The 88,555-nt window shown below is 73.7% G+C and carries 85 protein-coding genes and 1 riboswitch (1 of these 86 cut by a window edge); of the genes, 49 read left to right on the top strand and 36 right to left on the bottom strand.

What is annotated here, in order from left to right; all coding sequences use genetic code 11:
• Positions 1–275: 275 nt before the first annotated feature.
• Positions 276–1,670 (top strand): hypothetical protein, encoded by a 1,395-nt coding sequence (locus ABZT87_RS18715; RefSeq protein ID WP_355136925.1) that lies wholly within the window; start codon positions 276–278, stop codon positions 1,668–1,670.
• A 70-nt stretch (positions 1,671–1,740) separates the two neighbouring features.
• Here ABZT87_RS18715 and ABZT87_RS18710 read toward each other — a convergent pair whose 3' ends face one another.
• The 3 genes from ABZT87_RS18710 to ABZT87_RS18700 form a co-directional block, all read right to left on the bottom strand.
• A complete protein-coding gene (locus ABZT87_RS18710; RefSeq protein ID WP_355136923.1) occupies positions 1,741–2,454 on the bottom strand; it encodes a hypothetical protein in 714 nt (237 codons plus the stop codon).
• A gap of 230 nt (positions 2,455–2,684) precedes the next feature.
• A complete protein-coding gene (locus ABZT87_RS18705) occupies positions 2,685–3,794 on the bottom strand; it encodes a DUF3626 domain-containing protein (protein WP_355136921.1) in 1,110 nt (369 codons plus the stop codon).
• Positions 3,778–4,239: a VOC family protein gene (locus ABZT87_RS18700; RefSeq protein WP_355136919.1), complete on the bottom strand. Its 462-nt coding sequence runs from the start codon at positions 4,237–4,239 to the stop codon at positions 3,778–3,780. Before ABZT87_RS18700 ends, ABZT87_RS18705 begins: the two co-directional genes overlap by 17 nt.
• A 52-nt stretch (positions 4,240–4,291) precedes the next feature.
• Between ABZT87_RS18700 and tsaA the strand changes: the two genes are divergently transcribed.
• Entirely contained in the window at positions 4,292–4,720 is a 429-nt protein-coding gene (gene tsaA, locus ABZT87_RS18695; RefSeq protein WP_355136917.1) for a tRNA (N6-threonylcarbamoyladenosine(37)-N6)-methyltransferase TrmO, read from the top strand.
• A gap of 7 nt (positions 4,721–4,727) precedes the next feature.
• Here tsaA and ABZT87_RS18690 read toward each other — a convergent pair whose 3' ends face one another.
• Together ABZT87_RS18690 and ABZT87_RS18685 are read right to left on the bottom strand one after the other, a co-directional pair.
• The gene (locus ABZT87_RS18690) at positions 4,728–5,357 is read right to left on the bottom strand and encodes an MBL fold metallo-hydrolase (protein ID WP_355068319.1); all 630 of its coding nucleotides are present in this window, start codon (positions 5,355–5,357) and stop codon (positions 4,728–4,730) included.
• Positions 5,357–6,442, bottom strand: a complete 1,086-nt coding sequence (locus ABZT87_RS18685; RefSeq protein WP_355136915.1) for an S-(hydroxymethyl)mycothiol dehydrogenase — start codon at positions 6,440–6,442, stop codon at positions 5,357–5,359. The genes ABZT87_RS18690 and ABZT87_RS18685 overlap by 1 nt, the downstream gene beginning before the upstream one ends.
• 188 nt (positions 6,443–6,630) lie before the next feature.
• On the opposite strand from ABZT87_RS18685, the gene ABZT87_RS18680 reads away from it, so the two are divergent.
• The 3 genes from ABZT87_RS18680 to ABZT87_RS18670 all read left to right on the top strand — a co-directional run bounded on the left by ABZT87_RS18680 (position 6,631) and on the right by ABZT87_RS18670 (position 9,848).
• Complete coding sequence (locus ABZT87_RS18680) at positions 6,631–7,050, top strand: hypothetical protein (protein WP_355136913.1); 420 nt, start codon at positions 6,631–6,633, stop codon at positions 7,048–7,050.
• A 68-nt stretch (positions 7,051–7,118) separates the two neighbouring features.
• Positions 7,119–8,294 (top strand): low temperature requirement protein A, encoded by a 1,176-nt coding sequence (locus tag ABZT87_RS18675; RefSeq protein ID WP_355136911.1) that lies wholly within the window; start codon positions 7,119–7,121, stop codon positions 8,292–8,294.
• A gap of 75 nt (positions 8,295–8,369) precedes the next feature.
• Positions 8,370–9,848: a cryptochrome/photolyase family protein gene (locus ABZT87_RS18670; RefSeq protein ID WP_355136909.1), complete on the top strand. Its 1,479-nt coding sequence runs from the start codon at positions 8,370–8,372 to the stop codon at positions 9,846–9,848.
• On the opposite strand, the gene ABZT87_RS18665 is transcribed toward ABZT87_RS18670, so the two are convergent.
• From ABZT87_RS18665 to ABZT87_RS18645, 5 genes are read right to left on the bottom strand one after another with little or no spacing between them, the layout of a single operon-like run.
• Positions 9,849–10,721: an SDR family oxidoreductase gene (locus ABZT87_RS18665; RefSeq protein ID WP_355136907.1), complete on the bottom strand. Its 873-nt coding sequence runs from the start codon at positions 10,719–10,721 to the stop codon at positions 9,849–9,851.
• On the bottom strand, positions 10,708–12,198 hold the full coding sequence (locus ABZT87_RS18660) for an NAD(P)/FAD-dependent oxidoreductase (RefSeq protein WP_355136905.1): 1,491 nt from the start codon (positions 12,196–12,198) through the stop codon (positions 10,708–10,710). The genes ABZT87_RS18665 and ABZT87_RS18660 overlap by 14 nt, the downstream gene beginning before the upstream one ends.
• Before the next feature lie 59 nt (positions 12,199–12,257).
• Positions 12,258–12,797: a PH domain-containing protein gene (locus ABZT87_RS18655; RefSeq protein WP_355136903.1), complete on the bottom strand. Its 540-nt coding sequence runs from the start codon at positions 12,795–12,797 to the stop codon at positions 12,258–12,260.
• Between the two features lie 10 nt (positions 12,798–12,807).
• Complete coding sequence (locus tag ABZT87_RS18650; protein WP_354861309.1) at positions 12,808–13,269, bottom strand: hypothetical protein; 462 nt, start codon at positions 13,267–13,269, stop codon at positions 12,808–12,810.
• Positions 13,269–13,748, bottom strand: a complete 480-nt coding sequence (locus ABZT87_RS18645; RefSeq protein WP_355136901.1) for a hypothetical protein — start codon at positions 13,746–13,748, stop codon at positions 13,269–13,271. The genes ABZT87_RS18650 and ABZT87_RS18645 overlap by 1 nt, the downstream gene beginning before the upstream one ends.
• Before the next feature lie 44 nt (positions 13,749–13,792).
• Here ABZT87_RS18645 and ABZT87_RS18640 point away from each other — a divergent pair, with 44 nt between their 5' ends.
• The 7 genes from ABZT87_RS18640 (at position 13,793) to ABZT87_RS18610 (ending at position 23,041) form a co-directional block, all read left to right on the top strand.
• Positions 13,793–14,785 carry a WYL domain-containing protein gene (locus tag ABZT87_RS18640; protein WP_355136899.1) on the top strand — a complete coding sequence of 331 codons (993 nt, stop codon included), beginning with the start codon at positions 13,793–13,795 and terminating at the stop codon, positions 14,783–14,785.
• Positions 14,786–14,874: 89 nt separating this feature from the next.
• Entirely contained in the window at positions 14,875–15,507 is a 633-nt protein-coding gene (locus ABZT87_RS18635) for an ATP-binding cassette domain-containing protein (RefSeq protein WP_355136897.1), read from the top strand.
• A 94-nt stretch (positions 15,508–15,601) separates the two neighbouring features.
• Positions 15,602–16,777, top strand: coding sequence for an extracellular solute-binding protein (locus ABZT87_RS18630; RefSeq protein WP_355136895.1), 1,176 nt, complete (start codon positions 15,602–15,604; stop codon positions 16,775–16,777).
• Complete coding sequence (locus ABZT87_RS18625; protein ID WP_355136893.1) at positions 16,774–18,543, top strand: hypothetical protein; 1,770 nt, start codon at positions 16,774–16,776, stop codon at positions 18,541–18,543. The genes ABZT87_RS18630 and ABZT87_RS18625 overlap by 4 nt, the downstream gene beginning before the upstream one ends.
• Complete coding sequence (locus ABZT87_RS18620; RefSeq protein WP_355136891.1) at positions 18,540–20,918, top strand: tetratricopeptide repeat protein; 2,379 nt, start codon at positions 18,540–18,542, stop codon at positions 20,916–20,918. The genes ABZT87_RS18625 and ABZT87_RS18620 overlap by 4 nt, the downstream gene beginning before the upstream one ends.
• 72 nt (positions 20,919–20,990) lie before the next feature.
• A complete protein-coding gene (locus ABZT87_RS18615; RefSeq protein WP_355068297.1) occupies positions 20,991–21,614 on the top strand; it encodes an ABC transporter ATP-binding protein in 624 nt (207 codons plus the stop codon).
• A complete protein-coding gene (locus ABZT87_RS18610) occupies positions 21,611–23,041 on the top strand; it encodes a DUF6297 family protein (protein WP_355136889.1) in 1,431 nt (476 codons plus the stop codon). The genes ABZT87_RS18615 and ABZT87_RS18610 overlap by 4 nt, the downstream gene beginning before the upstream one ends.
• Here ABZT87_RS18610 and ABZT87_RS18605 read toward each other — a convergent pair.
• Positions 22,985–24,538 carry a PLP-dependent aminotransferase family protein gene (locus ABZT87_RS18605; protein ID WP_355136887.1) on the bottom strand — a complete coding sequence of 518 codons (1,554 nt, stop codon included), beginning with the start codon at positions 24,536–24,538 and terminating at the stop codon, positions 22,985–22,987. The two genes, ABZT87_RS18610 and ABZT87_RS18605, sit on opposite strands and share 57 nt — an antisense overlap.
• A gap of 62 nt (positions 24,539–24,600) precedes the next feature.
• Here ABZT87_RS18605 and ABZT87_RS18600 point away from each other — a divergent pair, with 62 nt between their 5' ends.
• The 6 genes from ABZT87_RS18600 to ABZT87_RS18575 all read left to right on the top strand — a co-directional run bounded on the left by ABZT87_RS18600 (position 24,601) and on the right by ABZT87_RS18575 (position 29,618).
• Complete coding sequence (locus ABZT87_RS18600) at positions 24,601–25,212, top strand: LysE family translocator (protein ID WP_355136885.1); 612 nt, start codon at positions 24,601–24,603, stop codon at positions 25,210–25,212.
• A gap of 8 nt (positions 25,213–25,220) precedes the next feature.
• Positions 25,221–25,967, top strand: a complete 747-nt coding sequence (locus ABZT87_RS18595) for a phenylalanine--tRNA ligase beta subunit-related protein (protein ID WP_355136883.1) — start codon at positions 25,221–25,223, stop codon at positions 25,965–25,967.
• A 93-nt stretch (positions 25,968–26,060) separates the two neighbouring features.
• The gene (locus tag ABZT87_RS18590) at positions 26,061–26,867 is read left to right on the top strand and encodes an SDR family oxidoreductase (RefSeq protein ID WP_355136881.1); all 807 of its coding nucleotides are present in this window, start codon (positions 26,061–26,063) and stop codon (positions 26,865–26,867) included.
• Positions 26,868–27,092: 225 nt separating this feature from the next.
• Positions 27,093–28,196 carry a DUF5919 domain-containing protein gene (locus ABZT87_RS18585; protein ID WP_355136879.1) on the top strand — a complete coding sequence of 368 codons (1,104 nt, stop codon included), beginning with the start codon at positions 27,093–27,095 and terminating at the stop codon, positions 28,194–28,196.
• 77 nt (positions 28,197–28,273) lie between these two features.
• On the top strand, positions 28,274–29,161 hold the full coding sequence (locus ABZT87_RS18580) for a pentapeptide repeat-containing protein (RefSeq protein WP_355136877.1): 888 nt from the start codon (positions 28,274–28,276) through the stop codon (positions 29,159–29,161).
• 202 nt (positions 29,162–29,363) lie between these two features.
• The gene (locus ABZT87_RS18575; protein WP_355068283.1) at positions 29,364–29,618 is read left to right on the top strand and encodes a preprotein translocase YidC; all 255 of its coding nucleotides are present in this window, start codon (positions 29,364–29,366) and stop codon (positions 29,616–29,618) included.
• Here the strand turns inward: ABZT87_RS18575 and rnhA are convergent.
• Positions 29,615–30,088 (bottom strand): ribonuclease HI, encoded by a 474-nt coding sequence (gene rnhA / locus ABZT87_RS18570; protein ID WP_007459445.1) that lies wholly within the window; start codon positions 30,086–30,088, stop codon positions 29,615–29,617. The two genes, ABZT87_RS18575 and rnhA, sit on opposite strands and share 4 nt — an antisense overlap.
• 83 nt (positions 30,089–30,171) lie before the next feature.
• Between rnhA and ABZT87_RS18565 the strand changes: the two genes are divergently transcribed.
• Both ABZT87_RS18565 and ABZT87_RS18560 read left to right on the top strand, forming a co-directional pair.
• Positions 30,172–30,900 carry a tyrosine-protein phosphatase gene (locus tag ABZT87_RS18565; protein ID WP_355136875.1) on the top strand — a complete coding sequence of 243 codons (729 nt, stop codon included), beginning with the start codon at positions 30,172–30,174 and terminating at the stop codon, positions 30,898–30,900.
• 75 nt (positions 30,901–30,975) lie between these two features.
• The gene (locus tag ABZT87_RS18560; RefSeq protein WP_354861282.1) at positions 30,976–32,085 is read left to right on the top strand and encodes a serine hydrolase domain-containing protein; all 1,110 of its coding nucleotides are present in this window, start codon (positions 30,976–30,978) and stop codon (positions 32,083–32,085) included.
• A gap of 10 nt (positions 32,086–32,095) precedes the next feature.
• Here ABZT87_RS18560 and ABZT87_RS18555 read toward each other — a convergent pair whose 3' ends face one another.
• Entirely contained in the window at positions 32,096–33,349 is a 1,254-nt protein-coding gene (locus ABZT87_RS18555) for a lycopene cyclase family protein (RefSeq protein WP_354861280.1), read from the bottom strand.
• A gap of 135 nt (positions 33,350–33,484) precedes the next feature.
• On the opposite strand from ABZT87_RS18555, the gene ABZT87_RS18550 reads away from it, so the two are divergent.
• The 4 genes from ABZT87_RS18550 (at position 33,485) to ABZT87_RS18535 (ending at position 37,021) form a co-directional block, all read left to right on the top strand.
• On the top strand, positions 33,485–34,321 hold the full coding sequence (locus tag ABZT87_RS18550) for a metalloregulator ArsR/SmtB family transcription factor (RefSeq protein WP_355068280.1): 837 nt from the start codon (positions 33,485–33,487) through the stop codon (positions 34,319–34,321).
• A 294-nt stretch (positions 34,322–34,615) separates the two neighbouring features.
• Positions 34,616–35,110, top strand: a complete 495-nt coding sequence (locus ABZT87_RS18545; protein WP_355136873.1) for a hypothetical protein — start codon at positions 34,616–34,618, stop codon at positions 35,108–35,110.
• 87 nt (positions 35,111–35,197) lie between these two features.
• Positions 35,198–35,809 carry a class F sortase gene (locus tag ABZT87_RS18540; RefSeq protein WP_355136871.1) on the top strand — a complete coding sequence of 204 codons (612 nt, stop codon included), beginning with the start codon at positions 35,198–35,200 and terminating at the stop codon, positions 35,807–35,809.
• 105 nt (positions 35,810–35,914) lie between these two features.
• The gene (locus ABZT87_RS18535; protein WP_355068274.1) at positions 35,915–37,021 is read left to right on the top strand and encodes a magnesium and cobalt transport protein CorA; all 1,107 of its coding nucleotides are present in this window, start codon (positions 35,915–35,917) and stop codon (positions 37,019–37,021) included.
• A gap of 51 nt (positions 37,022–37,072) precedes the next feature.
• Here the strand turns inward: ABZT87_RS18535 and ABZT87_RS18530 are convergent, their stop codons facing one another.
• The gene (locus ABZT87_RS18530; RefSeq protein WP_355136869.1) at positions 37,073–37,783 is read right to left on the bottom strand and encodes an MBL fold metallo-hydrolase; all 711 of its coding nucleotides are present in this window, start codon (positions 37,781–37,783) and stop codon (positions 37,073–37,075) included.
• Positions 37,784–37,872: 89 nt separating this feature from the next.
• On the opposite strand from ABZT87_RS18530, the gene ABZT87_RS18525 reads away from it, so the two are divergent.
• Both ABZT87_RS18525 and ABZT87_RS18520 read left to right on the top strand, forming a co-directional pair.
• On the top strand, positions 37,873–38,643 hold the full coding sequence (locus tag ABZT87_RS18525; RefSeq protein ID WP_355137123.1) for an SGNH/GDSL hydrolase family protein: 771 nt from the start codon (positions 37,873–37,875) through the stop codon (positions 38,641–38,643).
• 44 nt (positions 38,644–38,687) lie between these two features.
• Positions 38,688–39,107 (top strand): YchJ family protein, encoded by a 420-nt coding sequence (locus tag ABZT87_RS18520; protein ID WP_355136867.1) that lies wholly within the window; start codon positions 38,688–38,690, stop codon positions 39,105–39,107.
• Positions 39,108–39,143: 36 nt separating this feature from the next.
• Here ABZT87_RS18520 and ABZT87_RS18515 read toward each other — a convergent pair whose 3' ends face one another.
• Together ABZT87_RS18515 and ABZT87_RS18510 are read right to left on the bottom strand one after the other, a co-directional pair.
• Positions 39,144–40,463, bottom strand: a complete 1,320-nt coding sequence (locus tag ABZT87_RS18515) for an MFS transporter (RefSeq protein ID WP_355136866.1) — start codon at positions 40,461–40,463, stop codon at positions 39,144–39,146.
• Positions 40,464–40,672: 209 nt separating this feature from the next.
• Entirely contained in the window at positions 40,673–41,749 is a 1,077-nt protein-coding gene (locus ABZT87_RS18510; RefSeq protein ID WP_355136864.1) for a hypothetical protein, read from the bottom strand.
• Positions 41,750–41,938: 189 nt separating this feature from the next.
• On the opposite strand from ABZT87_RS18510, the gene ABZT87_RS18505 reads away from it, so the two are divergent.
• The 4 genes from ABZT87_RS18505 to ABZT87_RS18490 all read left to right on the top strand — a co-directional run bounded on the left by ABZT87_RS18505 (position 41,939) and on the right by ABZT87_RS18490 (position 46,425).
• Positions 41,939–43,069, top strand: a complete 1,131-nt coding sequence (locus tag ABZT87_RS18505) for an N-acetylmuramoyl-L-alanine amidase (protein WP_354861263.1) — start codon at positions 41,939–41,941, stop codon at positions 43,067–43,069.
• Between the two features lie 146 nt (positions 43,070–43,215).
• Complete coding sequence (locus ABZT87_RS18500) at positions 43,216–44,790, top strand: FMN-binding glutamate synthase family protein (protein ID WP_355136862.1); 1,575 nt, start codon at positions 43,216–43,218, stop codon at positions 44,788–44,790.
• Positions 44,791–45,235: 445 nt separating this feature from the next.
• Positions 45,236–45,847 carry an N-acetyltransferase gene (locus tag ABZT87_RS18495; protein WP_354861259.1) on the top strand — a complete coding sequence of 204 codons (612 nt, stop codon included), beginning with the start codon at positions 45,236–45,238 and terminating at the stop codon, positions 45,845–45,847.
• The gene (locus ABZT87_RS18490; protein WP_355136860.1) at positions 45,844–46,425 is read left to right on the top strand and encodes a GNAT family N-acetyltransferase; all 582 of its coding nucleotides are present in this window, start codon (positions 45,844–45,846) and stop codon (positions 46,423–46,425) included. Before ABZT87_RS18495 ends, ABZT87_RS18490 begins: the two co-directional genes overlap by 4 nt.
• On the opposite strand, the gene ABZT87_RS18485 is transcribed toward ABZT87_RS18490, so the two are convergent.
• Positions 46,320–47,294 carry a YafY family protein gene (locus tag ABZT87_RS18485; RefSeq protein WP_355136858.1) on the bottom strand — a complete coding sequence of 325 codons (975 nt, stop codon included), beginning with the start codon at positions 47,292–47,294 and terminating at the stop codon, positions 46,320–46,322. The two genes, ABZT87_RS18490 and ABZT87_RS18485, sit on opposite strands and share 106 nt — an antisense overlap.
• A 94-nt stretch (positions 47,295–47,388) precedes the next feature.
• Between ABZT87_RS18485 and ABZT87_RS18480 the strand changes: the two genes are divergently transcribed.
• The 3 genes from ABZT87_RS18480 to ABZT87_RS18470 all read left to right on the top strand — a co-directional run bounded on the left by ABZT87_RS18480 (position 47,389) and on the right by ABZT87_RS18470 (position 49,638).
• The gene (locus tag ABZT87_RS18480; RefSeq protein WP_355137121.1) at positions 47,389–47,826 is read left to right on the top strand and encodes a VOC family protein; all 438 of its coding nucleotides are present in this window, start codon (positions 47,389–47,391) and stop codon (positions 47,824–47,826) included.
• A gap of 57 nt (positions 47,827–47,883) precedes the next feature.
• Positions 47,884–49,071, top strand: a complete 1,188-nt coding sequence (gene dinB, locus ABZT87_RS18475) for a DNA polymerase IV (RefSeq protein ID WP_355136856.1) — start codon at positions 47,884–47,886, stop codon at positions 49,069–49,071.
• Between the two features lie 228 nt (positions 49,072–49,299).
• The gene (locus ABZT87_RS18470; protein WP_355136854.1) at positions 49,300–49,638 is read left to right on the top strand and encodes a hypothetical protein; all 339 of its coding nucleotides are present in this window, start codon (positions 49,300–49,302) and stop codon (positions 49,636–49,638) included.
• 72 nt (positions 49,639–49,710) lie between these two features.
• Here the strand turns inward: ABZT87_RS18470 and ABZT87_RS18465 are convergent, their stop codons facing one another.
• Together ABZT87_RS18465 and ABZT87_RS18460 are read right to left on the bottom strand one after the other, a co-directional pair.
• Positions 49,711–50,388 carry a transglycosylase family protein gene (locus ABZT87_RS18465; protein ID WP_355136852.1) on the bottom strand — a complete coding sequence of 226 codons (678 nt, stop codon included), beginning with the start codon at positions 50,386–50,388 and terminating at the stop codon, positions 49,711–49,713.
• Positions 50,388–50,532: riboswitch (cyclic di-AMP (ydaO/yuaA leader) on the bottom strand. (Overlaps the previous gene by 1 nt.)
• Before the next feature lie 181 nt (positions 50,533–50,713).
• Entirely contained in the window at positions 50,714–50,893 is a 180-nt protein-coding gene (locus ABZT87_RS18460; protein WP_355136850.1) for a hypothetical protein, read from the bottom strand.
• 104 nt (positions 50,894–50,997) lie between these two features.
• Between ABZT87_RS18460 and ABZT87_RS18455 the strand changes: the two genes are divergently transcribed.
• A complete protein-coding gene (locus tag ABZT87_RS18455) occupies positions 50,998–51,486 on the top strand; it encodes a peptidoglycan-binding domain-containing protein (RefSeq protein WP_355068690.1) in 489 nt (162 codons plus the stop codon).
• 84 nt (positions 51,487–51,570) lie between these two features.
• Here ABZT87_RS18455 and ABZT87_RS18450 read toward each other — a convergent pair whose 3' ends face one another.
• On the bottom strand, positions 51,571–51,972 hold the full coding sequence (locus tag ABZT87_RS18450) for a peptidase inhibitor family I36 protein (RefSeq protein ID WP_354863346.1): 402 nt from the start codon (positions 51,970–51,972) through the stop codon (positions 51,571–51,573).
• A 182-nt stretch (positions 51,973–52,154) separates the two neighbouring features.
• On the opposite strand from ABZT87_RS18450, the gene ABZT87_RS18445 reads away from it, so the two are divergent.
• A complete protein-coding gene (locus tag ABZT87_RS18445; RefSeq protein WP_355136848.1) occupies positions 52,155–54,992 on the top strand; it encodes a BTAD domain-containing putative transcriptional regulator in 2,838 nt (945 codons plus the stop codon).
• A 33-nt stretch (positions 54,993–55,025) separates the two neighbouring features.
• Here the strand turns inward: ABZT87_RS18445 and htpG are convergent, their stop codons facing one another.
• A complete protein-coding gene (gene htpG / locus ABZT87_RS18440; protein ID WP_355136846.1) occupies positions 55,026–56,942 on the bottom strand; it encodes a molecular chaperone HtpG in 1,917 nt (638 codons plus the stop codon).
• A gap of 210 nt (positions 56,943–57,152) precedes the next feature.
• On the opposite strand from htpG, the gene ABZT87_RS18435 reads away from it, so the two are divergent.
• Positions 57,153–57,851, top strand: a complete 699-nt coding sequence (locus ABZT87_RS18435; protein ID WP_355136844.1) for an SDR family oxidoreductase — start codon at positions 57,153–57,155, stop codon at positions 57,849–57,851.
• Positions 57,852–57,914: 63 nt separating this feature from the next.
• Here the strand turns inward: ABZT87_RS18435 and ABZT87_RS18430 are convergent, their stop codons facing one another.
• A complete protein-coding gene (locus tag ABZT87_RS18430) occupies positions 57,915–59,672 on the bottom strand; it encodes a M28 family peptidase (protein WP_355136843.1) in 1,758 nt (585 codons plus the stop codon).
• Positions 59,673–59,878: 206 nt separating this feature from the next.
• On the opposite strand from ABZT87_RS18430, the gene ABZT87_RS18425 reads away from it, so the two are divergent.
• Both ABZT87_RS18425 and ABZT87_RS18420 read left to right on the top strand, forming a co-directional pair.
• The gene (locus ABZT87_RS18425) at positions 59,879–62,551 is read left to right on the top strand and encodes an ATP-binding protein (RefSeq protein ID WP_355136841.1); all 2,673 of its coding nucleotides are present in this window, start codon (positions 59,879–59,881) and stop codon (positions 62,549–62,551) included.
• Positions 62,461–62,790, top strand: a complete 330-nt coding sequence (locus ABZT87_RS18420) for an ATP-binding protein (protein WP_355136839.1) — start codon at positions 62,461–62,463, stop codon at positions 62,788–62,790. Before ABZT87_RS18425 ends, ABZT87_RS18420 begins: the two co-directional genes overlap by 91 nt.
• 15 nt (positions 62,791–62,805) lie before the next feature.
• On the opposite strand, the gene ABZT87_RS18415 is transcribed toward ABZT87_RS18420, so the two are convergent.
• Both ABZT87_RS18415 and ABZT87_RS18410 read right to left on the bottom strand, forming a co-directional pair.
• Positions 62,806–63,570 carry a hypothetical protein gene (locus tag ABZT87_RS18415; protein ID WP_355136837.1) on the bottom strand — a complete coding sequence of 255 codons (765 nt, stop codon included), beginning with the start codon at positions 63,568–63,570 and terminating at the stop codon, positions 62,806–62,808.
• Positions 63,567–64,067: a SigE family RNA polymerase sigma factor gene (locus ABZT87_RS18410; protein WP_355136835.1), complete on the bottom strand. Its 501-nt coding sequence runs from the start codon at positions 64,065–64,067 to the stop codon at positions 63,567–63,569. The genes ABZT87_RS18415 and ABZT87_RS18410 overlap by 4 nt, the downstream gene beginning before the upstream one ends.
• A 140-nt stretch (positions 64,068–64,207) precedes the next feature.
• Here ABZT87_RS18410 and ABZT87_RS18405 point away from each other — a divergent pair, with 140 nt between their 5' ends.
• The gene (locus ABZT87_RS18405; RefSeq protein ID WP_355136833.1) at positions 64,208–65,059 is read left to right on the top strand and encodes a DUF3152 domain-containing protein; all 852 of its coding nucleotides are present in this window, start codon (positions 64,208–64,210) and stop codon (positions 65,057–65,059) included.
• Between the two features lie 24 nt (positions 65,060–65,083).
• Here the strand turns inward: ABZT87_RS18405 and ABZT87_RS18400 are convergent, their stop codons facing one another.
• Entirely contained in the window at positions 65,084–65,740 is a 657-nt protein-coding gene (locus ABZT87_RS18400; RefSeq protein ID WP_355136831.1) for a hypothetical protein, read from the bottom strand.
• A 277-nt stretch (positions 65,741–66,017) separates the two neighbouring features.
• Between ABZT87_RS18400 and ABZT87_RS18395 the strand changes: the two genes are divergently transcribed.
• The gene (locus ABZT87_RS18395) at positions 66,018–66,581 is read left to right on the top strand and encodes a hypothetical protein (protein WP_355136829.1); all 564 of its coding nucleotides are present in this window, start codon (positions 66,018–66,020) and stop codon (positions 66,579–66,581) included.
• A gap of 107 nt (positions 66,582–66,688) precedes the next feature.
• Here the strand turns inward: ABZT87_RS18395 and ABZT87_RS18390 are convergent, their stop codons facing one another.
• Positions 66,689–67,036 (bottom strand): L-rhamnose mutarotase, encoded by a 348-nt coding sequence (locus ABZT87_RS18390; protein WP_355136827.1) that lies wholly within the window; start codon positions 67,034–67,036, stop codon positions 66,689–66,691.
• Between the two features lie 241 nt (positions 67,037–67,277).
• On the opposite strand from ABZT87_RS18390, the gene ABZT87_RS18385 reads away from it, so the two are divergent.
• The 6 genes from ABZT87_RS18385 (at position 67,278) to ABZT87_RS18360 (ending at position 73,595) form a co-directional block, all read left to right on the top strand.
• Positions 67,278–67,958 (top strand): response regulator transcription factor, encoded by a 681-nt coding sequence (locus tag ABZT87_RS18385; protein WP_355136825.1) that lies wholly within the window; start codon positions 67,278–67,280, stop codon positions 67,956–67,958.
• A gap of 13 nt (positions 67,959–67,971) precedes the next feature.
• A complete protein-coding gene (locus ABZT87_RS18380) occupies positions 67,972–69,441 on the top strand; it encodes a HAMP domain-containing sensor histidine kinase (RefSeq protein WP_355136823.1) in 1,470 nt (489 codons plus the stop codon).
• Positions 69,438–70,403 (top strand): Gmad2 immunoglobulin-like domain-containing protein, encoded by a 966-nt coding sequence (locus ABZT87_RS18375; RefSeq protein WP_355136821.1) that lies wholly within the window; start codon positions 69,438–69,440, stop codon positions 70,401–70,403. Before ABZT87_RS18380 ends, ABZT87_RS18375 begins: the two co-directional genes overlap by 4 nt.
• A 157-nt stretch (positions 70,404–70,560) precedes the next feature.
• The gene (locus ABZT87_RS18370) at positions 70,561–71,172 is read left to right on the top strand and encodes a TetR/AcrR family transcriptional regulator (RefSeq protein ID WP_354863097.1); all 612 of its coding nucleotides are present in this window, start codon (positions 70,561–70,563) and stop codon (positions 71,170–71,172) included.
• Positions 71,173–71,205: 33 nt separating this feature from the next.
• Complete coding sequence (locus tag ABZT87_RS18365) at positions 71,206–72,699, top strand: MFS transporter (RefSeq protein ID WP_354863099.1); 1,494 nt, start codon at positions 71,206–71,208, stop codon at positions 72,697–72,699.
• A 104-nt stretch (positions 72,700–72,803) separates the two neighbouring features.
• Positions 72,804–73,595: a maleylpyruvate isomerase family mycothiol-dependent enzyme gene (locus ABZT87_RS18360; protein ID WP_355136819.1), complete on the top strand. Its 792-nt coding sequence runs from the start codon at positions 72,804–72,806 to the stop codon at positions 73,593–73,595.
• A 45-nt stretch (positions 73,596–73,640) separates the two neighbouring features.
• Here ABZT87_RS18360 and ABZT87_RS18355 read toward each other — a convergent pair whose 3' ends face one another.
• The 3 genes from ABZT87_RS18355 to ABZT87_RS18345 all read right to left on the bottom strand — a co-directional run bounded on the left by ABZT87_RS18355 (position 73,641) and on the right by ABZT87_RS18345 (position 77,022).
• A complete protein-coding gene (locus ABZT87_RS18355; RefSeq protein ID WP_355136817.1) occupies positions 73,641–74,840 on the bottom strand; it encodes an RtcB family protein in 1,200 nt (399 codons plus the stop codon).
• 382 nt (positions 74,841–75,222) lie between these two features.
• A complete protein-coding gene (locus ABZT87_RS18350; protein ID WP_355068662.1) occupies positions 75,223–75,684 on the bottom strand; it encodes a hypothetical protein in 462 nt (153 codons plus the stop codon).
• 21 nt (positions 75,685–75,705) lie between these two features.
• Positions 75,706–77,022: an RICIN domain-containing protein gene (locus ABZT87_RS18345; RefSeq protein WP_355136815.1), complete on the bottom strand. Its 1,317-nt coding sequence runs from the start codon at positions 77,020–77,022 to the stop codon at positions 75,706–75,708.
• 160 nt (positions 77,023–77,182) lie between these two features.
• On the opposite strand from ABZT87_RS18345, the gene ABZT87_RS18340 reads away from it, so the two are divergent.
• Entirely contained in the window at positions 77,183–78,370 is a 1,188-nt protein-coding gene (locus ABZT87_RS18340; RefSeq protein ID WP_355136813.1) for a spore photoproduct lyase family protein, read from the top strand.
• 55 nt (positions 78,371–78,425) lie between these two features.
• Here the strand turns inward: ABZT87_RS18340 and ABZT87_RS18335 are convergent, their stop codons facing one another.
• Entirely contained in the window at positions 78,426–79,295 is an 870-nt protein-coding gene (locus ABZT87_RS18335; RefSeq protein ID WP_355068659.1) for a M15 family metallopeptidase, read from the bottom strand.
• Positions 79,296–79,361: 66 nt separating this feature from the next.
• Complete coding sequence (locus ABZT87_RS18330; protein ID WP_354862664.1) at positions 79,362–80,381, bottom strand: acetylxylan esterase; 1,020 nt, start codon at positions 80,379–80,381, stop codon at positions 79,362–79,364.
• 271 nt (positions 80,382–80,652) lie between these two features.
• On the opposite strand from ABZT87_RS18330, the gene ABZT87_RS18325 reads away from it, so the two are divergent.
• Complete coding sequence (locus tag ABZT87_RS18325; RefSeq protein WP_234588215.1) at positions 80,653–81,675, top strand: LacI family DNA-binding transcriptional regulator; 1,023 nt, start codon at positions 80,653–80,655, stop codon at positions 81,673–81,675.
• Positions 81,676–81,839: 164 nt separating this feature from the next.
• Here the strand turns inward: ABZT87_RS18325 and ABZT87_RS18320 are convergent, their stop codons facing one another.
• From ABZT87_RS18320 to ABZT87_RS18310, 3 genes are read right to left on the bottom strand one after another with little or no spacing between them, the layout of a single operon-like run.
• Entirely contained in the window at positions 81,840–82,667 is an 828-nt protein-coding gene (locus ABZT87_RS18320; protein ID WP_354862663.1) for a peptidylprolyl isomerase, read from the bottom strand.
• 40 nt (positions 82,668–82,707) lie between these two features.
• Complete coding sequence (locus tag ABZT87_RS18315) at positions 82,708–84,051, bottom strand: D-alanyl-D-alanine carboxypeptidase (protein ID WP_355136811.1); 1,344 nt, start codon at positions 84,049–84,051, stop codon at positions 82,708–82,710.
• 10 nt (positions 84,052–84,061) lie between these two features.
• Positions 84,062–84,832 carry a MerR family transcriptional regulator gene (locus ABZT87_RS18310; RefSeq protein WP_355136809.1) on the bottom strand — a complete coding sequence of 257 codons (771 nt, stop codon included), beginning with the start codon at positions 84,830–84,832 and terminating at the stop codon, positions 84,062–84,064.
• A gap of 164 nt (positions 84,833–84,996) precedes the next feature.
• Between ABZT87_RS18310 and ABZT87_RS18305 the strand changes: the two genes are divergently transcribed.
• A complete protein-coding gene (locus ABZT87_RS18305) occupies positions 84,997–87,291 on the top strand; it encodes an excinuclease ABC subunit UvrA (protein ID WP_355136807.1) in 2,295 nt (764 codons plus the stop codon).
• Positions 87,292–87,458: 167 nt separating this feature from the next.
• Here ABZT87_RS18305 and ABZT87_RS18300 read toward each other — a convergent pair whose 3' ends face one another.
• Both ABZT87_RS18300 and ABZT87_RS18295 read right to left on the bottom strand, forming a co-directional pair.
• Positions 87,459–87,878: a protein-tyrosine phosphatase family protein gene (locus ABZT87_RS18300; protein ID WP_355136805.1), complete on the bottom strand. Its 420-nt coding sequence runs from the start codon at positions 87,876–87,878 to the stop codon at positions 87,459–87,461.
• A gap of 591 nt (positions 87,879–88,469) precedes the next feature.
• Positions 88,470–88,555: the final stretch of a hypothetical protein gene (locus tag ABZT87_RS18295; protein ID WP_355136803.1), read on the bottom strand. Its footprint extends 499 nt past the window's final position; only the last 86 of its 585 coding nucleotides appear in the window; its start codon lies beyond the right edge, outside the window; it ends in the stop codon at positions 88,470–88,472.

Raw genomic sequence — 88,555 nt, 5'->3', positions numbered from 1 at the left:
GCACCGCACGGCCAGAACACGCACCGCACGGCCAGAACACGCACCGCACGGCCAGAACACGCACCGCACGGCCAGAACACGCACCGCACGGCCAGAACACGCACCGCACGGCCAGGGCGCCAGTCCGGGCAGGCCGCACAGGCTGTCTGACTGGTCGGCCAGCTCGGCCATTGACTCCGGTCGACGGCAGTCCTAGGTTCAGGGCGCTACCGGCCGGTAGGCAACCGTCCCGCCTGGTCGCCCCGCAGGCGACATCCGTCCGATGGGGAGCATCGATGCTGTCCGTACCCGTACGTAGGTTGTGCCGCCTGGTCGCCGCCACCGCGACACTGACCCTGGCCGTCGGGCTGCTCGGCGCCGCACCCACCGCCGGCGCACCGAGCACCGCCGGCGCTTCCGTCGGCGGTTACGACCCCTCCGGCGACCAGCCGCTGCCCGGCTACACCTTCCAGAATCCGCCGCTGGCGCCGCTGGTGGTGGCCGGCAAGCCGACGACGGTACGCCAGGGCGTGCACCGGCACGCCGCGTACATCATCGAGGTTCCCGCCCGGTGGAACGGCGACCTGGTGGTGTGGGCGCACGGCTACCGCGGCCAGGGCACGGTGCTCTCGCCGGAGCCGCCGGCCTTCGAGTTGCGCCAGCGGCTGCTGGCCCAGGGGTACGCGTGGGCGTCGTCGTCGTACGACCGCAACGGCTTCGACATCCGCTCCGGCGTGCTGAGCACGCGGGACCTCGCCGACCACTTCGGACGGACCGTGCGCAGACCCCACCGCACCTACCTCGCGGGGGTGTCGATGGGCGGGTACGTCATCGGGCGCTCGCTGGAGCAGTACCCCGGCTACTACGACGGGGCGCTGCCCATGTGCGGTGTGCTCGGTGACCAGACGCTGCTGGACTTCTATCTCGACTACAACCTGGTCGCGCAGGCCCTCGCCGGAGTGCCGGCCTACCCGACGCCGGCCGACTACCTGAGCAACGCGGTGCCCCGCATCCAGGTGGCGCTCGGGCTGGCGGGGCTCACGCCCACCGGGCCGGACACCACCACCGACCGGGGCAAGCAGTTGCGGGCCATCACCGTGAACCGTACGGGCGGACCACGGCCCGGCGCGGAGGCGGCCTTCGCGGTCTGGAAGGACTTCCTCTTCTCCATCGCGGTGACCGACGGCGGCGACTCCCCCGCCCAGCGGCCCAGCCAGATCTCCACCAACCTGCTGACCCGCTACAGCCCGAACAGCCCCGTCGACGTCAACTCGTCGGTGCAGCGGGTGGCGCCGGAGAACATCGTGCAGCGACTCCTGCCGACGCTGACCGAGGTGCCGAAGATCGCCGGGCGGCCGAGCGCGCCCGTGGTCAGCCTGCACGACCTGGGCGACATGTTCGTGCCGTTCAGCATGGAGCAGGCGTACGCCACCGACGTGGCGCGGCACGGTCGCGGCCGGCTGGTGGTGCAGCGGGCCATCCGGGCCGCGCAGCACTGCGAGTTCAGCCCGGCCGAGGCCGGCGCCGCCTGGGACGACCTGGTGTCCTGGGTACGCACCGGCAAGCGCCCGGCCGGCGACACGGTGACCGATCCGGCGGTGGTGGCCCGACCCGACTACGGCTGCCGGTTCAGCGACCGGGCCGCGTACGCCGCCGGGGTCGGCACCCGTCGCCTGTACGCGGCCTGCTGAGGTAGCCGGAAACGACGGCGCCGGCCGGCTCCCGAGAGGGGAGCCGGCCGGCGTGTGCGTGCGTGTCGTGTCACCAGAGCTGCTGGACGACGTCCGCCGCCTGCTCCTCCCACTGCGCGTACGCGTACGGGAAGGCGGAGACCTGCACGGTCTGCGCGGCGGCGGTCAGCGGCAGGTCCTGCCAGCCGCCCACGTTCTTCAGCGCGCTGAAGAACGCCGTGGCGGCGTACTCCGGGTCGGTGATCTGCTCGGGCGTGCCCCAACCGGACGACGGGCGCTGCTGGAACAGGCCCTGCGAGTCGTGGTCGTTGTACGCGCCGAGGTGGCCGAGGTTGTAGAGCTTCGACTCCTGCAACGAGGTGGCGACGCCGATCACCGCGCCACGGTCGCCGACGCCGGTCTTCTTGGCGGCGTCCACGATCGCCCGGGCGTTGTCGAGCTGCGCGTCGTCGAGCGGGATGCGCGACTGGGCGCCCTCGATGCCGTGCGGGATCAACTCGTCGCGGCTCGGCTTGCCGGCCGGCGGCTTGCCGGTGGCGGAGCCGGTGGTCAGCCCGGACTCGACTGGCTGATCCTTCTGCTGGGCCGAGGTGGCGGCCTTGCCGGTGGCGAGGTCGATGGCGGCGACAGCGCCCTGGTGCGGCCCGGTGGTGACCGGGGCGGCGGCCGCGGTCGGCGCGAGCGCCAGACCACCGAGGGCAGCCACACCCACCACGCTCAGCGCGGTCTTGCGGTACGAGTCCTTAGCGATGGCGGGGAGCCATCGAGTGAAGTCGACCTTCACGATGGTTCCTTTCGATCGTGCGGAGCGCTCCGGGGTGAACGCTCCTCGGGAGAGATGACCGCGGAAAGGTTTGGGCTCCGGCGGTACGGGGGACACAACCGGGTTGACGTGTCGGTCATTCCGGAAATGCCCGAGCCGCGGCGGCCTGCGGGCCCGGTCACTCCGACAATCGGATGGCGGGCACACCGGGCGGCGAAACGGGACGATTGACGCGGCCCGCCCGGACCGGGTCAGCCGGGGTGGGTCGTGCCGAACCGGACGAGAACGTGCCAGAGCTGCTTGAGGTGCTGCAGGGTGTCGGCGACCGGGCCCCGGTCCGCCCACCGCTGGGGTTCGGTGACCACCGAGACGGCGCCCCGACCGATCAGCTCCGCGTCCACCGGTGCGCCCGGTCGGGCGAACTCCCGGTGCAGGCGTGCCGCCAGCACCGGGATCGCGGGGCCCCGGAACTCGGCGTCGACCTCGTCGACGGCCAGCGCGAAGCCGGGGTGCCACCGCAGCGGGAAACCGTACCGCCGGGCGATCGATTCCAGCGTCGCCCCGGTCGGGGTGCCGGCGAAGGACGGGTCCACCACCAGTTCCTCGACGTCGTGCGCGAGGTCGAGAGGGCCGTGGATCTGGGCCTCCACGTAGTCGTCGAGCGCGCGCCCGACCGTGGCCTGCGTGCTCGGCGCCTCCAGCAGCGTCCGGGCCAGGGTGGCGACGTCCATCCCGGCCCGCCCGAGGCACGCGCCCGTGCCGGCCACGCCGGCCAGCAGCCCGGCGAGCACCGCCTCGAAGGCGTCGGCCGTGCCCACCACGCCCGGACCGAGGTGGCTGTCGCCGAGGCAGAAGGTCGCCCGGCCCAGCACCGCCGGACGCAGCCGCAGGTGACAGGAGCCGAAGCGGGGACAGGCGCCGTCCGCGTGGTCGAGCAGGTTCATCCCGCCGTACGTGGGTCGGTCCGCCGGCGCCACCCCGGGCGCCTGGTACGCGCCGCCGAACATCCGGTGCTCCCACCGGTCGCGGTCGCCACCGGGGTACGCGGTGAGCCCGCCGTTGGAGATGCCGGTGACGAACTGACTGCGGTACACCCCGTCCTCGGCCAGCGCGGACGCGACGTCACGCCCGTCGGCGCACCGGCGGTCGGGGTGGAAGTTGACGGTGAGCCGGCCACGCTGGGCTGCCGCGGCGAGCAGCCGTTGCGGCCGGTGGCCGAGGTCGGCGGCGACGAGGTGCCGTTCGATCGCGGCGAGCGCCGCCGGACGATCGACCACCGCCGACGACCGCACGTACGCGAGGGCAGCCGCCTGTGCCGGGGTGAGTGCGGCGCGGAGCCGTCGCTCAGACGTCGCCGTCATGTCCGGGGTCCACGGCGCGCTCCTGCGGTGCGCCCAGCTCCTCGAAGACGGTGATCTGCAGGTCCGCCGGGGCGTCCAGGCGGGAGTTCAGCGACTGCCAGGGCGTACGCGTCGGTGGGGCGATCTCGCTCGCCCCGGCGGCGACCAGCCGAGCCGTGGTCGCCCGCGCGTCGTCCACCTCGAAGGCCACCCGGATGCGCGGCGCGACCTGCCGGCCCACCTCGACGTCGTCGATCATGCGCTTCTGCACCGGGTTGGCGATCTCCAGGGTGGCCCGACCGGCGTCCAGGATCACCACCCGGGCATCGCCGTCACCGGTGAACGCCGCCTCCTCGGGCAGGCCGAGGGCGTCCCGGTAGAACGCCACCGCGGCCTCGTGGTCGGCCGCCTCCACCACGAGGCGCAGCTGACGGACGACGGGTGCGGGGTGCTGCTCGGCGGTCATGCGGCGGATCCTAACAACGCCCTAGGCTGACACCGTCCGGAAGGGAGCGACGATGGTCGAGACGTATGGCGACGACACGTACCTGTTGCGTCCGGTCGGTCGGGTGGCCTCGCCGCTGACCGACGCGGCGAGCGCGCCCCGGCAGGGCGATGAGGGCGCGCCAACGGCGTGGCTGATCTTCGACCGGCAGGTCGAGCGGGCCCTGACCGACCTGTCGGCCGGCGCGGAGCTGCTGGTGCTGACCTGGTTGGACCGCGCCCGGCGCGACGTGCTGGCCGTGCACCCGCGCGGCGACGAGGCCCGCCCGCACACCGGCGTGTTCAGCACCCGCTCCCCGCACCGACCCAACCCGATCGGCCTGCACCGGGTGCGGGTGCTGGCGGTGGACGGGCTGCGCGTCGAGGTGGCCGACCTGGAGGCCCTCGACGGCACCCCCGTCCTGGACGTCAAGCCGGTGCTCGGCCCCGCCGACGAGCGCTGAGCCGCCGTCAGTGCCCGCGCGCCAGCCACTCGGGCAGGTGCGGGGCCTCCGCGCCGATGGTGGTGTCGTCGCCGTGCCCGGTGTGCACGACCGTCTCCGCGGGCAGGGTCAGCAGCCGGGTGCGGATCGACTCGACGATGGTGCCGAAGTCGCTGTACGAGCGCCCGGTCGCGCCCGGCCCTCCCTGGAACAGGGTGTCGCCGGTGAACACCGCCCCCAGGTCCGGGGCGTAGAAGCTGCACGCGCCGGGACTGTGCCCGGGGGTGTGCAGTACCCACAGCGCGGTGCCGGCCACCTCGATGCTCTGCCCGTCCCGCAGCTCACCGTGCGGCGGCAGGTGGGGGTGGACCAGGTCCCAGAGCACCCGGTCGGCGGCGTGCAGCAGTACCGGAGCGCCGGTTGCCTCGGCCAGTTCGGGCGCCACCCGTACGTGGTCATCGTGCCCGTGGGTGGCCAGGATCGTCCGGACCCGGCGGCCGCCCACCAGCGCGAGGATCGCGGCCACGTCGTGCGGCGCGTCGAGGATGACGCACTCGTCGTCGTCGCCGATCACCCAGACGTTGTTGTCCACCTCGAACGTCTGCCCGTCGAGCGAGAACGTGCCCGAGGTGACCGCGTGGTCGACCCGGACGGCCATCAGAAAACCACAACCGAGCGGAGCACGTCGCCGTGGTGCATCCGGTCGAACGCGTTCTCGACCTGGTCCAGAGCGATCTCCTCGGTGACGAACGCGTCCAGGTCGAGACGGCCCTGCAGGTACAGCTCGGTGAGCATCGGGAAGTCCCGGCTGGGCAGGCAGTCGCCGTACCAGCTGGACTTGAGGGCGCCGCCGCGCCCGAAGACGTCCAGCAGCGGCAGCTCGATCCGCATCTGCGGGGTCGGAACGCCGACCAGCACGACCGTGCCGGCCAGGTCCCGGGCGTAGAAGGCGTGCTTCCAGGTCTCCGGTCGCCCCACCGCGTCGATCACCACGTCGGCCCCGAAACCGCCGGTGGCGGCACGGATGGCCTCGACCGGGTCGGTCTCGGAGGCGTTGACGGTGTGCGTCGCGCCGAACTGTCGGGCCCAGTCGAGCTTGCGGCTGTCGGTGTCCACCGCGATGATCGTGGTGGCGCCGGCGAGGGCCGCGCCGGCGACGGCCGCGTCCCCGACGCCGCCGCAGCCGATCACCGCTACCGAGTCGCCGCGGGTCACGTTGCCGGTGTTCATCGCCGCGCCGAGCCCGGCCATCACGCCGCAGCCGAGCAGGCCCACCGCTGCCGGCCGCGCGGCCGGGTTCACCTTCGTGCACTGACCGGCGTGCACCAGCGTCTTCTCGGCGAACGCGCCGATGCCCAGCGCCGGGGTGAGTTCGGTGCCGTCGGTGAGCGTCATCCGCTGCGCGGCGTTGTGGGTGTTGAAGCAGTACCAGGGCCGACCCCGGCGGCAGGCCCGGCAGACGCCACAGACGGCCCGCCAGTTGAGCACCACGAAATCGCCCGGGGCGACGTCGGTGACGCCCTCCCCCACCTGCTCGACGACGCCCGCCGCCTCGTGCCCGAGCAGGAACGGGTAGTCGTCGTTGATGCCACCCTCGCGGTAGTGCAGGTCGGTGTGGCAGACCCCGCAGGACTGGATCCGGACGATCGCCTCACCGGGGCCGGGGTCGGGCACCACGATGGTGGTGACCTCGACCGGTGCGCCCTTGCTGCGGGAGATGACTCCCCGGACTTCCTGGCTCACTTCGCCTCCTGCTGGTGGTCTGCGGCGGGGCCGGACGCCGGGCAGGCGGATGAACCGGGCTCGCCGGTGGGCCCCTGCCGAACCTACCGCGATCACCACGGTCGGCCCAGTCGGACGGGCGGGCGGGTTATCAGGGGTCACGCGGGGTACGCGGGCCACAATTCGGACCACGACCACCGGGAGCGACAATGAAAATCGCGCACCTGCCGCTGCGGGCCAGCATCGGCGCGTACATTCTCAACTCGGGTCTGGGCAAGCGGAACCTGGAGGGCGAGGCCGCGCAGGCCATGCACGGGATGGCGGTGGCGGCCATGCCGCAGCTCGGTCAGATGGAGCCGCCGCGGTTCGCCAAGCTGCTGTCGTACTCCGAGATCGCCCTGGGAGCCGCGCTGCTCACGCCGTTCGTCCCGGCGCCCCTGGTGGGGCTCGGCCTGACCGCGTTCGGCGCGGGCCTCGTGCAGCTGTACCTGAAGACGCCCGGGATGCGCGAGCCGGGCAGCGTACGGCCGACACAGCAGGGCGCGGGGCTGGCCAAGGACATCTGGTTGGTCGGTGCCGGCCTGACCCTGGTGCTGGAGGGGTTGACCCACGGCCGTCGGCGGGGCTGACCTGGGCGGATCGTGTCGCCGCGACCGTTATCGTGTGGGCGACCCGGCGGTCGGTCTGAGGAGCTGCGGTGACCCACAGTCGTTCGGTGCGGCCCTTCTACCGGCCGATGAGGCCCCGCCGCCGCGACGAGCCGCACCGTGCCGCCACCCCGCTGGAGCTCTTCTTCGACCTGTGTTTCGTGGTGGCCGTGGCGCAGGCGGCGACCAGCCTGCACCACGACGTAGCCGAGGACCACCTCGCCCACGCGCTGACCAGCTACCTGATGGTGTTCTTCGCGATCTGGTGGTCGTGGATGAACTTCACCTGGTTCGCCTCGGCGTACGACACCGACGACGACGTCTACCGGATCACCACGCTGGTGCAGATCACCGGGGCGTTGATCCTGGCGGCCGGGGTGCCGCGGGCGTTCGCCGACGGCAACTTCACCGTCATCACCTACGGGTACGTGGTGATGCGGCTGGCCGCCGTCACGCAGTGGATCCGGGCGGCCGCCGGCGATCCGGCACACCGCGCGGCGGCACGCCGCTACGCGATCGGCGTGACAGTGGTGCAGCTCGGCTGGCTGCTGCGGCTGGCGCTGCCCGACGGCTGGGGCATCGCGGCGTTCGTGCTGCTGGCGCTCGCTGATCTGCTGGTGCCGGCGGTGGCCGAGCGTCCCGGGATGACGCCGTGGCACCCCGGACACATCGGCGAGCGGTACGGACTGTTCACGCTTATCGTGCTCGGCGAGGCGGTGCTGGCGATCTCGGTGGCGATCCAGACCGGGCTCGACGCGGGCGACCACGGTCTCTGGGCGCTCGCGGCGGCCGGCGCGCTCATCGTGTTCGCGCTCTGGTGGCTCTACTTCGACCGTCCGGTCGAGGCGCCGGCCCGGTTGCCGTACTCGCTCATCTGGGGTTACGGCCACTATCTGATCTTCGGGGCGATCGCCGCGGTCGGGGCCGGCCTGCCCGTGGCGGTGGACCACGAGCGGCACCTCGCGCACATCTCCGGCACGACCGCCGCGTACGCGGTGGCGGTGCCGATAGCCGTCTTCCTGCTGACCGTCTGGGTGCTGCTCGTTCGCCGCCAGCAGCACGGCGCTGTGGTCGTCGCCTATCCGGTCGTCGCCCTGTTGGCGCTGCTCGCGCCCCTGGGTCCGGCCCCGGTGCAGGTGCTGGCGGTGTTGCTGGTCGCCCTCGTGACGCTGACGGCGCTGCTGCGCGGACGCGACGCCGGGCCGGCCGCGACGCGCACGGCCTGATCCCGATCTGGATCAGGCATCGACCACCCGGCCTGCCGGCGCGCGGGACGGCCCGGAAGTGGGCAGAATTGCGGCATGCTTCGCCGCCGATGGTTGCTGGCCGACCAACTCGGGCCACATTTCCTCGACGACCCCGATCAACCGGTCCTGCTGGTGGAGGTCCGGGAGCTGTTACGTCGTCGGCCGATGCACCGGCAGAAGGCGCACCTGATCCTCTCCGCCGTGCGCCACCGGGCCGCCGAGTTGGGCGACCGGGCGCTGCTGCTGCGTACCGGCACGTTCCGCGAGGCCCTGGCCCAGGTCACCGAGCCGGTGGAGGTGTGCCATCCGCACTCGCGGGCCGCGCTGGAGTTCGCCCGCTCGGTGCCCGGGTTGACCGTGCTGCCGCCGCGCGGCTTCATCACCAGCCAGGCCGACTTCGCAGCGTGGGCGGACCGCACCCGCCGGGGCCCGCTGCGGATGGCCGACTTCTACCGGCAGGCCCGTCGCTGGCACGACGTGCTGAGCGGCCCGGCCCGGGGAACCGGCGGGTCCGGTGGCGCCCCGGCGCCGCGTCGGCCCCGGGGGGAGGCCCCGACCGTGCCGGCCACGCCGCCGCCTCCACCGCCGATCGTCGAGGACGACATCGACGCGCAGGTCCGCCACGATCTGGACCGGTGGGCGGCCGACGGGGTGCGGTTCGTCGGCCGCGACGGCCCCCGGCAGCACCCCGCCACGCATGCCGAGGCGCAGGCCCGGCTGGCGCACTTCCTGACGTACCGGCTGCCCGGGTTCGGCCGCTACGCCGACGTGATGAGCGCCGACGACCCGCTGTTCGCGCACTCGGCGCTCTCGTCGTCGTTCAACCTGGGGTTGCTGCACCCCGAGCCGGCCGTCCGGGCCGCCGAGCAGGCGTGGCGGTCCGGTGCCGCGCCGCGCACGGCTGTGGAGCCGTTCATCCGCGGGCTGCTCGGTTGGCGGGAGTTCCTCTGGCAGTTGTACTGGTACTACGAGCCACGGTTTCGGGGCGCGAACTGGCTGGCCGCGACCGAGCCGATGCCGCAGTGGTTCGCCGAGCTGGACGCCGACGCGGTGGAGGCGCGCTGTCTGGCCGACGTGCTCGCCGCCGTCCGGGACCGGGCGTGGACGCACCACAGCCCCCGGCTGCTGGTGCTCGGCAACTACGCGTTGCAGCGCGGCTGGCGTCCCACCGAGGTGGCGGACTGGTTCCGGCACTGCTTCGTCGACGGCACCGACTGGGTGATGAACGCGACGGTCATCGGCATGAGCCAGTACGCCGACCTGGCCAGGGTGGACACCCGCCCGTACGCGGTGGACGGCACCGACATCGACGAGATCAGCGACTACTGCGCCGGCTGCCGTTACACCCCGGAGCGGGCGCTCGGCGAGCTGGCCTGCCCGTACACCGGGGGTTTCGAGAGCTTCCTGCACCGCAACCGGGACCGGCTGGTGGCCGACCCGCGGCTCGCCGCGGAACTGGCCCGCCGCGACGAGCCGGAGCACCGTGACGCGGTGCTGGCGCAGGAGGAGAAGCGGGGCAGCAGCCCTCCGTGATCAGGTGAGGTCCGCGACCGGCGGCGGGGCCGGCACGGGGCGGGCGACGCCCCGGTTGAGGCCGACGACCAGCAGCCGGTTGTACGAGGCCGGCATGATCCGGGCCAGCAGGTCGGGCAGCTTCGCCGACCAGCCGATCAGCACCCGGCCCCGGCGCCGCTCGACGCCTCGCAGGATCACCTCGGCGGCCCGCTCCGGGGCGATGGTGAGCAGCTTCTCGAACTGGGCCCGGCCGGCGGTGTACTCCTCGATCGACACGCCGCTGCCGACCCGGGCGTTCTCGGTGATCCGGGTGCGGATCCCGCCGGGATGCACCGACGTCACACCGATGCCGTCGTCGACGAGTTCGTGGCGCAGCGCCTCGGTGAGGCCGCGGACGGCGAACTTGCTCGCCGCGTACGCGGTCTGCCCGGCCGGCGCGATCAACCCGAACAGGCTGGAGATGTTGACCAGGTGCGCGCCCGGCTCGGCCTTGAGGGCGGGCAACAGCGCGTGGGTCAGCTGCGCCACGGCCCGGAAGTTGACGTCGATCACCCAGCTGAACTCGTCGAACGTCACCTGGTCGAACCGGCCGCCGAGGCCGACGCCGGCGTTGTTCACCAGCAGCCGGACGCGCGGGTGCCGCTGGCCGATCTCGACCGCGACCCGGGCGGTGGCCACCGCGTCGGCGAGGTCCACCCGGAACGTGTGCACCTGCCGGTCCGGGTGCGCGGCGTGGATGGCGGCGACGACGGCGTCCAGCCGCACGGCGTCGCGGTCCAGCAGCACCAGGTCACTGCCCCGAGCGGCCAGGCCGTGCGCCAACGCGGCGCCGATGCCACTGGCCGCGCCGGTCACGACGGCCGTCGCGCCGGCGAACTCAAACCTCCGCACGATCGGTGCTCCTTCCCTGACGGGTGCCGCGGGAGAAGCGCACACCCTCGTCGCTGAGCCGGCCGTGCCGCATCAGCAGCACGTCGCGGGCGTAGTTCTGGTACAGCCGCCAGGGTGCCCGCGCGCCCTGCTTGGGCAGCGCGTCGACGCTGCGCAGCACGTAGCCCGAGCGCAGGTCGATGAGCGGCACCCGCTGCGCGTCGGGCGGTGGAAGCGGGGTGACGACCTGCTGGCCGGTGCGGTCCAGGTGGCGCAGCAGCCGGCAGACGTAGCCGGCGACCAGGTCGGCCTTGAGGGTCCACGACGCGTTGGTGTAGCCGATGGTCAGCGCGAAGTTCGGCACGCCGGAGAGCATCATGCCCTTGTAGGCGACGGTCTTCGGCAGGTCGACGTCGACGCCGTCCACGCGCAGCGTCAGGCCACCGAGGGCGAGCAGGTTGAGCCCGGTCGCGGTCACCACGATGTCGGCGGTCAGCTCATCGCCGGAGGCCAGTCGGACGCCGTGCGCGGTGAACGTGTCGATCGTGTCGGTCACCACGGACGCCCGCCCCTGCTGCACGGCGGTGAACAGGTCGCCGTCGGGCACCACGCAGAGCCGCTGGTCCCACGGGTCGTAGCGGGGCGAGAAGTGCCTGTCGACGTCGTACCCGACCGGCAGCTGCCGCTTCGCGCCGCGCCGGAGCAGCCGCTTGACCAGGCCGGGCGCGCGTCGGCTGAGCTGGAAGTTGACCGTGGACAGCAGCACGTTCTTCCACCGCACCACGGAATACGCGGCGTTCGCCGGCAGCCAGCGCCGCAACGCGCCGGCCAGCCGGTCGCGCGAGGGCAGGGCGATGACGTACGTGGGTGAGCGTTGCAGCATCGTCACGTGCGCGGCCTGCTGCGCCAGGGCCGGCACCAGGGTCACGGCGGTCGCGCCGCTGCCGATCACCACCACCCGCTGGCCGGTGTGGTCGAGGTCGTCGGGCCAGTGCTGCGGGTGCACCAGCCGCCCGGCGTACGCGTCCACGCCGGGCAGGGTGGGCGTGTAGCCCTCGTCGTAGCGGTAGTAGCCGGTGCAGGCGAACAGGAACGAGCAGGTCAGGATCACGGTCTCGGCGGTGTCGGTGCGCTGGGCGTGCACCGTCCAGCGGGCGGTGCCGCTGTCCCACTCGGCGCGCGTCACCCGGTGGGAGAAGCGGATGTGGCGCTGCACGTCGTACTCCCGGGCGGTCTCCCGCACGTACTCCCGGATGGCCGCGCCGTCGGCGATGGCCGTGGCGTCGGTCCACGGCCGGAACGAGTAGCCGAGGGTGAACATGTCCGAGTCGGACCGGATGCCGGGGTAGCGGAACAGGTCCCAGGTGCCACCGACCGCGTCGCGTGCCTCCAGCACCGCGTACGTCTTGTCGGGGCAGTCGCGGCGCAGATGGCAGGCGGCGCCGATGCCGGACAGGCCGGCGCCGATGATGAGCACGTCGACGTGGTCGGAGGGCATCGCGTTCCTCCCGTCCGGGGCGGTGGACGGACACTAACACCGCCCCGGACGCCTGGCACCTAGCGCGAGACCACCGCCCCGCCGCCGAGCTGACCGTGGCGGTGGGCGGCCCGCTCGGCGTCGAGCCGGGCGAGCATCCGCGCGAAGTCGTCGGCGGAGAGCACCGGGCCGATGTTCTTGCGCCAGCCCGCCCTACTGGAATGCCGCTGCACCGCCGACTCGAACGCCCCGCCGGTCGTGCGCACCCAGCAGGCGTCCCGCACGGTCGGCTCGCCGAGGATCAGCGCGGGACGGGCCTCGAACCCGGTCACCTCCGACCACGAAAACGTCCGCGTGCGGAAGATGTGCCGTAGACGTACGCCCCGGTCGTTGACGTAGATCCCGGCCAGGTACAGGCGGAGAGCGAAGGTCAGCCACAGTCCCATGAACGGCAGCGCGACGGCCACGCCGAGGGCAGCGTTTGCGTCGACCCTGCCCTCGGCCAACCCGCGTCCGACGGTGACCGCCACGAACACCGTCATCGTCGACCCGACCAGCACCATGAATCCGGTGACCACCTGCCGGGCGCCCCACGGATCCACCCGCCGCCATCTGCGCATGGCCCGCAGGCTAGTCGGTGGACGCTCGCGTGGATTCCATGATCCAGTTCGTCTCCCAGGTGCGTTCGCCGTCGACCGAGAACGCCTGCTCCCAGCGGGCCGTGGTCGCGGTGATCCCCGACCAGATGAACCGGCACCGGACCGGCCGACCCTCGTCCTGGTCGTCGGCGTAGAAGCGGCCCACCCCGTCGACGAAACGCCCCACCATCGGCGGCTGCTCCAGCTCCCCGCGACCGCTGTTCATCCAGTAGATCGACCACTGCTCGCTCGCCGGGTCGAAGATCCTGATCGTGGCGCCGGAGAAACCCTTGGTCGGAAAGGTGATCTCGTCGAAGTTGCCGCCGCCGCCGAAGAAGCTGTGGGCGACCGACACCCCGGGAAACTCGTCCCACTCGTCGCAGCCGGTCAGCCGCTCGCGCAGCCTTCGGTTGACCACGTTCCAGGTGCCCACGTAGAAGTCGAAGTCGCCCATCAGCGGCCCACCGGCCCTTCCGCTCGCGTGTCATCCAGATAGCCGGTCAGGTCGGGAGCCTCCGGCACCAGCATGTGCCGGACCCAGGCGGCCCGCTCGTGCTCCAGCACCGCCAGCTCCCACACGCAGCCCACCCCGGGCCGGCGCAGGTCGACGAAGTGGGTCGGGTCGTCGTCCGGGCAGTCCAGCGCGGGCTGGCCGGCCACGGCGATGCGGGCCTCCACCACGTTGTCCCACACCCAGGTGTACGCCAGCAGGTAGGTGCCGGTGTCCGCGCCCCGGTGCAGCACCACCCAGCCGGCAGCCGGTGTGCCGTCGGACGGGACGTCGGCCAGCAGCGCGGGCAGCAGGTCGTACGCCGCCTTCTGCACCTCCGGCTCGATCGGCCGCTCCGGCTGGTCGATGTGGTAGCGCTTGAGCTGCCGACCGTCCACCAGGACCGGCGCCAGCGTTCGTAGATCCTTGTCGCGAAAAGCCATGCCGGGACGGTAGGACGGCTCCCCTGACAGCTAGTGTCAGTGAAGTGCGGGCCAGTCGACTTCTCTCCGTCCTGCTGCTGCTCCAGTCGCACGGTCGGCTGACCGCCGCGCAGCTCGCCGAGCGGCTGTCGGTCTCCCCGCGCACCATCTACCGGGATGTGGAGTCGCTGCACGCCGCCGGCATCCCGCTCTACGGCGAGGCCGGGCACGCCGGCGGCTACCAGCTGGTCGACGGCTGGCGGACCCGGCTGACCGGCCTGACCGGCGAGGAGGCCGACCGGCTGTTCCTGGCCGGGCTGCCCGGCCCCGCCGACGAGCTCGGCTACGGCGACGTGGTGGCCGCCCTGCAACTCAAGCTGCACGCCGCCCTGCCGGCACCCCTGCGCGACCGGGCCACCCAGCTGCGGCAACGCTTCCACCTGGACACACCCGGTTGGTACGCCGACGGCGACGCCTCCCCCGAGCTGGCCCGCACGGCCGAGGCCGTCTGGCGGCAGCAGCGCGTCGAGGTCCGCTACCGCGGCTGGCGCGGCGAGGTCACCCGGGTGCTGGAGCCGTACGGCCTGGTGCTCAAGGGCGGCCGGTGGTACGTGGTGGCCACGCGACCGGGCCGCGCCGAGCCGGCGACCTACCGGGTCAACCAGATCCTCGCGCTGACCCCGCTGGCCGAGGAGTTCGACCGACCGGCCGACTTCGACCTGCCGGCCTGGTGGCGGGAGCACGTGGTGCGGTTCCGGGCCCGGCTGCACCGCGACGAGGCGACCGTACGGCTGTCCCCCGCCGGCCGGGAACGGCTGCGCGAGATCGGCAACGATCCGGTGGTGTCCGCCGTGGACGCCAGCGCCGGGCCACCCGACGCGCGCGGCTGGGTGACCGCCGTCCTGCCGATCGAGTCGCTCACCCACGCCCACGGTGACCTGCTGCGCCTCGGCGCCGACGTGGAGGTGCTCACCCCGCTCGCCCTCCGCGACCGCCTGGCCGACACCGCCGCCGGGCTGGCCGCCCTCTACGCCCCCTCCGGCCAGCCGACCCGGTAGCCACCGCCGCTTCCACAGTGGAAGATCGGCGGGACATCGACTGTCGGCAGGATGTGCCACCCTGGGACGGGCACCAGCGGTCACCGGAGGTGAGGGCCACGCTACGACTACGCGCACTGGTCGCCGTCCCCGGCACCGGGCCGGTGACGCTCGACGTCCCGTCCGGCGCGACGGTCGCCCTGGTCGCGCCGCCTCGCGTCGGCACTGCCGTGGCCCGGGTGCTGGCCGGGCTCGCCGCTCCGGTCACCGGGCGGATCATGGTCGGCGACCGGGACGTCACGGCCCTCGCGCCGCCGCGCCGGCAGATCGGCTACGTGCCGGCCGGCGCCGCGCTGCTGCCGCAGCTCACCGTGCGCCGCAACATCGAGTACGGCCAACGCAAACGCGAGCGGGTGCACGAGGTGGCCGACGACTGGACGGCCACCGTGGTGGACCGGCTGGAGCTGGCGCCGACGCTGGATCTGCTGCCCCACCTGCTCTCCGACGCCCAGCGGTTCCGGGTGGCGCTGGCCCGGGCGGCGGTCTGCCTGCCCGAGGTGCTCGTGGTCGACCTGCCCGTCGACCCGTCCGGCGGCAGTCGCCTCGCCGACCTGCTGCCCCGACTGGCGCCTCCGGACGCGCCGGGGGTGGCAGTGCTCGTCTGCACCGCCGACCCGGCCACGCTCGCCGAGATCCCCCGCCGCCACGAGCTGGTCACCGAGCCCGACGAGGCGCTGCGGTGACCCGGCCGGCCGGGTCACCCGGCGTACGCTGCTGCGCGCCGCCGCGGCCGGCGCGGCGGCGACCTCGACCGGGTGTGCCGGCGGCAGCCGCTCGGTGCAGGTGGCGGTGGTGTGGAGCGGCAGCGAGCTGGACCGCTTCCGGGAGGTCGTGGCCACCTATCCCCACTCGGTGCGGGTGGTCAGCGCCGGCAACGACATCGACGCGTTCCTGCGCGCCCGACACCTCGCGGGCACCTCGCCGGACGTGGCGATCCTGTCGCGCCCCGGGCTGGTGACGGAGTACGCCGCGCGGGGTTGGCTGCGCCCGGTGCGCCCCTCGACCGAGTACGCGGTGCCCATCGGGCTCAGCGACCTGCTGATGGCCGGCGGGCAGCGCTACGGCGTCTGGGTGAAGGCCGCGCACAAGTCGCTGGTCTGGCACCTGCCCTCAATGCTGCCCGAGCAGCCGACCAGCTGGGACGAGCTGGTCTCGCTGACCCGCCGTCTCGGCGCGCTCGCCCGGCGTGGCGCCGGCCCGGCGCCGCTGGCGATCGGCGCGGCGGACGGCTGGGTGCTCACCGACTGGTTCGAGAACGTGCTGGCCGACCTCGCGCCGACCGCCTACGACGCCCTCGCCGCGTCCGACGGCGACTGGCAGGGCCGGCCGGTGCGCGACACCCTGGACCGGCTCGCCGAGCTGTGGAGCATCGACGGCGCCTTCCCCGGCGGCGGCCGGCGCGCCCTGCTCACCCAGTACGAGGAGTCGGTGATCCAGGTGGTGCGCTCCCGACGGGCGGTGATGGTCTTCGAGGCCGACTTCACCGCCGAGGTGGTCGGCCGCTTCCGTGGCGCCGAGGAGCCGGTCACCTTCCGGTTCCCGAGCGCCGGTACGGGCGGCGGCGCGCTGATCGTGGGCGGGGACGTGGCGGTGGTGTTCGCCGACGCCCGGGGCGGGGTGGAGCTGGTCGAGTGGCTGACCCGGGCCGACTCGTTCCAGCCCTGGCTGCGCGCCGGCGGCTACCTGTCGCCGAACACCACAATCGCGCTCACCGACTACGCCGACCCGGTCCGTCGCCAGCTGGCCCGCGAGATGCGCGGCCCCGACACCCTGCACTTCGACCTCTCCGACCAACTGCCCGGGGCGTTCACCGGCTCCGACGGAGTGGGCATCTGGCGGATCATGCAGGACTTCTTCGCCGACGTCACCGACGGTGTCTCCGCCGGTGAGGCGGTTCGCCGGGCCACCGGGCAGCTCGCGGCGGCGGCTCGCGACGCGGGCGGTGGCCGATGAGCCAGGTCAAGGTGCTCGGCGAGCTGGCGGTGCTGGACGACGTGGGCCCGCCCCGGCGCGGCCGGGCCTACCCGGCGGCCGGGGCGACCTCCGCGCTGCTGCTGCCGGCCGCGTTGCTGCTCGGCGCGCTGGTGCTGTGGCCGGTGCTGCGCACGCTGCACGCCAGCGTCACCACCGACGGTCGCTGGGTCGGCGCGGAGCACTTCCGCGCGGCGCTCGCCGCGCCCGGCACGGGCGCGGTGGTCGGCCGGACGGTGCTGTGGGCGGTGCTGGTGCCGGCGGTGGTGACGGCGCTGGGCTACCTGTTCGCCGTGGCGTCCCGCCGTTCCCAGGAGGGCGGGCTGGTCCGCCTGATCCTGCTGGTGCCGGTGGCGTTGCCGCTGGTCGTCACCGGGGTGACCTTCCGCCTCATGTACGACCCCGACCCGACCCGGGGCCTGGCCACCCTGCTCGCGGCACGGCTGACCGGCCGGTCGGACGACAACGCGCCGCAACTGCTCGGGCCGGGCCTGGTCACGGTGGCGCTGATGTCGGCGTTCGTCTGGGCGTGGGTGGGTCTGGCCGTGCTGGTCTTCCGGGCCGCACTGGACCGGCTGCCGCCGAGCCTCGCCGACGCGGTCCGCGCCTATGGCGGCGGCCGACGACACGTCCTGTGGGACGCGCAGTGGCGACCGCTGCTGCTGCGCACCGTCGCGGTGGTCTTCGCGCTGGTGGCGCTCGGCACCAGCCGGACCTTCGACCTGATCCTCGTCATGACGCCCGGGTCGGTCCGCGACGACGCGGCGGTGCTCGCGTTGCGGGTCTGGCAGACCTCGGGCGGCACCACCACCGGGCAGGGCGCCGCGCTCGGCGTCGTCTGGCTGGCGGCGGTGGCCGCCGGGATGCTGGTGGCGGCGTTCTTCGTCCGCCAGGCGTGGCCGCCACCCCGCGTCGAGGCGACACCCGGGCCCGCCCCGACGACGACGCCGCCGCGACGACTGTTCCGGCTGCTCGCCGCGGGCGGCGCGGTGGCCTGGCTGATCCCGCTCGTGGTGCTCGTGGCGACCTCCGCGCACGGGCAGGTGAACGCCGCCGCACGGGGCTGGTGGTCGGCTCCGCCCGGGACGGGCTCCTACGCGGCGCTGCTCGGTGGCGGCGAGCTGTGGCGGGCGCTGGGCTTCACGCTGCTGTTGGCGACCGTCGTCACCGCCTCGGTGCTGGTCGTCGCGCTGCTGGCCGCGTACCCGCTGGCGTGGCTGACCGGGCCGGCCGCGCAGGCGACCGGGCTGCTGCTGATGGCCGCCACAGTCGTCCCGGTGCAGGTGATCGCCGGGCCGGTCAACGAGGTGCTCGGCGTGGTGCTCTCCTCCGGCACCGCCCGCGGGCTGGCCCTGGTGCACGTGGCGCTGGGGGTGCCGTTCGCAGTGCTGGTGCTGCGCAACGCGTTCGCCGACCTGCCGGCCGAGCAGGTGCGGGGCGCCCGGCTGGGCGGTCGGCGCTGGTGGGGCACCCTGCACCGGCTGGCCCGGCACAACCTGCCGGCCGTGATCGCCGTCTCGGTGCTGGAGTTCGTCCAGGTCTGGAACGACCTGGCCGTGGGCCTGCTGTTCAGCGGGCCGGAGGCCACGCCGCTCGGGCTGTTCCTGGCCGGGCAGAGCCGCGGTTTCGTGTCCAACAGTGGCGTCCTGGCCGCCGGGTCGGTGCTCGCCTCGGTGCTTCCGGTGGTGCTGATGGTGCTCGCCCGACGGCAGCTCGTCGCCGGGCTGGTCTCCGGGGGCGTGCGGTGACCGGCCCCACCGGTCCCGGCCGGACGCCACGCTGGCCGGTGCTCGTGACGATCGGCACGCTGCTCAGCGGCGTCTTCGGCAACTTGGCCAGCAACCTGCTGTCCGAGTTCGCGGCAAGTGTGCTCGGCCCGGCAAGCATCGTGGTGGCGGTCCTCGGCGGCGTCGGTTTCGTGGTGTTCGAGCTGCGCCGACGACGTGCCGTCCGGGAGACCGGCCCGGAGCCCACCGACGTCGTCACCACACCGCTGACCGACGTGCCCACCCTGCCGTACACGGCCGGGTTCGCCGGCCGCGAGGAGCACGTCCAGGCGGTGCTCGACCTGCTCGCTCGCGAACACGCGGTGGCGGTGCTGGGCCGGCGGGCGGTGGGCACGTCCGCCTGCGCCGTCCAGGCGGCGAACCTGTGCCGGGAGGACTTCCCGGACGGGCAGTACCATTTCGACCTGCGCCGCGGTGGTCGTCCCCGCTCCGCGCGGCAGGTGCTCACCGCGCTGGCGGGCGTCCTGGGCACCGCGCCACCGACGTCGGGCCGCCCGGACGCCCTCGCGGCCGCCGCCGCCGCGCTGCGCCGCAAGCTCGACGGTCGCAAGATCCTGCTGGTGCTGGACAACGTCGACCGTCCCGAGCAGGTCCGCGCGTTGCTGCCGCCGACCGCCCGCACCTGCCGGCTGCTGCTGGCCGGCGGCCCCGCGCTCAGCGGCCTGGGCGGCGTGGTGGAGCACTGGATCGCCGAGCCCGGTCCGGACGAGGCGGTCGAGCTGTTCGCGGCGGCCGGTGGGGCCGCGCCCGCCGCCCGGATCCGCCGCGCCGACCCGCGCACCGACCCGGCGGTACGCGAGATCGTCGACCTGTGCGGGCGGCAGCCCCGCACCGTGCGGGCGCTCGGTTACCGCACCGCCCAGCACGGCTGGCGGCACTCCGACGTGCTGGACGCGCTGCGGCGTGCGGTGCGCACCCCGCCGCACCAGCGCGTCGCCGTCTCGCCGGCGGCCCAGCTCGTCACCGAACGGGACACCGCGTACCGGGCGCTGACCCGCGAGGCGCGTCGGCTGTACCGGCTGATGTCGCTGACCCCCGCCCCGGTGGACCGGCCGACCATCGCCGCGCTGGCCCGCCGCCATCCCGAGCGGGTGAGCGCGCTTCTCGATGAGTTGGCCGCCGCCGCGTTCGTGGTCGGCGCGAGCGGCGACCGGTACGAGGTCCGCCCGCTGCTCGCCGCGAACGCCCGGCTGCACCTGCGCGACGCCGAGCCGGCCCGCTCCCGGGTCGCCGCGCAGGCCCGGCTCACCCGGCACCTGGCCCGCCGGGCCGAGAGACACGCGGCCAACCTGGCCGTGCTCGGCTCCCCGCCGGACCGGGAGTGGTCGCTGCCGCTCGACGACGACCCGTACGGCTGGTTCGACCTGCACCAGGAGCTGCTGCTGGCGGTGGTCCGGGTGCCGGCCGGAGCGGCCGAGACGCTGCCCCGTCGGGTCCGCCGGTGGTGGTTCCGGTTGGCCGTGGCGCTGTGCGGGTGGCTCGCGCACGTCGAGCGGCTCGACGAGTGGGAGCAGGTCTGCCGCACGGTCCTGGCCACCCCGACCGCCGACGACCGGCCGGAGATCGCCGGGTGGGCGCACAACGAGCTGGGTGTGCTGCGCCGACGCCGGCACGACCCGCAGGGCGCGGCGGCGGCGCTCACCCTCGCGGTGGCCGAGCGCGGCCGGCGGGGCACCGCCCAGGCACGGATGAACCTCGGCCTGGCCCTGCTCGATCTCGGGCAGCTCGACGACGCGGTGGAGCACCTGGAGCTGTCCCGCCGGCACCGCTCGTCGGCGGACCGCGCCGGGCATGCCCTCACCGACCTGGGCCTGGGCGCGGCGCAACTGGCCCGGGGTGAGCTGGACAGCGCGCACCACCACCTGGTGCGGGCGGCGAACACGTTCCGGTCGGTGGGTGACGCGCGCGGCTACGCCGCGGCGCTGACCAACCTGGTGCTGGTGCACGCGACCCTCGGCGAGCACCTGGACGCGGCGCAGGCGTGGCGGGCCGCCCTGCGCGAGTACGAGTCGGTCAACGACCCGACCAGCCGCGCCGCGGCGCTGCTCAACGCCGGCGCGACGCTGCTGACCAGCACGCCGGGGCAGGCGCGGGCGGCGTACGAGCTGCTGGCCGAGAGCCGGCGGCTGCGGGCGGAGGCCCGGCCCACGGCGGGGCTGGGCCGCACCCTGCTGTACCTGGGCGACGCCGCCGCCGCGCTGGGCGACGGGGCCGAGGCGCGGCGGCTCTGGGCGGACGCGGCGACGGTGGCCGAGGAGGTCGCCGACGACCGGGCCCTGGCCGCCGCGGACGACCGCCTGGAGCAGGACGCCGACGCGCCGCCGGCCGGCCTCTGAACCGCGTGGCCCGCCGGGCCGGCGTGATGTCCATCGCTCGCGTTGGCCGGTGGCACGGGTCTGGGAGAGTGTGTGACCGTGGACGCTCTCTCGGTGCGGGGACTCAGCCGCAACTTCGGCAACCTGGTCGTGCTCGACGACGTGAGCTTCACGCTGGCGGCGGGTCGGATCGCGGTGCTGCTGGGCCCCAACGGCAGCGGCAAGACCACCCTGCTGCGGTGCGTGGTCGGCGCCGACCGTCCGGACGCCGGTGAGGTGCTGGTGCAGGGCCGCCGGGCCGACGAGACCGATCCGCAGGTGCGGGCGCTGGTCGCGGCCGCCCTGGACGACATCGACTTCTTCCCCGACCTGTCGGTGGTCGAGCACCTGGAGCTGGTCGCGTACGCCCACGGGGGCGACGCCGAGCCGGTCGAGGAGGTGCTCGCCGAGCTGGGCCTGGAACCGGCCCGCGACCAGCTGCCGGTGACCCTGTCCAGTGGGCAGCGCCGCCGACTGGCGCTAGCGTCGTGCTTCGTACGCCCACGACGGGTGCTGATCCTGGACGAGCCGGAGCAGCGGTTGGACGTACGCGGCCGGCAGTGGCTGGCCGACCGGCTGCGCCGGGAACGGGACGCCGGCACCGCCGTGCTGCTGGCCTCGCACGACCCGGAGCTGATCGACGCGGTGGTCGACGAGCGGATCGAGATCGGTCGGTGAGCGCCCCGCCGGCCACGATCGCCGAGACACCCGCCGGACTGCCCACCGCCCGGCAGGTGCGTACGCACCTGCGCCGGGCCCGCCGCCGCCACCACGAGCATTCCCTCGGCGACGTGCTGGGCGACGCGTACGTCATCGTGCTCTTCGTGGGCATGTACGGCTGGTTCGCGGTCAGCGCCAGCCGCGACGTGCTGGTCTCCCCCACCGTCGGCCGCGCCGACGAGGGGGTGCGCTGGTGGCTGGCGGTCGCCGCGCTGCTGGCTGGCGCGGGGCTCGCCTGGCGGGGTCTGCGCGCGCTCGGCCCGCTGCTGGTGACCCCGGCCACCCAGAGCTGGGTGACCAGCGCCCCGGTCGACCGGCGGGCCTGGCTGGCGCCGCGCCTCGGCGTCCTGCTGGCGGGCGCGGCGGCCGGCACGGCGCTGCTCGCGGTCGCCGTGGCCGTGCTGGGCGGCGTCACCCAGCTGGGTGCGGTGGGCTGGGCCGCGGCGGCCGGCGCCGGGTGGGGCGCCGCCGCGCTCGCCCTGAGCGTCGTCGCCCAGAGCAGCCGGGCGGGCCGCCGCTGGCCGACGGTGGTCGGGGCGGCGCCGATGGTGACGGCCGCCGTCGTCGCGACAGTGGTGGTGATCGCCGGTCGCCTCGGCGACGAACTGCCCCGGCCGGCGGCGCTGCCGACCGGCGCGCTGGTCGCGGTCGGGGTGCCCCTCGCGGTCCTCGGCACGGTTCTCGCCGTGCGCGCGCTGCCCCGGGTGGACCGGGCCACGCTGACGACCGGCGCGCAGTTCGCCAACGCCGCCGCGACGGCCACGATCCTGCTCGACCCGAGCATGCTCACCAGCCTGGTGGAGAGCCGGCGGTGGCGGCGCATCGGCCGGGTCCGCAGCCGCCGCTTCCTGCCCGGCCCGGCGTGGTGGGCGCTGCTGCAGGCCGACGTACGCCGACTGCGCCGCCACCCCAGCGCCCTGCTGATCTGGGCCGGGCTGATCGGCGTCCAGTACGCCGCCGCGCTCGCCCTGCCGGGGCTCGCCGGGGCCACTCAGGTGGTGTTCGCCTACTTCGCCACCGACCGGCTCACCGGTGGCCTGCGCGCGGTCAGTCGGTCACCCGGGCTGCGCCGGGCGCTCGGTGGCAGCGACGCGGCGCTGCGCGGAATCCACGTGGTGGTGCCGGCGGTCGGCGCGGGCGTGTGGTGGCTGCTGACCCTGCCGAGTCTGCCGACCCTCGACGCCGGACCGACCTGGCTCGCGCCGACGCTGGCGGTCGGGGTGGTGGCCGCCGCCTGGCGGGCCGGCACCCGCCCGCCGATCAACTACGGCGGCGCGACGGTCAACACGCCGTTCGGGATGGTCCCGGTCGACCTGCTGCGCCAGGGCTCACGCGGGCCGGCGCTGCTGGCCGTGCTCGTGCTCGTCCAGCTCTTCCTGGGCTGAGCGAGCCGGCCGACCGGTCGGCCGCAGCGCGGCGGCGATGGCGGCGACGCCCTCGTCGATCTCCGTCGCCGTCCGGGCCGCGTAGCCGAGCACCAGGCCGGGCCGGTGTGGCCGCTGGCAGTGCCAGGACAGGGGCTGCACCTTCACCCCGCGCGCCAGCGTCGCCGCCGCCACCTCCGTGTCCGCCACGGCGGCGTCGTCCAGGGTGATCGTCAGGTGCAGCCCGGCCGCGGCGCCGTGCACCGTGGCAGTCGGCAGGTGCCGGGCCAGGGCGGCGATCATCGCGTCCCGGCGGCGGGTGTGCCGGCGGCGCAGCAGCCGCAGGTGCCGCTCCAGCGCGCCGGAGGTCATCAGCTCCGCCAGGACCAGCTGCGGCAGCACCGCGTTGCCCAGATCGGCGTTGCGTTTGGCGGCCACCACCGCCGCCCGCAATCGCCTCGGCACGAGCAGCCAGCCGACCCGCAGCGCCGGGGCGAGCAGTTTGGACACGCTTCCGGCGTAGCAGACCTGCTCGGGCAGCAGGCCCCGCAGCGCCGGCACCGGGGGCCGGTCGTAGCGGTGCTCGGCGTCGTAGTCGTCCTCGATGATCAGACCGCCGGCCCGCGCCCAGTCGAGGAGTTGGCGGCGCCGGTCACCGTCGAGCACCACGCCGGTCGGGAACTGGTGCGCGGGCGTGAGCAACACCGCGCGCAGGCCGCTGGCGACCAGTTCGTCGACGCGCAGCCCGGCGTCGTCCACGCTGATCGGCGGGGTGACGACCTGCCAGTTGTTCAGGTGCTGCCGTACGCCGAGCGAGCCCGGCTCCTCGACCGCGATGCGATCGATGCCGGCCGGGCGGAGCGCCTGGGCGAGGAGCCCGACCGCCTGGGACACCCCGGCCACGATGATCACGTCGACCGGGTCGACGGTGATGCCCCGGTTGCGGGCCAGCCAGGTGGCGACGGCCCCGCGCAGCGCGGGCGCGCCGCACGGGTCGCCGTAACCGAGGTCCGCCGCGGCGACACGGCGGAGCACGGCCCGTTCCGACCGCAGCCAGTCCGCGCGGGGAAAGGCGGTCAGGTCGGGTACGCCGGGAGTCAGGTCGATCGTCGCGCGGGCCGCGCGTACCGCGTCGAAGATGTCGCTGCCGGGCGTCGGTGGGAAGAGCGCGGCCGGTTCCGCCGGCGCGGCCGGGGCGGGCGGCGGCGCGGGCGGCGCCCCCGGGGCGCCGACGACCACCGTTCCGGCCCGGCCCCGGCCGGTGAGATGCCCCTCCTCGGTGAGCCGCTGGTACGCCTCGGTGACCACGCCCCGGGAGACGCCGAGGTCGGCGGCGAGCACCCGGGTGGCGGGGAGTCGAGCGCCGATCGGCACCCGCCCCTCGGCGATCGCCTGGCGTAGCCGGCCGGCGAGCCAGTCGGCACGCCCGCCGGGGGGCGCGTCGGCGACGGTGAGGTGCAGAAAATCCGACCCGGCCGTTATGGACCTCTCGGAGTCGTTCGCTTTGGCCCTGCTCACCGGACCATCTTGGCAGCAGAGTGGGCCGTAGACACCCCGCCCGACTCCGCCGGAGGACGACCGTGAGCATCCCCTTTCTGATCACCGCCCTGATCGTGGTGATCACCCCCGGCACCGGGGTGTTCTTCACCGTCTCCGCCGGACTGTCCCGGGGCGCCCGGGCCGGCGTGCTGGCCGCGTTCGCCTGCACGCTGGGCGTGGTGCCGCATCTGCTGGCGGCGTTGACCGGGCTGGCGGCGCTGTTGCAGGCGAACGCCACGGCGTTCGAGGCCGTCCGGTACCTGGGCGTCGGCTACCTGCTCTATCTGGGCTGGTCGACGATCCGCGACCGCAGCGCCTTCGCGGCGACGAGCGAACGCCCACCCCGCTCGGCGGCCCGGGTGATCGTCTCCGGTGTGCTGGTCAACCTGCTCAACCCGAAGCCGACGCTGTTCTTCGTCGCGTTCCTCCCGCAGTTCGTGGACACCACCGCCCCGGGCTCGGCCCGGGCGATGCTCGCCTGCGGCGTGGTGTTCATGCTGCTCACCTTCGTGGTGTTCAGCGGCTACGGCGTCTTCGCCGCCCGCCTGCGGGACCGGGTGCTGACCCGCCCCCGCGTCACCGACTGGCTGCGCCGGTCCGTCGCCGGCACGTTCGTCGCGCTCGGCGTGACGCTCGCCCTCACCGAACGATAGGGAGCCTGATGCAGTTCGAGCACTCGGCGCAGCTTCGCGCCGCACATCCCGACCTGGTCGCCGGCGTGGTGCACGCGACCGGGATCACCGCCACGGCCGACGTGGCGCAGCGCACGGCCGGCTACCTCGCCCTCGCCCGGAAGCGGTTGGCCGACGGCGCCGAGAGCACCTTCGGGGAGATCCAGGCGTGGCGGCGGGCGTACGCGGCCATGGGATTACGACCCACCAAGTACCGGTGCGCGGCCGAAGCCCTGCTGCGCCGGCTACGTCTGGACGGCGAACTGCCCCGCGTGCACCCGCTGGTCGATCTCTGCAACGCCGTCTCGGCGGCCTACGCCATCCCCATCGCCGTTCTCGACCTGGACCGGGTCGACGGCGACCTGGTGGTCCGGCCGGCGCACGGCGACGAGGAGTACCTCAGCTTCGCCAGCGACACCGAGCATCCCGAGCCGGGCGAGGTGACCTACGCCGACGCCTCCGGACGGGCCCACGCACGGCGCTGGGTCAACCGGCAGAGCGGCTATTCCGCCGTGCGGGCCGGCACCTCGTCCGTGCTGATCGTCGCCGAGGCGCTGCACACCGACGCCGAAGCTGACGTGACCGGCCTGGTCGCCACGCTGGTGGCCGAGTTGACCGACGGGTGGGGCGCACCGGCGACGTCCGCCGTGCTCACCGCCGCCACGCCCCGTTTCCACGTGCCGGCGGCCGTCGGCGTACCCGGTCAGGCATCGTCGCCGGGGGTGAGGTGGCGGTAGCCGGGGATGGTTTCGACGCGGACGCAGGAGTGTGAATCGGGTGATCCGCGTGCGGCGACGGTACGCCCCACCCGGTCGGGGTACTGCGCAGCCATGCCCCAGCGATACGACAACTACCCGAGGATCGCCGTGGTCACCGGCGCGGACTCCGGTATCGGCAAGGCCAGCGCGGTCGCCCTGGCCGAGGCCGGCTTCGACATCGGCATCACCTGGTACGGCGATCCCGACGGCGCCGAGCGGACCGCGACCGAGGTCCGCGCCACCGGGCGGCGGTGCGAGGTCGCCGAGGTGGACTTCACCCGCCTGCCGGACGCGGCCGCGGTGATCGACGAGCTGGCCGACCGGCTCGGCGGCATCGGGGTGCTGGTCAACAACGCCGGCACGGGCATCTCGACGCCGTTCGTCGACACCGGCTGGGACCAGTGGCGCGAGGTGCTCGCCGTGGACCTCGACGCGCCCTTCCTGTGCGCGCAGCGGGCCGCGCGACGGATGCGGGCCGCCGGCGCCGGCGGACGGATCATCAGCATCACCAGCGTGCACGAGCACGCGCCCCGGGTGGGTTCCGCCGCGTACTGCGCCGCGAAGGGTGGCCTCGGGCTGCTGACCCGGGTGATGGCCCAGGAGTTGGCCGCCGACGGGATCACCGTCAACGCCGTCGCTCCGGGCGAGATCGCCACGCCGATGACCGGTCAGGAGGACGTCGACCCGTTCACCCAGGAGCGGCCCGGCGTGCCGGTGGGACGACCCGGCGACGCCCGGGAGGTGGCGGCCGTGGTCGCGCTGCTCGCCTCCCCCGCCGCCAGCTACGTCACCGGGGCGTCCTGGCCCGTCGACGGCGGCATGCTGCTGATGGGCCCGCAGGCCGCCGCGTTGACCACCGACGACTGGCGACGGGTCTGAGGGTCGTCAGCTCAGTCAGGGCGGCGAGCAGGGCCTTCTCGCGTTCGTCGTCGTCCATCCACCCCTACCCTCCGCAGTCGCCCTGCCCCGTTACCGTCACCTGAGAAGCGGTCGAGACGGCCCGGCCGGCGAACCCGTCGGTCGCGAACGGGACAGCGAGCGGCAAAGCCGGCACGTATCCTCCGCATCTCGATGATCGGCGGGGCCAGGACGGAAGGGGACCGGATGCCCGACTGGGCTGGTCGGGGCGACCGTGGCGGCCGACAACGACGTGCCTTCGGCGTCGGTGGGGCGTTGCTCGGGATCGCCCTCGTGCTGCTGCTGGCCGCCTGGCGCAGCAGCGGTTTCCTCAGCGACCTGCTGCTCAACATCGGCTCCAGCGTGGTCCTCGCGGCCATCTCGTACGTCATCTTCGACCCGCTGTTCGAGGAGGCCCGCAGGGCGCGGGTGCAGGAGCACCTGAGCTTCGACCAGCACGCCTTCGTGACCCGGCTGCACCGCTCCGGACGCCGGGTACGGATCCTCGACACCTGGACGATCCTGCTGGAGGACACGCAACGCGAGGAGGCGCTGCGGGGGGTGCGGGCGGCGCTCGCCAACGGCGCGCAGGTGCAGTTGCTCCTGCTGGACCCGGACTGCACGGCCGCGCAGCAGCGCTCGGAGGAGTTGGAGCGGCAGCGGGTGGACGTACCGCGCCAGATCCGCACCAACCTGCGGCACCTGGCGCTGTTCCAGGACTCGCTCGACGCCCGACTGCGGCACCGGTTGCAGGTTCGGCTCTACGACGCGTCCCCGTCGATCCAGCTCTACCAGTGGGACAGCCGGGCGCTGATCTCGTTCTTCCCGATCGGGAAGCTGTCGTTCAACGTGCCCCAGCTCGAGGTCGACATGGACAGCCCCTGGGGCGGGTTCGTGCACGCCCGTTTCGAGGAGCTGTGGGAGCACGAGCAGGCGACGGTCAACCTGGAGCGGTACTGGTCGGTCGCCGTCACGCTGCGCCACGACGACTCCGACGTGGTCGAGGTGCAGGTGCCCTACGTGAGTGTGGAGGGGCAGCACTACGTCGACTGCGGTGTGTTCAAGGTGACCGGGCCGCTGACCGTGCGGGCCGTGCTGCCACCGCGCGCGCCGGGCGGCGCCCCGAAGGTGTTCGCCCTGGCCGAGCCGGTCGACGGGGACCGCACGCCGGCCGCCACCGTACGCAGGCACTTCGACCAGAAGTACGGCGGCGACGGGCAGCGGGAGATCCGCCGGCTGGTGCCGCCGCCGGACGGTTCGCGTACCCCCGCTCCTCGCTCCGCGACGGCCGGCGACGCGCACGGACGGTGACCCCCGACCCACTGGGTCGGGATGAGGCGCGGGACAATGGGGGTCGTCGCCTCGATCGCCAGGAGGACCGTTTCCCCGTGTCGACCCATCCCGCGCCGCCGTCGCAGTCGGCGCAGCTGCGCGCCGACTGCGCGCGCTGTTTCGGGTTGTGCTGCGTCGTTCCCGCCTTCGCCGCGTCGGCCGACTTCGCCATCGACAAGCCGGCCGGACGGGCCTGCCCGAACCTGCGCCCGGACCACCGCTGCGGCATCCACACGGAGCTGCGGGAGCGGGGGTTCGCCGGGTGCACGGTCTTCGACTGCTTCGGGGCCGGGCAGCAGGTCGCCCAGGTCACCTTCGGTGGCCGGGACTGGCGGGACGCCCCGGAGACACTGCCCGCGATGGCCGAGGCGTTCACGGTGCTGCGTCCGCTGCACGAACTGCTCTGGTATCTCGGCGAGGCGGTGTCGCTGCGCCCACCGGCCGCGCTGCGCGCCGAGCTGGAGCACGCCCGCGCCGAGCTGACCGCGCTCGCCGAGAGCGACCCGGCGCGGCTGGGCACCGTGGACGTCGACGCGCACCGGGCCCGCGTCAACCCGCTCCTGTCGCAGGTCAGTGACGCGGCCCGCTCCCCCGGCGGGATCGACCGGCGGGGGGCGCAGCTCCTCGGGGCGGACCTGCGCCGGGTGGACCTGCGCCGGGCCAACCTGCGCGGCGCGCTGCTGGTCGGCGCCGACCTGCGCGGCGTCGACCTGGGTCTGGCCGACGTCACGGGCGCCGACCTGCGCGGGGCCGACCTGCGCGGCGCGGACCTACGAGCCACCCTGTTCCTGCACCAGGCTCAGGTGGACGCCGCCCGGGGGGACGTCCGCACCGGGCTGCCGGCGACGCTGACCCGGCCGGCACACTGGACGGCGCTGGCGCTCACACCGGTACGCCGCCCCGCGCGGGCCGCCGCCCCGACCCGCCGGGGCCGCCGCCGCTGACGGCGGTGCGACGAGCCGCGCGGTACGCGGGCACGGCGGCTCCGGCCGGCCCCACACCCGTCGGCGGTCCCTGCGCCTGCCGAGCGCCGCGCCGGAGCCGGCCCCGCTCACCCAGACGGCTGCTGCCGCCGCGCGAGGTTTCGTGGGTGACGACGCCGGGTAGCCACGGCCGACGCGGACCGGCATCGACGGGGGGCACGGCGTGGGCTACCGAAAGCGCGACGGTGAGCTGCCGGGCGACCCGCAGCACAGCGAGGACGAGGCAGGCCAGGTGCCGTTGGTGCAGGTCGAGGCGGACACCGAGGTCCCGCCGCCGGCCGACACCGACGTGCCACCGGACATCGTCACCGAGGACAACAGCTCGGGCATGACCGGCGGCTCCTCCGGCAGCAGCGGCGGCGGGTCGAGCATGCCGGGGCACCCCGACGCGACCCGCCGAACCGAGCGGACGACCTAGCGGCTCGCCAGCGCCGCCCGCGCCTCGGTCATGCCCTTGTTGGCCAGACCGTCGGCGCGCTCGTTCTCCGGGTGACCGTTGTGCCCCTTCACCCACAGCCAGGTGACCTCGTGCCGCTCGCAGGCCGCCTCCAGCCGCTGCCACAGGTCGGCGTTCTTGACCGGCTGCTTCGCGGCCGTCCGCCAGCCGTTTCGCTTCCACGACGCCAGCCAGCTCGTGATGCCGTTACGCACATAGGTGCTGTCGGTGTGCAGCTCGACCGTGACGGGCCGGTTCAGGCTCTCCAGGGCCTGGATGGCCGCCATCAGCTCCATCCGGTTGTTGGTCGTCGGGGTCGCCTCGCCACCGCACAGCTCCCGCTCGTGGTCGCCGTAGCGCAGCAGGGCGCCCCAGCCGCCCGGTCCGGGGTTGCCGCTGCACGCCCCGTCGGTCCAGATCTGCACGCCCCTGCCGGCCGCCGCGTCCACCATGGCAGGCAACCTACCGGGCGGTGACCTCGCGCTGGCCCGTCGGGGGCCGCCACGCCGGGGCCGGAGGCACTAGGGTCTGCCGGATGGACCGGCACGTCGCGTTCGACCGTCTGCACAACTTCCGCGACCTCGGTGGTCACCGCACCGACGACGGGCGTACGGTCCGCTGGCGCCTGCTCTACCGCTCGGACTCGCTGGGCAAGCTGGCGGGCGCCGACCTGGACCGGTTCCACGCCCTCGGCGTCGGTACGGTGATCGACCTGCGGTATCCGTGGGAGATCGCCGCACGGGGTCGAGCACCACAGATCGACGGGCTGGCCTGGCACAACCTCAGCATCGAGCACCGCCCCTACGATCAGGCGACGATCGAGGAGAACGTCGACCCGTGGCGCTACCTCGCCAACCGGTACGCCGAGGTCGCCGAGGACGGGGTCGCCGAGCTGCGCCAGGCGTTGGAGGTGATCGCCGCCGCCGACGCGCCGCTGGCCTTCCACTGCGCGTCCGGCAAGGACCGCACCGGCCTGCTGGCCGCGCTGCTGCTGGCCCTGCTGGGCGTCGACGAGGAACAGATCGTCGCCGACTTCACGCGCACCGAGCTGGCCACCGAGCGCCTCATCGCCGACTGGCGGGCCCTGAACCCCGACCGCGAGCTGCGCTGGCCCGGGTACGGTCGCGCCCCCGAAGCCGTCATCCGGCACTTCCTGGCCGACCTGACCGCCGCGTACGGGTCGGTGGTCGGCTACGCCACCGACCGTCTCGGCGTGGACGAGTCGTTGACCACTCGGCTGCGGGGGCGGCTGCTCACCGACTGAGGGCACCGCGCAGGTCGCGCCGGTGGCCGATAATCATGCGCGCGATCGCTGCCTGCTCTGTCAGAGTCGACGACCGTGGACGGGAACTGGGACGGCCTGCGGGCCGACGTACGGCAGACGATCGACGAGCTGATCGCCAGCGGCCGGGAATCCGGGGTGCAGGTCGCCGCGTACCTCGACGGCGAGCCGATCCTGACGGTGCAGGCCGGGATCGCCGACCGGGCCACCGGCCGGGCACTGGGGGCGGACACCCCGGTCTGGAGCGCGTCCACCGGTAAGGCCGTCACCTCGACCGTGGTACACGTGCTGGCCGAGCGCGGCGAGCTGGACTACGACCTGCGGATCGCCGACGTGTGGCCGGAGTTCGCCCGGCACGGCAAGGAGCGGATCACCCTCCGGCACGCGCTCACCCACACCGCCGGCGTGCCCGTCCTGCCCGCCGACGTGACGCCGGAGGACTTCACCGACTGGGACCGGATGTGCGCCGTCGTGGCCGACGCGGAGCCGATCGCCCCACCCGGCGAGGTGAAGGCGTACCACGCGTGGACCTTCGGCTGGCTGGTCGGTGAGGTGGTCCGCCGGGTGACCGGCCGGCGCGTCTCGGCGGTGCTCGCTGAGGACGTGGCCGGGCCACTCGGTGTGGCCGACGAGCTGTACCTCGGTGTTCCGGCGGCCGAGCTGGGCCGGCTGGCCCGTGTCGAGGACCGCAACATGGCGGCGCTGTTCGACTACGCGAGTGCCAACCTGCCGAACTTCGACCGGGTCGCCCCGGCGGGCGTCCGACCGGGTGCGCAGGTCGGCAGCCGCGCCGACGTCCTGGCCGCCGATGTGCCGGCCACCGGCACCGTGACCGCGCGGGCGGCGGCACGGATGCTCGCGGCGCTGATCGGCGAGGTGGACGGTGTCCGGCTGATCTCGCCGGCCCGGCTGCGGGAGGCGACGACGCTGGACGGGCCGCCCGGACCGGAGTGGGTGTTCGGGCAGGAGGCGACCTGGGGCCTCGGGTACGCGGTGGACGACGACGGTTCGTTCGGCGCGGCCGGCAGCGGCGGCAGCCTCGCGTACGCGTACCCGGAGCTGGGGTTGACTATCGCGGCGACGAAGACGCTGCTCGGGGCCGGTGACGGTGACCCGATGGAGGACCTGCGCGTGCTGATCCGCGACCGGGTGACCGCCCGGCGCTGACCGGCCCGGGTCAGGTTTCCGAGTCGGCGACGGGCCGGAGCGGCCGGCCCACCACGGCCGCCGGGATGGCCGGCGCGGGCCGGGCGGGCCGCAGCCGGTCGCGCACGCGGTGCGCCGCGTCGCCGGCCGTGGCGGCGATCATCGGCAGCAGTCGAGTGGAGTTCATGATCGCGATCTCCTCGGCGGGGGTGGTGACGCCGTCGAGGAAGCGCAGGACCCGCTCGGGCGGGTTGCGGTCGAAGAGCCGATCGAAGAACTCGGGACCGCCGACGCCGCCCCGGTCCAGCGCGCGCAGCGCCACCGCGTCCATCCAGCGGTGCCGGGCCGGGTACGCGGCCTTCGGCACTGGCGGCTGGTTGGCGGCGAGCGCGCGGGCCACCTGGTCGGCCTGGCGGTACATGGCGGAGAAGGTGAAGCCGGTGGAGGGGCGGGTCGCGCCCCCGGCCGTGCCGAGGCGGACGACGCGCGGCGAGGGCCGGGCCGAGAACGGCGCGTCGGTCATCGGGATCACCCCGTTCTCCACCTCGCGGACCCGCAGCCCCGCCGGGTCGAGCCCGAGCAGGTCGCGGTAGCCGGCCAGCGCCCTGTCGTACCCGGCGTCGGTGAGCAGGCCGGGTGAGAACTCGGTGTACTCGACCAGGGCGTACCGGTCGCTGACCGGCAGCACGTAGCCGAAGGAGACGCCCCGGGCGGGCTGCGGGGTGCGGAAGTCCATGAGCACCGCCCGCCGCGGGTCGAACGCCGGGCGGTCGGACTCCAGCCACCAGCCGCGGAAGTGTTGCAACCAGGTCGTCCGCCCCGCTCGCGCGGGTGGGCGGGGGCGGGAGTCGAGCACCCAGCCGGCCCGTACGACACGCCCGTCGCCGGTGCGGACGACCACCCGGGTGCCGTCGTCGGTCACCGTCTCGGCCGGGGCGACGATCCGGACGGCGTCCAGCCGACGCTCGGCCTCGGCAGCCCGGTCGTAGACCGGGCCGGAGCGCAGCATGGCGTACCGCAGCGGGGTCAGGTCGAGGACGCGGCGCCGCGCGGGCGTCGCCACCTCGACCTGCCGCCAGCTCGCGCTCAGCAGCGGGTCGAGGTCGGCGCTCGGGTCGCCCCAGAACGCCCAGGTGCGGTCCTGGCCGCGCCGTCGCACCGGGTCGACGACGGCGATCCGCAGGTCGCGGACACCGTGCCGGTCCAGCGCGGCGAGCAGCAGCGAGGCGGCGCCCCCGCCGCCGAGCAGCGCGAGATCGACGTCGAGCGGGGCGGAATCGGTCACCGCACCACGCTGCCACACCGCCCCGGCGGCCGCACACGCCGCTCCGGCCACTCGACCCCGCGCGAGGTTGACACGCAACCATTCGGTTGCCTAAGCTATCGGCAACCGAATGGTTGCTTTTCAGGGGGGCGGCGGATGGACGAGGCGTTCCGGGCACTGGCCGATCCCAGCCGACGGCGGCTGCTCGACCGGCTCAACGCACGCAACGGCCAGACCCTGCGAGAACTCTGCGACGGGTTGCCGACGACCCGGCAGGCGGTCAGCAAGCACCTGTCGGTGCTGGAGGCAGCCGGCCTGGTGACGACCGTCCGGCGCGGCCGGGAGAAGGTGCACTTCCTCAACGCCGCCCCGATCAACGCCATCGCCGACCGGTGGCTGAGCCGCTACGACCGGCAGCGGGCGGCAGCGCTCGCCGACCTGAGCACCGCATTGGAGGAACAGCCCATGGCAAGCCCCACGTTCGTCTACACGACATACGTCACCACCACCCCGCAGCGACTGTGGGCCGCGCTGACGGAGCCCGCGTTCACCCGCCGCTACTGGGGTGGGGTCGCGCTGGTGTCCGACTGGCAGGTCGGATCACCGGTGCTGTGGCAGGACGCGCCGGAGGGCGAGCCTCGCGATCTCGGCCAGCGGGTGCTGGTCGCCGAGCCATACCGTCGCCTCTCCTACAGCTGGCACGGCTTCCAACCCGAGCACGCCGAGCACTTCGGCTGGTCCACCGAGGAGCTGGCCGCTCGGCTCGGCGAGCGCCGGTCGACGGTGACCTTCGAGATCGAGCCGCACGGGCCCTCGGCCGTCCGGTTGACCGTCATCCACCACGATTTCTCCCCGGACAGCGAGATGCACCGGGCGATCAGCGGTCAACTCGACGGCAGCGGCGGCTGGCCGGAGCTGCTGGCCAGCCTCAAGACCCTCCTGGAGACCGGCGAGCCGATGCCCGAACCGGCACCGGCCGAGCGGGCCGGCTGAGCGGGCCGGCGGGCATTCCCGCCGTGGTTGGGCCATACCTCGCCATCGGCCCAGCCGCGACAGCCCGACCCGAGCGGACATCGATCGGAGCACCGGCACCCCTCGGGCCGTCCGGGTCCAAGCGCTGCTCTCCCCCGCCTTCGGGTGGACACGTGACGGCAACGAAGGTTTCTCATTTTCACCTGATCGGGGTCCCAACCGACCTAGTGTTGGGCACACCGGTGCTAGTCACGGAGTTGGCCACCCGAACGACGTCCCACGCAGTCAGCGGACGAAAAGTGAGGGAAGACGCGTATGAAGGTCTCAACAGCACTCTGCTCTGCGGCGCTCGGCGTGGGCCTCGGCACGCTCCTGCTGCCGGGCGCCGCACTGGCCGACACCGTCGTGTCACCGGCCACCACGCCGGTCGGAGGAACCGTCGTGCTCACCGCGACGACCTGCAACCCGAAGTCGGGTGACGTCATCTTCCGGGTCACCGGACCCAACCGCGACGAGAACGTCCGATCCACCACGGCCGCCGCCGGCGGCGGCCTCAGCGCCGAACTGTTCACCGCCGGGTTCACCCTCGGCACGTACACGGTGGCCGCGACCTGCGGCGACGGCAGCTCGGCGGGCAGCGCCACGTTCACCGTCACCCCGATCGGTGGCGCCCAGGCCGGCTCGGGCGGCGACAACCGCGACGGTCGCGACGCGGGCGCCCTCGCCGCCGGAGGCACCCTGCTCGGCACCGCCGCCGCGGGCGCGGTGCTCCTGTTCCGCCGGCGTCGTCCGGTGTCCACCGTCGCCTGACCGGCGACGCGCTCCATCCCTGAGGACGGGTGCCCGTGCCGGTGACACCGGCACGGGCACCCCGACGATCCCTACGGAGGTCAGCACGTGTGGAGGCGACGGACCCTGCCGGCGGTGGTCGCCCTGCTCGGCGTGTCCGGGCTGGGGCTGATCACCGTCGGCCTCACCGCCGAGCCGGCGCGTCCCCCACGCCCGCCGGTCGACGCGCCGACACACACCCGGCCCGCGCCGGACCTGGCCCCGCTGCCCCGCGCCGCGCCCGTCCGGGTCCAGATTCCGGCCATCGGTGTACGCGCGGAGATCGTCGCCGTCGGCGTGGACGCCGCCGGGGTGCTGGAAGTCCCCCCGCTGGACAAGCCGACCCTCGCCGGCTGGTACCGATACGGGGTCAGCCCCGGAGAGACCGGCAACGCCGTCCTGGTGGGACACGTCGACTCCCCGGCCGGCCCGGCGGTCTTCTTCGACCTGGGTCGACTGCGCGCCGGCCAGGAGATCCAGGTCACCCGCGCCGACGCGCGGGTCACCACGTTCACAGTGGACGGCGTCCACGCGTACCCCAAGGACCGCTTCCCCAGCGGCCTGGTCTACGGCCCGGCGGACGCCGCCGGGCTGCGCCTGATCACCTGCGGCGGCCGGTTCGACGACGCGACCGGCAACTACGTGGACAACATCGTCGTCTTCGCCACCCGCACCGCCTGAGCCGACGGCCCCCGCTGTCGGGAGCCGGACGCCGCTGGGCAGAATCCGGTGGCACCATGCCCTGCGAGCACCGTGGCCGCGTCGGTGCGCGGGAGGGGGCGCGTCGTGGATCAGCGAGCGGTACGGGACCGGGCCGGTCGAGGCGTACGCGCCCTGGCCCGGCGACTGCTCGGCCGCCCCGACGGCGACTCTCCCACGCCCCGCCGATCCAATCCGGACGCCGTGGTCGACTGTGCCGTCTACGTCAACGGCCGACGGGAGCCGGGCCGGCCGCACTACGCCGACGCGTACGCCCGTGCCCGCCGGGGCCGCGGCGCCTTCGTCTGGCTGGGGTTGCACGAGCCGGGGCCGGCCGTGCTCGCCGCCGTGGGGCGCACCTTCGGCCTCGACGAGCTGACCGTCGAGCAGGCGCTCGCCGACGGGCACCGGCCCACCGTGCAGCGGCACGGGCCGGTCACCCTGCTGGTGCTGCGCACCGCCGGGTACGTGGAGCACGCCGAGCTGACCGACACCTCCGAGGTGATCGACACCGGCGACGTGATGGTGCTGCTCGGCGACCGGTTCGCCGTCACCGTGCGGCACGGCGCCGCCGGTGCGCTGCGCGACGTCCGCGCCGACATCGAGCGCCGCCCCGCGCTGCTGGCCGCCGGACCCTGGGCGGTGGCGTACGCGGTCTGCGCCCGGATGGTCGACACGTACCTGGAGGTGGCCGGGCACGTGGAGCGGGACCTGGAGCGGGTCGAGGAGGCGGTGTTCGCCCGCGACCGTTCGGCCGACATCCAGCACATCTACCAGCTCAAGCGGGAGGTGGTGGAGTTCAAGCGGGCGGTGCTGCCCCTGCAGACGCCCATGCGGATGCTGCTCGACCCGGGCGCCGACGGGCCGCCGCGTGCCCTGCACCGCTGGTTCGTGGACGTGGACGGCCGGTTGGCCCGGGCGGTGGACCGGGTGGCGGCGTACGACGACCTGCTCACCTCGATCGTGCAGTCCCGGTTGGCGCAGCTCGCCGTCGAGCAGAACAACGACATGCGCAAGATCGCCGCGTGGGCGGCCATCGCGGCCACCCAGACCGGCATCGCCGGCGTCTACGGCATGAACTTCGACCACATGCCCGAGCTGGCGTGGCGCTACGGCTACGCCGGGGCCCTGGCCCTGATGGCGGCGGCGGCCCTCGCCCTGTACCGCCTGTTCCGCCGCTCCGGCTGGCTCTGAGCCGCGGCGCGATGGTGGGCATCGCGGCCGCGAGCGGTCAGCGCGGGCGGGTCAGCGCGGGCGGGTCAGGAAGGCGCGGATCCGCTCCCGCGGGCGGTCGGTCAGCTCCGGGCCGTGGGTGAACGCGGCGATGTCGTACTCCAGCTCCCCGAGCACGTGGGAGGTCTGCCGGGTCATCCGGAAATCGCTGCACAGCAACTTCGGTGACCAGCGGACGCCGAGCACGTTGAACAGCGCGTCCCCGGTGATCAGCAGTCGGGTCGGTTCGTGCAGCAGCGACACGTGACCGGGCGAGTGCCCGGGGGTGTGCACCACCCGCAGGCCGCCGCCGACGTCGAGCACGTCGCCGTCGGCGAGCGGCTGCGCCACCCGCACGGCGGGAAACCGGCCGCCGGCCACCCGGGTGAAGAACCGGCCGCCGGTCACCGCCGGGTCTGCGGGCGGGTTGTGGCCGGCCTCGGCGTACGGGATGTCGTCGGCGTGCGCGGCCACCGGGGCGCCGGTGCGGCGGGCCAGTTCGGCCGCGCCACCCGCGTGGTCCGGGTGCGCGTGCGTCAGCACGATCCGGGTGACGTCGGCCGGCACCTTGCCCATCGCGGCCAACCCGCGCACGATCCGGGCCGGCGCTTTGGCCAGCCCGCAGTCGACGAGCGTGACACTGCCGTCGTCGTCGACGAAGGCGTACGAGTTGACGGCCGAACGCCCCACGGTGGGGATCCGCCAGACGTTCGGGGCGAGCGATATCGCGGGGGAACGCGTCATGGCGCGAGTCTAGGGAGAATCGTCAACCATCACTGCCCGTCGACCACCGGCCCGCCACCGTCCGGGCGGGGGCTAACCTCGCCCGGGTGATGTGGCAGCGGTACGTGGCGATCGGCGACAGCACCACCGAAGGGCTCGACGATCCGGACGACGCCGGCGGCTACCGGGGCTGGGCCGACCGGTTCGCCCTGGCGGTGGCGTGCGCCCAGGGCGGCCTGGAGTACGCGAACCTGGCCATCCGTGGCCGGACCACCGCGCGGATCCGCGCCGAGCAGCTCCAGCCGGCCCTCGATCTCGCCCCCGACCTGGCCACCGTAGTCGCCGGCATGAACGACGTGCTGCGCCCCTCCTTCGACGCGGACCAGGTCGCCGAGGACGTCGCGGCGATGCAGCGGGCGCTCGTCGGGCAGGGCGCCACCGTCCTGACCTTCACCATGCCGGACCCGGCGCCGGTGATGCCGCTGGCCCGGCCGCTGCGGGGCCGGATGCTGGCACTCAACGAGGCCCTGCGCGCGGCCACCGCGCAGACCGGGGCCACGCTGCTCGACCTGGGAGCGCATCCGGTCTCCTCCGATCCACGGCTGTGGAGCGACGACCGGCTGCACGCCAACAGCGCCGGGCACGCGCGGATCGCCGCCGCGCTGGCGTACACCGCCGGTCTGCCCGGGTTCGACGACTCCTGGACGGCGCCGCTGCCGCCGGCGCCGCTGCGACGCCGCGCCGAGGTGCTCGGCGCCGAGCTGGCCTGGGCCCGCCGGCACCTGCTGCCCTGGGTGGCCCGGCACCTGCGCGGCCGGTCGTCCGGGGACGACCGGGTCGCGAAACGGCCGGTCCCCCTGCCGGTGGCGCTGGACGGCTGACGGCCGGCCGCTCGGGGCGCCCGGCGGTGCGGCAGGATGGCGGGATGGGCAGGGGTACGGGTGGCCGGCGGGCGAACGCGACGACCGGACGGGTCTGCCCGTGCGGCTCCGGCCAGGCGTACGCCGACTGCTGCTCCCCGCTCCACGGCGGTACCGCCCAGGCGCCGACGGCCGAGGCGCTGATGCGCTCCCGGTTCAGCGCCTTCGCCCTCGGCGACGCCGACTACCTGCTGCGCAGTTGGCACTCGTCGACCCGACCCGCTCGACTGGAGCTGACCCCGGGGCAGCGGTGGACCCGGCTGGAGATCGTCGAGACCGGGCGCGGCGGTCTGCTCGACGCCACCGGCACGGTGACGTTCCACGCCCACTACCGCGAGGCGGGTCGGCCGGGCACGCTGACCGAGCACAGCCGGTTCGTCCGCGAGGCCGGCCACTGGGTCTACCTCGACGGCGACCAGCCCTGACACCTGAGCCGCGAGGTCATCGTGGGGATCCAGCCGTCACGGTGTCGGTCCGGAGTGTTGCCGGCGGGCCAGCAGCGCCAGCGCCACCACGAGGTACGCCCCGGCCGCCGCCGCGAACGCCACCGCGTTGCCGGCCGCCGTGGCGACGAGACCGTAACCGGCGTACGTCCCGATGATCAGCAGGTCGGTGGCCATCCCGGCCAGCGAGGTGACGGTGGCCCGACTGGTGCCGGTGATCCGGGCCTGCAACCGCGCGTCGGCCAGCACGGTGGCCAGTTGCGCGGCGCCGAACGCCACCGCGAGCAGCACGAAACCCGCCGGGTGCCGGACCAGAGCGCCCCCGGCCAGCGCGACGGCGACCAGGCCGAGCAGCACGGCGTAACCCCGGTGGCCCAGCCGCTCCCCCGCCGGGGCGAGCAGCCCACCGACGGTGACACCGGCCCACAGCAGCAGGAGCAGCAGCGGCACGGCCTGCGCGCCGACGCCGGTGTCCACGGCCAGCAGCGGCGTGTACTCGTCCAGCGCGCCCCAGTCGGCGGCCACCACAGCGACCAGCAGGACGGCCGCCCGCACGGGAGGCCGGGAGCGGACCTGCGTCACACCGGCCCGCAGCGTGTCCCACCAGGTCAGGTCGCCGTCGTCGTCCGGTGTCGCCGACTCGGGCGGGTGATCGCCGCGCAACGCGGCGACGGGCGGCACGGCAACCGCCGGGTCGTACGCCGGTGGCGGCGGGTCGTGCGCGGGCGGTGACGGTGACGCGCCGGGCGGCGGGCGGTGCTCGGGAAAGCGGGCCGCGACGGCGGCGGCGAGCAGGCAGGCGAGCACGCTGGCCGCGCCGACCGCCGGGTACCCGCCGATGGCGAGCACCGGGCCGGCGAGCACCCCGGTGACCACCACGCCCAGCACACCCGCCGTCCGGGCTCGACCGAGCACCCGGGCGTACCGGCCGACGGCGCCGAGCCGGTCCAGTTCGGTCCAGACCAGCGCCTCCAGGGCGCCGGACACCAGCGCCCCGCCGGCGCCCCACAACAGGAACCCGACCGCGAAGGCCGGGTACGACGGGATCAGCACCCACAGCGCGTAGCCGGCGGCGGTCACCAGCGGGGCGAGGCGCAGCAGCAGCCGGCGCGACACCGCGTCGGCCCACGCGCCGGACGGCACCTCGAACAGGATGCCGGCGGCCGACCAGATGACGAACAGCGACGAGATCTGCCCCACCGACAGGCCGGTGTCGGCGAAGAGCACCACGTACAGCGGGTAGAGCAGGACGAGGTCACTGAGGAACGCGTACCCGTAGAGGGTCACCGACAGCCGGCGGACCGCCGGGTCGGGCACGCGCGAGGCGAGGTGGGTCATGGGGCCTTCCCGTGGGAGTGGAGACGGACACCGGACGTGCGGTGCCCGTGGCGGTCCACGGGTGCGGCCTACGGCGTTGGATCAATGTCGCCAGGTCATGTCGGCGATGGTAGACCGGCGTCAGGGTGCCGGCCAGCGCTTTCGGCGTGCCGGCGCGACGGGAGCGGGGCGGGATCCGCGTGGATCCCGCCCCGCCGTCGCGCCGAGGTTCAACGCCGGTGGGGATCCACCGGCGGGATGACCGTCGTGGTCTCGCTGTCGTCGCTGCTGCTGCGCTGGCCCGGAACCCCGCCGCTGATCACCTGGGTCGTGTCGGCGTCACGGTGGGGATCCACCACCTGCGTGGTGTCCGGGTCGGTCGAACGGGCCACCACCTGCGTGGTGTCGTCGACGCTGTCGGCGGGACGGGTCACCACCTGCGTGGCCTCCGGGTCGGACGGCCGGGTCGTCACCTGCGTCGCGTCCGCCTCGGCGGGACGGGTCACCACCTGCGTGGCCTCCGGGTCGGACGGCGGGGTCGTCACCGGGGTGACGTCCGCGTCGGCGCGGGCGGCCGTCGAGCGGGCCAGTTCGGCCTCGGCGTCGCGGCGACCGGCCCGGTAGGCGCGGGCGTGCGTGGCGATCAGCTGCGACTCCTGCTCGGCGCGGGTCAGCCACGCCTCCCAGCGACTCTGCATCGGACGGATGAGGCCGCCACCGACCCCGACGACGAGGATGCCGCCCACAGTGGCCAGCACCGCGATCAGCACCGGGGTGGTGACCGCGGTGGCCACGCCGATCTGGTTCAGCGCCGCGATGACGCCCAGGCCGAGGATGAACACCGAGGCGATACCGGCCAGCACCCGACCGTACGACAGCCCGCCGAGCGCGCCGCTGATGATGTCCTTGACGGCGTTGGCGATGGCGGCGGCGACCACGACGATGACGATCGCGACGAAGGCGCGAGGCAACCACGCGACCACGGCCGTGATCAGGTCGGAGATCGGGTTGGGCCCCCAGATGCCGAAGGCGAGTTGCAGGGTGAGCAGCAGCACCGCGTAGTAGACGAGCTTCGCGACGATGTCGCTGGCGTCGTACCGGGAGCGGTTCAGGGCCCGGCGGATGCCGCCGCGCTCGACGGCGCGGTCGAAGCCCACGCGTTCGAGGACCTTCTCCACGATCTTCAGTACGGCCTTGGCGATCAGCCAACCGGCCACCAGGATCGCCAGGAAGGCGACGGCCTTGGGCAGGAAGAGCATCACCGAGCGAAGGGCGTCGCCCACCGCGTCGCTGACGTTGTCACTCATAGGGTCGTTCCTCCATGCGGAGCAGCCGGGATGGTAGGCCACCGACCTACCCCCACCAGCGGACGGGGAAACGCCGCTCCCGCTCGGAGGGTCTAGCGCGCGGACGAGTCTTGGCAATATTCTCCGGAGTACGTGCGGCCACTGGAGCTACTTTTCATCCCCCCGCCGTCGGCCGCAGGAGGAGATGTCATGCACGTCGACCATTCCGAAGTGGACCGCCGAACGCTGCTGCGGGCCGGTCTCGGCGCGGCCACGGTCGCCGTCGTCGGAAGCGAACTCGCCTTCTCGGGCGCGGCGCAGGCCGCTCCCGGCACCGACCTGGACTGGATCATCAGCTGCGACGAGTGGGCCGCCCGCCCGCCGAAGGACCCGCTGTCGGTCAGCGCCATCCCCACCAACAAGATCATCGTGCATCACATGGCGTTCCCGAACGTCACCGACTACTCCCGCGAGCAGGCGGTCAAGCTGGCCCACGACTGCCAGGACCTGCACATCGACGGCAACGGCTGGTCGGACACCGGCCAGCACTTCACGGTGAGCCGCGGCGGCTACGTGCTGGAGGGCCGCCGGGGCAGCCTGGAACGCCTCGAAGCGGGCGACCGCCAGATGATCTCGGCGCACTGCCCGGGCGAGAACGGCCGGGCCATCGGCATCGAGAACGAGGGCACGTACGTCACCGAGACTCCACCGGAGGCGCTGACCGACTCGCTGGTCAAGCTCTGCGTGGCCATCTGCCGGCAGTACGGGCTGCACGCTTTCGACATCTTCGGCCACTGGGACTTCCGCACCACCGACTGCCCGGGCGCGGCGTTCTACCGGCAGTTCCCGCAGCTGCGGCGGCGGGTCCACGCGGCCCTCGGCACCAAGCTGGGTGACGTGCCGGCCCGCCGCTGGCCGGATCTGTGGCGGTTCGTCAACTCGCCGTCGGTCCGGGTGGTGCAGCACCTGCTGGCCTACCGGGGCTACGCCGTGACGGTCAGCGGCACGTTCGACGCCGCGACCGTGGCCGCCGTGCAGGACTGGCAGGCCCGCAACGGCATCGCCGTGGACGTGGACGCCACGCTCACCACGCCGACCTGGGAGACCCTGGCGCCCGAGCTCGACCAGCACGCCGCCGGCGCGCCGGTCACGGCCGTCCAGGAGATCCTCGCGACCAAGGGGTACGCGGTCACCGTCACCGGCGCGTACGACCACGCCACCCGCGGGGCCGTGCAGGACCTGCAGGCGCTGCACGGGCTGCCCCGCAACGGCAAGCTCAGCACGAGCACGTGGTGCGCGATCGTCGGCGGCACGGTCCGCCAGTCGTTCACGCACCACTGACCCTCCGCCGGAGGCGGCGCGGGGTGATCCCGTGCCGCCTCCGCCGCGGGCGGACGCTGGTCAGCAGTACGCACCCGGGGCCTGAGCAGCGCAATGTCGCCGGCGCGTCGGTTTGGCCGGCGGCGCGGGCGGAAAGGTTGCCGAGCATGACATGGGCCCGTCGAGCCGTACCCGCCGTCGCCGCCGCCGCCGCGGCACTCGCCGCGCGGGATCTGATCCAGCGCGACCACGCGCTGCTGCGCAACTTCCCGGTGCTCGGCCGCGCCCGGTACCTGCTGGAGGCCATCGGGCCGGAGCTTCGGCAGTACATCGTGGCCGGCAACGACGAGGAACGCCCGTTCACCCGCGACCAGCGTCGCTGGGTGTACGCGTCGGCGAAGCAGGAGAACAACTACTTCGGCTTCGGCACGGACAACGACATCGAGCACACGCCCGGCTACCCGATCATCAAGCACCGCACGTTCGGCCGGGCCGTGCCGCCGTCGTCCCCGACGGCCGGACACGACGTACGGCTGCCGTGCGCGAAGGTGCTGGGCGCGGCGCGGGATCGGGCACGCGCGTTCCGACCGGAGTCGGTGGTCAACATCTCCGGGATGAGCTTCGGCTCGCTCTCCGGCAACGCCATCACCGCCCTGAACAAGGGGGCCGCGCTCGCCGGGTGCCTGCAGAACACCGGCGAGGGTGGCCTGTCGCCGTACCACCGCAACGGTGGTGAGCTGGTCTTCCAGCTCGGCACGGCGTACTTCGGCTGCCGCGACGAGCACGGCCGGTTCAGTCTCGACCGGCTGAAGGACCTGGTCGCCGGCGCCCCCGTCCGGGCCTTGGAGATCAAGCTGAGCCAGGGCGCCAAACCGAGCCTCGGCGGGCTGCTGCCCGGGGCGAAGGTGTCCGCCGAGATCGCCGCCACCCGGGGCATCCCGGCCGGGCAGGACTGTGTGAGCCCGTCGCGGCACGCCGAGTTCTCCGACTGCGACAGCCTGCTCGACTGGGTGGAGCTGCTGGCCGCCGAGACGGGCCTGCCCGTCGGCATCAAGTCGGCGGTCGGCGACCTCAGCTTCTGGCAGGAGCTGGCCAGCCTGATGCGGGACACCGGCCGGGGCGTCGACTTCATCACGGTCGACGGCGGCGAGGGCGGCACCGGCGCCGCGCCGCTGATCTTCACCGACTCGGTGTCGCTCCCGTTCCAGCAGGGCTTCTCCCGGGTCTACAAGGTCTTCGCCGAACACGACCTGCACGAGCAGGTGGTGTTCGTCGGCAGCGGCAAGCTCGGCCTGCCGGACAACGCCATCGTGGCGTTCGCGCTCGGCTGCGACATGGTCAACGTCGGTCGGGAGGCGATGCTGTCGATCGGCTGCATCCAGGCGCAGAAGTGCCACACCGACACCTGCCCCACCGGGGTGGCGACGCAGAACGCCTGGCTGGCCCGGGGCCTCGACCCGACGCTCAAGTCCGTCCGGGCGGCCAACTACCTGCGGACGCTGCGCCGGGACCTGACCAAGGTCGCCGAGGCGTGCGGCGTCGAACACCCCGGCCTGATCGGCACGGACGCCGTGGAGATCCTGGACGGCCGCACCGGCTCCACCCCACTGCACGAGGTGTACGGCTACCGACCGCACTGGGGCCTGCCCTCGCCGGCCGACCAGAAGGAGATCATCCGGCTGATGGCCCCGGAGTCGCCCCGGGGCGGCAGCGCCCCTCCGTCGGCGACCGCCGTCGGCTGAGGGCGGCGGAATCAGACGCGGCCCACCGCTCGGGGCGGCCATGACTCCGACGAGCGGTATACCTATGGGTCATATTTATGACTCACAGGTATATGGCTCTGCCGCATCATGCCCACCGGTCGCGCTGCCGGACCGCGCGGGTCGCGCGCGGCGCCTCCGGAGCGCGGCGGAGCGGGGTCGCGCAGATCGCGCGCGGCGCCTCCGGAGCGCGGCGGAGCGGGGCCGCGCAGGTCACGCGCGGCGCCTCCGGAGCGCGGCGGAGCGGGGCCGCGCAGGTCACGCGCGACGCCTCCGGAGCGCGGCGGAACGGGGTCGATGTCGCTTCGCCCGGCACGACGGTCGCGTTGGGCAGCATCCGGATCGACGGGCCGGGGCATTCGTCATCGGCGATCGCCGACCGGTAAACGCGTGGAGCTGCTGCCGGCGACACCCGTATCGTGGCGCGGTGCTGATCAGACGCGAGACCCCCGCCGACGTCGACGCCATCCGCGCGGTGCACGCCGCCGCCTTCGCCAAGACCACGGACGACGCCGCGCCGGTCGAGGCGACGCCGGTCGACACACCGCAAGTCGAGGCGACGCCAGTCGACGCACCGCAAGTGGACACACCGCAAGTCGAGGCGACGCCGGTCGAGGCGACGCTTGTCGACGCGCTGCGGGCCGACGAGGGCTGGCTGCCCGCGTACTCCCTGGTGGCGACCGATTCGGACGGCCAGGTGGTGGGGCACGTGGTGGCCACCCGCGGCCGGGTGGGCGGTGAGCCGGTGGCGTTGGGCCTGGGGCCGCTCGGCGTGCTTCCCGCGTGGCAGCGTCGCGGTGTCGGCACGGCGTTGATGCACGCGGTGCTCGGCGCGGCCGACGCCCGCGACGAACCCCTCGTGGTGCTGCTCGGGCATCCCGAGTACTACCCGCGCTTCGGGTTCCGGCCCGCCGTCGAGTTGGGCGTCACCCCGCCACAGCCGTGGGGTGCGCGGTACTTCATGGCCCGGCCGCTGAACGCGTGGCGCGAGTCGATCCGGGGCGAGTTCCGCTACGCCCGCCCCTTCGACGACCTGTGAACCCACCGCGCGTCCGCCGCCGGCGTGCCGCCGACCTCGACGGCTGCGTCGCGGCGCTCGCCGACGTCCACCGGGTGGACCGCTATCCGCTGAACTGGCCGGCCGACCCGCACCGCTGGCTGCGCGAGCCGCGCCCGGCGCGCGCCTGGGTCGCCGTCGACACCGCTGGAACGATCGTCGGACACGTCGCGGTGCACCGCCTGCCCGACCCGGCGGACGAGCCGCGCGCCGATCCGACGGCCGAGGTGGCTCGGCTCTTCGTGGCGCCGGCCGCCCGCGGGCTGGCGCTGGGCAGCACTCTGCTGGCCCGGGCACGGCACTGGGCGGACGCGCGCGGGGTGCGTCTGGTGCTCGAGGTGGTCGCCGACGGCGCCGCGGCCGTCGCCCTGTACGAGCGCACCGGATGGCGGTACACGGGCAGCAGCACGGCATCGTGGACCGCCCCGGACGGCAGCCCGGTGTCGCTGCGGCGTTACACCGTGCGCTCCGACGCCGACCCGGCCATCGCCGCGAGCCGGCGGGCGAGCAGGGCGGCGGCCTCGCGCAGCTCCGCGGGCTCCACCACCTCCACCTCGTAGCGCAGGCGGGCGATGTGCGCGGCGAGCCCGTCCAGGCTGTCGCCGCCGACGACGAGCACGCACCAGCCGTCGCGACCGGCCTCGACGCGTCCCACCTGTGGTGGGACCGCCTCGCGCACGCGCTCGGGCGGGGCGTGCACCCGCACCCGGGCGAGATACCGGTAGGGCGCGTCGGTCACCGACCGCTGCACGAAGGCGATCGGATCCGGATGGTCACGCGCCGGGAAGCGCCAGGTCGTCGCCACCGTGGCCCGCATCCGGTCCAGGCGGAACGTACGCCAGTCGTCGCGATCGACGTCCCAGGCCATCAGATACCAGCGACGGCCGGTGGTGACCATCCGGACCGGCTCGACCGTCCGCTCCCGCTCACCGCTGTCGCGGCCGGCGTAGTGGAACCGCACCCGCACCGCGTCACGACAGGCACGGGCGAGTGTCACCAGCAGCTCCGCGTCGATCTCGACCACCGGGCCGATGAGCGTCTCCGTCCAGCCGTGCACCGCTCGCACCTCGGCGCGCAGCCGCGCCGGCATCACCTGGTCGAGTTTCGTGAGTGCCCGCAGGGCCGCCTCGGCTGCCCCGGCGACCGTGCCTCCCGACGCCAGTCGCAGGGAAACCGCCGTAGCGATCGCCTCCTCGTCGTCGAGAAGCAGCGGCGGCAGCCGGGTGCCCGCGCCGAGCCGGTAGCCGCCGCCAACGCCAACCGACGCCTGGACGGGATATCCGAGTGCGCGCAGCCGTTGCACGTCACGGCGCACACAGCGGTCGGTGACACCCAGCTCGGCGGCGAGTTCGGTGGCCGTCCACGACGACCGCCGCTGCAACAGGGCCAGCATCCGCAGCACCCGCTCCGTCGTCGCCTCCACCGTCACCCGCCGATCGTTGCACGAATAGCGGAACGATCCTGTCCGCCAGGCACGAGAGGGTGGCGGCATGACCAGCCAGACCAGGAAAGAGGGAGCTGTCATGGCCCGCGAGGTGCAGATAACGTTCGACGCCGCCGACCCGGCCAGCCTGGCGGCGTTCTGGGCCGAGGCCCTCGACTACGAGTTGCAGGGGCCGCCCGGGGACTTCGACTCGTGGGACGCCGCACTGGACGCGATCGGTGTGCCGCCGGAGCGCCGCAACGACGCGTCCGCGGTGGTCGACCCCAAGGGTGCGGGGCCGCGCCTGTTCTTCCAGCGCGTGCCGGAGGGCAAGCAGGCCAAGAATCGCGTGCACATCGACGTGCGGGCCGCCCCCGGGCTCACGGGTGACGACCGGATGGCGGCCCTGGAGGCGGAGGCCGAACGGCTCGTCGCCCGCGGCGCCACCCGCCTCGCACGGCACGAGCCCGCTCCCCCGCTCGGCGCCGGTCACCTCGTGCTCGCCGACCCCGAGGGCAACGAGTTCTGCCTCGACTGATCGGGCGTTCGCCCAGCTCACTGCCGCGATGGTCGGGCGTCGTGCGAACATGTGTACGTGTCGACCGGCGCCCACATCCTGCACGCCGACCTGGACGCCTTCTACGCGTCCGTCGAGCAGCGCGACGACCCGCGCCTGCGGGGGCGGCCGGTGATCGTCGGCGGTGGTGTGGTGCTCGCCGCCAGCTACGAGGCGAAGGCGCGGGGCGTCCGCAGCGCGATGGGTGGCCAACAGGCGCGCAGGCTGTGCCCGGACGCCATCGTGGTGCCGCCCCGGATGGCGGCGTACACGCAGGCCAGCCGGGCCGTGTTCGAGATCTTCCGGCAGACCACGCCGCTGGTCGAGGGGCTCTCCATCGACGAGGCGTTCCTCGACGTGGGCGGCCTGCGGCGGCTGGTCGGCGCACCGGCCGACATCGCCGAGCGGCTGCGCCGGGAGGTCCGCGACCGGGTCCGCCTGCCGATCACGGTGGGCGTGGCCCGGACGAAGTTCCTGGCCAAGGTGGCCAGCGGGGTGGCGAAACCGGACGGGCTGCTTGTCGTCGCCCCCGACGCCGAGGTGGAGTTCCTGCACCCGCTGCCGGTGGAGCGGCTGTGGGGCGTCGGCCCGGTCACCGCGGCCAAGCTGCGGGAGCGCCGGATCCGTACCGTCGGGGAGGTGGCCCGGCTCGGCGAGGCCGCGCTGGTGTCCCTGCTCGGGGCGGGTGCCGGCCGGCACCTGCACGCCCTGGCCCACATGCGCGACCCCCGGTCGGTGCAGGTCGGCCGCCGCCGGGGCTCGATGGGCGCGCAGCACGCGTTGGGACGTACCCCGCATGCCCCGGCGGAGCTGGACGCCATCCTGGCCGGCCTGGTCGACCGGGTCACCCGACGGATGCGGGCGGCCGGGCGGTCCGGGCGCACGGTGGTGCTGCGGCTGCGCTTCGGCGACTACACCCGGGCCACCCGCTCGCACACCGTCCGCAAGGCGACCGCGGACACCGTGCCGCTGCTCGCCGCCGCGCGGGCGTTGCTGCGAGCCGCGCTACCGGAGATCGACAGGCGGGGCGTCACCCTGGTCGGCGTCTCAGTGGGCAACCTCGACGACAACCCGGTGCAGCCGGAACTGCCGTTCCAGGCCGACCCCGGGGCCGACCTGGACGCCGCGGTGGACGCGGTCCGCGACCGGTTCGGCTCCTCGGCGCTCACCCGGGCGGTCCTGCTGGGCCGGGAGCCGGGCGTCGAGATGCCGCTGTTGCCGGACTGACGGCACGACGCACTGCCCGCCCGGCTGTCGTCAGGACCGCGAGGTCGCGGTGTTGCTCAGATGACGGCCGACATGTCCGATGCGGCCGGGGTCGCGCGGCGGGGCCGCCTCGCGGGGCCGCATCGGCGCTGCCACGCAGATCACAGCAGGTGGGGGGTTTTGCCGGCGGTGCGAGTGGAGAGGTTTCGGGGAATCAGCCTGACAGGGGGGACCACCATGTCCGACGACATGAGCAACCGTGCGAGCCGGCGTGCCGAGCGTCCGCGCGACGTGACCGATCCGCTGCTCTGGCAGCTCGCGCTCGACGTGCTGGCCGCACACGAGTCGGACGAGGAGGGCGCGTGCCGCAACCTGCTCTGCGCCGGCCAACCCTGGCCGTGTGCGGCGCGCAGCACCGCTGAACAGTCGCTCCGGCTGGCCCGTCGGGCGGACGACACACCGCCCACAGCCGCCCCGCAGCGACCCGACGCCGCCACGTCGACCGGCCGGTCCCCGGAGCGGGCTTCGGCTCCGCGGCAGACCCGTACCACCGGGTCGCTGTCGACGGCGACCGCCTCGGCCGCCTGACGCCCACCCGCCTGCACGACATGCCAGCGGGCGCTCGACCGGAATCCGGTCGAGCGCCCGCTGCTGGTGCTCTTACAGGCTGAGCCGCTGGCCCGGGAGAATCAGACCCGGGTCGGCGCCGATCAGCTGCCGGTTGCGCTCGTACAGGGCCTGCCAGCCGCCGGCCTGGCGGTGGCTGTCGGCGATCTCCGACAGGGTGTCCCCCGGCTTGACCACATACGTGTCGCCGCTGGCCGCCGGGGCGGTGCGCTCGTGGTTGCGGGTCGCCGGCTGGTCGCCGCGCGACGACCGCTCCTTCGGGGCGGTGGACCGGTCCTTCCCGGCGGTGGACTTCGACGACTTCGCGGTCGACTTCGTCGAGGACTTCGTGGCGGAGCCGCCCGACGAGCCGCCCTTGCGGCCGCAGGTCGGCCACGCGCCGATGCCCTGCCCGTCGAGCACCTTCTCGGCGATGGCGATCTGCTCGCCGCGGCTCGCCAGGTCGGCACGGGCGGCGTACTTCTTGCCGCCGTAGCCGGCCCAGGTGCCCTGGGAGAACTGCAACCCGCCGTAGTAGCCGTTACCGGTGTTGATCTTCCAGTTGCCGCCGGACTCGCACTTGGCGATCGCGTCCCAGTTGACACCGGCCTGGGCCGGGGCCGCGGGGCCGAAGAGGGCGACGGCGCCGGTGATCGCGCCGACGGCCAGGGTGCCGACGGCGACGCGGCGGGTGGTGACCCGTCGATGACGGGGCGTGTGGACAGACGTCATGTGTGGTTCCTCCACGCCGGCGAGGTGAGCTGTCGGGTTCGGGCCGAGGAGCCCGGCCGCGCGGTGGCGGCTTCACCCCGAGGTGACATGCACCGAGGAACGTGGGTCCCCCGCTCCTGCCCGGGGTTCTGGTATCCGACGACCGGGGGCAGGATTTGGCGTTGCCGGTCGTGGCGTCCACGGTGGTGGACTCGATCGACGGTAGGCACGGTCGGTGACCCTCGCCCAACGCTTGTGAACTTGTTCACCGGCGCACGCGCGGCGCCTCTGCCAGCGGTTGCGGACCACGCGCGGCTGTGCACCGACCATCATGGACCGATTCCGATCAGGCCCGGATGTCACCGCCCGTACGCAGCCAGGCGATGGTGCGACGGAGCAGTTCGAGGTGAGGAACGGGCCGATCGGCGGGTGGTGGGAGCGGCCGTGCTCCCAGGAGGCGCCGATCGTGGCACGCCAGCTCGGCGTGCGGTCCCTGCCCGCTGAAGATCACGGCGTCGACGGGCATCGGCGCTCCTGGGAATTGACGTTCGGGCAGGAAACCATAGATCGACGGCCGCGATGCTCGGAAGCACACCGGGTCGACCCCGGCAACCTTCCCAGGAGGAGAGCATGCCGATCCACCGGAGCCGCATCGGCCGCCGCAGCGCCGCCGCCACCCTCGTGACCGTCCTGGCCAGCGCCGGCCTGACCCTGCTCGCACCGACCGCCGCGCACGCGTCCAGCCCCTGCACCAGCCTGACCTTCTACCGGGTCGGCGGCTATCCGGGCGGCGCGGACATGCACGTGCCGACCGTTGGTTGGCAGACCGGGAACAAACAGTGCTATCTCACCTACGGCCACTCGGGCTCGGCGGTGCTGGTGCTTCAGGAGGCGCTGAACAACTGCTACTCGCGCTCACTGAGCCTCGACGGCAACTACGGCCCGAAGACCCGCGACGCCGTCCGGTACGCCCAACACAAGATCAACGAAGACATCGTGTACGCGAACATCGCCGAGGACGGCGAGTACGGCCCGCAGACCCGGGCGTACATGGGCTTCGCGATCTTCGGGGTCAACGGCGGCCCGGTCATCCCGAACGTCTGCTACTACCCGGGCTGAGCCGCGTGACGGCGCCGGTCGGAGTCCCCCGTGGAATTCCGACCGGCGCCGTCGTGCACCCCCCTGCCCGCTTCGGTCCGCGGATCAGCAGACCCGGACCGCCTCGATCCGCTGGTTCCAGTTCCCCCCGATCGCGGCCGAGTCGTACGCCAGGTTCGCCCGGTAGCCGTAGGCGTGCTGGTAGCCGAGCAGGCCGGTGGCGTTGGCGTTGTCCCAGAAGGTGGAGACGGTGCCGGACGGTCGGTTGTTGATGATCGACTGGGTCCTGTTGCGGAAGTACGAGGGCAGCCCGACGTCGTTGCAGCCGTTGTACGGCCCGTCGAGCAGGAAGATGTCCCCGCTGAAGTTGGTCCCGGCGTACAGGCAGAGCAGACCCGAGGGGCAGGCGTAGTTGGCCTGGGCCGGGCTCGGGGCGACGCCGAGCGCGGCGCCCACGGCAACCACGCCGAGCAGGGCGGACGTGAACCTTCGCAGAGCACTTCGCACGATGGTGACCTCCGGTGTCGTCACGACCGGAACAGGCCGTGAGTCGAATTGCCGACATCGCATTGATTGATGCCGCTGTGCCAACGATGATCTGCGCGGCAGGTCGACGAATTCCTGCCGGAACCTCAATCCGGCCGTCCGTCGGCGGATTGTCCGACTGGCGATGCGGCGAGCGGCGGTTCATGGAGATTCGGGTCCTCGGGCCGGTCGAGGTCTGGGCGGACGGCCGCCTGGTCGACGCCGGAGCAGCCCGCCAGCGCGCCGTCCTGGCCGCGCTGGCGGTCGACGTCGGCCGACCGGTCCATGTGGAGTCGCTGGTGGACCGGGTCTGGGGCGACACGCCACCGCCCAGGGTTCGCCACAACCTGCACGTCTACCTCGCCCGGCTCCGCCGCGTGCTGGCCGACGCGGGCGCACCGGACGCGCTGGTACGACGCTCCGGCGGGTACCTGCTGGACCAGCCACCGGAGACAGTGGACGGCCCGCACTTCGACGTGCTGCGACACCGGGCCGATGGACTGGTTGACGACGACCCCGAGCGGGTGGAGCTGTTGCGCCGGGCGCTGGAGCTGTGGCGCGGCGAGCCGCTGGCCGGGCTGCCCGGCGAGTGGGCGGCCCGGGTCCGGCAGGACTGGCACCGCCGGCACACCGACACCGCCGTGCAGTGGGCCCGCGGCCTGCTGCGGCGGGGCGAGCCGGAAGCGGTCATCGACCCGCTGACCCGGCTCGCCGACGACCACCCCCTGGACGAACCGGTCGCCGCCGTGCTGCTGCACGCGCTGGCCGCGGCCGGTCGCGGCGCACAGGCGCTGGCGTACTACGCCCGGCTGCGGGACCGGCTCGCCGACGCGCTCGGCGCGGACCCGGGCGTCGAGCTCCGCCAGCTGCACCAGGCCATCCTGCGCGGTGAGATCACCGTGCCCACTCCCGGACCGTCCCCCGCCCCCACCGGAGCGGGCCACGTCGCCAGGCCGCACCCGGAGCGCCCGATCCCGGCGCAGTTGCCGTCGGATGTCCGGGGTTTCGCCGGGCGCGGTCCGGAGCTGGCCCGTCTGGACGCGCTGCGGGCGTCCGCCGAGGCGCAACCCGGGGCGGTCCCGCTGGCGGTGCTCTCCGGGGCGGGCGGGGTGGGCAAGACGGCGCTCGCCGTGCACTGGGCGCACCGGGCCGCCGGACACTTCCCCGACGGGCAGCTCTACGCCAACCTGCAGGGCTACAGCCACAGCGGTGTGGTGCGCAGCCCGGAGCAGGTGGTCCGGGGTTTCCTGGCCGCGCTCGGGGTGCCGCCGCGGGAGGTGCCGGCGGATGAGCAGGCACAGACCGCGCTGTACCGGAGTCTGCTCGCCGGTCGGCGGATGCTGGTGCTGCTCGACAACGCCCGGGACGCGGCGCAGGTCCGGCCGCTGCTGCCGGGCGCCGCCGGCTGCCTGGTGCTGGTGACCAGCCGGGATCGGCTCACCGGGCTGGTGGCCACCGAGGGCGCCGAGGCGGTCGTGCTGGATCTGCTCACCGCCGAGGACGCGCAGGCCCTGCTCTACGCGCGGATCGGGGCGCGGGCGAGGGTCGAGCGGGCCGCCGTCGACGAGCTGGTCCGACTCTGCGACCGGCTGCCACTGGCCCTGGTCGTGGTGGCGGCCCGGGCGGTGGTCCGGCCCCAGCTGCCCCTGACCGAGTTGGGCGCGCAGCTCCGGGCCGACGGCCGGCTGGACGGACTGGACACCGGAGAGCACGAGAGCAGTGTGCGGGGGGCGCTGTCCTGGTCGTACCGGCTGTTGTCGGCGTCGACCGCGCGGCTGTTCCGGCTGGTCGGGGGAAGTACGGACGTGACGGTGAGTACGGCGGCCGCGGTCAGTCTCGCCGGCGGCGGTCGACGGGCCGTCCGGGCGGCGTTCGCCGAGCTGGCCGACGCGCATCTGGTGTTGGAGCGCGGCCCGGACCGGTACGCGATGCACGACCTGTTGCGGGCCTTCGCGGCCGAGCTGTCCGCCGAACACGATCCGGCCGGCGACCGGGCCGAGGCGCGCGGCCGGCTCTTCGACCACTACCTGCACAGCGCGCACGGCGCGGCCGTGTTGCTGCACCCGCACTGGGATCCGATCACCCTCGCCCCGGCCGTCGCCGGCGTCCGGGCGGAGAAGTTCGGCGACCATGACGAGGCAATGGCCTGGTTCACGCGCGAGCGCGACGTGCTGATCGCGCTTGTCGAACGATGCTCCGCCAGCGGGTTCGACCGACACGCCTGGCAGCTGGCCTGGAGCCTGACCAGTTTCCTGGACCGGCAGGGCGGCTGGCACGACCAGTTGGCGGTGCAGCGTACGGCGCTGGCGGCGGCGCGGCGCGGCGGCGAGGTGGCCGGGCAGGCGCACGCGCACCGCAGCCTGGCCCGGGCGCACGCCCGCCTGGGTCGGCTCGACGAGGCGCCCGGTCAGCTCCAGCGGGCGCTGGAGCTGTTCCGCGAGCTGGGCGACCCGGCCAACCAGGGGCACACCTGCCTCGACCTCGCCGAGGTGGCCGACCGCGAGGGCCGGCGTGCCGAGGTGGTCGAGCATGCCGAGGCGGCGTTGGCGCTGTACCGCGAGGCGGGCCACCGCTACGGGCAGGCGATGGCGTTGAACGCGGTCGGCTGGTATCGGGCCCAGCTCGGCGCGCACGACGCCGCGGTGGAGGCGTGCCAGCAGGCGCTGGAGCTGCTGCGCGAGTTCGACGACCGGCAGGGCCAGGCGCCCACCTGGGACACCCTCGGCTACGCGCAGCACCGCGCGGGACGACCCGCGGAGGCGGTGGCCGCGTACCGGCACGCGGTTGAGCTGTACCGGGAGTTCCGGGACCGGTACTACGAGGCGGACACGCTGACGCACCTCGCGGAGGCGTTGGCCGACGTCGGCGACCCGGCGGAAGCGGCGCGAAGTTGGCGGACGGCGCTGGGCATCCTCGACGAACTCGGGCACCCGGACGCCGAGGGGGTCCGCCGTCGGCTGGCGGACGCCAACGCAACCGGACCGGCCGGCGGGGCCCGCTGATCGGGCGACCCGCCGGCCGGAGGGGTCGAACGGCTACAGGGTGCGCGCCAGCCGATCGGCGAGCGTACGGGTGAACCGGGCAGGGTCGGCCAGCTCACCGCCCTCGGCGAGCACCGCCAGGCCGTACAGCAGCTCGGCGGTCTCGGTCAGGGTCTCGGTGGAGTCGCCCTGCTCGTGAGCCTTGCGCAGCCCGGTGACCAGCGGGTGACCGGGGTTGATCTCCAGGATGCGCTTGGCCGAGGGGACGTCGTGCCCCATCGCCCGGTACATCTTCTCCAGCGTCGGCGTGAGGTCGTGCGCGTCGCCCACCACACAGGCCGGTGAGGTGGTCAGCCGCGACGAGAGGCGGACCTCCCGGACGCTGTCGGCGAGGGTGGTGCCCAGCCACTCCACCAGCGCGGCGAACTCCTGCCGCTGCTGCTCGCGCTCGGCCTCGGCCTGCTGCTTCTCCTCGTCGGTGTCCAGGTCGACCTGGCCCTTGGCGATCGAGCGCAGCGGCCGGCCATCGTACTCGCCGACCCGCTCGACCCACACCTCGTCGACCGGGTCGGTGAGCAGCAGCACCTCGTGGCCCTTGGCCCGGAACGCCTCCAGGTGCGGGGAGTTCTCGATGGTGGCGCGGGAGTCGCCGGTGGCGTACCAGATGTCGCTCTGGCCGTCCTTCATGCGCGCGACGTAGCCGGCCAGGTCGGTGGGCTCCGCCGCGTCGTGGGTGGAGGCGACCGACAGGATCTCCAGCAGGGAGTCCCGGTTGTCGGTGTCGTCGATCAGCCCTTCCTTGACCACGGCGCCGAACTCGGTCCAGAAGGTGCGGTAGCGCTCGGGGTGGTTGGCCTTGAGGTCCTTGACCGTGGCGAGGACCTTGCGGACCAGGCGGCGGCGGACGATCTGGATCTGCCGGTCCTGCTGGAGGATCTCGCGGGAGATGTTCAGCGACAGGTCGTGCGCGTCGACGACGCCCTTGACGAAGCGCAGGTAGGTGGGGACCAACGCCTCGCAGTCGTCCATGATGAACACGCGCTTGACGTAGAGCTGGACGCCGCGCCGGCCCTGCGGGGAGAAGAGGTCCAGCGGGGCGTGACTGGGCAGGAACAGCAGCGCCTCGTACTCGAAGGTGCCCTCGCCCTTCATGTGCACGACCTCGAGCGGGTCGGCCCAGTCGTGGCTGACGTGCTTGTAGAACTCGTTGTACTCGGCGGCGTCGACCTCGTCGCGGGGACGCGCCCAGAGCGCCTTCATGGAGTTGAGGGTCTGCACCTCGCTGGTGGCGGCCTCGCCGTCGGCGCCGGGACGCTCGACGCGCATCCGGATCGGCCACGCGATGAAGTCGGAGTACCGCTTGACGATCTCGCGGATGGTCCACTCGGCGGTGTAGTCGTGCAGGTTGTCCTCGGTGTCGACCGGCTTGAGGTGCAGGGTCACCGTGGTGCCCTGCGGCGCCTCGTCGACCGCCTCGATCGAGTACGTGCCCTCGCCGGTGGACTCCCAGCGGGTGCCGCCGGTCTCGCCGGCCTTGCGGGTCAGCAGGGTGACCCGGTCGGCGACCATGAACGCGGCGTAGAAGCCGACGCCGAACTGGCCGATGAGGTCCTGCGAGGCGTGGGCGTCGGAGGCTTCGCGCAGCTGGCGCAGCAGCTCGGCGGTGCCGGACTTGGCGATCGTGCCGATCAGCCGGACCACCTCGTCGCGGGTCATCCCGATGCCGTTGTCCCGCACGGTAAGCGTGCGGGCGTCCCGGTCGACCTCGATGGCGACGTGCAGGTCGTCGGTGTCGGCGACGAGATCCTTGTCGACGAGCGTCGCCAGCCGCAGCTTGTCCAGGGCGTCGGACGCGTTCGAGATGAGTTCCCGCAGGAAGACGTCCTTGTTCGAATAGATCGAGTGGACCACCAACTGGAGGAGCTGACGCGCCTCGGCCTGGAACTCCAACGTCTCGGCCTGGTTGCTCACACCGTCTCCCTTCTCGGCTCGTGCGGAGGTTCGCGCAAAGGATACGAGTCGTCACCGCCGCGGTCGTGCCCGCGTCCGGGTCGTATTCCCGATCCGCGGGGTGCCCGCGGTGACATAGCTGACTTTGCTCAACAGAAGTCAGCCGGATAGCGTTCCGGTCAGCAATCGACCTCGCGCCATCTCGGCCAGCCACGAACCTGGAGCACCCCCATGAAGATCGCTGGAAGCACCGCCCTCGTCACCGGCGCCAACCGGGGCTTCGGCCGACACCTCGCCGCCGAACTCGTCGCCCGGGGCGCGACGGTCTACGCGGGCGCCCGCAACCCCGACTCCGTCGACCTGCCCGGCGTGACGCCGGTCCGGCTGGACATCACCGACCCCGATTCGGTGACCGCCGCCGCGAAGCTGGCCGGCGACGTGAACCTGCTGATCAACAACGCCGGCATCGACACCGGAACCGACCTCCTCGACGGCGACCTCACGCTCGTCCGCCTGGAGCTGGAGACCCACTACCTCGGCACCCTGTCGGTGGTCCGGGCGTTCACGCCGGTCATCACCGGCAACGGCGGCGGGACGATCCTCAACGTGCTCTCCGTGCTGTCCTGGGTCAACTTCCCCAACGCCGGGGCGTACGGCGCCGCGAAGTCGGCCGAGTGGGCGATGACCAACGCCCTGCGCGTGCAGCTCGCCGAGCGGGGCGTCCGGGTCGCCGGCCTGCACGTCGGCTACATGGACACCGAGATGACCGCCGGGGTCACCGCCCCGAAGTCCGACCCGGCGGCGATCGCCCGGATCGGCATCGACGGCATCGAGGCCGACGCGTACGAGATCGTCACCGACGAGATCAGCCGGCAGGTGCAGGCCGGGCTCGCCGGCGGGGTCGCCGCGCTCTACCCGCAGCTCCCCTGACCCAGGACGCGACGGGCCGCCGCCGGATCATCCCGGCGGCGGCCCCCTTCGACGGGTACGCCCTCAGCTGGCCTGCAACGTCACGTCGTCGATCACGAAGCTGGTCTGCAGCGACGAGTCCTCGGTGCCGGTGAACTTCAGGGTCACCGTCTGCCCGGCGAACCCGGCCACGTTGAACGTGCGCTGTACGTAGCCGCTGGCGGCGTTCAGGTTCGAGTACGTCGCCAGCGTGGTCGAGCCCACCTGCACGGTCAGCTTGTCGTACGCCGTGGAGGTGGTGGTCTCGGCGGTGTCGACGTGCAGCCAGAACGACAGCGTGTAGCTGGCGCAACCGGCCGGCACGGTCACCGACTGGGACAGGGTGTCGGTGTGAGCGCTGCCGTACCCGTCGAGCCACGCCTTGTACGACCCGGTCCGGGCCGGCTGGCTGCTGGAGTTGGTGATCACGCCGGAGGACGCGGTCCACGGCGTGCTGCCGCTCTCGAAGCCACCGTTGCCGATCACCTGCCCGCCGGCGCAGCCGCCGGTGCCGGTCACCGTGAGGGTGAGGCTGGCCGTCCGGGTCACCGACCCGGTGCCGGTGACCGTGACGGTGACGGTGCCCGTGGCGGCGCTGGCCGACGCGGTCAGGGTCAGCGTGGCCGACCCGCCGGAGGTCACCGACGACGGGCTGAAGGAGACGCTCACCCCGCTGGGCGCCCCGGACGCGGTGAGGCTGACCGTCTGCGCGGAGCCGGCGGTGGTCGCGGTGCCGACCGTGGCGGTGGCGCTGGCGCCCCGGGCGACGGTGAGCGCGGTCGGGCTGACCGAGATCGAGAAGTCGTTGGTCGGGGTGCCGCCGCCCACGGCGAGCTGCCACAGCGCGTACGCGACGCCGTCCGCGGCCCGGTTCAGCACCGTGGCGCTGACGTTGGCGGTGGTGTCGCAGGAACGGTGGTAGCACGAGTCGTAGGCGGCGTTGGCCGTGCCGCCCCACTTGGCCGCCTGGGTGCTCGTCTTACGGGCGCTCGCGCCCGCGGCGTAGCCGGAGGTGGGGATGCCGGCCTGCTGGAAGTAGTAGTCGTCGGAGCGGCCCTGACCCTCGACGTTCTCCTCCGGTTGCAGCCCCAGCGAGTCCCAGTACGCCTTCAGCGGCGCCGCCGTCGTGGAGGTGACCCGGTTGATGAAGTAGCCACCGTTGGTCGAGCCGACCATGTCGAAGTTGTAGTAGCCCTTGATGTAGCCGCGCTGGGTGGCGCTGAGCGAGTTCACGTAGAACCGGGAGCCGTTCAGGCCCTGCTCCTCGTCGGTCCACCAGGCGAACCGGACCTTCTGCGTCATGGTCGGGTTCTGCGCGGCGAGGACCAGCGCGTTCTCCAGCAGGGTGGCGGAGCCGGAGCCGTTGTCGTTGATGCCCGGGCCGGCCGAGACGCTGTCAAGGTGGGCGCCGAACATCACCACCTGGTCGGCCGGGCCGCCGGGCCACTCGGCGATGAGGTTGTTCGAAGGGTACGTGCAGCTGGAGCAGGTCTGCTCGCTGACGGTGTAGCCGGCGGCCTGGAGCTTGCTCTTCACGTAGCTGACCGAGGCGGTGTAGCCGGCCGAGCCGGCCCGCCGGTTGCCGCCGTTGCTGCTGGCGATGGAGTTGAGCTGGGACAGGTGCGCCTGGACGTTGGTGACGGAGATGTCCGGCGCCGCCAGGACGGCGGCGGACGCGGCGATCGGCCGGGCCGCTGTCGTCAGGGCGGAGGGTGACGCGGTCACCGGCTGGGCGGCCAGCGTCACCGTCATCCCGGTGAACACGGTGAGCGCGATTCCCGCGCTCAGCGTTCTGCCTCTCATGGGGGCTCCTCGGGGGTTGGAGAGATAACCGAGACACTTACAGAGATCTATGTCGTCGGCATCGGACGTTCGTCCCGAACCCCCACCGGTTCGACGATGGGTACCGACGTCGGCACAGGTGAGTAGAGGTGCCAGGATGGGTAGGTAACGCCAGCAGGGGTCGTCGGGCCCGGAACGGGGGGCTTAGCGATGAGGCCGGGTCGAGCGTGACACGACCCCGCACCGACCTGTTCGACGACGGCGGTGACACCGGACGGCTGATGGCCGAGCTGAACTGGGCCGACACCCCGCTGGGCGCGGTGTCGAGCTGGCCGCAGAGCCTCCGTGCGGCCGTACGGGTGGTGCTCTCCTCCCGTTACCCCATGCTCCTGCTCTGGGGCGACCGCCTCTCCCAGCTCTACAACGACGCGTACTCCGCCCTGATCGGCGACAAGCACCCCGCCGCGCTCGGCGATGACGTGCGGGTGACCCTGGCCGAGGGCTGGGACGTCCTCGCGCCCCTGATCCAGCAGGCCATGGCGACCGGGGTGGCCAGTTGGGTGCCCGCTCTGCAACTCCTGCTGGAGCGCGCCGGCTACCGCGAGGAGGCGTACTTCAGCGTCTCGCACGCCCCCGCCCGCGACGACGACGGCCGCACCGTCGGCGTGCTGACGGTGTGCAGCGAAGTCACCGAGCAGGTCGTCGGCGAACGGCGACTGCGACTGCTGCGCGACCTGAGCCTGCGCGGCGACGGGCGCACCGTCGACGTCGAGGCCACCTGCGCCCGGCTGATCGACGCGATCGGCGACCACCCACTGGACGTGCCGTTCGCCGCGATCTACCTGCGCGACGGCGCGGTGCTGCGCCGGACGGCCTGCGCGGGCGGTGACGCGGGTCACCCCACGGTGGCCGGGGCGCTGCCGGACGTCGTCGACCTGGCCGACCCGAGCCCGGCGGCCCGCGCCTGGGCGCTCCCGGACGCCGCGCAGGGTCGGCCCACCGACGTGACGGGCGTCGCGGATCGACTGCCCCTGCCCGCCGGCCCGTGGGGCGATGCCACTCGCACCGCGCTGGCACTGCCGCTGCCCTCGGCCGCCGAGGACCAGCCGCTCGGCGTCCTGCTGGCCGGCGTCAGCCCCAACCGGAAGCTGGACGAGGCGTACCGCTCCTTCTACCAACTGCTGACCCAACAGGTCTCCATTGCGGTACGCAACGCGAAGGAGTACGAGCAGGAGCGGCGCCGGGCCGAGACGCTGGCCGAGCTGGACCGGGTGAAGACCACCTTCTTCACCAACGTCAGCCACGAGTTCCGTACGCCGCTGACCCTCATGCTCGGGCCCCTCGCCGACGCGCTCGCCGACACCGCCGCGCCGCTGGCACCCGGGCAGCGGGAGCGGGTGGAGACCGCCTGGCGCAACGCCACCCGGCTGTTGACCCTGGTCAACAGTCTGCTCACCTTCTCCAGCCTGGAGGCCGGCCGGGCTCGCAGCGACGCCCGTGAGGTCGACCTCGCCGCGCTCACCGCGGAGCTGGCAAGCGTCTTCCGGGCCGCCGTGGAACGGGCCGGCCTGACTCTGGAGGTCGACTGCCCGCCGCTGCCCCGGCCGGTCACCGTCGACCCGGTCAACTGGGAACGCATCGTCACCAATCTGCTGTCCAACGCCCTGAAGTACACGTTCATCGGCCGCATCCGGATCGCCGTGGACGCCGACCACGACGAGGTACGCCTCACCGTCGCCGACACCGGAATCGGGATCGCCGACGCGGACCTGCCGAAGCTCTTCGAGCGCTTCCACCGGGTGCAGGGCACGCGCTCGCGCAGCCACGAGGGCACCGGCATCGGCCTGGCCCTGGTTCACGAGCTGACCCGGCTGGAGGGCGGCGAGGTCCGGGTGACCAGCCAGGTGGGTGCCGGCACCGCCTTCACCGTGGCCCTGCCGTGGTCGGCGGCGCGGCGCGCGGTGACGACCGGGCCGGCACTCAACGGGCGGGGCGACATGGCCCGCGCCGCCGTTTCAGAGGCAGTGGGCTGGCTGACCGACCCGGCCGGCAGCATCGCCGAGCCCGTCGCGGCGCCCGGCCCGGCCGCCGACGAGTTGGCCGGCGCCCGGATCCTGGTGGCCGACGACAACAGCGACATGCGCGCGTACCTGAGTCGGCTGCTCGCCGGTCAGGGCTGGCGGGTGCGGTCGGTCACCGACGGTCGGCAGGCCCTCGACGCGATCCACCGGGAGCCGCCGGACCTCGTGCTCACCGACGTGATGATGCCGGTGCTGGACGGCTTCGACCTGGTACGCCGACTGCGCGCCGACCCGGCGACCCGGGCGCTGCCGGTGCTGGTGCTCTCCGCCCGGGCCGGCGAGGAGGCCAGCGTGGTGGGCCTGAGCCTCGGCGCCGACGACTACCTGGTGAAGCCGTTCGCCGCCGCGGAGCTGATCGCCCGCGTCCGGGCCGCCATCCGCCGCGCCCGCACCGACCCGTCCGGCGACGACGCCACCGCGCGGACCGCCGACGACAGCCTGAGCGCGGTCGACGCCCCGAGGTCGACGCGACCCGCCGGGGCCACCGCCGTCGCGCCCGCTCCGCCGGTGGCGGAGCCCGCCGAGAGCGCACCCGCCGAACCGGCCTACGACGAACCGGCCAACGCCGAACCAGCCGGCGGGGAATCGGCCGGCGGGGAACCGGCCAACGCCGAACCAGCCCACGGAGAACCGGCCGGCGGGTCCGTGGTCGGCACGGCCGACGACGGGCTCGGCGACATCCTGGCCGCGGAGTGGACGTACCCGTCCGTGCCCACCTCGGCGGCCGCATGCGCCAGGACGTCCGGCTGGCGTTGGACGAGCTGGACGTCCACACGGACGTGTTGCAGGATCTGCTGCTCGCCGCGTCCGAGGCGATGAACAACGCCGTCGAGCACGCACAACGACCCAGCCGCCCCGAGGTGCGGGTCCGGCTCCAGGTGGGTGCCGACCGGGTCCGGATCTCGGTACGCGACTTCGGCACCTGGCGAGACCGTCGGCCGGCCATGGACCGGGGCCGGGGCGCACTGTTGATGAACGCCTACGGCGACGTACGACTGGTCTCCACCGGCGAGGGGACGACGGTGACCATCGAGCGCCGGCTGACCGACCCGGCCTGAGTCACCGCCAGCGCCTCAGAGCCGACGGCCCCCGCGGTCACGGGCGACGATGCCGTCCAGGCGCTCCCCCGGCGTGAGCGTGGCCGGGTCGAACCAGAAGATCACCACCTGCTTGTCGATGCTCCAGCGAGCCACCCGGGCATCGACCTGCCGACCGCCCACCGTGCCGATGATCCGCTCGGCGGGGCCGACGAAGTAGCCGAAGGTGGGCACCGGCACGGCCGACGAGCGCTCGTCGTAGCCGATCTGGTGGAACCCGGGGCTGCGGTCGGCGCCCTCGACGTCGTTGACCAGGATGTCCGTGCTCAACGTGCCGTCGGGGGCGCGACGACCGGCGGCCAACCCGATGGTCACCTTGGGCTCGCCGGGCACCGACACCGCGACGACGTAGTAGACCCGCCAGTCGGCGCCGTGCCGCACCCCCGTGTCGATCAGCTTGCCCAGGGGTTTCGGACCTGGCACCCCGGGGGCCACCGTCTGCGGTGGTGTGGGCTCCCCCGACGCCGACGCCGCGGCCGATGCCGTGGCAGCGGCCGAGGGCGGAGCGACGGCGACCGGCGGTGCGGGACCGGTCGGCGCCGGACCGGTCGGCCCGGGCCCGCCGACCGCCACCACGGTGACAGCGACCAGCCCCGCCACGACCGTCGCCGCCGCGCCCCCGGCGACCCGCCGACGGATCCGCAGCCGCCGTCCCGCACGCATGACGGTGGCCAGATCGAGCGTGGCGTCGGGGCGCTCGGTCGCCCGCATGGCGTGGCGGAGCCGGTCCAGCTCGCTCATCGGCGGGCCTCCTCGTCGGCCGTGCGCGGCGCGGCCGTGCGCAGCTTCTCCAGGGCTCGCGAGCTGGTGCTCTTGACGGTGCCTACGGATACGGCGAGTTCCCGGGCCACCTGCGCCTCCGGCAGGTCGAAGTAGTAGCGCAGCACGACGATGGCCCGCTCCCGAGGGCTGAGCGCGCCGAGGATGGTGACCAACCAGCGCCGGGTGGCCACGTCGTCGGCCACGTCGCCACGCCGCTGTTCCGGCACCTCCTCGGTGGGGTACTCCCGCATCGGCCGCCGCCACCGATCCACCAGGTGGTTGACGAGGGTGCGACGGGCGTACCCGTAGGCGTCGTCGTCGTGGATTCGCGACCACGACGCGTAGGTGCGCACCAGCGCGGTCTGCGCGGCGTCCTCGGCCTGGTGGTGGTCGCCGATCATCAGGAACGCGGCGTGCACCAGTCGCGCGGACGCCGCCCGCGCGAACTCGACGAACTCCGCGTCACCCCGCGCCACCGCGAACCCTCCCCCGTGCCACACCCTTTCAGACGGGCGAGGCTCCGCGAAGGTTGAGTCCCCGCGACGTCAACCTTTTGCCGGGCTCACCCGTCTTCTCTCCCGCGTCGCCGCGGATCGGCACGCGAGGGGAGAGAGACATGTCGACGAAGGCTACCCGCCGGGGGTATCTGCCCCCAGTGGCGTTGCTGCTGGTCGTAGCGCTGCTCACCGGGTGTGGCCTGCCCGCCGCCGGGAAGGGACCGGCCGGTGGCGCCGCGAGCGGACCGGACCCCGCCGGCCTGCCCTCGGCGGGACCGGTCGCGACGGGACGTCCGGCGGGAGTGGCCGGGAGCAGCGGTGTCGCGCCGGCGGCGCCCACGGTCGTGCCGGTCAGCTATCCCGCCACCGGCAGCAACCGCTGGTCGGTGGCCGCGGCCGAGACGACGGGTGGCGGCGGGAGCACCGGCGGGTTGCTGCGCTACCGGGTCGCCGTGGAGCGCGACATCCGGGGCCTGCGGGTGGGCGACATTGCCACGGCGATCTCCGCGACGTTGAACGACCCTCGCGGGTGGACGGCGGACGGGACATGGCGGCTGCGCCGGGTCGGCGCGAACGAACCCACCGACTTCACGATCTACCTGGCGACCCCGGGCACCCGCGACACCCTCTGCCAGGACGTGCCGGACGGCTACACGTCGTGCCGCAACGGCGCCCGGGTGGTCCTCAACGTGGCGCGCTGGGTCACGGGGGTGCCGGACTACGGCGCGAGCCTGGCCACCTATCGGCAGTACATGGTCAACCACGAGGTGGGGCACAAACTCGGGTTCGGTCACGAGCGGTGCCCGGGGCGGGGCCGGCCGGCGCCGGTGATGCAGCAGCAGACGTTGGGCCTGCACGGGTGCCGCGCCGGGGCCTGGCCGTACCCGAACGGCACGACCCGCTACCGCGGGCCGATCGGAGCGTACGACGACGAGATCCCACGGCGCGAGGGCGCCTACGCGGCGCACTGACCCCGACGACCGGGAGGCCGTCCGTCAGGTGCGGCGGCGGCGTTCCTGCTCGAGCCGCTCGTCCAGCCGACCCAGCTCGTAGATGGCGTTGAGGCTGGTCGGCAGGCGGCGGACATTGTCCGGCCCGGGGTCGCGATCCGGCCCCGGGCCGGGTTCTGGCGCGGGAGCGGGATCCGGCGCGGGAGCGGCGGAGAAGTCGGAAGCGCGGCGACGCAGGAGCAGCAGTGCCAGCACCGCCAGGACGGCCGCGACCAGCAGGTAGGACACCGGCGGCCAGCCACCGCGGGCGGGGTTGGCGAGCGCCGGCGGGACCTCGGGCGCCGGGGTGTGGACGGTGCGCACGGGCACGGCGACATCGTGGGCGTCGGCGCCGGAGCCTCCGGCCGGGCGGCCGGGGGCGGCCGGAGCTCGGACACCGGCCGACGACCCGGCGGGCGCGGCGGTCGCACCGGGCGCGGTCGGGCTGGGCTGGCCGGTCGCTGGTGGCCGGGTCGGCGCGGACGTCGCGGTGGGGTTGACGCTCGGCGTCGGCGTCGCACTCGGCGCACCTTGGCCGCCGAGCAGATCGTCGACGACCCGGCCGACGCCACCGAGGATGTCGCCGACCGGGCCCGAGGTGGCCGACGGGGACGGCGCGGGCGCGAGGGCGAGGGTCAGCGCGAGGACGACGACGGTAGGCACGGGTCCACCTCGAATGTGTCGACTGCCAGGCACAGTACCGCGTTGTGGGACGGCGTGGGTGACACCGCCACGTCGGGTCGGGGCCTTTCCCGACCTCGGGTCGGAGCAGGGGCACGCACTCCCCCGCGGTCGGCTGGCGACCGCCGGCCGCCGGCCACTGTTACCCAGCGGTTACACCGCGGCGAAGCTCGCGTGCCGCAGGCGGGCGACCGTGACGGCAGAGGGTCACCGGCAACGCTGCCGCGACGTGACCCCGGCATCGAGCGGAGAGATCACCATGAGGATCAGGAGCACACTTACCGCGTTGGCGGTCGTCCTCGCCGGTCTGGTCGCCAGCGCGGGCAGCAGCACCGCGGCGGGCACCACGACCGGGTCGGCGTCCTGCGGGATCGCCTGGGGCAGCGCGGACAAGTCGGCCGGCACGCTGAGCGACGCCCCCCTGGTCGCCGTACGGACCGGGCAGCACGACTGCTACGACCGGGTGGTCTTCGAGTTCGCCGGCCCGGTCGACGGTTACGCGGTCGGCTACGGCGAGACGTGGACCGAGGGCGAGGGGCTGGCGCTGTCGCCGTACACCGCCGGGGGCGCGCTGCTGCGGGTCTCGCTGCGGGCCCCGGCGTACGACGCCGAACACCAGGGCACCGTGCCCTACGCGGTCGGCGAGCACGTCGCGAACCTGCTGCGCTGTTCAACGCTGCGCGACGTCGTCTTCGGCGGCAGTTTCGAGGGCTACAGCACCTTCGCGGTCGGCGTACGGGCTCGGTTGCCGTTCCGCACGTTCACGCTCGCCGGCCCCGGCACACACAGCCGTATCGTGCTGGACGTCGCCCACCAGTGGTGAGTGGAGCCGCAGTGGGGCGATCCGCTTGGCCGCCCGCCCGCCCGTCGAGGCGGACGGCCAAGCGGGCATCGTGCGCAGCCACCAACGCGACACCCGACCACGGGCAGCTAGCTCGCCGGGGTCTGCTCGGCTGCCTCTCCAGCCGCCTCGTCGGCCAGGTGCCAGACCTCCCGCATCGGGGCCCACCAGTCCCCCGATCCGGGTTCGGCGAGCGACTCCTGGCACGGGTCGGTCAGCTTCCACCACTCTTGAGTCTGCGGGTCGGCGGCGATGTACCGCAGGTCGGCCTCGTAGTCGTCACCGACGTACTCGTAGTAGCCGAAGAGCAGGTCGTCGTGGAGAAAGATGGTGTAGTTGCGGAAGTTCGCCTCGCGCAGCGTCTTCTCGACGCTCGGCCAGACCTCGGCGTGTAGGCGCAGGTAGGTCTCCCGGTGCTCCGGGCGAAGCCGGATCACGCAGCCATGACGTTGCACGTCGTGTCCTCTCAGGTGAAATGGTCACGCGGGTGGCGACGGCCCGGAGCAGGTTGGCCATCGACGGCCATCGCGTTGGCGACCCGATGGTAGCCGTAGCCAAGATCGAGGATCACCCGCCGGAGGTCGGGCGACCGTTCCCGTGCCCCGGACCCGACCGGGCCGCCGACACCGACCGTTTCGCCAGGGCTGCGCAGCGTCGCGGCGGGTCTACCCTCAGGTGGTGGAGGGCCGCGTGCTGGTGGTCGAGGACGACGCCTCCATCCGGGAGGTCACCGCCCTCGGTCTGCGTCGCGCCGGCTTCCGGGTCGACACCGCCGTCGACGGGCGGCAGGCGCTCATGACCTGGCGAGCGCACCCGGTCGACGCGATCGTGCTCGACGTCATGCTGCCCGGCCTGGACGGTCTGGAGGTCTGCCGGGAGATCCGGCGCACGAGCCAGGTGCCGATCCTCATGCTGACCGCCCGCACCGACACGCTCGACGTGGTGGTCGGCCTCGAATGCGGCGCCGACGACTACCTGCGCAAACCCTTCGACCTGCCCGAGCTGGTGGCGCGGGTCCGCTCGGTGCTGCGACGGGCGAACGCGCCGGCCGGGTCGCACACCATCGCCGTCGGCGACTTGGAGATCGATCCGGGCGGCTTCGTGGTACGCCGCGACGGCCGAGAGGTGACCCTGACCGCCACCGAGTTCCGTCTGCTGCTGGAACTGGCCCGACGCCCCGGCCAGGTCTTCACCCGGGAACTGCTGCTGGACCTGGTCTGGGACCACCGTTTCCTGGGCGACTCGCGGCTCGTCGACGTGGCGGTGCAGCGGCTGCGCGCCAAGGTCGAGGACGACCCGGCGCACCCACGGCGCATCCGCACGGTGCGCGGCGCCGGCTACAAACTGTCCACGCTCTGACGGGAGGTCGGCGATGGCCGGACGAGCGGTGGCGCCGGGCCGCCTGCGGCGCCGGCTGACGATCGCGTTCGTGCTGGTCGCCGGCGTGTCCGCCGGCCTGCTCGCCGGTGGGGCGGGAGTGCTGCTGCGACAGTCCTGGTTGGACGCCTCGCTGCACCAGGCCGCCGCCGACGCGCGCTACCAGCTCCTGCTCGCCGGTGAGTTCCTGCCCCTGACCGAGCAGCGCGGCACCGAACTGCTCGCCAGCTTCGAGGGCAGCGGCCGGCACGTCGTCCTCGTCGACGGCCCGACCCGCCCCTCCCACCCCGCGTACGCCCCCGCCCTGGGCACGCGACTGCGGGCCTCGGTCGCCGACGGGCAGCTCGCCTACCAGCGCTCGGCGCCGGGCCAGCGACCCCGACTGCTGGTGGTCGGCGGACGCATCCCCGGCTCGACCGCGGAGCTGTACGTGATCACCGTGGAGGACGACATCGCCGCCGACCTGGGTCAGGTGCGCACCGCGCTGCTGGCCGGCTGGGTGCTCGTCGTGCTGGTCGCCGCCGGGGTGGGCCACCTCCTCGCCCGCCGCACCCTGGAGCCGGTGGGTCGGGCCAGCCGCGCCGCCCGCGCGCTCACCGAAGGGCTGCTCGCCACCCGCCTGCCGGTACGCGGGCGCGACGAGTTCAGCGTCTGGGCGGCGTCGTTCAACGAGATGGCCGAGGCGCTGGAGTCGAAGATCGCCGCCCTGTCGGCCGCGCAGGCCCGGGAGCGGCGGTTCACCGCCGATGTGGCGCACGAGCTGCGTACCCCGGTGACCGCCCTGGTGGCCGCGGCCTCGCTGCTGCGCGAGCAGCTGGACCGGCTGCCCGACGACGCCCGGCCGGCCGCCCGGCTGCTGGTGGGCGACGTGGTCCGGTTGCGCCGCCTGGTCGAGGACCTCATGGAGATCTCGCGGCTGGACGCAGGGCGGGAACGGCCGAACGTCGAGCCGGTGGACGCGCCGGCGCTGCTGCGCACGATCGTCGCGGCGCGCGGCTGGTCGGACCGCGTGCTGGTCACCGGCGACCCGGTCGCGCTGCGCACGGACCCGCGTCGCCTGGAGCGTGTCCTGGCCAACCTGGTCACCAACGCGGTCGAGCACGGCGGCGGCGAGATCCGGGCGACCGTGACCGGGGTGGGCGCGCTCGTCGTCTTCGAGGTCACCGACCAGGGGCCGGGCATTCCCGCCGAGCACCTGCCGCACGTGTTCGACCGGTTCCACAAGGTCGACGCCGCGCGTTCCGCGCCGGGCAGCGGGCTCGGCCTGGCCATCGCCCGGGAACACGCCGCCCTGCTCGGCGGGGTGCTGAGCGTCCGCAGCGCGCCGGGTGCCGGCGCCCGGTTCCGTCTGGAGCTGCCCGCGCACGGCCCGGACGGGCCGCCCGGCGGCGTGCCACGCCCGGCGGGGCACCTCGACGAGGACGCCGAGGCGGCGCCCGCCGGCCCGACGGGCGGTGACGGATGAGCCGCCGCGGCGCGGTCCGAGCAAGCCGGCGCGGCGCGGTCAGCGTGCGCCGGCGCGGCGGGTGGCGCGCGGTCGGCGTGCCGGTGCTCGTCGCCGCGCTCCTGCTCGGCGCGTGCGGCACGCCGCGCTCCGGCGTCCTGGGCGCGGCGCCCACCGCGCCGCCGCACAGCACCCCGCCCGCCGGAGGCCCGACCTCCGCGCCCACCCCGCCGTCCGGGCCACCACCGTCGCCGGTGGCCACCCGCACCGCGCCGCGTCCGCCGGCACCGACAGCCACCGCCACGCGCCGGCCGGAACCGGTGACGATCGAGCTGTGGTACGTGCGAAACGGCCTGCTCGTCCCCACCCGGCGCACCCGGCCGGCCACCCTCACGACGTCCCGGCTCGCGCTGACCGAACTGGCCGCCGGGCCAACGCCGGCCGAGGCCGCCACCGGGATGGTCACCCTGCTGCCGGCCGGTGTCGAGGTCACCCGGATCACCGACGGCGTGGCGACGCTCGGTCCCGTTCCGTCCGGCAACGACCCGGCGGAGCGTCGGCGGCTGCGCGAGGCGCAGGTGGTGTGGACGCTCACCCAGTTCCCCACCGTCCGGCAGGTCCGCTTCCCCGGCGGGGCACCGGTCGGCCGGGCCGACTATCCGGACCTGCTCGCGCCGATCGTGGTGACCGCCCCGAGCGTCGGTGAGCGGGTCACCGCCCCGCTCACCGTCACCGGCACCGCCGACGTGTTCGAGGCCACGGTGAGCATCCGGGTGCTGGACGCCGCCGGCCGGGAGGTGGCCACCGGCTTCGGCACCGCCAGTTGCGGCAGTGGTTGCCGGGGCGCCTACCGGCTGGTGGTCGGTTGGCGCACGGCCCGGGAGCAGCGCGGCACGATCGAGGTGTACGAGGTGTCCGCGCGCGACGGCGCCCGGATCAACACCGTGGTCGTGCCGGTGATCCTCGCGCCCACCGGGAGCTGACCACGGGGTTCATCCGCCCGACGTGGGACAGAAACGTAACCGTTTCGTCCGCCGGGTGCGACGCACCTCATAAAAGCCTGCAGGAACGGCCAGCAACGAACTAGGGTCAGTACGACATCGTTTCGCGGGGGGTCTTCGGGTGTTGGATGGTCAGCAGGTGAGCGCGGGCGTCGGGGTGCCGGCCGCCCGGGCCGCGCGCTGCACGTCCAGCGACCTGTTCACCGTGGTGATCGACCTGCTGCGCGAGGTCGGCTACGACCGGATGACCATCGACGCCGTCGCCGCCCGCGCACACGTGAGCAAGGCCACCATCTACCGGCGGTGGGACGGCAAGGCCGAGCTGGTCGTCGCCGCCCTGCGCGACCGTCAGGTCGGCGTGCACAACCCGCCCGACACCGGCTCGCTGCGGGGCGACCTGATCGAGCTGCTGCGCGCCACCGCAGCCATCTGCGTCGCCGACTGCGACCTGATGCAGGCGCTGACCTTCGCCATGCGGACCAGCCCGGAGCTGGAACGCCTGGTACGCCACCAGGTGCTGCCCGCCGGGCGGGTGGCCAGCACGGCCATCCTCGTCCGCGCCGCCGCCCGCGGGGAGATCCCCCCGGACGCCGGTGAACGGGAGCTGTTCCACGACCTGGCGCCCGCGCTCACCCTGTCCCGCGTCGTCGCGCACGGCCTGCCCGCCGACGATGCGTTCCTCACCCAGGTCGTCGACCAGGTGCTGATCCCGGTGCTCCGCTACCAGCACGACCGCCCGTCCCAGGCCTGATCCCTCGACATCCGCACCACGGAAGGCTTCACCATGCCCGGAACCACCTCGACAGCCCCCGGCGCACCCGGCGCCGGGACGTCGACAGGCGCGCCGCACCCGCGGCGCTGGATCGCGCTGGCGGTCATCGCGGTCTCACAGCTGATGGTCGTCCTGGACGCCACGATCGTGAACATCGCGCTCCCGCAGGCCCAGGCGGACCTGGGGATCACCGACGCGAACCGGCAGTGGGTGATCACCGCCTACACGCTGGCCTTCGGCGGTCTGCTCCTGCTCGGCGGCCGGATCGCCGACTACTGGGGTCGCAAGCGCACGTTCATCGTCGGCATGGTCGGCTTCGCGCTGGCGTCCGCGCTGGGCGGTCTGGCCACCAGCGGCGAGATGCTGTTCGCCGCCCGCGCGTTGCAGGGCGCCTTCGGCGCGCTGCTCGCCCCGGCCGCGCTGGCGCTGCTCACGGTGCTGTTCACCGAGGCCACGGAGCGGGCCAAGGCGTTCGCCGTGTACGGCGCGATCGCCGGCGGTGGGTCCGCGGTCGGGCTGCTGCTCGGCGGCGTGCTGACCGAGTACGCCGACTGGCGCTGGTGCCTGCTGGTCAACATCCCGGTCGCCGCCGTCGCGATCGCCTTCGCGATCCCGCTGGTGCCGGAGAGCCGGGCGCACGGCAACACCCGCTACGACGTGCCCGGCGCGGTCGTCGTCACCGCCGGCCTGGTCTCCCTGGTGTACGGCTTCACCAAGGCCGCCGAGGACGGTTGGGACGCCACCGCGACGCTCGGCTTCATCGCCGCCGGTGTGGTGCTGCTGGCCGCCTTCGTGGTGATCGAGCTGCGCTCCAACCACCCGCTGCTGCCGCTGCGGATCATCCTGGACCGTAACCGGGGCGGGGCGTACCTCGCCTCCACGCTGATCGGCGCCGGTCTGTTCGGGGCGTTCCTCTTCCTCACCTTCTACTTCCAGGTGGTGTTGCAGTACAAGCCCCTCGAGGCGGGGCTCGCGTCGCTGCCGGTCACCGCGGGCGTGCTGATCGCGGCGGGTGGCGCCAGCCAGCTGATGCCGAAGGTGGGTGCCAAGCCGCTGATGGTCGGCGGCGCCGTGCTCGCCGCCGTGGCCATGCTGACGCTCACCCAGATCGACGTGGACACCTCGTTCCTCACCCTCCTGCTGCCCGCCCAGGTCATCCTCGGCATGGGCCTCGGCTTCACCTTCGTGCCGCTGTCCAGCCTCGCGCTGGTCGGGGTGCCGGAGCACGACGCCGGAGCGGCCAGCGCGACGCTGAACGCGACGCAGCAGATCGGCGGCTCGCTGGGCACCGCGCTGCTGAACACCTTCTACACCAGCGCGGTGGCCGCGTACCTGGTCGGCCGGGCGCCGAACCCGGTCACCCAGGTCGAGGCGCTCGTGCACGGCTACCGCGTGGCGTTCGCCTGGGGCGCGGCCCTGATCGTGCTCGCCGGGCTGGTCACCCTGGTCCTGGTGAAGGTGCGCAAGGAGGACATCCCCGCCGGCAACGCCGTGCACATGGGCTGAGCCGGACGACACGGCCGGCCGGGCCGCTCCCGATCGGAGCGGCCCGGCCGGCGCACCCGTCCGGTAGCGTCCCGACCATCGTCGAAGATCCGTTGAGGAGACACATGTCCACGGCTGCCGACCAGATCATCCATGCGCTACGGGCGGGCCACGAGGAGCTCGCCGCGCTCGTGCGCGACCTCAAGGAAGACGACCTGCGCCGGCCCTCGGGTGCCAGCGAGTGGCAGGTCTCCCAGGTGCTCAGCCACCTCGGCAGCGGCGCGGAGATCGGCCTCGCCGGGCTGACCGCCGCCCGCGATGGCAGGCCCGCCCCGGACGGCGACTTCAACCGCACCGTCTGGCGGCGCTGGGACGCCATGTCCCCCGAGGAGCACGCGGCCGGCTTCCTGGAGTCCAACCAGCGGCTGGTCGAGGCGTACGAGGCGCTGGACGCCGACACCCGCGCGACGTTGCGGATCAACCTCGGCTTCCTGCCGGAGCCGGTGGACGTGGCCACCGCCGCCCGGTTCCGGCTCAGCGAGTTCGCCCTGCACCAGTGGGACGCCGAGGTGGCGTTCAACCCGTTCGCGGCGGTGACGCCGGAGGCGGTGCCGCTGCTGATCGAGCAGATCGGCGGCATGCTGGGCTGGACGGGCCGGCCGCAGGAGCTGGGCGGCCGGGAGGCCACCCTGCTGGTCCGGCTGCGGGACCCGGAGCGCACGTTCGGGCTGCGGCTGGGCGAGCAGATCACGCTGACCGACGCGCCGGAGCAGCCCGACGGCGAGCTGTCCCTGCCGGCCGAGACGTGGCTGCGGCTGGTGGTCGGCCGGCTCGGGCCGCAGTACACGCCGGACGGGGTCCAGGTGACCGGTCCGCTGACCCTGGACGACCTCCGCCGGGTCTTCGTCGGCTTCTGAGGGGACGCCGCGCGGGCCGGTGCTCCCGGCCCGCGCGTACCCCCGTCAGCCCTTCACGCAGACGACCTGCTTGAGGTGCGCGACCACCTCCACCAGGTCCTCCTGCTGGGCCATCACCTCGGTGATGTCCTTGTACGCGCCGGGGATCTCGTCGACCACCCCGGCGTCCTTGCGGCACTCGACGCCGGCGGTCTGCGCGGCCAGGTCGTCGGTGCTGAACGTCCGCTTGGCCTGCGCCCGCGACATCCGCCGGCCGGCGCCGTGCGAGGCCGAGCAGTACGCGTCCGGGTTGCCCCGGCCCCGCACGATGTACGACCCGGTGCCCATCGACCCGGGGATGATGCCCAGGTCGCCCCGGCCAGCCCGGATCGCGCCCTTGCGGGTGACCAGCACCTCCACCCCGTCGTAGCTCTCCTCGGACACGTAGTTGTGGTGGCAGGAGATGGGTTCGTCGTAGCCGACCTGCGGGAAGTGCTCACGCACCACACCGCAGAGCAGGGCCAGCATGACGGCCCGATTGCGCCGCGCGTACTCCTGCGCCCACCACAGGTCCCGCCGGTACGCGTCCATCTCGGGCGTTCCGGCGAGGAACACCGCCAGGTCCCGGTCGGGCAGGTCGACGTTGTGCGGCAGCTTCCGGGCCACTCCGATGTGCCGTTCGGCCAGCTCCTTGCCGATGTTGCGCGACCCGGAGTGCAGCATCAGCCAGACCCGACCCTCGTCGGCGCCGCCCTGCTCCAGGCAGACCTCGATGAAGTGGTTGCCGCCGCCGAGCGTCCCGAGCTGCCGCTGGGCCCGGGTCTCCAGCTGCGCCACCCGCCGGTCCAGGCTGGCGAACCGACTCCAGAAGTCGTCCCAGCCGGCCTGCTCCAGGCCACGGACCCGGCGCGGGTTGACCGCCTCCTGCCGCTGGGCGAAGCCGACCGGGATGGTGGCCTCGATCGCGGAACGCAGCCCGGCCAGGTCGTCCGGCAGGTCGGCGGCGGTCAGCGACGTGCGCACCGCCGACATGCCGCAGCCGATGTCGACACCGACCGCGGCCGGCGAGACGGCCTGTCGCATGGCGATCACCGAGCCGACGGTGGCGCCCTTGCCGAAGTGCACGTCGGGCATGACGGCGACGCCCTGCACCCAGGGCAGCGCGCCGATGTTGCGCAGCTGCTTCGCGGCCTGCGGCTCGATGGCGTACGGGTCGGTCCAGACCCGGACGGGCGCCCGGGTACCGGCCAGGGGGATGAATCCCATCGTGGTCTCCTTCTGTCGTGCGGTGACCGATATCGATCATGCGCCGGCGGCGGCCGCACGGCGGCGGTACGTGGATGTGAAAGGGCCGCCCGATCCCGGTGGGATGGGCGGCCGGCGGACGCGTCAGCGTCGACGTCAGTCGCGCCACTCCGGGCGCGGGCACCGCTCTGGGCGGCAGGCACGGGCTTCGGCGAGGGTGGGCACATACGCGCCGGCAGGGAGCAAGCGCCAGGCGGCATCGGTGCGGACGCGTCGCGGCACGGCGTACTCCCCTCGGGGTGTGTGTGGTTGACCTTGCACCGACGACAGTAGGAGGGCGGCGGTGCGCCCGCAACGGATATCGCCCACCCGGTGGTTCGCCGCCGGGTGGGCTCGCGCGGGCTCAGGTGTCGTAGCAGCCGTCCCAGGGCGGGTCGAAACCCAGGTCGTCGGGGACGAACTCGGCGTGGTCCGCACCGTCGTACTCCTCGGACCAGTCGACCAGTCCGAAGACGTGCCCGTCGACCTCGACCTGGAAGAGCCCGATGGCGATGTCTGCGAAGACCCGGCCGGGCAGCGCGTCGAGCCACTCGGCGAGGCGGGCCTCGGCCCGGTCGACGGAGGCGTCCTCGGTCTCGCTGGTGCCGGCGAACCAGATGTCGGAGTCGGTGTGCACGCCGTCGGCGTCGAACCGGTGCAGCACCGCGTACCACCGCTTGTGGCGGTACCAGTCGTCGTCGGCTCCGCCACCGTCATCGAGGGTGGCGGTGACGGAGCCGAAGAACTGACCCTTGTCGTACCGGCCGATGGTGCTGGTGCGGTAGTCGGGCTCGTGCGCGATCGGCACCAGGTCGGGAATCGCCATGGCCGGGAGGCTACCGCGACGCTATGACACGGTCACCAGCCGGAAGGACTGCGCCGCCGTGCCGTTGCAGGTGTACTGGATGAGCTGGACGCTGTCCGCGGTGGACGCTCCCGGCACGTCCAGGCACTTGCCGCTGTTGCGGTTGACCAGCCGGTAGTAGCCGCCGCCCTCGGATTCCGCCCGCCACTGCTGGTTGTTGCCGCCGCTGTACGACCAGAGCTGGATGGGCGCCGAGTCGGCGGTCGACCGATCGGTCACGTCGAGCACCTGGGCGCTGTTGCCGCGGTTGTTGATGCGCAGGTAGCCGCCACTGGTCGGCGCGAACTGGTACTGCTGGGCGGCGCTGCTGTTGCACGCGTACTGCTGGATGGCGGTGCCGTTGGCGGTGCCGGCGGCCCGGGCGTCCACGCACTTGCCGCTGCCCCGGTTGACGACGGTATGCCAGGCGGTCGGCGAGATCGGGCCGGCGGTGCCCGTCGGCGTGGGCGTCGGGGTGGGCGTCGTGCCGGCGCCGGCGAGCCAGTGCAGACCGTCGATCAGCAGCTTGTTCTGCTGCGGGCTGTCGAAGGTGGAGGACAGGCCGGTGTTGGTGCTGTAGTTCATCGCGTTGTGCCCGAAGTTGGCGTACAGCATCTTGTAGCGCTTGTTGCTCCACACCAGCGGGTAGTAGCCGCCGTACCAGGACTGGTTGGGGTCCGTGCCGACCGGGAAGCTGGACGGGTCGACGGAGGCCAGGATGTCGATGTCCGGGTTCTGGCGCAGGTCGTTGCTCCAGGAGTACCACTCGCTGACCGACGACGCGAAGGTCGCCGGGAGCGCCTGGGTGGCCGGGTGGGTGCGGTTGTCGGCGCGCATCGTGACGCGGGTCGGCCCCCAGGTGTTGGTCTGGAAGGAGCCGGAGCCGAGGAAGGTGTTGTAGTACCAGCTCCAGCTCGACGGGTCGGTGGTGAACGCGCTGACGTGGAAGCCCATCCACGCCCCGCCGTTCTGCATGTACTGCTGGAAGGCGGGCCGCTGCGCGGCGGGCGGCGCGTCGTCGAGGAACATGATGACCTTGTACTGGGCCAGGTTCGCGGTGTTCAGCAGACCCCAGTTGGTGGTGGCCTCCCAGGAGAAGCCGTACTGGGCGGCGGCCTGCGGGAACCAGGCGCGGGCGTCGCGGTCGAAGTCGATGTGCGCGGCGTCCCAGGTGCCGTTGTAGAAGGCCAGGACCTTGAACGTCGGCGCGGCCTGCGCGCTGCGCGCGACGCCGAGGCCGAGGCCGGCGCTCACGGCGACGACGAGGGCGACGAAAACCGACAGGATCCTTCTGGTACGAGAGGGAAGTTCTGCGATCACCTGATCGTCCCTTCGGTCGGGACGCGCGCCGCCGCGTCGACGTGAACTATCTGTTCACAAGGTTTACAGATAGACGAAAGGTTATGCGGTGCCGCCCGGTGCGTCAATCGGCGGTCGACCGATCGGGTGGGATTCCTGCGGCAGCGGGTACCCCGGCCGGATGACCAGCCCGGACGCGGTCGACGTCGACCAGCCGCTCGCCGTGGACGTGCCCGCCGCGCCGCACGACGCCAGCGGCGAGCGGGTGCCGACCCGCGACCTGGCCGGGCTCGCCCCGGCGGCGAGACCGGCACGCCGCTGGACCCCGGGCCGGGTGGTGGCCACCCCGGCCGCCCTGGACCACCCCCACGGGCAGCGGATCGTCGACCGCGTGCGGGCGCTGGGTATCGAGGTGGAACGACTGCGGTCGAACCGGCTCACCGGCGTACGCGGGCAGACCGACTCCGAGACGTACGCGCGCGCCAAGGCGACCATGGCGATCGTGGTGAGCCCGCCCTCGCGGCGTGTCCTGCAACCCATCGCGCCCAGCGCCGACTGGCGCGTCGATTTCGCCGAGGGCTGCCCCGCGCACTGTCAGTACTGCTACCTCGCCGGTTCGCTCTCCGGCCCGCCGGTGACCCGGGTGTACGCGGACCTCGACGACATCCTGGCCGGGTTGGCCCCGTACGCCGGGCGCGGAACGGTGACCAGCCGCAACGCACGCCGCGCCGACGAGGGCACCACCTTCGAGGCGTCCTGCTACACCGACCCCCTCGCGCTGGAACACCTGACCGGCAGCTGGCGGCGGGCGGTGCGGCACTTCGCCGACTGGGACGCGCCCGTGCAGTTGCGCTGGACCACCAAGTACGCCGACGTGGACACCTTCGTCGGGCTGCCCCACCACTGCCGCACCCGGGTCCGGTTCAGCGTCAACTGCGCCCCGGTGAGCGAACGGTTCGAGGGCGGCACCGCGCGGGTGCCGGACCGGCTCGCCGCGCTGCGCCGGCTCGCGCTCGACGGCTATCCCGTCGGGCTGACCATCGCGCCGATCATGCCCTTGCCGGACTGGCGCGAACGCTACGGCGAGCTGCTGGACCAGGTCCGCGCGGCGGTCGACGGGGTCCCGGAACTGGACCTGACCGCCGAGCTGATCACCCACCGGTTCACCCCGGGAAGCAAGGAGGTGCTGCTCGGCTGGTACCCGCACACCCGCCTGGAGATGGACGAGGAGTCCCGCAGCCGCAAACACGGCAGGTTCGGCGCGGTGAAGTACGTCTACCCCCGCGACACGATGGCCGAGCTGCGGAGCTGGTTCACCGACGAGCTGGCCGCCCGCGTACCGGCCTGCCGCATCCTCTACTGGACCTGAGCCGCGGTTCGTCGACCGAACGCCGACACCGCGGGCGGTCGCGCCGAGCAGCGTGTCACCCGAGCGAGGAGCGGGCCACCGGCGCGGCGAAGTACGTGCGCGGGTGCGGGTCGTCGCGGAGGCTGTAGTGCCACCACTCGCGGTCGTAGTTGACGAACCCGGCGTCGGTCATCAGCCGCCGCAGCAACTGCCGGTTGTCCCGCGCCGTGCCGGTGATGCGGGGGTCGGCGGTGTGCGCCCGGGCGTCGAAACAGTCGAACCCGGTGCCCATGTCGATGCTGTTGTCGGCGAAGCGCCGCCCCGGCGGCGCCGTACAGGGAACCAGCGGCTGCCCGGGCACGTACGCGGGTTGGCTGGCGGGCGGCTCGTCGACGAGCGTCAGGTCCAGCGTGCTGCCCCGGCTGTGGGCGGTCGGCGCGCCGATGTAGCCGTCGGCGAAGAGCCGGTCCTTGGCCAGGTCCGGATAGAACTCGGCCTTGGTCTGCTGCTCGCCGGGGCGCTTCGACCAGGCGACGAAGTCGTCCACCGCCGGCTGCGGGCGGTAGCAGTCGTACACCTTGAGGCTGTGGCCGCCGGCCAGCGCGGCGTCCTGGACCCGGCGCAACGCCTCGGCGGCCTGACGGGTGAGCAGGCACAGCGGCTCGCGGTAGCCGGCGATCGGCCGGCCCACGAAGTTGTGCGCCGTGGCGTAGCGGATGTCGGCGTGAATGCGCGGGTCGACGTCGGTAAGCACCACGAAGCCCGGCAACCCGCCGGTCGCCGACGGGGTCGGCGTCCCCGACGACGGTGGAGGGCTCGCCGACCCGGTCAGCGGGGCCGAGACCGGGGCCGTCGGGCCCGGACGCGGCTGCGGACGGGAGCAGCCGCCGAGCACCGCGACGAGCGCCAGCACGACGCCGCCACCCACCCGCACTGACCTGCGCACCCGTCCTGTCTATCAGCAGCGGTCGGTGCCGCGCGCCGGATCAACCGCCGGCCGCCGCGAGCCCGTTCAACCGCCGGCCGCCAGCGGAGCCGGATCCGCCACGGTCGGCGCCGGGTCGGGGGCTTCGACCAGGTGCGCGCCGAGGAAGCGCAGGGCCGCCTCGTCGTCGTCGATCCCGCCGGCCTCGTGGCCGTTGTACCGCCACACCGACAGCTCCGTCGCCCCGGCATGGGCGTTGTGGGCGGCGTACACCCCCGACGGCGGCACGATGTCGTCCATCAGCGCCACCGAGTAGCGAGCCGGCCGGCGGCAGCGTCGGGCGAAGTTGACGCCGTCGACGTACGACAGGGTGGTCAGCACCCGCTCCTCGGCGTCCCGATGGATCGCCAGGTAGTCGCGGATTTCCCGGTACGGGTGGGCGTCGGTGACCACCACGGCACGCGGGATGTCACAGAGGAACGGCACGAGGGCGACCACGGCCCGCACACCGCGCGCCAACGCGCCGGCCGCGAGCGCCAGTGCGCCACCCTGGCTGTGCCCGAGCACCGCCACCCGGGTCGGGTCGACCATCGGCAGGGTCCGGGCCGCGTCCACCGCCCGGACCGCGTCGGTGATCAACCGCCGGTAGTAGTAGGTGCGGGGATCCGCGATGCCCCGCGTCGCCACGCCGGGCGCCTCCGGGCCGGCGGCGCCCAGGTCGGCGGTGACGCCCCGGCTCCAGCCCGAACCCTGCCCCCGGGTGTCCATCTGCAGATGGGCGAACCCGGCCGACGCCCAGAGCAGGTTCTCCAGCGCGTGCCCGCGCCCGCCCCCGTAGCCCACGTACTGCACGACGGTCGGCAGCGCCGTGCCGGCCCCGTGCGGCACCCGCAGCCAGGCCCGTACGGGCTGACCGGCGAACCCGGGGAACGTCACGTCGTACACGTCGATGGCTCGCAGGCCGGTCACCACGGGCTCGAGCCGGACCGGCCAGGTGGCGTCGCGGGCCTGCGCCAGGGTGTCGGCCCAGAACTCGTCGAAGTCGGCCGGGTCCCGCACCACGCCGCGGTACTCGCGTAGCTGCGCCTCGGGCAGGTCGGTGTGCATGGCGCCCCTTGTCTGTCGCGTGGCACTGATCAGGTGCGTCCACGGCGTGGCCGACGCCGACAGCCGGGCGGCGGAGACGGGACCGTACGCCGATACGCATCCGACAAATTACCGGAACATTTCCGCAACTCAGCCGAACGCTAGAACCGACCTGGCGTGTCGTCAACCCCCGTCCGTGAGGCAAGATGGCGCGAGGAGCGGGCGTGCCGTTCCGGGACACTGGATGGACGACGCTCGCGGTCGTCTCTCCGGAGCGGTGAAGGAGACACGGGTGGACGCGGACGACGGACGCAGGGTGACCATCACCGCGATCGCACGGGAGGCCGGGGTCTCGGTGCCGACCGTGTCACGGGTGCTCAACGGCCGGTCCGATGTGGCCCCCGACACCCGGGAACGCGTCGAGGAGCTGCTGCGCCACCACGGCTACCGGCGCCGCAGCAGCCGCAGCGTCCGCCGCGCGGGCCTCGTCGACCTGGTCTTCAACGACCTGGACAGCCCCTGGGCCGTGGAGATCATCCGGGGCGTGGAGGACGTCGGGCACGCCGCCGGGGTGGGCACCGTGGTCTCCGCGATCCACCGGCAGCCCACGGCGGCCCGGCAGTGGTTGCAGAACCTGCGCACCCGCGCCACCGACGGCGTCATCTTCGTGACGTCGCACTTGAGCCCGCCCCTGCACGCGCAACTGCGCCGCCTCAACGTGCCGGTGGTGGTCGTCGACCCGGCCGGCGTGCCGGCGATGGACGTCCCGACGATCGGCGCCACCAACTGGGCCGGCGGGCTCGCCGCGACCGAGCACCTGCTGGCGGTCGGACACCGGCGGATCGGGTTCGTGGCCGGGCCGACACACCTGCTCTGCAGCCGGGCCCGCCTCGACGGCTACCGCGCCGGGCTGGAGGCCGCCGGCGTGCCGGTGGACGACGCGCTGATCTACCCGGGCGACTTCTACCACGCCTCCGGCTTCGCCGGCGGCACGGCGCTGCTCGATTTGGCCGACCCGCCGACCGGCATCTTCGCGGCCAGCGACCAGATGGCGTTCGGCGTCTACGAGGCCATCCGCCGCCGCGGGCTGCGGGTTCCCGACGACGTCAGCGTGGTCGGGTTCGACGACCTGCCGGAAGCCCGGTGGGCGTCACCGCCGCTGACCACCGTCCGGCAGCCCCTGGTCGAGATGGGCCGGCTGGCGGTGCGGACGGTGCTGCGACTGGCCCAGGGCGAGGGCATCGACTCGCCCCGAGTGGAGCTGGCCACCGAGCTGGTCGTCCGGGACAGCACCGCCGTCCCGCCGACCGGCTGATCCCTTCCGTTCCGACGGCCCGAACCGGGTCGGATTCCGGTTCCACCTGTTCCGGTCCAGCTGCGAAAATTCCGGCCTGCCGGTCCGCCCCATAAGCGACGACCACGGACGTGGACGCTTCGCGGCGCGGTGGGCGACCGGGGCCGCCCACCGCGCCGAGCGGGTCAGTGGTGGTGGTGTGCCCGGACGGCACGCCGGATGGTCACCGGCTGCGCGGGAGCGCCGTCGACCGGCGCCGGGTCCTCGGCCGTCGGCGCGATTCCCTGAGCGGCGATCCGGTCCAGGGTGGCGAGCCCGGCCGCGTCCACCGTGCCGAAGATCGTGTAGTTGGGGCGTAGCGCCGAGTTGGCGTACACCAGGAAGAACTGGCTGCCGTTGGTGTCCGGCCCGGCGTTGGCCATCGCCAGCACGCCCCGGGCGTAGACCCGGCGTACGCCGGTCGGGTCGGTGGGGGCCGGCGGCAGGTCGGTCGGCAGTTCGTCGCGGTACCGGTAGCCGGGGCCACCCTCGCCGGTGCCGGACGGGTCGCCGCACTGCAACACGCTCAGCGTCGGGTAAGCGGTGAGCCGGTGGCACGGGGTGCGGTCGTAGAAGCGCTTGCCGACCAGGTGCAGGAAGCTCTGCACCGTGCACGGCGCGGCGGCCCGGTCCAGGGTCAACCCGATCGGCCCCTGGTTGGTGGAGAGGGTCACCCGGACGCTGCCCCGGTCCGGGGTGCGGCGCGGGTCGGGCGGCAGCGGCACCGGCCGGGCGGCTGGCTCGTCGGGCGTCTCGGTGTAGGCGCACGGGCCGTGCGTGGTGCGCGGCGGGCGGGCATCGGCGGCGGCCGCGCTCACCGTGCCGTCGGCCGCGACCGGCGCGGCCACCGCGGCAGCCGACGCGCCGACGATCAGCGTTGCGGCGAACGCCGTCACACCGGCGAGGCGGGTCAGCGCGCGTACCGACCGGCGGGGTGCCGCCGCGCCGGAAGGCGTTTCGAGTTCACTCGACACAGGGATCCTCCTGGGCTCGTGCTGCCAGAAAGACCGGAGTCTATGGATGCCGAGGCCTGTTGTCGATCTGACCGGGCAACCGACGGCGGCGGTGCCACAGCAACCCGCCCAGCAGCGCCAGCACTCCCGCGCCACTCAGCGCGACCACCGACCACAGCCATCCGGAGCCGGTGCCCGCCGGGCCGCTGGCCGCCGCCGGGCGGGGCGGACCGGGCGCGGCCAGCGCGGACGGCGCGGACGGCGCGGCCGACGGCGTGGCGGTCAGCTCACCCGGCTCGACCAGGCGGCCGACGCTGGCGTCGCGGGGCAGCGAGAAACCCCAGTCCAGCAGGGCCGCCCCCTGCTCCCAGCCGCGCATCGGCGCCGGCTCGGCGCCCAGCAGCGTCACCACCAGCCGACGCCCGTCACGTTCCGCCGCGCCGACGTAGGTGTGCCGCGCCAGGTCGGTGAAGCCCGTCTTGCCGCCCAACGCGCCCGGGTACCGGTAGATGAGCTGGTTCTCGTTCTGGATCTGGAAGCCCTTGGTTCGCTGCGCCGGCTGGGCCGGAATCGTCGCCAGCTGGGTGAGCGCGTACCGCCGGAAGGTCGGCTGCGCGAAGCAGGCCCGGGCGATCAGCGCCAGGTCGTACGCACTGGTGAACTGGCCCTTGCCGTCCAGGCCGGACGGCGTGACCGCGTGCGTCTGGAGCGCGCCCAGGTGGTGTGCCTGCTCGTTCATGGCGCGGACTCCCCCGGCCGCGCCGTCAGACCCGCCGCCCAGCCGGGCCAGCGCGTTCGCCGCCTCGTTGCCGGAGTTGAGCAGCAGCCCCAGCCAGATCGTCTCGATGGTGTAGCGGCCGCCCTCGACCAGGCCGACGGCGGAGGAGCCGGGCTCGATGTTCATGTCCGCCGCGGTGACGGTCACCGTCTGGGCGGGGTCGAGCCGGGGCATCATCGTGGCCGCCAGCAGCAGCTTCTGGACGCTGGCCGGAGTGCCGTACTCGTGCGGGCCGCAGCCCCCGAGCACCTTGCCGGAATCCAGGTCCGCGACCAGCCAGGAGGTGGCGGTGATCGCCGGTGGCGTGCCCGCGCCGGTCGGCACGACCAGGCCGCTGGTGGCCAGCCCGGCGCCGCCCACCGTCCGCGCTTCGGGCACGGCGGGCGGGGGCGAGGGCCGTGGCGGGCGGGACATCGCCGGCGCGGGCACCCGAGGGCACCGCGCGGCACCCGTGGCGGCAGCGGCACCCGTGGCGGCGGCGCCCGTCGCGGCGGCACCCGTGGCAGCGGCACCCGTGGCGGCGGCTTCCGTCGCGGCGACGGGCGTGGGGGCCGCCGCAGCGGCCGCGACCGGCGCGGGGGCGAGCAGGACGGCGGAAGCCGTGACCGCCAGCAGCGCAGCTCTCATGTGCCCGACCCTAGTCAACAAGATCGCCCGGCGGGAGCGGTTGGCCGCTCGACCTTCCGGCGGCGGCCCGCTCCACCAGGTAGTCGTGCAGCGCGGCGCTGCCCCGCAACCGGCGCAGGCTGCGGGCGTGCAGGTCCTGCTCACGGCGGGCCAGCTCGGCGCGTACCCGCTGGGCGCTGCCGGTGGTGCGCAGCTCGCCCAGCACCGCCTCGATGATCTCGAACGGGTAGGCGCCTCGGCGCAGGAGCGCGACGACCTGCGCGGCGCGCAGCTCGGTCTCGTCGTACACCCGGTAGTTGGTGCCGGGCGCGCGGCCCGGCCGCAGCAGCTCGCGGGCCTCCCACAGGCGCAGCTGCGAGGTCCGCACCCCGACCAGGGCCGCCACCTCGCCGATGCGGACGCCGCGGCGCTGGGCCGGCCGGGTCGCCGGCGGGTTGGCCAGCACGGTCTCGAAGGCGCCGAGCACGCGGCGGATGTCGGCGCGTTCGCGGTCCAGCTCGGCATGGCCGCCGTCGAGCGCCGCCAGGGCCGCCGGCACGTCACCGCGGTGCACCGCCGCCATGATCTCCCGGGTACGGCCCCAGCCGTGCCCCTCGGCCAGCCGCCGGGCCACGGTCAGCGCGCGGGCGTGCGCGGTCGTGAAGATCCGGTAGCCGCTCGCGGTACGCCGCACCGGCGGCAGCACGCCCTCCTCGACGTAGTTGCGCACCTGCTGCACCGAGATCCCCACGGTGGCGGCGAGGTCCACGGCCCGCAGGCGATCCTTCGGCACGGCCTCCACGCGGGCAACCGTACCGCTTGACACGTGATTTGAGACTTTCCCGGCCTTTCCTCAGAGCAGCACGCTCCGCTTTTCGAGAAAGTCTCTACAGGAGGAGGAATGAGACAATTTAATACGTCCGGTGCACGGCGCGTGCTTCCGCCATGACTTCGTGAAGGGTTCGCATGTCGCAGCCAGCAAGGTCCGCCGCCGACAGCCACGACATGATCGAGGTACGCGGAGCGCGGGAGAACAACCTCGCCGCCGTCTCGGTCGACATCCCCAAGCGCCGGTTGACCGTCTTCACCGGCGTCTCCGGCTCCGGCAAGTCGTCGCTCGTCTTCGGCACCATCGCCGCCGAGTCCCAGCGCCTGATCAACGAGACCTACAGCGCGTTCCTACAGTCGTTCATGCCGAACCTCAACCGGCCGGACGTCGACTCGATGCGCAACCTCGGCGCCGCCATCGTGGTCGACCAGGAGCGGATGGGCGTCAACTCCCGCTCCACAGTCGGCACCGCCACCGACGCGTACGCCATGCTGCGGATCCTCTTCAGCCGGCTCGGCGAGCCGTCGGCCGGTGGCGCCGGCGCGTTCAGCTTCAACCTGCCCGAGGGCATGTGCCCCACCTGCGAGGGGCTGGGCCGGGTCTCCGACCTCGACGTCAACGAGCTGGTGGACGTCGAACGCTCGCTCAACGACGGCGCGATCACGGTGCCCAACTTCGCGGTGGACTCCTGGTACTGGCAGACCATCGTGGGCTCCGGGCTGTTCGACCCGGACGTCAAACTGCAGGACTACACGCCGCAGCAGTGGGAGGACTTCCTCCACAAGCCGGCCACGAAGATCAAGATGGGGAGCAACACCTGGACGTACGAGGGCCTCGCGGTCAAGGTCAAGCGGCTCTACCTGGCCAAGGACCGCGACTCGATGCAACCGCACATCCGCGCCTTCGTCGACCGGGCGGTCACCTTCACCACCTGCCCCGCCTGCGACGGCACCCGGCTCAACGCCGCGGCCCTGTCGTCACGGATCGCCGGCCGCACCATCGCCGAGTGCTCCGCCATGCAGATCAGCGACCTGGCCGCGTTCGTGCGGAGCATCGACGACCCGGGGGTGGCCCCGCTGATCGGCAACCTCCGTGACCTGCTCGACTCGCTGGTCGAGATCGGGTTGGGCTACCTCAGCCTGGACCGGGAGTCGGCGACCCTCTCCGGCGGCGAGGCGCAGCGGGTGAAGATGGTCCGACACCTCGGCTCCAGCCTCTCCGACGTCACGTACGTCTTCGACGAGCCCACCGTCGGCCTGCACCCGCACGACATCGCCCGGATGAACGACCTGCTGCTGCGGCTGCGCGACAAGGGCAACACGGTGCTGGTGGTGGAGCACAAGCCGGAGACCATCGCCATCGCCGACCACGTCGTCGACCTGGGGCCGGGTGCGGGCAGTTCCGGCGGGCAGATCTGCTTCACCGGCGACGTCCCCGGCCTGCGCCGCTCGGGCACCCTCACCGGGCGGCACCTGGACCACCGGGTGAGGGTGCGCGACGAGGTACGCCGACCGACCGGGCAGCTCGGCATCCGCCACGCCGACCTGCACAACCTGCGCGACGTGGATGTGGACATCCCGCTCGGCGTCCTCACCGTGGTCACCGGCGTGGCCGGCTCCGGCAAGAGCTCGCTGATCCACGGCTCACTGCGCGGCCGGGCCGGTGTGGTGATCGTCGACCAGTCCCCGATCCGCGGGTCACGACGCAGCAACCCGGCCACCTACAGCGGACTGCTCGACCCGATCCGTACCGCGTTCGCCAAGGCCAACGGCGTCAAGGCGGCGCTGTTCAGCGCGAACTCCGAAGGCGCCTGCCCGGCCTGCAAGGGCATCGGGCTGATCTACACGGACCTGGCGATGATGGCCGGCGTGGCGAGCGTCTGCGAGCGGTGCGCGGGGCGGCGGTTCACCGACGAGGTCCTCACGTACACCCTGCGCGGGAAGAACATCAGCGAGGTGCTGGCCATGTCGGTCACCGAGGCGTACGGGTTCTTCCCCAGCGGGCCGGCGCACCCCATCCTCCACCGGCTGGTCGACGTCGGGTTGGGCTACCTCAGCCTCGGCCAGCCGCTGACCACCCTGTCCGGCGGGGAGCGGCAACGGCTCAAGCTCGCCATCCACCTGGCGGAGAAGACCAGCACGTACGTCCTCGACGAGCCCACCACCGGCCTGCACCTGGCCGACGTGGACCAACTGCTGGCCCTGTTGGACCGCATGGTCGACGCCGGCAACACGGTCATCGTCATCGAGCACCACCAGGCCGTGATGGCCCACGCGGACTGGCTCATCGACCTCGGCCCGGGCGCCGGGCACGACGGGGGGCGCATCGTCTTCACCGGCACGCCGGCCGACCTGGTCGCCCACGGCGACACCCTCACCGCCACCCATCTCCGCGAGTACGTCCACAAGCCAGCGGAGCTGCCCAAGGGGTGACGGGTCAGCGGTGCCCGGGACGCGGCGCCTGACGCCGCACGGCGTGCGAGCGAGCCCGACGGCGCGGGCGGCCGACGCCAGCGGTGGGCCGACGCGACGCGGTGGGGCGGCCCACGCCAGCAGTCGAGGACGGGCCGGCCCTACCGCGTGGCCGGCGACACCAGCGGTCAGGCGACGTGGCGCAGCCAGCGCCGCTGCCAGGGTGTCTCGACCGCCTTCGGGTGGTAGCCCGCCCGGACCCAGGGCACCGCCCGCTCCGCCGGTAGGCCGTCGAGGATCGCCAGCGCGGCCAACGCCGTTCCCGTCCGGCCGACCCCGCCCCGGCAGGCCACCTCGACGCGTTCGCCGTCGCGTGCCCTCCGCAGCGCCGCACGCAACGCGTCGAGTGCGTCCGCCCGATCGAGCGGCACCCAGAAGTCGGGCCACCTGATCCGCCGGAATGGCCAGGCCGGCTCCGGGCCGGGCGCCAACAGCAGCGCGAAGTCGGCCGGCGAGGCGGTCGCGGCGATGCGGCGTCCACGCACCACCGCACCGCTCGGCAGTACGAGCAACCCGGACTGCTCCGACCAGATCTGCGCGGCGGTCACCGGAACATTGTGCCGCGACCGAGGTCGGGTCATCGTGCCCGCTGGGCACAGAAAGCGCCGCCCCCGACCATCTGGTCGGGGGCGGCGCCGGTGTCGGTGTGCAGGTCGCCTCTCGGCGAGTGGCGCGACGCGGCTCCAGCCGAACGGTATTCCGCGAGGGCTATGTAGGTGAGGCCCGGGGACACTGAGTCACACCGACACTGGTTCACAACCAGCCGACGCCTCCCGGTGTTCCCGCTCCGGCGCAGATCTTGGACAGTTTCCGTCAGCTCGGAACGGAAACTGTCCAAGATCTGCGCCGCGACATCCCGTTCGGGCGGGGCCGGGCCGACCGGCCCGCGCCCGAGTCGGGCCAAGCCGGAGCCGGGCCGGCCCCGGCTTGGCCGAGCAGGGCCGAGCCGGACCAAGCCGAGCCAAGTTGGGCCAGACCGGGCCGAGGCCGGGCGGAGCCGGGCCGGACCAGGGCGAGCAGGCCCGGACCAGGCCGAACAGGCCAAGCCAGGCCAGCGACTCCGGGCGAGCCGGCGGGTGGACATGCCGATGGCCGGCACCCCGGGGGGTGCCGGCCAGTCGGTCGGGTCGTGCGGTGGGTCAGCTGTTCCAGTACTGGCCAACCAGGTCGGCGGCCTGCTGCTCCCACTGGGCGTAGGCGTCCGGGTACGCGGAGACCTGCACGG

The sequence above is a fragment of the Micromonospora sp. NPDC005237 genome (assembly GCF_040607775.1).
GTDB lineage: Bacteria > Actinomycetota > Actinomycetes > Mycobacteriales > Micromonosporaceae > Micromonospora.
This window is presented reverse-complemented; position numbering and strand designations above follow the sequence as displayed.

Bases quoted from the DNA above. Each gene is read 5' to 3' on its own strand.
- ABZT87_RS18715 (WP_355136925.1), top strand. From the start codon at position 276: ATGCTGTCCGTACCCGTACGTAGGTTGTGCCGCCTGGTCGCCGCCACC.
- ABZT87_RS18705 (WP_355136921.1), bottom strand. From the start codon at position 3,794: ATGACGGCGACGTCTGAGCGACGGCTCCGCGCCGCACTCACCCCGGCA.
- ABZT87_RS18700 (WP_355136919.1), bottom strand. From the start codon at position 4,239: ATGACCGCCGAGCAGCACCCCGCACCCGTCGTCCGTCAGCTGCGCCTC.
- tsaA (WP_355136917.1), top strand. From the start codon at position 4,292: ATGGTCGAGACGTATGGCGACGACACGTACCTGTTGCGTCCGGTCGGT.
- ABZT87_RS18690 (WP_355068319.1), bottom strand. From the start codon at position 5,357: ATGGCCGTCCGGGTCGACCACGCGGTCACCTCGGGCACGTTCTCGCTC.
- ABZT87_RS18680 (WP_355136913.1), top strand. From the start codon at position 6,631: ATGAAAATCGCGCACCTGCCGCTGCGGGCCAGCATCGGCGCGTACATT.
- ABZT87_RS18670 (WP_355136909.1), top strand. From the start codon at position 8,370: ATGCTTCGCCGCCGATGGTTGCTGGCCGACCAACTCGGGCCACATTTC.
- ABZT87_RS18660 (WP_355136905.1), bottom strand. From the start codon at position 12,198: ATGCCCTCCGACCACGTCGACGTGCTCATCATCGGCGCCGGCCTGTCC.
- ABZT87_RS18655 (WP_355136903.1), bottom strand. From the start codon at position 12,797: ATGCGCAGATGGCGGCGGGTGGATCCGTGGGGCGCCCGGCAGGTGGTC.
- ABZT87_RS18650 (WP_354861309.1), bottom strand. From the start codon at position 13,269: ATGGGCGACTTCGACTTCTACGTGGGCACCTGGAACGTGGTCAACCGA.
- ABZT87_RS18645 (WP_355136901.1), bottom strand. From the start codon at position 13,748: ATGGCTTTTCGCGACAAGGATCTACGAACGCTGGCGCCGGTCCTGGTG.
- ABZT87_RS18625 (WP_355136893.1), top strand. From the start codon at position 16,774: ATGAGCCAGGTCAAGGTGCTCGGCGAGCTGGCGGTGCTGGACGACGTG.
- ABZT87_RS18595 (WP_355136883.1), top strand. From the start codon at position 25,221: ATGCAGTTCGAGCACTCGGCGCAGCTTCGCGCCGCACATCCCGACCTG.
- ABZT87_RS18590 (WP_355136881.1), top strand. From the start codon at position 26,061: ATGCCCCAGCGATACGACAACTACCCGAGGATCGCCGTGGTCACCGGC.
- ABZT87_RS18585 (WP_355136879.1), top strand. From the start codon at position 27,093: ATGCCCGACTGGGCTGGTCGGGGCGACCGTGGCGGCCGACAACGACGT.
- rnhA (WP_007459445.1), bottom strand. From the start codon at position 30,088: ATGGTGGACGCGGCGGCCGGCAGGGGCGTGCAGATCTGGACCGACGGG.
- ABZT87_RS18565 (WP_355136875.1), top strand. From the start codon at position 30,172: ATGGACCGGCACGTCGCGTTCGACCGTCTGCACAACTTCCGCGACCTC.
- ABZT87_RS18550 (WP_355068280.1), top strand. From the start codon at position 33,485: ATGGACGAGGCGTTCCGGGCACTGGCCGATCCCAGCCGACGGCGGCTG.
- ABZT87_RS18545 (WP_355136873.1), top strand. From the start codon at position 34,616: ATGAAGGTCTCAACAGCACTCTGCTCTGCGGCGCTCGGCGTGGGCCTC.
- ABZT87_RS18530 (WP_355136869.1), bottom strand. From the start codon at position 37,783: ATGACGCGTTCCCCCGCGATATCGCTCGCCCCGAACGTCTGGCGGATC.
- ABZT87_RS18525 (WP_355137123.1), top strand. From the start codon at position 37,873: ATGTGGCAGCGGTACGTGGCGATCGGCGACAGCACCACCGAAGGGCTC.
- ABZT87_RS18520 (WP_355136867.1), top strand. From the start codon at position 38,688: ATGGGCAGGGGTACGGGTGGCCGGCGGGCGAACGCGACGACCGGACGG.
- ABZT87_RS18515 (WP_355136866.1), bottom strand. From the start codon at position 40,463: ATGACCCACCTCGCCTCGCGCGTGCCCGACCCGGCGGTCCGCCGGCTG.
- ABZT87_RS18510 (WP_355136864.1), bottom strand. From the start codon at position 41,749: ATGAGTGACAACGTCAGCGACGCGGTGGGCGACGCCCTTCGCTCGGTG.
- ABZT87_RS18505 (WP_354861263.1), top strand. From the start codon at position 41,939: ATGCACGTCGACCATTCCGAAGTGGACCGCCGAACGCTGCTGCGGGCC.
- ABZT87_RS18500 (WP_355136862.1), top strand. From the start codon at position 43,216: ATGACATGGGCCCGTCGAGCCGTACCCGCCGTCGCCGCCGCCGCCGCG.
- ABZT87_RS18480 (WP_355137121.1), top strand. From the start codon at position 47,389: ATGGCCCGCGAGGTGCAGATAACGTTCGACGCCGCCGACCCGGCCAGC.
- ABZT87_RS18470 (WP_355136854.1), top strand. From the start codon at position 49,300: ATGAGCAACCGTGCGAGCCGGCGTGCCGAGCGTCCGCGCGACGTGACC.
- ABZT87_RS18465 (WP_355136852.1), bottom strand. From the start codon at position 50,388: ATGACGTCTGTCCACACGCCCCGTCATCGACGGGTCACCACCCGCCGC.
- ABZT87_RS18460 (WP_355136850.1), bottom strand. From the start codon at position 50,893: ATGCCCGTCGACGCCGTGATCTTCAGCGGGCAGGGACCGCACGCCGAG.
- ABZT87_RS18455 (WP_355068690.1), top strand. From the start codon at position 50,998: ATGCCGATCCACCGGAGCCGCATCGGCCGCCGCAGCGCCGCCGCCACC.
- ABZT87_RS18445 (WP_355136848.1), top strand. From the start codon at position 52,155: ATGGAGATTCGGGTCCTCGGGCCGGTCGAGGTCTGGGCGGACGGCCGC.
- ABZT87_RS18435 (WP_355136844.1), top strand. From the start codon at position 57,153: ATGAAGATCGCTGGAAGCACCGCCCTCGTCACCGGCGCCAACCGGGGC.
- ABZT87_RS18430 (WP_355136843.1), bottom strand. From the start codon at position 59,672: ATGAGAGGCAGAACGCTGAGCGCGGGAATCGCGCTCACCGTGTTCACC.
- ABZT87_RS18420 (WP_355136839.1), top strand. From the start codon at position 62,461: ATGCGCCAGGACGTCCGGCTGGCGTTGGACGAGCTGGACGTCCACACG.
- ABZT87_RS18415 (WP_355136837.1), bottom strand. From the start codon at position 63,570: ATGAGCGAGCTGGACCGGCTCCGCCACGCCATGCGGGCGACCGAGCGC.
- ABZT87_RS18405 (WP_355136833.1), top strand. From the start codon at position 64,208: ATGTCGACGAAGGCTACCCGCCGGGGGTATCTGCCCCCAGTGGCGTTG.
- ABZT87_RS18395 (WP_355136829.1), top strand. From the start codon at position 66,018: ATGAGGATCAGGAGCACACTTACCGCGTTGGCGGTCGTCCTCGCCGGT.
- ABZT87_RS18380 (WP_355136823.1), top strand. From the start codon at position 67,972: ATGGCCGGACGAGCGGTGGCGCCGGGCCGCCTGCGGCGCCGGCTGACG.
- ABZT87_RS18375 (WP_355136821.1), top strand. From the start codon at position 69,438: ATGAGCCGCCGCGGCGCGGTCCGAGCAAGCCGGCGCGGCGCGGTCAGC.
- ABZT87_RS18365 (WP_354863099.1), top strand. From the start codon at position 71,206: ATGCCCGGAACCACCTCGACAGCCCCCGGCGCACCCGGCGCCGGGACG.
- ABZT87_RS18360 (WP_355136819.1), top strand. From the start codon at position 72,804: ATGTCCACGGCTGCCGACCAGATCATCCATGCGCTACGGGCGGGCCAC.
- ABZT87_RS18355 (WP_355136817.1), bottom strand. From the start codon at position 74,840: ATGGGATTCATCCCCCTGGCCGGTACCCGGGCGCCCGTCCGGGTCTGG.
- ABZT87_RS18350 (WP_355068662.1), bottom strand. From the start codon at position 75,684: ATGGCGATTCCCGACCTGGTGCCGATCGCGCACGAGCCCGACTACCGC.
- ABZT87_RS18340 (WP_355136813.1), top strand. From the start codon at position 77,183: ATGACCAGCCCGGACGCGGTCGACGTCGACCAGCCGCTCGCCGTGGAC.
- ABZT87_RS18330 (WP_354862664.1), bottom strand. From the start codon at position 80,381: ATGCACACCGACCTGCCCGAGGCGCAGCTACGCGAGTACCGCGGCGTG.
- ABZT87_RS18315 (WP_355136811.1), bottom strand. From the start codon at position 84,051: ATGAGAGCTGCGCTGCTGGCGGTCACGGCTTCCGCCGTCCTGCTCGCC.
- ABZT87_RS18305 (WP_355136807.1), top strand. From the start codon at position 84,997: ATGTCGCAGCCAGCAAGGTCCGCCGCCGACAGCCACGACATGATCGAG.